The following is a 113893-nucleotide window of genomic DNA, read 5'->3' as shown; positions in this document are numbered from 1 at the left end:
TTGACCAGCGTCGCACAGGCCTGGATCACCGAGGCTGGCTTTGGCACGTGCTCCAGCATCTCCATGCAGGCGACGACATCGAAGCTGCCCGGCTGTTCGGCGGCGAGTGCTTCGGCGCTGATCTCGCGGTATTTGACGCCACGCGTGCCGGCTTCGAGCGCATGAAGCTGGGCGACCTTGAGTGCCTTGCCTGCCAGGTCGATGCCCAGCACGTCAGCGCCCTTTCGGGCCATCGAATCGGCCAGGATTCCTCCGCCGCAACCGATATCAAGCACGCGGCGCTGCGAAATTGGCGCAATACCGTCAATCCATTCCAGACGCAATGGATTGATTTCATGCAGCGGGCGGAATTCGCTTTCCGAATCCCACCACCGATGTGCAAGTTCTGAAAACTTGGCAAGTTCAGCCGGATCGGCATTCACATTTTCTGTCATATGGCAATTATGAAGCGAGCAATGTCCGACATGCGCCGGACTATCTTGTCGAATCCTGGCCAACGAATTCGACGGACATAAAAAAACCCCGCCGAGGCGGGGTTTTCATCATCGATGGAATCGATCGATTAGTTGGCGCGGGTGCCGACCACTTCGATTTCCACGCGACGGTTCTTGGCGCGGCCTTCCTTGGTGCGGTTGTCAGCCACTGGCTGCTTCTCGCCCTTACCTTCGGTGTAGACGCGGTTGCGTTCGATGCCCTTCGAGACCAGGAAGGCCTTGACGGCTTCGGCGCGACGCACCGACAGACGCTGGTTGTAGGCGTCCGTACCGATCGAGTCGGTGTGGCCCACAGCGATGATCACTTCGAGGTTGACGCCACGGATCTTCTCGACCAGATCGGTCAACTTGGCGCGACCTTCAGGCTTCAGAACCGACTTGTCGAAGTCGAAGAATGCGTCGGCAGCGAAGGTCACCTTCGAAGCGGCAACAGCCGGCGGTGCGCCCGGAACAACAGGAGCTGCACCAGGAGCTGCTGGCACTGCAGCGACTGCGGGAACCAGAGCGCCGTCGCAACCGGCGGCGGCGGTAGCCGGCGTCCAGTTGGCATCGCGCCAGCACAGTTCGTTCGTACCGTTCTTCCAGACCAGTTCGCCGGTGCCGTTTTGCCAGTTGTCGATCGTAGGACCGCCGTCCGCAGCGGTGACACGGGTCTGCGCGCCGGCGGCAGTGGCGAGCGCAGCGACTGCAAACATCATCGCCACTTTATTCAGTTTCTTCATGGTTCTCCTCTTGGGGAAAAAGCCGCAGCCGCGCTGCGAATCAAGGACGCTTTAAGTGACCACCACCCAAAACGTTGAGACGATTGTGCCATAGGGTCTTTGGCAAACAGGCCGCCGGACGCCCCCGAAGCGTAGGACGGAGGCGGAATAGCCGGCTTGTGTTGCGGCGGAGCGACACCCCTCACAGCGTAAAATTTCGCCTTCCTGCCGCCAGCCTCTCGCTCAATGACATCCTTCGCCAAAGAAACCCTGCCCATCAGTCTCGAAGAGGAAATGCGCAGCAGCTATCTCGATTACGCCATGAGCGTGATCGTGGGCCGGGCGCTCCCCGATGCACGCGACGGCCTCAAGCCCGTGCACCGGCGCGTGCTCTTCGCCATGCACGAGCTCAACAACGACTGGAACCGGCCGTACAAGAAGTCGGCCCGTATCGTGGGCGACGTGATCGGTAAATACCACCCGCACGGCGATCAATCGGTCTACGACACCATCGTGCGATTGGCGCAGGACTTCTCCATGCGCCACATGCTGGTCGACGGCCAGGGCAACTTCGGCTCCGTGGATGGAGACAACGCAGCCGCAATGCGTTATACGGAAATCCGGTTGGCCAAAATTGCGCATGAAATGCTGGCCGATATCGACAAGGAAACTGTCGACTTTCAGGACAATTACGACGGCTCCGAAAAAGAACCGAAGGTTTTGCCGAGCCAGTTGCCGAATTTGCTGGTCAATGGCTCCGGCGGTATTGCGGTCGGCATGGCCACCAATATCCCGCCGCACAACCTGAACGAAGTGGTGGACGCCTGCCTCCACCTGCTGCGCAACCCGCAAGCGACCATCGACGAGCTGATGGAAATCGTGCCGGCGCCCGACTTCCCCACCGCCGGCATCATCTACGGCATCAACGGCGTGAAGGACGGCTACCGCACCGGCCGCGGCAAGGTCGTGATGCGTGCCAAGTGCCACTTCGAGGACATCGACCGCGGCCAGCGCCAAGCGATCATCGTTGACGAGCTCCCCTACCAGGTCAACAAGAAGACGCTGCAGGAGCGCATGGCCGAGCTGGTGCACGAGAAGAAGATCGAAGGCATCAGCCACATCCAGGACGAGTCCGACAAATCGGGCATGCGCCTGGTGATCGAGCTCAAGCGCGGCGAAGTGCCCGAGGTGGTGCTCAACAACCTCTACAAGCAGACGCAGCTGCAGGACACCTTTGGCATCAACATGGTGGCGCTGGTCGACGGCCAGCCCAAGCTGTGCAACCTGAAGGACCTGATCGAGGTCTTCCTGCAGCACCGCCGCGAAGTGGTCACGCGACGCACCGTCTTCACGCTGCGCAAGGCCCGCGAGCGCGGTCACGTGCTCGAAGGCCTGGCGGTGGCGCTGGCCAACATCGACGAGTTCATCCGCATCATCCGCGAATCGCCGACGCCGCCGGTCGCCAAGGCCGAGCTGATGACCCGCAGCTGGGACAGCAAGCTGGTGCGCGAGATGCTCACGCGTTCGCGCGCCGATGGCGGCGTGATCAACGCCGACGACTACCGTCCCGAAGGCCTCGAACGCGAATTCGGCATGGGCTCGGACGGCCTCTACCGCCTCTCGGATACGCAGGCGCAAGAAATTCTGCAGATGCGCCTGCAACGCCTGACCGGCCTCGAGCAGGACAAGATCGTCGCCGAGTACAAGGACGTGATGGCCGAGATCGACGACCTGCTCGACATCCTCTCCAAGCCCGAGCGCGTGTCGGTCATCATCGGCGACGAGCTGGGCACCATCAGGCAGGAGTTCGGCCAGAGCAAGCTCGGCGCACGCCGCAGCCTGGTCGAGCACAGCGCGTTCGACCTCTCGACCGAAGACCTGATCACCCCAACCGACATGGTGGTGACGCTCTCGCACAGCGGCTACATCAAGAGCCAGCCGCTGGGCGAATACCGCGCGCAGAAGCGCGGCGGCCGCGGCAAGCAGGCCACCGCCACGAAGGAAGACGACTGGATCGACCAGCTCTTCATCGCCAACACGCACGACTACATCCTGTGCTTCTCCAACCGCGGCCGGCTCTACTGGCTCAAGGTGTGGGAAGTGCCGGCGGGTTCGCGCGGCTCGCGCGGCCGGCCGATCGTCAACATGTTCCCGCTGCAGGAAGGCGAGAAGATCAACGTCGCGCTCGCGCTCACCGGCGAGAAGCGCAACTTCCCGGCCGACCAGTACGTGTTCATGTCGACCTCGATGGGCACCGTCAAGAAGACCGCGCTCGACGAGTTCAACAACCCGCGCAAGGGCGGCATCATTGCCGTGAACCTCGACGACGGCGACTACCTGATCGGCGCCGCCCTCACCGACGGCAAGCATGACGTGATGCTCTTCAGCGATGGCGGCAAGGCCGTGCGCTTTGCCGAAGACGACGTCCGCCCGCTGGGCCGCAATGCGCGCGGCGTGCGCGGCATGTCACTCGACCCGGGACAGGGCGTGATCGCCATGCTGGTGGCCGAGGACGAGCAGCAGAGCGTGCTCACCGCCACGGAAAATGGTTACGGAAAGCGAACAAGCATTACGGAATACACGCGCCATGGCCGTGGAACCAAAGGCATGATCGCGATTCAACAGAGTGAGCGCAACGGCAAGGTCGTTGCCGCCACCCTCGTGCATGCGGACGATGAGATCATGCTCATCACCGACAAGGGCGTGCTTGTGCGCACCCGGGTTGCCGAAATTCGTGAACTGGGTCGCGCGACGCAAGGCGTCACGCTGATCGGGCTTGACGAAGGCGCCAAACTCAGCGGGCTACAACGTATCGTCGAGAACGACGCGAACGGCGAAAGCGAGCCGGACGCAGACGATACTTCCACATCTTCAACGGAGAATCCTCAGTGAAAAAAATCAAACTCGCACTTCTGACGGTAGCTTTGGCCAGCAGCTCGATGGCCGCCATGGCCCAGGACAAGGCCACGCTGATCAAGCAGTTCATCGACATTCAACGCCCCGGCATCGAATCGCTGGCGCGCGGCCTGGTCGAGCAGTCGAGCGCCCCGATCGCGCAAGCCGGCTCGCAGTACCTGCAGACCCAAGTGCCCGAAGCCAAGCGCGAATCGGCCGCCAAGGCTGCCGACGCCGAGCTCAAGAAGTACTTCGACGATGCCTACCCCATCGTGCGCGACAAGGCCGTGCAACTGGCACCGGGCGCCCTGACCCCGCTGCTCGAGCAGAACTTCAGCGAAGACGAACTCAAGCAACTGCTGGCCTGGATCAACTCCCCGCTCAGCAAGAAGTACCAGGATCTGAATCCGAAGATGCAGACCGCGTTGACGGAAAAGCTGGTGGCCGACACCCGCGCCGCCATCGAGCCCAAGATGCGCGCACTCGACACCAACGTCGCCAAGGCCCTCGGCGCTCCGACCGACGCCCCGGCCCAAGGTTCCGCACCCGCCAAGGCACCAGCCAAGGCACCTGCCAAGAAGTAAAGACAACGTGACCCAGCAGCAGACGCCGGCCGGCAAGCGCCCCTACAACTTCTCGGCCGGTCCGGCTGCCATGCCGGAGGCGGTGCTTCAGCGCGCCGCCGCCGAAATGCTCGACTGGAACGGCAGCGGCATGAGCGTGATGGAAATGAGCCATCGCGGCAAGGAATTCGGCGCGATCTGCACGCAGGCCGAAGCCGACATCCGCACGCTGCTGGCCGTGCCCTCCCATTTCCACGTCCTGTTCATGCAGGGTGGCGGCCTTGGCGAAAACGCCATCGTGCCGATGAACCTGTCGCGCGGCAAAACCGCCGACTTCGTCATCACCGGCAGCTGGAGCATCAAGTCGCACAAGGAAGCGCAGCGCTATTGCACGGCGCGCGTGGCTGCAAGCAACGCCGACGACCAGCACACGAAGCTGCCCGATCCCTCGACCTGGCAACCCACCAAGGACGCCTCGTACGTGCACCTGTGCACCAACGAGACGATCAACGGTATCGAATTCCAGCAGTTGCCCGACCTCGCCTCGCTCGGCAGCGACGCGCCGCTCGTCATCGATTTCTCGTCGCACGTGGCTTCGCGCAGCGTCGACTGGCGCCGCGTGGGCCTCGCCTTCGGCGGCGCACAGAAGAACCTGGGCCCGGCCGGCCTCACGATCGTCGTCGTGCGCGACGACCTCCTCGGCCATGCGCTCGAGATCTGCCCGAGCGCCTTCAACTACAAGATCGTTGCCGACAACAACTCCATGTACAACACCCCTCCGACCTGGGGCATCTACATGGCGGGGCTGACGTTCCAGTGGCTGTTGCAGCAGACCGAGGGCACGCTCACCGGCGTGGCCGCGATGGAGCAGCGCAACATCGAGAAGGCCAAGCTGCTGTACGGCTTCATCGACGGCTCCGACTTCTACGCCAACCGCATCGATGCGAGCTGCCGCTCGCGCATGAATGTGCCGTTTTTCCTGGCCGACGAAAGCCGCAACGAGGCGTTCCTGGCCGGCGCACGCGAAGCCGGGCTGCTGCAGCTCAAGGGCCACAAGTCGGTCGGCGGCATGCGCGCGAGCATCTACAACGCCATGCCGCTGGCAGGGGTGCAGGCCCTCGTGGGCTACATGCGAGAATTCGAGCGATCGCATGCCTAGGCGCATGCCCTAGCTGCTCGCACCGATGACCGCCTCCGCACCCACACCGCCCTCCTCCAACTACAACTCCGAAAGCCTTGCCGATCTGCGCGTGCAGATCGACTCGCTCGACCAACGCCTGCTGAGCCTGCTCAACGAGCGTGCCCACGTGGCCGAACTGGTCGGCGAGGTCAAGAAACGCGAAGGCACGCCGTTCTTTCGCCCTGACCGCGTTGCCGCCGTCATCGACAAGATGCAGAAAAGCAATGGCGGCCCGCTCAAGGACCTCCATGTAGCAGCCATCTGGCGCGAGATCATGTCGGCCTGCCTGGCCCTCGAATCGCCGCAGCGCGTGGCCGTGCTGGGGCCTGAAGGCACCTTCTGCGAGCAGGCCGCCATCGAATACTTCGGCGGCGCCGCCGACCTGATCTACTGCGCCAGCTTCGACGAAGTGTTCCACGCCACCGCCGCAGGCAGCGCTCAGTACGGCGTGGTCGGCGTCGAGAACTCGACCGAAGGCGTGGTCACCCGCTCGCTCGACCTGTTCCTGCATTCGCCCACCCACGTCGTCGGCGAAGTCAGCCTGCTGGTGCGCCACCACCTGCTGCGCAGCGAGAACTCGCTCGAAGGCATCGAGGCCGTGCTGGCTCACCCGCAGGCACTCGCGCAATGCCAGACCTGGCTCTCCAAGCACCTGCCCAACGCCGAGCGACGTGCCGTCTCGAGCAATGCCGAAGGCGCGCGTCTCGCGGCCTCCAATCCGGCCTGGGCCGGGCTCGCCGGCGAACGCGCCGCCACCCGCTTCGGCCTGCACATCGTGGCGCACGCCATCCAGGACGATTCGTACAACCGCACCCGCTTCTCCGTGATCTGCCTGCCGCAGACGCTGGCCATGCCGCCGGCATCGGGCAAGGACTGCACGAGCCTGATCGTCTCGGTGCCGAACCAGCCAGGCGCGGTGCACGACCTGCTGGTGCCACTGAAGACCAACAACGTGTCCATGACGCGCTTCGAATCGCGCCCCGCGCGCACCGGCCAATGGGAGTATTACTTCTACATCGACCTCGACGGCCACCCCTCGCAGCCCAACGTGGCCGCGGCACTGGCCGAGCTGCGCGGCCTCTGCGCGTTCTACAAGGTGCTTGGCGCCTACCCCGTCAAAGCCTGAGCCGGACAGACACGATGTTCGAGCAACTGGGATTGATCGGCTGCGGCCTCATGGGCGGCTCCTTTGCGCTCGCGCTCAAGCGCGCGAAGCTGGTGAAACGCGTGGTCGGCTACAGCAAGTCGCCCTCCACCACCGAGCGGGCACGCCAGCTCGGCGTGATCGACGTAGCGGCGCCCTCCGCGCTGCTGGCGGTGTCGGGCGCCGACCTCGTGTTACTGGCCGTGCCGGTCGCCGCCTCAGAAGCCATGTTCAAGGCGATCCGCCACGGCATCTCGAACGAGACGCTGGTGATGGACGTCGGCTCGACCAAGGGCGACGTGATCGAGGCCGCACGCAACGGCCTGCAAAAGCAGTTCGCGAACTTCGTTCCGGCGCATCCGATCGCCGGCAAGGAAGTCTCGGGCATCGAGCATGCCGAGGCCTCGCTCTTCACCGGCCGCCAGGTCGTGCTGACGCCGGTCAAGACCACGTTGCGCTCGAACGTGCAGCGCGCCTCGCAAGTGTGGAGCGGCATCGGCGCCAACGTGGTCACCATGACGCACGAGGAGCACGACGCCTCGTTCGCTGCCGTGAGTCACCTGCCCCACCTGCTGGCGTTCGCGTACACCAACGCCCTCACCGCGCAGCCGCAGGGCGACCGTTTCCTCAGTCTCGCGGGACCGGGCTTTCGCGACTTCTCGCGCATCGCCGCCAGCGACCCGGTCATGTGGCGCGATGTGCTGCTCGCCAATCGCGAGCAGGTGCTGCAACAGTCCCAGGCCTTCCGCAAGGCGCTCGAAGACCTCGAGGCATTGATGACTGCCGGCGACCTGCAAGGGCTGGAGCAATCCATCGCCGCCGCCAGCAAGGCGCGCGCCGCCTGGAAGCCCAACGCGAGCACCGACGCCTCGGCCCAGCAGGACAGCTGACATGTTCTCGACCGCATTCCTCGACCTCCCGCCCCTCGTGGGCGCCGCCGGCACCGTCCGGCTGCCGGGCTCCAAGAGCATTTCGAACCGCGTGCTGCTGCTGGCCGCGCTCGCGAGCGGCACCACCACGATCCACGACCTGCTCGACTCCGACGACACGCGCGTGATGCTCGATGCCCTGCGTGCACTCGGCTGCGGCGTCCAGCCCGCCGGGAGCACGCTGCAGATCACCGGCCTCGGCGGCCAACTGAAGTCCGGCGGGGCGCTGCTGCCGCTGTTCCTCGGCAACGCCGGCACCGCCATGCGCCCGCTGACGGCCGCGCTCTCGCTGCTCGGCGGCGAGTTCGAGCTGAGCGGCGTGCCGCGCATGCACGAGCGGCCCATCGGCGACTTGGTCGATGCGCTCACCCAGCTCGGCTGCAACATCGACTACCTCGGCAACCCGGGCTATCCGCCATTGCGCATCCACCCGGTCGATCACGGCGACTTGGCACTCCATGCGCCGATCCGCGTGCGCGGCGACGTCTCTAGCCAGTTCCTTACGGCCCTGCTGCTGGCGCTGCCCCTCGCAGCCCGCAACGACATCGTGATCGAGGTGGTCGGCGAGCTGATCTCCAAGCCCTACATCGAGATCACGCTGAACCTGCTGGCGCGTTTCGGCATCACGGTGCGGCGCGACGGCTGGGAACGCTTCACCATTCCCGCCGGCAGCAGCTACAGCTCGCCGGGCGACATCCACGTCGAGGCCGACGCCTCGTCCGCTAGCTATTTCATAGCATTGGGCGCCATCGCCACAGGCGTTTCCGGGAAAAATGGCGTGCGGATCGAGGGTGTGGGCGCCGATTCGATCCAGGGCGACATCCGCTTCATCGATGCGGCCCGCCAGATGGGCGCCGAGGTCGACAGCGGCCCGAACTGGCTCGAAGTGCGCCGCGGCGCCTGGCCGCTCAAGGCCATCGACCTCGACGCGAACCACATCCCCGACGCGGCGATGACCCTTGCCGTCATGGCGCTCTACGCCGATGGCCCGAGCACACTGCGCAACATCGCCAGCTGGCGCGTCAAGGAAACCGACCGCATCGACGCCATGGCCAACGAGCTGAGGAAGCTCGGCGCCACGGTCGAGGCCGGCCCGGATTTCATCCGCGTGCACCCGCTCGCGCAGGCCGGCTGGCAGGCGGCGAGCATCCGCACGTACGACGACCACCGCGTGGCGATGTGCTTCTCGCTCGCGGCGTTCAACCCGGCGGGCGTGCCGGTCCGCATCCTCGAGCCGCACTGCGTCGCCAAGACCTTCCCCGATTACTTCGAAACCCTGTTCTCGGTCGCCGAAGCCGCCGAGGTGCCGGTGATCTGCATCGACGGCCCGACCGCCTCGGGCAAGGGCACGCTCGCGGCCGAGGTGGCGCGCCTGCTGGGCTACCACTACCTGGATTCGGGCTCGCTCTACCGCGTGACCGGCCTGGCCATGCGCCGCGCCGGCCTCAGCGCGGATGCGCCGCACGAGGCGCAGATCGCCACCCTGGCGGCCGCCCTGCCCCTGCAGTTCACCGAGGGCAAGGTGCTGCTGGACGGCGAGGACGTGAGCGATGAGATCCGCAGCGAGGCGGCCGGCATGGACGCCTCCCGCGTCTCGACCCTGCCAGCCGTGCGCGAAGCCCTTCTGGCGCTGCAACAGCGCTTTCGCCAGCTCCCCGGCTTGGTCGCCGACGGCCGCGACATGGGCACCGTGATCTTCCCGGACGCCACGCTCAAGGTCTTCCTCACGGCCAGCGCCGCCCAGAGGGCGGAACGGCGCCATAAGCAGTTGATTTCAAAGGGTATTTCGACTACACTCGACAGTCTTCGCTCCGACTTGGAAGCACGTGACGCCCGGGATTCATCCCGCAGCGTCGCTCCTCTGAAGCCGGCGCAGGATGCCCGCCACCTCGACAACTCCCAGCTGTCCATCGAGCAATCGATCGATACGGTGTTGAACTGGTGGCAGGAAATTCAACCGTTCAAGCCCGCTTGAGCGGTTTGAAGTACAGCCTTTCAAGTCCGCTTGAAAGGCTCGCGTCAACCGGGTGTTCCGGGTGGCGCATACCGCTCCAGCAGGCTCCTTTCGCGCGACAAGCGCACCGGCCTTCTGGTTGTTCAACCAACCCGGGCACCAGCCCACAAAACCGCCGTCTCCAGATCCACAGCAGTCGCACGCAATTTCGCAAGAGCGCCTGCCAACCCTGCCTGACGGAAGGAACCATAAATGTCTGAATCTTTTGCCGACCTATTCGAAGAGTCCCTGAAGCGTTCCGAAATGCGCACCGGCGAGGTCATCACGGCCGAAGTCGTGCGCGTCGAACACAACCACGTCGTCGTCAACGCCGGTCTGAAGTCCGAAGCGTATGTGCCGATCGAGGAGTTCAAGAACGACAAGGGCGAACTCGAAGTCCAGGCCGGCGATTTCGTTTCCGTTGCCATCGGCAGCGTTGAAAACGGCTACGGCGACACCATCCTCTCGCGCGACACCGCCAAGCGCCTCGCTTCGTGGCTCGCCCTCGAGAAGGCCCTGGAATCGGGCGACTTCGTCACCGGCACCACCAGCGGCAAGGTCAAGGGCGGTCTCACCGTTCTGGTCAACGGCATCCGCGCGTTCCTGCCGGGCTCGCTGATCGACACGCGTCCGATCAAGGACCTGACCCCGTACGAAAACAAGACCCTCGAATTCAAGGTCATCAAGCTCGACCGCAAGCGCAACAACGTCGTGCTGTCGCGTCGTGCCGTGGTCGAAGCCAGCATGGGCGAAGAACGCGCCAAGCTGATGGAAACCCTGAAGGAAGGCGCTGTTGTCCGCGGCGTGGTCAAGAACATCACCGAATACGGTGCGTTCGTGGACCTCGGCGGCATCGACGGCCTGCTGCACATCACCGACATGGCATGGCGCCGTGTTCGCCACCCGAGCGAAGTCGTTCAGGCCGGCCAGGAAATCACCGCCAAGATCCTCAAGTTCGACACCGAAAAGAACCGTGTCTCGCTGGGTCTGAAGCAAATGGGTGATGACCCGTGGATGGGCGTTTCGCGCCGCTACCCGCAATCGACCCGCCTGTTCGGCAAGGTCACGAACATTGCCGACTACGGCGCGTTCGTCGAACTCGAACCCGGCATCGAAGGCCTGGTGCACGTCTCCGAAATGGACTGGACCAACAAGAACATCGCTCCGAACAAGATCGTCTCGCTGGGCGACGAAGTCGAAGTCATGGTCCTGGAAATCGACGAAGACAAGCGCCGCATCAGCCTGGGCATGAAGCAGTGCAAGGCCAACCCGTGGCAAGAGTTCGCGCAAAACACCAAGCGTGGCGACCGCGTCAAGGGCCCGATCAAGTCGATCACCGACTTCGGCGTGTTCGTGGGTCTGGCTGCCGGCATCGACGGCCTGGTTCACCTCTCGGACCTCTCGTGGAACGAAGCCGGCGAAACCGCCGTTCGCAACTACAAGAAGGGCCAGGAAGTCGAAGCGCTCGTGCTGGCTGTCGACGTCGACCGCGAACGCATCTCGCTGGGCATCAAGCAACTCGACAGCGACCCGTTCACCACGTTCACCACGGTGAACGACAAGGGCCAGATCGTGACCGGCAAGGTCAAGACCGTGGACGCCCGCGGCGCTGAAATCGACCTCGGCGAAGACATCATCGGCTACCTGCGTGCTTCGGAAATCTCGCGCGACCGCGTCGAAGATGCCCGCAATGTGCTCAAGGAAGGCGACGAAGTCACCGCCATCGTCGTGAACGTGGATCGCAAGACCCGCAACATCCAGCTGTCCATCAAGCAGAAGGACATGGTCGACGAACAAGGCGCCATGGCCAACCTGAGCCAGCAGTCGGCACGCGAAAACGCGGGCACGACGAGCCTGGGCGCCCTGCTGCGCGCCAAGCTCGACAACAACGACAGCAAGTAAGCTGAGTCCGAAGACAGAGCAGGCCAGGCTCTTAGCTTGGCCGCTCTGTTTTTTTCGTCCACGTTTTCTGCACTGGCCTCTTATGACCCGCTCTGACCTCGTCGAAGAACTCGCAGCGCGCTTTGCGCAACTCACGCACCGCGATGCCGAATACGCCGTCAAGACCATCCTGGACGCGATGAGCGACGCGCTGGTGCGCGGGCACCGCATCGAGATCCGCGGGTTCGGCAGCTTCTCGGTCAACCGGCGTCCGCCGCGCATCGGGCGCAATCCGCGTTCGGGCGAGAGCGTTCAGATTCCGGAAAAGCGGGTGCCGCATTTCAAGCCGGGCAAGGCCTTGCGCGAGGCCGTCGACGCGAAGACCGCCGAGCTCGACGCCAAGGAAGCCAAGGGCCGCAAGGCCTGATCCGCGTGGATGATGCAAACGTAGAATGCCTCCGGCAACGGGAATGGCTATGAAATACCTCCTGTGGCTGCTCAAGGCAGCCATTTTTTTTACGCTCTTCGCCTTCGCGCTGAACAACCAGCACGACGCGACCGTCTACTTCTTCTTCGGCACCCACTGGCGCGCACCGCTGGTGCTCGTCGTGCTCGCAGCCTTCGCAGGCGGGCTCGTGGTGGGCGCACTCGGCATGCTGCCGGGCTGGTGGAAACACCGGGCCGCCGCTGCAGCTCAAGCACCATCGGCGACCGAAGCCCTCTCCACAACGGCACCGACGGCCGTGCCTGCTCCGGCAGCGGCACCGTCCATCTCCGCCACCGACCTTCCCGCCGTACGTCAACATGGACTTTGATCCCAGCTGGCTGCTGATCAGCCTGCCCGTCGCCTTCGTGCTCGGGTGGCTCGCATCGCGCTTCGACATCCGCCAGCTCAAGCTCGAGAACCGGCAGGCGCCCAAGGCCTATTTCCGCGGCCTGAACTTCCTGCTCAACGAGCAGCAGGACCAGGCCATCGACGCCTTCATCGAGGCCGTGCAGAACGACCCCGACACGCAGGAGCTGCACTTCGCGCTCGGCAACCTGTTCCGCCGCCGCGGCGAATACCAGCGTGCGGTGCGCGTGCACGAGCACCTGCTCGGCCGCGGCGACCTGAGCCGCACCGACCGCGAGCGCGCACAGCACGCGCTGGCGCAAGACTTCCTGCGCGCCGGCCTGCTCGACCGCGCCGAGGCCGCGCTGCAGAAGCTCGAAGGCACGCGCTACGAGAACGAGGCGCGCCTCTCGCTGCTCGCCATCTACGAGCGCTCGCGCGAATGGACCCAGGCCGCCGACGTGGCGCAGAAGCTGGACGAATCCGACCAGGCCAGCTACGCCACGCGCCGCGCGCATCACCTCTGCGAGCAGGCGACCGAGCGCGTGGCCGCTGGCGAACTGCCCGCTGCCGCAAAGCTGCTCGCGCAGGCCGTCGAGCTGGCCCCGCAGGCGCCGCGCCCGGCCATCGACACCGCCAACCTGCAACTGCGCAACGGCAATGCAGCCGCAGCCTTCGACACGCTCGTGGCACTGAGCGACACCGCGCCGCTCGCACTGCCGCTGTACGCTGCCGCACTGCAGCAAGCCGCCGTGGCAGCGCACCGCGAAGCCGAGGCGCTCGCGCTGCTGCAGCGGCGTTATGCCGAGTCACCGTCGATCGATGTGCTCGAAGCGCTGATCGCCCTGGGCGGCACGCCGTCGACGACGACCGCCGCCGAGGAGCAGCAGCCGCCCGCACCGCGCGACGGCTACATCGCGCATCTCGCACACCAGCCCTCGCTGGTCGCCGCATCGCGCTGGCTCGCGGGCGAAAAGTTCGAGCACGAGCAGTTCCATCCGCAGGTGCAGCGCGCGCTCGACCAAGCCACCCGCCCGCTGATGCGCTACCGCTGCGCCGCCTGCGGCTTCGAGGCGCACCAGTACTTCTGGCACTGCCCGGGCTGCCAGGCCTGGGACAGCTATCCGCCGCGCCGCGTCGAAGAACTCTGAGCAAGGTTTCGACCACGTTCCGGAACAATGGTCACCGGGGCGACGAGGTCGTCAACGCCCCTTTCCCTGGTCTCGTTGAACGCCAGCCGACGCATTTGTCGGCTGACAGTCATACCAACAAATCAGGGAGTTTTTCAATCATGTTCAAGAAGATCCTGGCCCTCTCGGCCATGCTGTTCGCGGTCGCGTCGTTCGCTGCTGTCGACGTCAACAAGGGCACCGAAGCCGAGCTCGATGGCCTCAATGGCGTCGGGCCCGCGATGTCCAAGCGCATCCTCGAGGCGCGCAAGCAAGGCGAATTCAAGGACTGGCCCGACCTCATGCAACGTGTGAAGGGCGTGAAGGAGAAGAAGGCCCAGAAGCTCTCCGCCGAAGGTCTCACGGTGAACGGCCAGGCGTTCGGCGGTGCGGCCCCCGCGGCACCGAAGGAGGCGAAGGCCCCCAAGGCTGCCAAGCCCTGATCGCCCGCATGTAGCAACAGCAAAAGCCGCCTCCGAGGCGGCTTTTTCATGCGCGCACGGTCTGCCGCACGCACGCCACATGGCAGGGAAATGCCTCAGGAAGTGGCCCGAAATTTGCACGTATGCTTCCTTTCGTTTTGCTTTCACCACATTCCGGAGCGCGTTCATGAATCACAAGTTCGGCATTGCCATCGCGGGCCTCACCCTGGGCGCCGCGGCCTTCGCGCAGACCAAGTGGGACCTCCCCACCGCCTACCCCGCGACCAACTACCACACCGAAAACATCACGCAGTTCGCCAAAGACGTGGACGCGGCCACCGGCGGCAAAGTGAAGATCACGGTGCATGCCAATGCATCGCTGTTCAAGGCGCCCGAAATCAAGCGCGCGGTGCAAAGCGGCCAGGCGCAGGCCGGCGAGATCCTGTTGGCCAACTACGCGAACGAAAACCCGATCTACGCGCTCGATGGCGTGCCTTTCCTGGCCACCACCTACCCCGAAGCCAGGAAGCTGTACGACGCCTCCAAGCCCGCCATGGAGAAGCTGCTCGCGGCGCAGGGCATCAAGGTGCTGTTCGTGGTGCCATGGGCGCCGCAGGGCATCTATTCGAAGAAGGAGGTCAGCTCGGTGGCCGACCTGCGCGGCATCAAGTGGCGCGCCTACAGCCCGGCCACCGCCAAGATCGCCGAACTGATCGGCGCGCAGCCGGTGCAGATCCAGCAGGCCGAACTCAGCGCCGCCATGGCCACCGGCGTGATCGAGAGCTACATGAGCTCGGGCTCCACCGGCTACGACACCAAGACCTACGAGCACATCAAGAACTTCTACGACACGCAGGCCTGGATCCCGAAGAACGCGATCCTCGTGAACGCCAAGGCCTTCGACGCGCTCGACGCCACCACCAAGGCCGCCGTCACCAAGGCCGCGGCCGATGCCGAAACCCGCGGCTGGAAGATCGCGCAGGAGAAGAACGACGAATATAAGCGCCTGCTGGCCGAGCGCGGCATGAAGGTGCACAAGCCTTCGCCCAAGCTCGACACCGACATGCGCCAGGTCGGCGGCATCATGCAGGCCGACTGGCTCAAGGCCACCGGCGCGGATGGTGCAGCCATCGTCGACGCCTACAAGAAAAAGTAGGAATAGGCGATGCGCCGCTTCCTCGACCGCCTGTACGACGGTGCAGGCGCGCTCGGCGCGTTCTGCGTGTTCCTGATCTTCGTGCTGATGATCCTGGCCGGCGTGGGCCGGCAGATGAACTGGCATGTGAGCGGGCTCAACGACATCGTCTCCTGGCTTTGCGCCGCCGCTGCGTTCTTCGCGATGGCGCATGCCTTCCGCCACGGTGACTTCGTGCGCGTGACGCTGCTGCTCGAAGCCGTGTCGCCCAAGGCGCGGCGTGCGCTCGATGTGACCTGCCTCTTGATCGCGGCGGTGTCGGTGGCCTATCTCACCTACTGGGCCACCAGCTTCACCTACGAGAGCTACGAGTTCGCCGAGATGGCGACTGGCCTGGTGGTCATTCCGATCTGGATTCCGCAATCGACCTTCGTGATCGGCTGCTGGCTGCTGCTGATCGCCATGCTCGACGAGCTGGTCGGCGTGGTGCGCGGCGAGAAGCCGAGCTACCAGCGCGCCATCGAAGAGCGCCACGCCGCGGGCGACTTCTCTTCGGACGTCTGAAGCTCGACGTCTGAACCTCCGAACGACGACCACTACAACACCAAGACACCCGATGTTCGAAAACCTCTGGATGGGCGCCCTGCTGCTCGGGATCATGCTGCTGCTCCTGGCGGGCGGCGTGTGGATCGCGATGACCCTGGCCATCGTCGGCTGGGTCGGCCAGGCCTTCTTCACCAACACGCTGCCGGGCAAGAACCTGTTCTCCGCCTTCTGGGAAAGCAACGCGAGCTGGGAGCTCGCGGCGCTGCCGCTCTTCATCTGGATGGGCGAGATCCTCTTCAGAACCAAGCTCAGCGAAGAGATGTTCGAGGGCCTGCGCCCCTGGCTCAACCGCGTGCCCGGGCGGCTGATGCACACCACCATCCTCGGCTGCGGCGTGTTCGGCTCGGTCTCGGGCTCCTCGGCCGCCACCTGCGCCACCATCGCCAAGGTGGCGCTGCCGGAACTCAAGCGCCGCGGCTACAACGAAAAGCTGGCCATCGGCTCGCTCGCCACCGCGGGCACCCTGGGCATCCTGATTCCGCCGTCGATCACGATGGTGGTGTATGCCGTGGCGGCCGACGCGTCGATCATCCGCATCTTCCTGGCCGGCTTCCTGCCGGGCTTCCTGCTGATGCTGCTGTTCTCCGGCTACATCGGCTGGTGGAGCCTGCGCAATCCCGACCAGGTGCCACCGGCCGATCCGCCAACCACCTTCATGCAGAAGATCCGGCTCTCGGGCAACCTCATTCCCTGCGCGCTGCTGATTGTCTTCATCGTCTGGGTGCTGGTCGCGGGCTGGGCCACGGCCACCGAGTGCGCGGCCTTCGGCGTGCTCGGCTCGCTGGCGATAGCGGCCTATGGACGCAGCCTCACCTGGAAGAACTTCAAGGACGGCATCATGGGCGCCACGCGCACCAGTTGCATGATCATGTTCATCCTGGCGGGCGCGGCCTTCCTCACCAAGACCATGGCCTTCACCGGCATCCCGCGGGAGCTGGCCGAATGGGTCGACAGCATGCACCTGTCGCCCTACGCGCTGATCGGCGCGCTGGTGGTGGTGTACCTGGTGCTGGGCACGGCGCTGGACGGTATCTCGATGATCGTGCTCACCAGCGCGGTGGTGTTGCCGATGATCCAGAAGGCCGGTTTCGACCTCATCTGGTTCGGCATCTTCATCGTGCTGCTGGTGGAGATCGCCGAGGTCACGCCGCCGGTGGGCTTCAACCTCTTCGTGCTGCAGAACATGACGGGGAAGGACAGCAACGTGATCGCGAAGGCGGCGATCCCGTTCTTCTTCTGCCTGGTGCTGTGCATCGTGCTGATCACGCTCTTCCCGAGCATCGTGACGATCCTGCCGGACGTGGTCATGGGCAAGGAGAAATAGAGAGGCTGCGGGCTTTGTGTTGTCCCCTCGCCCCTTGGGGAGAGGGGGCAAGACCGCAAGCAGATAAAGTCACGCGCATGCTGCTAAACGCCTTCGTCATCTGCCTCGCCGCCTGCATCGGCGCCCTCCTGCGCTGGGGCTTCGCGCTCTGGCTCAACCCGGGCAGCGCGATCCCCTGGGGCACCCTCGCGGTCAACCTCATCGGCGGGTATCTCATCGGTGTGGCCATCGGCTTCTTCAACGGCCTTCCGGACATCGACCCCGCGTGGCGGCTCATGGTCATCACCGGGTTCCTCGGCACGCTCACCACCTTCTCCAGCTTCTCGGCCGAAGTCGTCGGCATGCTCGTCGGCGGCCGGTTCGGCCTGGCGCTCGGCACGATCGCGCTGCACCTGGGCGGTTCGCTGTGCATGACGTGGCTGGGCCTTCGCACCGTGCAGGCCTTCTCGGGCTGAACCTGCAGCTAAAACCGCCTTATGTCCTGCGGTTATAGATAAGGGCCGCGAAGGGGTCGGTCGATAGAATTGACCACAATGCCACTGGTCTTTCTCGTCGCCCTCCCCTTCATCGCCAGCGTGCTGGCCGCGTTGATGCCGTCCAACGCGCGCGACAGGGAGTCGACCCTCGCGGGCCTAGTCGCACTGGGCTGCGCCATCCAGACCGCGTGGTTCTTCCCGCAGATTGCGCACGGCAACGTGCTGCGGCAAGAGATCGAATGGCTCCCCGCCTTGGGCCTGAACCTCGTGTTCCGCATGGACGGCTTCGCGTGGCTCTTCTGCATGCTGGTGCTGGGCATCGGCGCGCTGGTGGTGCTCTATGCGCGCTACTACATGTCGGCCTCCGACCCGGTGCCGCGCTTCTTCTCGTTCTTCCTCGCGTTCATGGGCGCGATGATGGGCGTGGTGCTTTCGGGCAACCTGATCCAGATGGTGCTGTTCTGGGAGCTCACCAGCCTCTTCTCGTTCCTGCTGATCGGCTACTGGCACCACCGGCGCGACGCGCGGCGCGGCGCACGCATGGCGCTCACCGTCACCGGCGCGGGCGGCTTGTGCCTGCTGGCCGGCGTGCTGGTGCTGGGCCGCATCGTCGGCAGCTACGAGCTCGACGTGGTGCTGGCCTCGGGCGACCTCATCCGCGCGCATGCGCTCTACCCGGTCGCGCTGGTGCTGGTGCTGCTCGGCGCTTTCACCAAGAGCGCGCAGTTCCCGTTCCACTTCTGGCTGCCGCGCGCCATGGCCGCGCCCACGCCGGTGTCGGCCTACCTGCACTCGGCCACGATGGTGAAGTTGGGCGTGTTCCTCATGGCGCGCCTGTGGCCCGTGCTCTCGGGCACCGAGCAGTGGTTCTGGCTGGTGGGCGGCGCGGGCGCGATCACGCTGCTGCTGGGCGGCTTCATCGCGATGTTCCAGCGCGACCTGAAGGCGCTGCTGGCCTACTCGACCATCTCGCACCTCGGGCTCATCACGCTGCTGCTGGGCCTGAACAGCCCGCTCGCTGCCGTGGCCGCTGTCTTCCACGTCATGAACCACGCGACCTTCAAGGCCTCGCTCTTCATGGCGGCCGGCATCATCGACCACGAGACCGGCACGCGCGACATCCGCAAGCTGAGCGGCCTGATGCGGCTCATGCCCATCACCGGCACGCTGGCCATCATCGCCAGCGCCTCGATGGCCGGCGTGCCGCTGCTCAACGGCTTTCTCTCGAAGGAGATGTTCTTCGCCGAGACGGTGTTCATCCAGTCCACGCCGTGGGTCGATTTCAGCCTGCCCGTCATCGCCACCATCGCCGGCATCTTCAGCGTGGCGTATTCGGCGCGCTTCGTGTTCGACGTGTTCTTCGGCCCGCCTTGCGGCGACGAAGTGCCCAAGCACCCACACGAGCCGCCGCACTGGATGCGCGTGCCGGTCGAGCTGCTGGTGCTGATCTGCCTGGTGGTGGGCGTGGCGCCGGCGTGGTCCGTGGGGCCGATGCTGGCGGCGGCCGCCACGCCGGTGGTCGGCGGCACGCTGCCCGAATACAGCCTGGCCGTGTGGCACGGCTTCAACCTGCCGCTCGTGATGAGCTTTGTCGCCCTCGCGGGCGGCGCGGCGCTCTACCTGCTGCAGCGCCGCCGCCGCGCGGGTGGCGGCCTCGAACACACACCGCTCCTGCACCGCTTCGACGGCCAGGTCATCTTCGAGCACCTGCTTGCGCTCCTGAGCGAAGCCGGCCGGCGCAGCCGCCGCCTCTTCGGCACGCGCCGCATGCAGACGCAGCTCCTGCTGCTGGTGGTCGTGGCGGTGGCCGGCGCCTTCGCCGCGCTGATGCAAACGCCATCGGGCCCCGGCACGCGCGAGCTGCTGCCGTTCTCGCCGATGTTCGCCATGACCTGGCTGATCGGCGGCGTCTGCGCGATCGCCGCGGCCTGGCAGGCCAAGTTCCACCGCCTCGCCGCGCTGATGCTGGCCGCGGGCGCGGGCCTCGTCTCATGCGTGACCTACATCTGGTTCTCGGCGCCCGACCTTGCGCTCACGCAGTTGGTGGTCGAGGCGGTGACCACCGTGCTGATTCTCCTGGGCCTGCGCTGGCTGCCGATGCGCAGCAAGGACGCGGTGCAGACCGCGCGCGCCCGCCTTCGCCCCTGGGGCCGGCGCGGGCGCGACCTGCTGGTGGCCATCGTGGCCGGCAGCGGGCTGGCGGCGCTGGCCTGGGCCATGATGACGCGCACCTTCCCGCAGAGCATCTCGCCCTTCTTCCTGGAGCGCGCGCTCACCGAGGGCGGCGGCACCAACGTGGTCAACGTGATGCTGGTCGACTTCCGCGGCTTCGACACCTTCGGCGAGATCACCGTGCTCGGCGTGGTCGCGCTCACCGTGTACGCACTGCTCAGGCGCTTTCGCCCGGCCATCGAATCGATGGCGCTGCCGCCGCAGCAGCGCGCGCAGTCCGACGACGGCAGCAGCGATCTGCTGAACCCGCGCCGCGCCAAGGACACCGCCGTGGGCTACCTCATGGTGCCGGCCGTGCTGGTGCGCCTCTTGCTGCCGCTGTCGGTGCTGGTGTCGGTCTACTTCTTCATGCGCGGGCACAACGCGCCGGGCGGCGGTTTCGTCGCGGGGCTGGTGATGTCGGTGGCGCTGGTGCTGCAGTTCATCGTCTCGGGCACCGAGTGGGTCGAGGAGCACCTGCGCATCTACCCGCGCCGCTGGATCGCCGTCGGGCTCCTGTTCGCGCTCGCCACCGGCAGCGGTGCGGTGTTCTTCGGCTATCCCTTCCTCACCACGCATACCGCCCATCTGCACCTGCCGGTGCTGGGCGACATCCATGTGCCCAGCGCCCTCTTCTTCGACATCGGCGTGTTCGCGCTGGTGCTCGGCGCCACCATGCTGATCCTCACCGCGCTGGCTCACCAGTCCATCCGCAGCCATCGCTGGGCCGACGAGCAGGCTGAAAGAGAAGCACAGGCCGAATCCGAGGCCGTGGAGGGAGCGCACTGATGGAAATCGTGCTCGCCCTCGCCATCGGCGTGCTCACCGGCTCGGGTGTCTACCTGCTGCTGCGTCCGCGCACCTTCCAGGTGATCATGGGCCTCACGCTCATCTCGTACGCGGTCAACCTCTTCATCTTCAGCATGGGCCGGCTCAAGGTCGACAGCGAGCCGGTGCTGATCCCCGGCTTCGCGGCCACGCTCGCCAACACCGCCGACCCGATGCCGCAGGCGCTGGTGCTCACCGCGATCGTCATCGGCTTCGCGATGACCGCGCTGTTCCTCGTGGTGCTGCTGGCCTCGCGCGGGCTGACGGGCACCGACCACGTGGATGGCGAAGAGCGCCAGGAACAGGAAGAGGCCCGCGAATGAGCGAACTCTTCCGCCTGCTCGACCAGTTGCTCGAGGTGAGCATGCCGCACCTGGTGGCGGTGCCGATCCTGGTGCCGATGCTCACCGCCGCGCTGATGCTGCTGCTGGGCGAGAACCGGCGCCGCGCCAAGTCGTTCCTGAGCGTGGTCTCGGGCCTGGTGGGCCTTTTGGCCGCGCTTGCTCTCTTGCGCTGGGTGAACGCGGCCGACACCGGCGGCGGGCCGGGCTCCATCGGCGTCTACCTGCCCGGCAACTGGCGCGCGCCCTTCGGCATCGTGCTGGTGGCCGACCGGCTCTCCACCATGATGGTGGCGCTCACCGGCGTGGTCGCCTTCGCCGCTTCCATTTATTCCACCTCGCGCTGGGACCGTGCGGGCGTGCATTTCCATCCGCTGCTGCAGTTGCAGCTCATGGGCCTGAACGGCGCCTTCCTCACCGGCGACCTGTTCAACCTCTTCGTGTTCTTCGAGGTGATGCTGGCCGCCTCTTACGGCCTGCTGCTGCACGGCTCCGGACGGCTGCGGGTGCAGGCCGGACTGCACTACATCGCGATCAACCTCGCGGCCTCGTCGCTGTTCCTCATCGGCGCGTCGATGCTCTACGGCGCCACCGGCACGCTGAACATGGCCGACCTGGGTATGCGCATCGCCCAGATCGCGCCGGCCGACCGCGGCCTGGTGCACGCGGCCGCGGCCATTCTCTTCACCGCCTTCTTCGCCAAGGCCGGCGCATGGCCGCTCAACTTCTGGCTGGTGCCGGCCTACAGCGCGGCGGTGTCGCCGGTGGGCGCGGTGTTCGCGCTGCTCACCAAGCTGGGTGTCTACACCGTGCTGCGCCTGTGGACCGTGCTCTTCGCGCCCGATACCGGCGACTCGGCGGCGTTCGGCCAGGTGGTGCTGATCGGCGCGGGCATCGCCACGCTCTTCGTCGCCGCCATCGGCATCGTCGGCACGCAGCGCCTGTCGAACCTCGCGGGCTTCAGCGTGCTGATCTCGGCCGGCACGCTGCTCGCGGCGGTGGGGCTGGGCCAGCCGGCCGTCTGGGCCGGCGCGCTGTTCTACCTCCTGAGTTCGACGCTCGCGGTGAGCGCCTTCTTCCTGCTCATCGACATGATCGAGCGCTGGCGCAACGCCGGCATGAGCGTGGCGCCGCACGAGGCCGCGGGCAACGCGCCCTTTCTCGCGGAAGACCTGCGCGCGCTCGACGATGTGAACCTCGACGACGACGCGCAGGCGCTCTACGGCCGCGCCATTCCGGCCGGCGTCGCCTTCCTGGGCCTGAGCTTCATGATCTGCACGCTGCTGCTCACGGGGCTTCCGCCGCTGTCGGGCTTCGTGGGCAAGTTCGCGATGCTCTCGGGTCTCCTCGGTGGGAGCGCTGCGCTCACCACCGCGGGCTGGACATTCCTCGTGCTGCTGATCGCCTCGGGCTTCCTCGCGCTGATCGCGCTCACGCGCACCGGCATCCGCCACTTCTGGACCCAGCCGCATGCGAACCTGCCCTCACTGCCCGCCGTCGAGGTGCTGCCCGTGGCCGGCCTGATCGCCGCGTGCATCGCACTCACCGTGTGGGCGGAACCGGTCATGCGCCATGCGATGGCCACCGCCGAGGGCCTGCGCACCGCCAGCGCCTACCGCGCGGCGGTGATGAGCGCGCGGCAGGTGCCGAACCCGCCGAAGGCTGAAGTGAAAGGCGCCACGCCATGAAACGCCTGATTCCTTCGCCGCCGCTTTCCTTTGCGCTCTTCATTGTCTGGCTGCTGCTCAACCAGTCGGTCGAGGCCAGCACGCTGGTGTCCGGCGTGCTGCTGGCCATCGCGGTGCCGCTGCTGACCAAGGGCTTGCGGCCCGCCACGGTGCGCATGCGCCGCCCCGGCGTGGCGCTGAAACTCTGGCTGGTCGTGCTCTACGACATGTCGCACTCGGTGTTCGCGGTGACGCGCGCGCTGCTCGTGCGGCGCAGCGAAAGCATCCACTCGAAGTTCGTCCTCATTCCGCTGGACATGCGCGACCCCAACGGCCTCGCGGTGCTCGCCATGATCATGTGCCTCACGCCCGGCACCGCCTGGGGCGAGGTCGCCTTCGACCGCAGCGTGCTGCTGATCCACGTGTTCGACCTGGAGGACGAAGCAGCCTTCATCGCGCAGATCAAGACCCGCTACGAACGCCCGCTGATGGAGATCTTCGAATCATGACGCCCATCCTTTTCTGGTCGCTCAAGTTCGCGCTGTTCCTGCTGGCGGTGGCGATGCTCTGCGCCGTCGCGCGCCTTCTGATCGGCCCCTCCGCGCAAGACCGCGTGATGGCGCTGGACTGCCTCTACATCAACGGCATGCTGATGATGCTGGCGCTGGGCATCGTCTACGCGAGCGACGTGTACTTCGGCGCCGCGATGCTGATCGCACTGTTCGGCTTCGTGGGCTCGACGGTGATGGCCAAGTTCCTGCTGCGCGGGGAGGTGATCGAATGAGCGACACGATTCTGGGGCCCCTGCCTCTTTGGGCCGAAATCGTCACCGCCGTATTCGTGGTGATGGGCGCCGCGTTCGCTGCCATCGGCTCCTTCGGCCTGGTGCGGCTGCCGACCTTCTTTCGCCGCATCCACGCGCCCACGCTGGGCGCCACCGGCGGCGTGTGGTCGATGACGGTTGCCACCATCGTCTACTTCTCGGTGCAGAGCAACGGCCTCTTCCTGCACGCAGCGCTGATCGTGCTGTTCGTGGCGCTCACCACGCCGGTCACCACCATCTTCCTGATGCGCGCGGCGCTGTTCCGCGAGCGGCAAAAGGGCAGCGACGTGCCTGCCGCGGCGCAGTCGGATCAGGTGCCGATTCCGAAGCGGATGGCCGAGGAAGAGTAGAAGAACGGCCTGCGCCGTCCTCAGGCGGCCAGGCGCTCCTTGGCGCGTGCCACTTCCATCTCGCGCGGCAACGGCACCGTGTTCTTCACCGCAAGGATCTCCGCCATCACGCTCACCGCGATCTCCGGCGGCGTCTTGCTGCCGATGTAGATGCCGATCGGGCCGCGCAGGCGCGCGAGCGATTCGTCGGTCTGGTCGAAGTGCTCGATCATGCGGTCGCGCCGCGCCTCGGCATTGCGGCGCGAGCCGATGGCACCCACGTAGAAGGCGTCGCTCTGCAAGGCCTCGAGCAGCGCGAGGTCGTCCAGCTTCGGGTCGTGCGTGAGCGCGACCACGCAGCTGCGGCGATCGGGCCGGAAGGCCAGCACCGCGTCGTCGGGCATCTCGGTGGTGATCGTCACGCCCGGCAGCGACCACGCGGTGCGGTACTCGGCGCGCGGGTCGCACAGCGTGACCGCGAAGCCGCTGAACTTGGCCATCGTCGCGAGGTACTCGGCGAGCTGGCCGGCACCGATGAGCAGCATGCGGTACTCGGGGCCGAAGGTGTTGGTGAGCTCGGTGTCGTCGACCTTGAGCTCGTCGGGCGCCGTGGCTTCGGTGAGCTTCACCGCACCGGTCGCGAGCGTCACCGTGCGCTGCATGAGCCGGCCTTTTTCGAGTTCGGCCACCAGGGTGTCGAGCGAGGCGGCGTCGGGGTCGTACTCGAGCAGCAGTTCGAGCGTGCCGCCGCAGGGCAGGCCGAAGCGGTGCGCCTCGTCGGCGGTGATGCCGTACTTCACGAGCGAGGGCGGCGCGCCCAGGGGCACCTCTTCGGCGTTGCCATGTGCGCGGCTGTAGCGCGCGATCAGGTCGTCCTCGATGCAGCCGCCCGAGACCGATCCGACCACCGCGCCGTCATCCGCCAGCGCCATGATCGAGCCGACCGGGCGCGGCGACGAGCCCCAGGTGCGCACCACGGTGGTCAGCAGCGCGCGCTTGCCCGCATGCCGCCAGTCGCGCAGCGTGCGCAGGACCATGACGTCGAGGTTTTCCATGGCGTGGTCGTATTCAGTTTGCGTCCGGTGCGGCGGGCGCGTCCTTGTCGTCCTTCTTGCCGAGACCGATCTTCTTCATGAGACCGGACATGACACCGGACTTCTCGGCCGGTGCCTCGGTGGTTTCACCGGTGGCGACAGTATCGGGCGGCGGGCCATAGCGACTTTGCATTTCGGCTTCAAAGCGCTTGAAGAAATCGTCGGCAGTGGACTTGGCTGCGCCGTCGATCAGGCGCTGGCCCAGCTGGGCGATCTTGCCGCCGACCTGCGCCTGCACGGTGTAGTCGAGTTCGCAGCCGGCCGGCGAAGGCGCGGCTTCCGCGGGGGCGGCTTCCGGCGTTGCCGCTGGTGCGACTTCGGCCTGGGCTTCGGCCACCGCCGGCACGACAGCCGCTTCGGCGGCGCCGGCCAGCGGCCGGAGCGTCACGCTCGAAGAGCCCTTGGCAAACCCCGCCACGCCGCCCTGCCCTTCGAAGGTGAGCTTGTAGCCATCGGGCGCCACGATGTCCGACAGCACCACCTTGCCGCTGAACTTGGCCGACACCGGGCCGATCTTCAGTGCGAGCCCCACGCTGTACTGGTTGTCGCCGGTGAGCTCGAACTTGTCGCAGCCGGGAATGCACTTCTTGAGCGTCTCGGGGTCGTTGAGCGCTTCCCAGGCCTGTTGTTGGGTGACGCCGAGGCGGCGGTTTCCGAGCATTTCCATGGTGGGTCTTCCTTGTTTTGTTCCGGGGTCTAACGACCGGACCGCATCAGCGCGGCGAGGCTGGCGGCGAGTTGTTCGAGGGCGCTGAGATTGTGAACCGCGAGCATCGCGTCCGCATGGCGGTGCAACACGGTGGCCCCACGCGCCAGAGGGGCGTAGCCCTCGAAGCGCAGCAGCGGGTTGAGCCACAGCAGCCGGCGCGAATGGCGCTTGAGCCACAGCAGCTCGTTCTCCAGCACGGCGGGTTCGCCGGTGTCCAGGCCGTCGCTGATCACCAGCACCAGCGTGCGGCGGCCCGTGAGGCGGCGCGCATGGAAGCGCCGGAGTTCGGCCAGCGAACTGCCCAGCCGCGTGCCGCCCGCGAAATCGTCGATGGCGAGGCTGGCCGCGCCGAGCATGGCGTCGGTATCGGCCAGCCGGAAGGCCGGGGTCAGGTCGGTCAGCCGGGTGCCGAAGGCGAACACGTCGCGCCGCCCGGCCCGCCGGGTGGACGCATGCAAAAACGCGAGCAGCAGGCGCGCATAGCGCTCCATCGAGCCCGACACGTCGACCAGCACCAGGAGCTGCAAGGGTTGCTCCCGCCGGGCCAGCCGCGGCAGGCGCAGGATCTCGCCGCCGGTGCGCGCGGCCTCGTGCAGCACGCCGGGCCAGTGCATGCGCGCATGCTGCTGGCCCGCATCGCCCGCCACGCGGAGGCGCCGCGAGGGCAGCGAAGGAATCGGCAGCGTCACGTCGCGCGCGAGCCGTTCGACCAACCGGTACTCGGAGGCGCCGAGCGCGTTGAAGTCCGCATGCTGCAGGCGCTGGCGGTCGCTCGATGTCATGGCAGCATCGAACTCGATTTCCTTGTCGGGCTTGGCGGCCACGGCCGGCTTCGCGGGGTCGCGCGGCGCGGTCAGCGCCTCGCGCACACGCGGTCGGCGCTTGGAGGGCTCGGCCTTGCCTTCGGCACTCGGCAGCATCTGTGCGAGCAACTTGTTGGCCAGCTCGGGGTCGCGAAACCAGGCATCGAAGAGTTCGCGGAACACCATGCGGTCCTGCTCGCGGCTGACCATCACGGCTTCCATCGCGGCGCTCAGGTCGAGCTTGTCTTCCACGCCCACCAGGGTGACCGCTTCGGCGGCGAGCGCGATGCGCATGGCATCGGTGCGCACACCGGCACGGCGCAGTGCGCGGCCGAAGGCGGTGATGTTGCCGGCCAGCTTGCCGCTGCGGACGTCGCCGAGTTGCTGGATGCCGGCCATGTGCAACGGCCCCGCTTTTCGGTCGCGCTCAAGGCGCGACCGGCTCCTCGGGTTTGAGCAGGTCCGACGCCAGCTCACGCGTGAGCGCCGCCACGTCGTCGCGCTGCTTGAAGAGAATGCCGGCGGTGTCGACCACCACCTCGGGGTCGAGCTCGACGGTATCGAGCGCGATCAGCGCCCTCGCCCACTCGACGCTCTCGGCGATGCCGGGTGCGCGCTGGAAGGCATTGATGAACGGCGCATCGCGCAGCCGTGCGACGAAGGCGGCGACCTGCGCCGAAAGCTTCTCGCCGGCCTCGGGCACCTGGGCCCGCACGATCGCCAGCTCGCGCTCGCGTTCGGGATAGTCGAGCCAGTGATAGAGGCAGCGGCGCTTCACCGCATCGTTGAGTTCGCGCGTGCGGTTGCTCGTGAGGATGGTGACCGGCGGCACGACCGCGCGCACCGTGCCGAGTTCGGGAATGCTCACCTGGTATTCGCCCAGGTATTCGAGCAGGAAGGCTTCGAAGGGCTCATCGGCGCGGTCCACCTCGTCGATCAGCAGCACCGCACCAGGGGCGGGTGTCTGCAGCGCCTGCAGCAGCGGGCGGCGGATCAGGTAGTGCGGCTGGTAGACCTCGGCCTCCACATCGCGTGCTGCGCCGGTGGCTTCGGCCGCGCGCATGTGCAGCAGTTGCGCGGCGTAGTTCCATTCGTAGAGCGCCTCGCGCTGCTCCAGCCCGTCGTAGCACTGCAGCCGCAGCAGCTCGCGGCTGAGCGCTTTCGACAGCGCCTTGGCCAACTCGGTCTTGCCGACGCCCGGCTCGCCTTCGAGCAACAGCGGCCGCTGCAGCTTGAGCGCGAGGAACACGGCGGTCGCCAGGCGACGGTCGGCGAAATAGCCGGCCTGCATCAAGCCTTCGGAGAGGGAATCGATGGTCGGGAAGATCATGGCGAAGGGTAGCGGAAGACGCGAGGGCCTCGCGCCTTCCGGTGGGCGGCTTGCGTGTGCGGCTTCAGCCCAGCGCCTTGGTCACCGCGCGCTGCGTCAGCACGCTGATCAGGTTCGCGCGGTAGGCGGCCGAGGCATGCAGGTCGCTGTTCAGGTCGCTCGCATCGATCTTCACCGCCGCAGCGGCTGCCGCGGTGAAGCTCTTGTTGAGCGCATCCTCGAGCCCCGCATGGCGGAACACGCCATTGCCCGCGCCGGTGACGGCCACCCGCACGCCACTGTCGTACTGCGTGAGGAAGATGCCGACGAGCGGGAAATTCGAGGCCTTCTGGCGCAGCTTCTCGTACACGGCACGCTTCGGGATAGGAAAGCGGATCGCGGTGATCAGCTCGTCTTCTTCCAGCGCCGTGGTGAACAGGCCCTGGAAGAAATCGTCGGCCGCGATCTCGCGCTTCGAGGTGATGACCGTGGCGCCGGAGCCCAGCACCGCGCTCGGATAGCACGCCGCGGGATCGTTGTTGGCCACGGAGCCGCCGATGGTGCCCATCGCGCGCACCTGCCGGTCGCCGATGCGCGAGGCCAGGTCGGCCAGCGCCGGATAGGCGGCTTTCACATCGGCGTTGTTGGCCACGTCGAGGTGACGCGACATCGCACCGATGGTGATGGTGCTGCCGTCCTTCTTGATGCCGGTGAGCTCCTTGATGCCGCTCAGGTCCACCAGTTGCTCGGGCGCGGAGAGCCTGAGCTTCATGGAGGCGAGCAGTGTCTGGCCGCCGGCGAGCGGCTTGGCGCCCGCTGCAACGAGTTTGGCCGCATCGGCCACGGTGGCTGGCCGTTCGAGTGTGAAGGCGTACATGGTGTGTGATTCCTTCTTTGTTTTAGTGGGTGGCGGCGGCCTGCATCGCTTCCCAGACGCGGGCGGACGAAGCAGGCATGTCGAAATCCTTGACGCCCAGCGGCGCCAATGCGTCGAGCACCGCATTGATCACGGCCGGCGGCGAGCCGATGGCCCCCGCCTCGCCGCAGCCCTTGGTGCCCAGCGGGTTGTGCGTGCACGGGGTGCACACGGTGTCGAGCTTGAACTGCGGAAAGTCGCCGGCGCGCGGCATGGCGTAGTCCATGAAGCTGCCGGTGAGCAACTGGCCGGTTTCGTTGTCGTAGACGCAGTTCTCCAGCAGCGCCTGGCCGATGCCCTGCACCAGCCCGCCGTGCACCTGGCCCTCGACGATCATCGGATTGATGATGGTGCCGAAGTCGTCCACCGCGGTGAAGCGGTCGATCTTGACCTCGCCGATCTGCTTGTCGATCTCGACCTCGCAGATGTAGGTGCCGCCTGGAAAGGTGAAGTTGGTCGGGTCGTAGAAGGCGGTCTCGTTCAGGCCGGGCTCCAGCTTGTCGAGCGGGTAGTTGTGCGGCACGTAGGCCGTGAGCGCCACCTGGCCGAACGGGATCTTCTTGTCGGTGCCCTTGACGGTGAACTCGCCGTTGGCGAACTCGATGTCGGCATCGCTGGCCTCCATCAGGTGCGCGGCGATCTTCTTGGCCTTGGTCTCGATCTTGTCGAGCGCCTTCATGATGGCCGCACCGCCCACCGAGATCGAGCGCGAGCCATAGGTGCCCATGCCGAAGGGCACGCGGCCGGTGTCGCCGTGCACCACGTCGACGTTGTCGACCGGAATGCCCAGCCGCGCCGCGACGACCTGCGCGAAGGTGGTCTCGTGGCCCTGGCCGTGGCTGTGCGAGCCGGTGAACACCGTCACACTGCCGGTCGGGTGCACGCGGATCTCGCCGCATTCGAACAAGCCGGCCCGCGCGCCGAGCGCGCCTGCGATGTTCGACGGTGCGATGCCGCAGGCCTCGATGTAGCTGGAGTAGCCGATGCCGCGCAGCTTGCCCTTGGCCTCGGTCGCCGACTTGCGCTGTGCGTAGCCTGCGACGTCGGCGAGCACCCGGGCCTTGTCCATACACGCATGGAAATCGCCGGTGTCGTACTGCAGCGCCACGGGCGTCTGGTACGGGAAGGTGGTGATGAAGTTGCGCTTGCGGATCTCGTCCTGGCCCAGGTTCATTTCCCAGGCACAGCGCGACACCAGGCGCTCCAACAGGTACGTGGCCTCGGGCCGCCCCGCGCCGCGGTAGGCATCGACCGGCGAGGTGTTGGTGAACCAGGCATCGACCTCCACGTAGATCTGCGGCGTCGTGTACTGGCCCGCGAGCAGCGTGGCGTAGAGGATGGTCGGCACCGCGGTCGAGAAGGTCGACAGGTACGCGCCGAGGTTGGCGTCGGTGTGAACGCGCATGGCCAGGAACTTGCCGTCCTTGTCCATTGCCATCTCTGCGTGACTCACATGGTCGCGGCCGTGCGCATCGGACAGGAAGCATTCCGAGCGCTCCGCCGTCCACTTGATGTTGCGGTTGAGCTGCTTGGAGGCCCAGGTCAGGCACACGTCTTCGGCGTACAGAAAGATCTTCGAACCGAAGCCGCCGCCCACATCGGGCGCGATCACGCGCACCTTGTGCTCGGGCAGGCCCAGCACGAAGGCCGTCATCAGCAGGCGTTCGACGTGCGGGTTCTGGTTCGACACGTAGAGCGTGTAGTCGTCGGTGCCGCGGCTGTAGCTGCCGATGGCCACACGCGGCTCGATCGGGTTGGGAATGAGCCGGTTGTTGACCAGGTCGAGCTTGGTGACATGCGCGGCCGTGGTGAACACGTTGTCGACCGCCGCCTTGTCGCCGAGCACCCACTTGTAGCACTGGTTGTCGGGCGCCTCGTCGTGCAGCGTGGTGCTGCCGGTCTTCTTCGCGGCATCGGCCACGCTCACCAGGGCGGGCAGCACGTCGTAGTCGACCACCACGGCCTCGGCGGCGTTCTTGGCCTGCTCGACCGTCTCGGCCACCACCATGGCCACGTGGTCGCCCACGTAGCGCACCTTCTTGATCGCGAGGATCGGGTGCATCGGCTCCTTCATCGGGGTGCCGTCGGGGTTGTTGATGAGCCAGCCGCAGGGCAGCCCGCCCATCTTGCCCTCGATGTCCTTGCCGCTGAAGATGCCGACCACGCCGGGCATCTTGAGCGCCTCGGCGATGTCGACCGACTTGATCGTGGCGTGGGCGTGCGGCGAGCGCACGAAGACCGCATGGCTCTGGTTGGCCAGCGTGATGTCGTCGGTGTAGTTGCCGGCGCCGGTCAGGAAGCGGTAGTCTTCCTTGCGCCGGAGGGCCTCACCGATATGGGGCAGGTTCGAGAAGTCGGAAGCACCCATGATGTTGCTCCCTTCACGCCGTGACGGTGGCTTTGACCGGAGTGCCCGAGGCCATCGCCTCGCCGCCCATCTTCACGGCCTTCACGATGTTCTGGTAGCCCGTGCAGCGGCACAGGTTGCCGTCGAGCAGCTCGCGAATCTCGGATTCGCTCGACTTGGGGTGGTGGGTGCACAGGTCGATGGCGCTCATGACCATGCCCGGGGTGCAGAAACCGCACTGCAGGCCATGGCACTCCTTGAAGGCCGCCTGCATGGGGTGCATGGTGCCGTCGGCTTCGGCAATGCCCTCGATGGTGGTGATGTCGGCCCCGGCCGCCTGGGCGACCAGCACGTTGCACGACTTGACGGCCCGGCCGTTGACGTGGACGGTGCAGGCGCCGCACTGGGCGGTGTCGCAGCCGACATGGGTTCCGGTGAGGTGGAGGTGCTCGCGGATCGCGTGCACAAGGAAGGTGTTTGGCGGTGCGTCGACCGTGACTGCGCGGCCGTTGACCTTGAAAGCTACCTGCATGTGGCTGTCTCCGTGAAAGGTGATGGCTTGGTTCAGCGAAAGGCATCTTGGATGCCCACCTTTCGCACTATCCTAGGCAAAACCCTTGACACTTGCACAGTGCCCGCGAAATTCTCAAAATGAAACAGCTTGCCATCCGGTGAGCCAGGAAAAGCAGCCCCCACGGCGCGAACCCACACGATGAATACCTCTATCGTTTCGCCTCCTCCCGAGCGTTCCCTGGCCATTGCCCAAGCCCGGCGGGAGCTGCTCCACGGCGACGCGCCGCGCGCCCGCAGCACCGTGCGCATCGACCCCTGGATCACCCGTTCATGGCAGCGCTGCATCGAGGCCGGACGCCGCCCGCAGCAGCGGGTGAGCTTCGATCCGGTGAGCCAGTCGGCCAGCCGCGAGGTGGCCGAGCGCAACCGGGCACTGGTCACGGCCGCCCGGCCGGTGATCGAACGCCTCTCCCGCGCCATTGCCGACACCCGTTATTTCGCGATCCTGACCGATGCCGACGGCATCGTGATCGACGTGGGCGCGCTGCCCGACGGCACCGACACCGCCAGCCGCTATGCGCGGGACATCGGCCGGATCGGGGTCGATCTTTCGGAACGCGCGATCGGCACGTCCGCCATCAGCACCGCACTGGCCGAGCAGGAATCGGTGTGGCTGCACCGCGGCGAGCACTTTTTCGACGACACCAGCGTCTACAGCTGCGCCGGCGCGCCGCTCTTCGGCCCCCGCGGCGACTGCATCGGCATGCTCGACCTGAGCGGCGTGCAGACGGTGGAGCGGCCCGAGTTGCGGCACCTGGCCACCCTCTCGGCGCGCAGCATCGAGAACATGCTGGTCATGCAGGACCCCTGCGAGCTGCTGCTGCACCTGGCCTGGCCCGGCCACCCGGGCAGCGAGGCCACCGAGGGCCTGGTCTGCATCGACGCCAGCGGCAACGTGACCGGCGCCAACGCCGCCGCGCGGCAGATGCTGCACCAGCCCCTGGCGCGCGGCCAGCACGCCCTGCATTTCAACGACCTGTTCGCGCTCCCGCTGCACATGATGTTCGACGCCGCCCGTCGCGGCGACGCGGCGCTCGAGGTGCCGCTGTGGTCGGGCCTGCGGGTGCAGGTGCGGCCCCAGCGCGGCGGCAGCGGTGCGGGCGGTGCGGTGCCCGATGCGCGGCCACGCCTGCGCGACGTGGAAACCGCGCTGATCCGCAAGGCAGTGGCCGATGCGCGCGGGAATGTGGCCGAGGCCGCACGTGCGCTGGGCATCAGCCGGGCGACGGTGTATCGCAAGCTCTGGCGCGGCCGGCCTGCCGGCGCGCCGGACTGAGCCGGACCCAAAGCACAAAAGCGTCCCCCGGAAGCTATAGTTCGCGCTCCTGGCGGAGCGGCGGAGGCCGGTTCGCCGTGCCCCGGTCATCCTGGGCGGCCACAAGAAGAACGTCGTCGACGAGGGGAGTAAACATGAATGCACTTTTCGCGAGAGCAGCCTTGCTGGCGCTGCTCACATCGCTTGCGTCCTGCGGCGGTGGCGGTGGTGGAGGAAGCGATGCCAGCGGCCTTCCGGTGGCGCAGCAGCAGCCATCGCCGCCGGCCGCGGCCTCCTCAGCCCCTCTTGCTGCAAGCGAAAAGCCAGATGATCCGGGTCCTGTCCAAGGGCTTGTCGCGGCGCAGGCCGACAACGCGGGCGGCATCTCCCCCCTGCGCGCGCAGGGGGGCACGGGCTTCGCACTGCTCAGCCGGCGCATCTCCGAACTCCATGGCGAGACACCGGCGAACGACAAGCCCGACCCAGGCTCCACAACCGCCATCGGAAGCGGCACCGAAGGACTCTGGTACCCGTCCGCAGGCATGCGGCCTGGAATCGCTTTCATCGACGCAGCAGGCAAGTACCTGGCCTATGAGCAGAGCTCGCCGGTAGATCCCGACACCGGCAGAGCGGCCCGTTACAGTCTGTACGGTGGTGCATGGGCGGTGTCGGGCTCGACGTGGACTTTCGCGCCGGGGAGCAACATCACCTTTACCGGCGGTTCTCTTCCAGTGCCGATGAATACCGTTCTTTTCGGCTCCGGCACATTCACTCCGGCGAGACACTTCGAAGGCTTGACCGGGGCCAGCACCGCACCCAACACGCCCATCGCCTACAACTACGCCAGCGCCAATGCGCGGGCCGTCTCGCAAGCCGACATCGCCGGTTCCTGGTTCCACGACAGCCTGTTCTCCGCCACCATCGCACCCAACGGCGATTTCTCAGGACGCGTATCGACAAGGGACGTTGGCACCTGTCTGTTGCAGGGCACCGCCGTCCAGACCTACGCCGGGACGGCGAAAAACCTCTACACAGTCAAGTTGACGCCCTCCGTCGAGCCTGGCCGCGGCTGTGGCCTCCAGACGGACTGGGTCTACGAAGGCTTCGCAAGCATCACCACTACCGCGGTGGGCGCCGCCAGCACGAACTCACCGCCCTACTGGTATGTTCGCTCGATCACCCTGATGGTCCGGAAGTACGGCTCCTGGTTCGCCGTCGAAGCCATCAAGCGCTGATCCCTCCGAGCAGCGAACTCAGGCGCCAACCGGCACCTTGTCCAAGAATCCGGTCACCGACTGCAGCCTGCCCGCATCGAGCCGCGCAAAGTCGGTGCCCTGGATCAGGTCCTCCGCCCCGCTCGGGCCGAGCGTCCACGAGAAGCGCAGGTTGTCGCCGTGCGCCTCAGCCTTGCCGAACAGGTTGAAGCGGAAGCCCGGGTAGCGCTGGTGCACCACGCCGACCAGCGCGCTGATCTGCTCGCGGCCGCTGGCTTGCGCGATCGGATCGACGTAGTGCGCATCGGCGGTCCAGCCGGCTTCGATCAGCGCGGCACGGCGCTCAGCGTCGGTTTCGTTCCAGACGGCGATGTAGCGTTGGGCAATCGTGGCGGCGTCGTGTGCAGCGGTGTTCATGATGACCATTCCTTTTCGAGGATTCGACCCGCAACATCGCGGGGTGAATGAATGGTCGCGCCGCACGCGCTATGCGTCGATGACGTGGGAGGTCATGGAATGCGGCTGCCGTAGCGGATGCTCATGAGCGCGCCGTCGCGGAACAGCAGCATCGTCTCGAACTGTCCCGAGCCGGGGCGATAGGTCCACTCCTCGGCCTGGTCGCAGCGGTTGTTGTTGACGATCACGGTCTGGCCGCCGGGCAAGGCCGACGACGGCGGGTTCACGATCACCTCGGGCTTGTTGCCATCGGGCCTGGCGCAGAAGTTTTCCTTGAGCACCGGCTCGCCGCATTTCTGCAGGATGGTGAACTTGGACTCCCCCCTCTGCACGAATTCGCGGTTGCAGTTCAGGGTCTGCGCCTCTGCCGGCACGACGGACGCGAGGGCCAGCCATGCGGCGGGAATCAGAAGGGATCGCTTCACGTGAATTTCCTTTTTTCAGGGAAGCGATGGTAGTGAGATTTCCCCTTCTTAAATCGCCCTAGATCGCATCGAGCGGAAAGACCGGACGACGCACCTTGCCGAAAGGGAACAGGCTGTAATCCGAACTGGTGACACCGGGGCTGTCGCACTCCACCAGCGCCGCAGAGAGCGGCTCGAACACCGGCCGGCAATACATGCGCGACTTGAGAAGAAGAAAGCGTTCATTGCGCGGATCGAGCCCCGCGCATTCAAAAACGCCGATGTCCCACGGCTCCTGCGTGCGCTCGGTCACCACGATGCGCGCCGCGCCGATGTCGAACAGCACCGTGCGGCCCATGCTGCTGCGCTGGCCGGTGTAGGTGGGGCCGGTGATCACGTACTCGCCGTTGCCGATGGTGCGCACCGTGCCCGTGAGCCGCACGGGCGTCTTCTGGAGGCCGATGCCTTCGAGCGACACCTTGTTGCCGAGCGCGACCGTCACCTCGGCGCCCTCGCCCGCCGCGATCAGCGCGGCCACCGCTTCGGGGTCGCACAGCGGCCCGACGCCGATGCCGTGCAGGCCTTGCGCGAGCGCTTCCTGCAGCACGTCCATCGTGTCGCAGCTGCCGCCCGACATGCAGTTGTCGCCGTGGTCGAGCAGCAGCACCGGGCGCGTGGCGCCGTCGGCGATGAGCTTGGCGCGCGCGACCGATTCGGCCAGCGGCTCGCTCCGGTAGATGAAGGCTTCGCGCTCGGCCCACATCTGTGCGGCGATGCGGTCGGCCGTGGCCTGCGCGCGTTCGGGCGACGCCGCATCGACCACCACCACGCTCATGCACGGCGCCTCGATGTCCGACAGCGAGAAGCCCGCGAAGATCGAGACCGCAAGCGACTCCGACTTCTCGGCTTCACGCGCCGCCTCGATGGCGCGTTGCATCGCGCCGGTGAACGAGGCGCTGCGCAGCGTGTGCGCCATCAGCGGCAGCGGATGCCAGCGCAGCGCGGGCTTGCTGCGGCCCGCGAGCAGGTCGAACAGCAGGCGGCCGGCGTGCTCGCCGGTCTCGTACATGTCGATGTGCGGATAGGTCTTGAAGCCGACGATCACGTCCGCGTTGCCGACCATCGCGGGCGTCACGTTGGCATGCAGGTCGAGCGCCACGCCGATGGGCACGCCCGGCGCCGCGGCGCGCAGCCGCACCAGCAGGTCGCCTTCTCCGTCGACGCTGTTCTCGGCCACCATCGCGCCGTGCAGGTCGAGCAGGATGGCATCGCAGCCTGGCGCCGCATCGACGATGCATTGCGTGAGCGCCGTGTAAGCGCCGGCATCGACCGGCCCGCTCGGATTGGCAGAGGCCGACACCGGCGTGACCAGCGTCGCACCCGCCTGCTCGGCCAGTTCGATGAAGGCCGACATCGCGGTGCGCATGCCCTTGTTGTCCTTGTAGGCCTGTTCACCGAAGGTCGGACCGTCGGGCCCGAATGCGGCGAGCGGTGTGGGCACGGGCGAGAAGGTGTTGGTCTCGTGGTTGAGACGTGCGACGAGGACTTTCATTGGGCAAACTTTCCGGCGCTTCCCAGCATCGTGATGTCGCCGAAGCTGGAGCCGTTGCGGTTGTCGGGGCGGAACGCGACCGTGAAGCCATTCAGGTTCATGGGCGGCGAGTTCTCGATGGTGCGCCGCAGCGATTCGGTGGTGATCGGCCCCTTCACGCGCTGCAGCGATTCCGCAAAGGCCTTGGCCGTGATGTAGCCCTCCAGGCCCAGGTAGGAGCCTTCGCCCTCGCTGCCCGCGGCCTTCCGCGCGCGCTGGTATTCGTCGACGATGGGAAAGCGCGTCTTCCAGAACGGCGGCATCACCTGCGACAGCACGATGCCGCGGCTCTTGTCGCCGAGTTCCTTGTACAGAAGGAACGAACTCGCCACCGAGTTCGTGTAGATCTGCGGATGGACGGGCGCCGCCACCAGCGAGCGGATGATGTTGATCGCCGGCATGCCCGCCGCGATGACGTACACCGCCTGCGCCCCGCTCGCGATGACCTGCTGCGCGATGGCGGGATGGTCCTTTTCCTTCGGGTCGAAGCGCAGCGACAGCAAGGCAGGATGCTTGTTCTTCTCGAGCGCCGCCACCGCGTCCTTCTCGATGCCCTTGCCATAAGCGTCGTCGCTGGAGACGATGGCGATGCGCGTCACGCCGATGGTCGTCAGGTGGTTCATCACGCGCGCGACCTCGTCGGCATACGACTCCCGCATGTGATAGATCGGCACCTTCGGCCCGCGCAGCACCGCCGCGCCGGTCAGCCCGCCGAAGATGAAGCTGTCGTACTTCGCCGCCACCGGCACCATGGCCGCGCCGATGCCCGTGCCCATGGTTCCGAACAGGCAGACCACGCGGTCGGTGACGAGCAGCTTCTCGGCATTGGCCGCCGCCTTCTCGGGGATGTAGGCGTCGTCGTAGGTGATCATCTTGACGGGCCGGCCTCCGACGCCGCCCGCCTTGTTCAACTGGTCGAAGAACAGCGTCTGGCCTTCCATGAACGCGAGGCTGTTCGGCGTGAACGGGCCGGTGAGCACGGCGGACTGGCCGACCAGGATCGGCTCTCCGGCCGCCAGCGCAGCCGTCGATGCCGCGACCATTCCCATCGCCAGGAAATAGTGAAGGCCGATGCGGCGAAGCGCCGCCTTCATGCGGCGACTCCCGCGCTCTGCAGCATCGCCTGCAGCAGCACGTTGCAGCCGGCTTCGAGGTGCGCGGGCTCGGCGTCCTCGATCTCGTTGTGGCTGATGCCGTCGAGGCACGGCACGAAGATCATCGCGGTGGGGCACACGCGGGCGAGGTACACGGCATCATGGCCCGCGCCGCTGATCACGTTCATCCATGTCAGGCCCTGCGCCTCTGCGGCGTCGCGCACGGCGGACACGAGCTTCGGAGTGAAAGGCTGGGGCGGGAAGTACACGACCTGCTCCACCGTCGCCTCGACCTTGCCGCCGCCGGACAGGCGGTGCACGGCTTCCTTCAGCGCTGCGTCCATGGCCAATAGCACCACGTCGTCCGCCGCGCGCAGGTCAACGCTGAGCTTCACGCGGCCCGGGATCACGTTGCGCGAATTCGGGTAGTTGTCGATCCAGCCGACCGTGCCGCGCGCATGCGGTGCGTGCGCGAGTGCGATGCGGTTGACCTCGATCACGAGTTCGGCGGCCGCGAGCAGCGCGTCCTTGCGCAGCTCCATCGGCGTGGGGCCGGCATGCGCCTCCATGCCCTGCACCACCACGTCGTACCAGCGCTGGCCGAGGGCACCCTCGACCACGCCGATCACACGCTCGTTGGCCTCGAGCACCGGGCCCTGTTCGATGTGCGCCTCGAAGTACGCGCCCACGGGCGATGCCGCCGCCGAGGCGGGCACCTTGCCTGCATAGCCGATCGCATCGAGGGCTTCCGCCACGCTCACGCCCTCGGTGTCGCGCTGCGCGAGCGCGTGCTCGAGCGTGAAGGCATCGACGAACACGCCCGAGCCCATCATCACCGGCACGAAGCGCGAGCCTTCTTCATTGGTCCACACCGCCACTTCGAGCGGCGCTTCGGTCACGACCTTCGCGTCGTTGAGCGCGCGAATCACTTCCAGCCCTGCGAGCACGCCGTAGTTGCCATCGAACTTGCCGCCCGTCGGCTGCGTGTCGATGTGGCTGCCGGTGGTGACCGGCGGCAGCGCGTTGTTGCGGCCCGCGCGGCGCGCAAAGATGTTGCCGATGGCGTCCACGCGCACTTCGCAGCCGGCTTCGCGCGCCCAGCGCGTGAAGAGGTCCCGGCCCTGCCGGTCGAGGTCGGTCAGCGCGAGGCGGCACACGCCGCCCTTCTCGGTGGCGCCGACCTGGGCCAGCTGCATCAGCGAGTCCCAGAGGCGCTGTCCATCGATGCGGAGGGCGCGCACATCGGGTGCAGAAGAAGTTTCGGTGCTTGTTGTCATGGTTCTGCGAATGAGATGTTGAAGACGGGCGCGTTCAGGCGAGACCGACGCCGAGGTAGCGGTCCTTCACGTCGTGGTCGGCCATGAAGTCAGCGTTGCCGGCCTCGTGCACGATCACGCCCTGCTCGACGATGTAGTGGCGGTCCGCGAGCTGCACGCACACCTCCAGGTTCTGCTCGACCAACAGGATCGCCACGCCCGCGGCCTTGATGGTTTTCAGCTGCGCGACGATTTCCTCCACGATCACCGGCGCGAGGCCTTCGACGGGCTCGTCAAGGATCAGAAGGCGCGGGTGGTTCATGAGCGCGCGGCCGATGGCCAGCATCTGCTGCTCGCCGCCCGAGAGCTGGCCGCCACCGTTGCGGCGCCGCTCCTTCAGGCGCGGAAAGATGCGGTAGATGTCGTCGAGCTGCCAGGGCGAATCGCGCCGCTGACCGAGCAGCAGGTTCTCTTCGACCGTGAGCAGCTTGAAGATGCCGCGGTGCTCGGGCACGAGGCACACGCCGCGCGTGGCGATGCGGTGAGGTGGCAGGCCGGCGATGTCGGCGCCTTGAAAACGTACGCGCCCCTTCGTCGGCGTGACCGCACCGGCAATGCTCTTGAGCGTGGTCGACTTGCCCGCGCCGTTGCGGCCCAGCAGCGTGACGAGTTCGGCCTCGCCCACGGTCATCGACACGCCCTGCAGCACATGGCTCTTGCCGTAGTGCGCGTGCAGGCCTTCGACTTCGAGGATGTTCGCGCTCATCGGGTCACCTCCGTTCTCTGAGCGCCGGCCATGGTCCGGCTGTTGCCCCCTCTCCCCTCGGGGAGAGGGCTGGGGTGAGGGCCGACGGCGATGGCAGGGGCGGTGCATGTGCGAAGGCCGTTGCCCTCACCCCCGCCCTCTCCCCAAGGGGAGAGGGGGTAAGAAACGGCGCTCATGCCTTGCCCCCGGTGATCATGTTGCCGAGGTAGGCCGAGCGCACGCGCGCATCGGAACGGATGTCGCCCGGCAACCCCTCGGCCAGCACGCGGCCCAGCTGCATCACGGTCACGGTGTCGGAGATGTCCATCACGATGTTCATGTTGTGTTCGATCAGCACCACCGTGTGCGCATCGCGCAGGCTGCGGATGAGGTGCTTCATGTCGTCCAGGTCGTCGATGCCCATGCCCGAGGTCGGCTCGTCGAGAAAGATCGCCTTGGGCTTCGCAGCAAGCGCCATGCCCACTTCGAGCCGGCGCTGCTGGCCGTGCGAGAGCACGCTGGCGGCCGTGTCGGCCAACCGCTCGAGGCCGACGCGTGCGAGCACTTCGGCCACGGTCTCGGCGCAGGCGCGGTCGCCGACCGGCGCACGCCAGCAGTTCATCGCCTGGCGCGGCGCGATGCCCTGCGCCGCGACGCGCAGGTTCTCGCGCACCGAGAGGCTGGGGAACAGGCTCGTGACCTGGAACGAGCGCGCCATGCCGCGCTGCACGCGCTTGTGGTCGGGCTCATGCGTCACGTCGTGGCCGTCGAACAGGATGCGCCCGCCCGTGGTGGTGCCGGTGCCCGTGAGCATGTGGAACAGCGTGGTCTTGCCCGCGCCGTTCGGGCCGATCACCGAGTGCACGGTGTTGGGCTTGATCTTCAGGTCCACGCCGCCGAGCGCCGCGAACTTGCCGTAGTGCTTGGTGACGCCAATGGCTTCGATGAGGACGGGTTGCGTCATGCTTTTTCTCCCTGCGCTTCGGATGCAAGCGGCGCGGCAGGCGATTTCTTGCGAAACACGCGCCGCCACACGCTCTCGCCCAGCCCCCAGAGGCCGCGCTGCATGCCGATGCTCACGCCGATCAGCAAGAGCCCCAGCAGCAGCAGCCATCGCGGCCACAGCGTGGAAAGCCAGTCGGCCAGCAGCACATAGAAGGCCGAGCCCAGCACCGAGGCGAAGAGATTGCCGGTGCCGCCGATCACGGTGATGACCAGGATCATCTCGCTCGTGTGGTACTCGGCGTTCGACAGCGGCGCGATGCCGGTCATCATGGCGTGCAGCCCGCCCGCAAGGCCCGTGACGGCACCCGAGATCACGAAGGCCAACAGCTTGAAGCGCTTCAGGTTGTAGCCCACCGCGGCGGCGCGGTCCTCGTTGTCGCGGATGGCGAGCAGCGTGCGGCCGAAGATGGAGTCGGTCACGCGCAGCAGCAGGCCGAAGGCGATGAGGAACATCACGGCGACGAAGGCGTAGTACTTCCACGGCGTGTCCATGAACGCGGGGCGCGGCACGTCGAGCAGGCCGTTGTCGCCGCCAGTCAATCCCGAGGCGGTGTACGCCACGAAATAGAACATCTGCGCAAAGGCCAGCGTGAGCATCACGAAGTAGGTGCCGCGCTGGCGGATGGCCACCCAGCCGACCACCGCCGCGCCCACTGCGCCCATGGCAACGGCAGCCAGCAACGCGAGCGGCATCGGCAGTTGCAGCCGCGTGAGCAGGATCGCGATGGTGTAGCTGCCGAGGCCGAAGAAGATGCCCTGCCCGAACGACAGCAGCCCCGTGTAGCCCAGGAGCAGGTTGCAGCCCAATGCGGCGAGCGCGTAGATCAGCACCTCGCTCGCGAGCGAACCCGAGCGCATGAACAGCGGCAGCGCGAGCGTGACGACCAGCGCCAGCAGGAAAGTGATTTTTCTTGGCATACGTTGTTCACCCTCTGCGGCCGAGCAGGCCATGCGGGCGCAGCAGCAGCACTGCGCCCATCGCGATGTAGATCATCAGGCTCGCCCCCGGCGGCCAGATGGTGCTCATGAGGCTCTGCACGATGCCGATCAGCACGCCGCCGACGAGCGCGCCGCCGAAGCTGCCGAGCCCGCCGATCACCACCACCACGAAAGCGACGCCGAGTGCCTCGACGCCCATGAAAGGTTCGGCGCCGCGGATCGGCGCGGCCAGCACGCCGGCCAGCGCCGCGGTGGCCGCACCCAATGCGAACACCAGGCTGAACACGCGAAAGACGTTGATGCCGAGCAGCGAGACCATCTCGGTCGATTCGCTCCCCGCGCGCACCGCACTACCGAGGCGCGTGCCTTCGAGCACCCACCACAGGAGCACCGCGAGCACGGCGGTGAAGCCGATCACGAAGAGCCGGTACTTGGGATAGACGAAGTCGCCCCACATCACCACGCCCTGCAGCAGGTCGGGCGTGGGCACGCTGTTGCCCAGCGGCCCCCAGAACACGATGACGATCTCCTGCACCGCGAGCGCAAGGCCCACGGTCACGAGGATGTGGAACTCGTGCGGCTTGGCGTACACGCGGCGCAGCAGCAGCTTCTCGGCGAGCCAGCCGAGCGCGCCGACGCACAGCGGCACCAGCACCAGTGCGGCCCAGAAGTTGAGGCCCCACTGCATCGCCTGGAAGCACAGGTAGGCACCCAGCAGGTAGAAGGCGCCATGCGCGAAATTCACGAATCGCAGCAGGCCGAACACGATGGACAAGCCAACGGCCAGCAGGAAATACAGCATGCCGATGCCGATTCCGTTGATGGTCTGGAGGAGATAGACGGTCATGGGCTCGTTGGCGTCCGTTGCTTCAGGCCAGCTTGCAGCCGGTCTTGTCGACGGGGAGGAACGATTTGCCGGCGCTCACGACATCGACGTAGTCCGCGGCATCCTTCATCTTCGACTTCGCCTTGCCCTTGAGCAGGTAGTAGTCCTTGATGACCTGGTGGTCCGCCTTGCGGATTTCCTCGGTGCCCGTGAGGCCGTCGAACTTCATGCCTTCGAGCGCGGCGATCACGACCTTCTGGTCGACCGAGCCCGCCTTCACGATGCCGTCGATCAGGATCTTGGTGCAGATGTACGAGCCGGCGAGGCTGTAGTTGGGCACGATCTTGAGCTTGTCGGCGGTGCGCTTGACCAGGTCCTTGTTGAGCGTGGTGTCGGCCGTGTGCCAGTACTGCGCACCGAAGTAGACGCCGTCGCACAGGTCCGCGCCCAGTTCATCGAACTGCTCCAGCCCCGAGGCCCAGGCAATGAGGATCGTCATGTTCTTGTGCATGCCGAAGCTCACCGCCTGGCGCAGCGCGGCCGACGACTGCGCGCCGAAGTTCAGCAGCAGCAGCACGTCGGGCTTGGCGGCCATCGCATTGGTGAGGTAGCCGCTGAACTCTTTTTCGTTGAGCGAGTGGTAGCTGTTGCCCACGTGCTCGATGCCCTTCTCCTGGAAGATGTTCTTGGCCGCGCCGAGCAGGCCTTCGCCGAACACGTACTGCGGCGTGATCGTGTACCAGCGCTTGGCTTTGGGCATCGAGGCGATCAGCGGGCGCACCGTCTGCTCGATGGCACCGAAGGTGGGCACCGACCAGCGGAAGGTGGCGGGGTTGCAGTCCTTGCCGGTGATCTCGTCGGCGCCTGCGGTGGTGATGAAGATGCCGCCGGCCTTTTCGGCTTCCTTGCCCATGGCCAGCGCTTCGGACGACAGGATGCCGCCCGCGAAGAACTTGGCGCCCTGCTGCTGCGAGGCTTCCTGCACCTTGCGCACGGCGGTGGCGGGCTTGCCTTCGGTGTCGAGCACCGTGTAGGCGAGCGGACGCTTGAGCACGCTGCCGTACTGCTCGATCGCGAGCTTCATGCCCAGGTCGGCGAACTTGCCATTGGCCGCGAAGGCGCCCGACATCGGGACCGGGCAGCCGAAGCGGATGGCGTCCGCCGATTGCGCGAAGACCGAGCGGCTCGCCAGGAGCGAGGCCGGGGCGGCCGACAGGGCGGCCAGCTGAAGAAGATGTCTGCGTTGCATGGGAGTTCTCCGGTCGTGGTGTGGAAGTAAGTGAAAGGGGTGCCTGCGAGTGCCGGCGAATTTAAGCGGATAAATAGGATTAATATGTTGGTAAAAACCCGCTAGCAATCACCGTGCCAAAATCCGACGCACGTTCCAAGGTCCAATACCTGCATACAGGCTGTCATCTACTTTTTCCATCGCTCCGAACGCATGAATTCGTCTCCATCTGATCGTGAAATGAACCCCAGGGCGTCGTGGTTGCCGCATGGAGCGTTTCAATGAAAGTGGGAGAGAACCGCCCGAAGCGGCAAAAGCTCTCGGATGTCATCGTCGAAGACGTCAAGCGATGGATCGTTGCCGAGCGGAAGCAACCCGGCGACCGCCTACCGAACGAGAAGGAACTGATCGAGCTCTTCGGCTATTCGAAGAGCACGGTGCGCGAGGCGCTGAAGGCGCTGGAAGTGCGCGGCCTCATCTCGATCCGGACCGGCCCGGGCGGCGGCGCGTATCTGCAGCAGGTGTCGGTGGACCACGCCTCGGAGCCGCTGCGCAACTTCCTGCACTTCCACCATCTGGACGGGCATCACATCTACCAGCTGCGCAAGGCCCTGGAGCCCGAGCTGGCCGTGAGCGTGGTCGGCCGGTTGACGCCCGAGCAGTTCGAACGGCTCGAAGCCAACGTTCGCCTCTGCACCGTCGAGCCGACCAACGAAGACGAGCTGCGCATGCAGCGCGAGGCCGAACTGGGGTTCCACACCATGCTGGCCGAGGCCTGCCCCAACCCGGTGCTGTCCTTCATGTGCCGCTTTCTCAACGACCTGCTGCGCGACCTCGTGGTCTACAAGAAGGCACTGGAGCATCACCACTTCGGTGAGGCCAATGTCGACTACCACACGCAGTTGCTCGCGGCCTACCGCAAGGAAGATGCGGAGGAAGTGCGCCGGCTGATGGCCGAGCACATGATCGATGCGGAGGCGCACATGCACGAGATGGAGGCGCACATCGGCGCCAAGCACCTGCTGCTGCCGAGCGGGCAGCGCTAACTACCGCGCGTGTGCCTTCTCCAGGCACGCCTGAAACGCCAGCACCGCCCGTGACGGCTTCGGCGACCGCCGCAGCAGGCTCACGAACCGGCACGCATAGTTGAAGCGCGCCGGCAGCACCGCCTTCATGAGCCCGCGCTGCTCGAACACCTGCGCGTAGTGGTCGGGCAGAAAGCCCAGGAAGCGCCCCGAGAGGATCAGCGTCGCAATCGCCTCCTGGTCGAAGCCCGTCGCCTTGCGCGACAGCCGCGCGCGATGGCTCAGTTCCATGTTGGGCGAGTGATAGCCCAGCCCCGCGAAATGGTGCTCGCCCAGCTTCGACCAGGTGAGCTTCGCGTGCGGGCTGTCGAACAGCGGATGCCCCTTGCCGCAATACAGCAGCATCGTCTCGTCGAACAGGTCCGCATACACGAGGCTCTTGGAACTGCGGTGCGCCGGGATGATGCCGATCTGGAAGTTGCCCTCCAGCACACCCTGCTCGATCGCGTTGATCGACCCCACATGCACCGCCAGGTTCACCTCTGGCGCGATCTCGGTGAAGCGCGCGATGGCCTCGCCGATGCGCGCCTTCGGGTTGGTCGCCGTCTTGTCGAAGAGGGCCACCTCCAGTTGCCCGCCCATGCGGTTGTGGATGTCGTCGATGCTGCCTCGGAAGGCGTCAACCGAGGCCAGCAGCCGCAGCGTCTCGTCGTACACCCGCTGCCCCTCGGACGTGAGCGCAAAGCCCGCCCGCCCGCGCCTGCACAGCACGAGGCCGAGCCGCGTCTCCAGGTCCTTCACATGCCGGCTCACCGTGGAAGTGCCGATGTTCAGCTCCAGCTCGGCGGCTGCCATGCCGCCGCAGTCGACCACGCTCTTGAACACCTTGAGCAGGCGCAAGTCCATGTCGCTGAGCTGCCCCAGAACCGCACGGTTTCGGGCGCTGGGGGCACCGTTTTGGGCTTTCACCTTTACTTGCATGAATCGTCAAGTGAACATTGATATTGCGCCATTCTCCACACTGAAGGCTCTGCGAACAATCGGGCTCATCCCATCACCCCGGAGCCCGCCTGCGCGGGAAGCGCCATGACCCTCGCAACGCCCGCCATCGAACCGACGCCCACCGCGCGCACCGACGCCGCCTGGCTCGACGCGCACTGGATGCCCTACACCGGCAACCGCAACTTCAAGGCCGATCCGCGGATCATCGTGGAGGCCAAGGGCGCCTACTTCACCGACAACGACGGCCGCAAGATCTTCGACGGCCTCTCGGGCCTCTGGTGCTCGGGCCTCGGCCACGGCCGCCCCGAGATCACCGAGGCGGTGAGCCGCCAGATCGCCAAGCTCGACTACTCGCCCGCCTTCCAGTTCGGCCATCCGCTCTCGTTCGAGCTGGCCAACAAGATCAAGGAACTGACGCCCGCGGGCCTGGACTACGTGTTCTTCACCGGCTCGGGCTCCGAGGCCGCCGACACCTCGCTGAAGATGGCGCGTGCCTACTGGCGCACCAAGGGCCAGGCGAGCAAGACGCGCCTGATCGGCCGCGAGAAGGGCTACCACGGCGTCAACTACGGCGGCATCTCGGTGGGCGGCATCGCGGCCAACCGCAAGCTCTTCGGCCAGGGCGTCGAGGCCGACCACCTGCCACACACGCAGATTGCCGCGAACGCCTTCACCCGCGGCATGGCCGAGAACGGCGCCGAGCTGGCCGACCGCCTGCTCGACCTGATCGCGCTGCACGACGCATCGAACATCGCGGCCGTGATCGTCGAGCCCTTCGCGGGTTCGGCCGGCGTGGTGATCCCGCCCAAGGGCTATCTCAAACGCCTGCGCGACATCTGCACCGCGAACAACATCCTGCTGATCTTCGACGAGGTCATCACCGGCTTCGGCCGCTGCGGCGCGCTCACCGGCGCGGAAGCCTTCGGCGTGACGCCGGACATCATGAACATCGCCAAGCAGGTGACTAACGGCGCGCAGCCGATGGGCGCGGTGGTCGCGAGCAAGGAAATCTACGACACCTTCATGGCGGCGGGCGGTGCCGACTACATGCTCGAGTTCCCGCACGGCTACACGTACGGCGCGCACCCGGTGGCCTGCGCCGCGGGCATCGCCGCGCTCGACGTACTGCAGAAGGAAGACATGATCGGTCGCGTGCAGACGCTGGCCCCGCACTTCGAGAACGCGGTGCACAGCCTCAAGGGCAGCAAGCACATCACCGACATCCGCAACTACGGCCTGGCCGCGGGCATCACCATTGCCGCGCTGCCGGGCGAGCCCGCACGCCGCCCCTACGAGATCGCGATGAACTGCTGGAAGAAGGGCTTCTACGTGCGCTACGGCGGCGACACGATCCAGCTCGCGCCGCCCTTCATTTCTGAGAAGGCCGAGATCGACCGCATGGTCAACGCCCTGGCCGACGCCCTCGCAGAAACCAACTGATCCCCTTTCGAGATACCAAGACATGCAACACGACAAGAACGTCACCGCCACCATCGGCCATTTCATCGACGGCAAGCGCGTCGATGGCGGCACCCGCGTGCAGCCGGTGTTCAACCCGGCCACCGGGTTCTCTGACAAGAGCGTCGCGCTCGCCGACAAGCTCACCGTCGAGCAGGCCATTGCCTCGGCGCAGGCCGCCTTCCCGGCCTGGCGCAACACGCCGCCACTCAAGCGCGCCCGCGTGATGAGCAAGCTCAAGACGCTGCTCGAAGCCAACGCCGATCGCATCGCCGCGCTCATCACCGCCGAGCACGGCAAGGTGCTGTCGGACGCGCACGGCGAGCTGCAGCGCGGCATCGAGAACGTCGAGTACGCGAGCTATGCGCCCGAGCTGCTCAAGGGCGAGCACAGCAAGAACGTCGGCCCCGCCATCGACTCGTGGAGCGAATTCCAGGCGATGGGCGTCGCGGCCGGCATCACGCCGTTCAACTTCCCGGTGATGGTGCCCTTGTGGATGTGGCCGATGGCCGTGGCCTGCGGCAACACCTTCGTGCTCAAGCCCTCGGAGCGCACGCCCTCCTCCACGCTGCTGGTGGCCGAACTCGCGCTCGAAGCGGGCCTGCCGCCCGGCGTGCTGAACGTGGTGAACGGTGACAAGGAAGCCGTCGACACGCTGCTGACCGATCCGCGCGTGAAGGCCGTGAGCTTCGTCGGCTCCACCGCCATCGCCGAATACATCTACACCACCGGCTGCGCGCACGGCAAGCGCGTGCAGGCCCTTGGCGGTGCGAAGAACTTCGCGGTCGTCATGCCTGACGCCGACATCGGCAACGCCGTGAGCGCGCTCATGGGCGCGGCCTACGGCTCGTGCGGCGAGCGCTGCATGGCGATCCCGCTGGTCGTCACTGTCGGCGACGACACCGGCGATGCCGTGGTCGCGAGCCTGAAGGCCGAGATCGCCAAGATGAAGGTCGGCCCCGGCAACGACAACGGCAACGACATGGGCCCGCTGGTCACCAAGCCGCACTTCGAGAAGGTCAAGGCTTTTGTCGATGCGGGCGTGGCAGCAGGCGCCAAGCTGGTGGTCGACGGCCGCGGCGTGAAGGTCGAAGGCCATGACGGCGGCTATTACCTCGGCCCGTGCCTCTTCGACGGCGTGAAGCCCGGCATGACGATCTACCAGGAAGAAATCTTCGGCCCGGTGCTGGGCGTGGTGCGCGTGAAGACGCTCGCCGAAGCCATGGCGATGATCGATGCCCACGAGTACGGCAACGGCACCTGCCTCTTCACGCGCGACGGCGAGGCCGCGCGCTGGTTCAGCGACAACATCCAGGTCGGCATGGTCGGCATCAACGTGCCGCTGCCGGTGCCCGTGGCGTATCACTCGTTCGGCGGCTGGAAGCGCTCGCTGTTCGGCGACCTGCACGCCTACGGCCCGGATGCCGTGCGCTTCTATACGAAGCGCAAGACCATCACGCAGCGCTGGCCCTCGGCCGGCGTGCGCGAAGGCGCGGTGTTCGCGTTTCCGTCGAGCCGCTGATGCAGCAGTCCCCGCGGGTCAGAAGGCGGGGATGAATCCGCCGCGTCCGAGCAGCCCGCGCAGGCATGTCGGGCTCGCGGGTTGTCAGGGCTTGCGCCGCATCTCGTAGGAAACCCCGGACTCGCGCTCGACGAAAAACCCGAAGCGCTCGTACAGCGCTTTCGCCGGATTCGCCTTCAGCACGCTGAGCGTGAGGTCGACACCGGCGCGCGCGGCCTCGTCGACGACTTCGGCCAGCAGGCCGGTGCCGATGCCGCCGCCCTGGAAGCCGGGCGCCAGCTGGATCTGGATGACCACCCATTCGTGCGGATCGCGCGACACCTTGAGCAGACCGACCGGCGCGCCTTCGTGCAACAGGGTCTCGGCGCACTCGAAGCGATGCATCAGCCGCGCCATGTGATGCGCGTCGCTGACCTCGCCGCCGGAAGCGAGCACATGGCCATTCATCGTTCGCTGCCGCAAGTCGAGCAGGAAGGGAATGTCTTCTGGCGTGGCCTGGCGGCGCTGCAGTGCGAATGCGCGCGTGGCGCTCACGGCTGCGCCGCGGCGACAGGCTTCGACGCGATCGCCAGGTGCCGCGCGTAGTGCGCGAGGTCGGGCGTCTTCGCATCAGCCAGCTTGGCCGTGTCGTCCCAGCGCCGCAGGCGCACCGCGTCCCTTGCGTACGGCAGGGCCTCGAAAGCGCTGGCCTGCGCCGAGTCGAAAACGCCACCCTGCAACTGCAGGCTGCGCTTCGAATCGGGCGACAGCGCCTCCAGGTAGCCGGGCTCGCGCGCGCACAGGAACCGCTTGGCGTCCACATGCAGCCGGATCGGCTCCAGCGTGGCCGGGCCGAACAGCGCGCGCAAAAACGGCAGGCAGCGGTACTGGTGCAAGTCGTCGAGCCCCTGCTGCGTCGGCGTGCCGCCGAAGTCGTGCAGCAGATGGCCCAGGTCGTGCAGCAGCGAGGCCGCGATCAGTGCGCTGTCCGCGCCCTCTTGTTCAGCCAGGTGCGCCGACTGCAGCGCATGCTCCAGCTGCGTGACGGGCTCGCCGTCGTACTGCGCGCCGCCCTTGGTTTCGAAGAGGCCCACGATGTCGGGAATGCTCAGGCTCATGGTTGCTCACCAGGGCAGCGAATAGGTCTTGCAGTTGGTGAAACTCTTCATCGCCTCGAGCACGCCTTCCTTATAGCCCAGGCCCGAGTCCTTGATGCCGCCGAAGGGCGTGAGTTCGAGCCGGTAGCCCGGCACCTCGCGCACATTGACGCTGCCCACGTTCAGCTCGCGGATGAAGCGCGTGATGTAGTCCAGCCGGTTGGTGCAGACCGCCGACGAGAGGCCGTAGGCCGTGCCGTTGGAAATGCGGATCGCCTCGTCGATATTCTTGAAGCGGATCACCGGCGACACGGGCCCGAAGGTCTCGTGCTTGGCCACGGTCATCTCCGGGTCGACGTGGTCGAGCACCGTCGGCGAATAGAGCGCACCGCGGCGCTCGTTGCCGCAGCGCAGCTTTGCGCCGGCGGCAATGGCTTCGTTGACCACTGTCTCGAACTGCTTCGCGGCGACCTCATCGATGACGGTGCCCATATCCGTTTCAGGGTCCATCGGGTCGCCATATTTCAGCGCACGGGTCTTGGCAACCAGCAGCTCGACGAACTGGTCGGCCACCGATTCATGCACCAGCATGCGCTTGACCGCTGTGCAGCGCTGGCCCGAGTTCTTGTAAGAACCGTTGGCTGCGAGCGTGGCGGCTTCTTCCACGTCGGCGTCTTCCATCACGATGATCGGATCGTTACCGCCCAGCTCCAGAATCTGGCGCTTGTAGACGGCCTTGCCTGCGATGTACTTGCCAATCGGCACGCCGCCGGTGAAGGTGACGAGGTCGACGTCGGCGTTGGTGAGCAGCTCGTCGGCAATTTCCTTCGGGTCACCGGTGAGCACCGACAGCATCTGCGGCGGCAGGCCCGCTTCGTAGAGGATGTCGGCCAGCAGGAACGCCGTGAGCGGCGTCTTCTCGCTGGGCTTCAAGACGATGCGGTTGTTGGTCGCAATGGCCGGCGCCACTTTGTGGATCACCTGGTTCAGCGGATGGTTGAACGGCGTGATGGCGGTGATGGCGCCCAGCAGCGGCTCGCGCATCGTGTAGACCTTGCGGCTCTTGCCGTGGTGTGTGAGGTCGCACGAGAACACCTGGCCGTCGTCCACCAGTGCCTGGTTGGCGGCGAACAGCAGCACGTCGGACGCGCGGCCCACTTCGTACAGCGAGTCCTTGCGCGAGAGGCCCGACTCAAGCGTGATGGTGCGCGACATCTCGTCCAGGCGCGAGGCGATGATCTCGCCCGCGCGCATCAGGATCTTGTAGCGCTCGTAGCGGGTGAGCGTGGGCTTGTAGTCGCGTGCGATGCGCAAGGCATTGCGCACGTCGTCCAGCGTGGCCTTGGGCACGGTGGCGATCACTTCGCCGGTGTAGGGATAGGTGACCTCGATCGTGCGGTCGCGGTGGACGCGTTCACCGGCGATGCGCAGGGCCTCGCGGTGGATGGTGCCTGGCTTCAGGATGGCTTGGCTCATGGGGTGCTTGCTCCGGAAGGCGTTGTCGCTATTGGGCGTGGTTCAGCGCGATGTCGAGCGCATCGAAGTTGCGCAGGCGCCGGGTTGCGGCGATGCCCGTCACTGGGCGATTGCAGATCAGCGGCACGCGCTGCTCCGACACGCCGCCGTGCGAGCGCAGCGGCACTTCGAGCGCCGAGAGGTCGTGGCGGCTGGCCGAGGTGCCGATGACCGTGTTGCGCTCGCTCACGACCACGATGTCGCCGATGCGGTCGGGCGGCAACTCGAAGCGCTGCGCGGCGTCCTTGCGCGAGAGCACCAGCTCCATGCCCGGCACCTGCTTGATGCGCTCGATCCAGCCGGCAACGCTCGCCTCGTCGGGCGCATAGACGGTGGCGAACGAGCCGAGCGCGCCGTGGTGCACTACGTAAGGGTCGGTGATCGGCAGGATCACGCGCGCTTTTTCAACGCCGTACCAGCCGTCGAGCACGTCCTGCAGGTAGATGACGTTCGGCGAGCCGTCGGCGCCGTGCTTGTCGTTCATGCCGTGGTCGGCGGTGACGACGATGGTGGCGCCCAGCGCATCGAGCTGCGCGAGGTAGCCGTCCATCATTGCGTAGAAGGCGTTGGCGGCCGGGCTGCCGGGCGCGGCCTTGTGCTGCACGTAGTCGGTGGTCGAGAGGTACATCAGGTCGGGGCGGCGCGATTCCATCAGCTTCACGCCCGAGGCGAACACGAACTCGGAGAGTTCCGCGCTGTAGACCGAAGGCACTGGCATGCCGACCATGCCGAGCACGTCGTCGATGCCGTTCTCTTCCATCGTCACCTGGTCCGACTTCTCCGACGAGAAGCAGATGCCCTTCATGCGGTGGCCCAGCAGCTTGCGCAGCTTGTCCTTGGCCGTGACCACCGCCACCTTGGCGCCTGCATCGGCGAACGCGGCCAGCACAGTGCCGGCGCGCAGGTACTTGGGGTCGTTCATCATCACTTCCTGGCCCAGCTCGCGGTCGAAGAAGTAGTTGCCGCAGATGCCATGCACCGCGGGCGGCACGCCGGTCACGATCGACAGGTTGTTGGGGTTGGTGAACGAGGGCACCACGCAATCGCCCAGCAGGCTCGCGCCCGACTTGATCATGCGATCGAAGTACGGGGCCACGCCGGCCGCAATGGCCGCATCGAGGTAGGCCGGCTCGCTGCCGTCCACGCACACGACCACGACGGGGCGCGCCATCCAGCGATAGCTTCGGGCATTGACTTCGAGTGTCTCCGGTGTCATTTCAGACTTCCTTCTGGGGTGGGTTGTTCGATGCCATGGCCGCGTCGGAATCGGCGCGGCCGAAGGCCTTGTGCATGCGCGAGCGGCTGCCGGCGACGTGTTCGCGCAGCGCGCGCCCCGCCGTCTCGGGGTTGCCGCTCGCAATGGCCTCGACGATGTGGCTGTGCTCGTCGGCCGAGACCCGGAGGCCCCCGCCGCTGTCGAGCGCGCGCATTCTGAAGAGGTGCAATTCCTTCACGAGGCGCTTGTAGGTCTCGGTGAGCTTCTTGCTGCCCGCGGTGTCGAGCAGGATCTCGTGGAACTGCAGGTTGAGTTGCGCGTATTGCTCCACATCCAGCGCCAGAGCCGCGGAACGCATGGCGTCGACCATGGCACGCAGGCGCTCGACCGCGTCGGGCGCGATGGCCAGCGCCACGCGCCGGCCGATGATTTCTTCCAGCGCCTCGCGCAGTTCGTAGATCTCGTCGGCTTCCTCGAAAGCGATCTCGCGCACGAAGACACCGCGGTTCTTTTCGTTGCGCACGAGGCCGGCTTCCTCGAGTGCGCGCAGCGCCTCGCGGATCGGACCCCGGCTGGTGTTGAAGCGCTGCGAGAGCTCGCTCTCGTTGATGCGGCTGCCCACCGGGAGCTCGCCGGTCATGATCAAACGCTCGATTTCTTCCTGCATCAGCATCGGCAGCGAGCTGGATTGGAGGAACGCGAGGGCGGCGGAGTGATTGCTGGTGACCATGGGGCGTATTTTCCCCATGGATTGCAAACTGTCAACGATTTTTTATTGACAGTCTTCAATCACCAATTTACATTCCGCTCACCGACCTGGGCACGCCCATTGCCGGAGCCCGCCACTCACCTCTTTTCAGTGACAGCAAGCCCTCTCAGGAGAAACAGATGACGATGAAACAAAGCACGCGCCGTCTCACGGCCGCCCTGTGTGTTGCGGCGCTCGGCCTCATGGCCGGCACAGCGTTGGCGCAGAAGACCCCGCTCCTGGTCTACACGGCGCTCGAGACCGACGCCATGAAGCTCTACAAGGACGCTTTCGAAAAGGCCAACCCCGACATCGAGGTGAAGTGGGTGCGCGACTCCACCGGCATCGTCACCGCCAAGCTGCTGGCCGAAAAAGCCAACCCGCAGGCCGACGTGGTGGCCGGCCTGGCCGCCAGCAGCCTCGCGCTGCTGCAGCAGGAAGGCATGCTCCTTCCCTATGAGCCCAAAGGCTTCAAGGACCTGAACCCCGCCTACTCCGACACCGCACGCCCACCCGCCTGGGTCGGCATGGACGTCTGGGCCGCGACCATCTGCTTCAACCGCGTCGAGGCGCAGAAGCTCGGCCTGCCCAAGCCCGAGAGCTGGAAGGACCTGGCCAAGCCCGTCTACAAGGGCACGATCTCGATGCCGCATCCGGCCTCCAGCGGCACCGGCTATCTCGACGTGTCTTCCTGGCTGCAGAACATGGGCGATGCCGAAGGCTGGAAGTACATGGACGCGCTGCACCAGAACATCGCGCAGTACGTGCACTCGGGCTCCAAGCCCTGCAAGCAGGCGGGGGCGGGCGAGTTCCCGATCGGCATCTCCTTCGAGTTCCGCGCGCACCAGGTCAAGAAGTCCGGCGCGCCGGTCGACCTGATCTTTCCGAAGGAAGGCCTGGGCTGGGACATCGAGGCCACCAGCGTCATGAAGACGACCAAGAAGATGGACCAGGCCAAGCGCTTCGCCGACTGGATGGCCAGCAAGGAGGCCAACCAGATCACCGCCACCTGGTGGGCCGTGGTCGCCTACCCCGGCGTGGCCTCGAAGCTTGAAGGCATCCCCGAGAACTACGAAAAGCTGCTCGCCAAGAACGACATCAACTGGGCTGCAAAGAACCGCGAACGCATCCTGGCCGAGTGGAGCAAGCGCTACGAAGGCAAGGCCGAACCGAAATAAGGCTCGCCCCCAGGCTGCGCGCACTTCGTGTCGCTTCTCCAACCCCCTACCGGGGGCGACACCTGCGGCCCGGCGAAGCCGGTTCCGCGGTGTCCCACGAAGAAGCCCGATACGTCCACGGCCTTTTTCAATCCGCGACGCCGAACCATCCGGCGCCCGCCAACGACGAGTGCGAAAAATGGATATGACCGTCACCAAGTTCATTGCCGGCCAGTTGCCCACGGCCGCTCCCGCGGCGCTGGAGATCGTCGGCGTTCGCAAGGACTTCGAATCCTTCAGCGCGCTGCGCGATGTGCACCTGCGCGTGAACCCGGGCGAGATGCTGTGCTTTCTCGGCCCCTCGGGCTGCGGCAAGACCACGCTCTTGCGCATCATCGCGGGGCTGGAGACGCAGACCGCCGGCCAGATCCTGCAGAACGGCAAGGACGTCTCGTGGCTGTCGCCGGACAAGCGCGACTACGGCATCGTGTTCCAGTCGTATGCGCTTTTCCCCAACCTCTCGATTGCCGAGAACATCGGCTACGGCCTCGTCAACAGCCGCGCGAAGAGAGGCGAGATCAAGGCGCGCGTCGAGGAACTCCTGAAGCTCGTCGGCCTGCCGACTTCGGGCAGCAAGTACCCGAGCCAGCTCTCAGGCGGCCAGCAGCAGCGCGTGGCATTGGCCCGCGCCCTCGCCACGCGCCCCGGCCTGCTGCTCCTCGACGAGCCGCTGTCGGCGCTCGACGCGATCGAGCGCGTCCGTCTGCGCGGCGAGATCCGCCGGCTGCAGAAGCAGGTCGGCATCACCACCATCATGGTCACGCACGACCAGGAAGAGGCACTGTCGATGGCCGACCGCATCGTGGTCATGAACCACGGCGTGATCGAACAGGTCGGAACGCCCATGGAAGTCTATGAACAGCCGGCCACGCCGTTCGTGGCGGACTTCGTCGGCAAGGTGAACGTGCTGCGCGCGGTGGCGCTCGGCAACCACCGCTTCCAGGTCGGCGACATGGAACTGCAGTGCGACGCCTGCGACGGCGCCTTCGAGCCCGGCGAAGCGGTCAACCTCTACCTGCGCCCCGAAGACCGCGCGGTCGAGCACCTGGCGGACGACACCGCCAACCGCCTGCAGGCGCTGGTCACCAAGGTGGAATTCCTCGGCGGCCTGTGCATTGCCGAAGTGACGGCCGCCGCGCTGCACGGTCAGACGCTCGGCCTGCACTTCTCGCTCAACCAGCTACACGACCTGGACATCCGCGAAGGCAACACCATCGACATCGCGCTGCGCGCGAACCGCATCCGCGCTTTCTCCGCCCACACCCCGAAGCCATGAACACGCTGGCACGCCCTCGCACTGCACTCGCTGCGTTCGCCGCGCGGCCGGCCATGCGCTGGAGCCGCGACGAAACCATCGCCCGCGCGATCCTGCTCGCGGTGATGGTGATGCTGTTCGTGTTCCTCATCGCGCCGCTGCTGACCATCCTGGCCCATGCGGTGCAGGACAAGGACGGCCGCTTCGTCGGCCTGGCCCACTTCATCACCTACTTCCAGACGCCCAGCCTGCTGCGCGCGGCATGGAACTCGATCTGGGTCTCGGCGGCCGTGGTGATGATCTCGGTGCCCACGGCCTTCGTCTTTGCCTACGCGCTCACGCGCAGCTGCATCCCCACGCCGCTCAAGGCCGTGTTCCGCCTGATCGCGCTGATCCCGCTGCTCGCGCCCTCGCTGCTCTCGGCCATCTCGTTCGTGCAGTGGTTCGGCAACCAGGGCTCGCTCAAGTTCCTGCTGGGCGGCATGTCGATCTACGGCGCGCCGGGAATCATCCTGTCCGAGGTCTACAACACCTTTCCGCATGCGCTGATGATCCTGCTCACCGCCCTGTCGCTGGCCGACGGCCGGCTGTACGAGGCGGCCACCGCGCTGCGCACGCGGCCCTTTCGCCAGTTCATGACCATCACGCTGCCCTCGTGCAAGTACGGTCTGATCAGTGCGGCGACCGTGGTCTTCACCTACGTGGTGAGCGACTTCGGCGCGCCCAAGGTCATCGGCGGCAACTTCAACGTGCTGGCGGTCGATGTCTTCAAGCAGGTGGTCGGGCAGCACAACTTCTCCATCGGTGCGGTGGTGGGCATGCTGCTGCTGATTCCATCGATCATTTCCTTCGTGATCGACTACGTGGTGCGGCGCAAGCTGAAGGCGCAGCTCACGGCCCGCTCGGTTCCGTACAGCCCCAAGCGCCGCAGGTTCGCCGACGCGTTGCTGATGCTGTTCTGCGCGGTGGTGTGCAGCCTGCTGCTGGCCACCATCGGCATGGCGATCTACACCTCGCTGATCTCGCTCTGGCCCTACGACCTCTCGTTCACGCTCAAGCACTACCACTTCGTGCTGGTCGAGAGCGACATGGCCGACGCCTACGGCAACAGCCTGATCGTGGCGATGGCCACCGCCGTGGCCGGCTCGCTGATCGTCTTCGTGGGCGCCTACCTGATCGAGAAGACGCGCAACCTCGGTCTCATGCGCAAAGGCATGCACCTGATGGCCGTACTGTCGATGGCGGTGCCGGGCCTGGTGCTGGGCCTGGGCTACGTGATGTTCTTCAACCATCCGGCCAACCCGCTGAACTTTTTGTACCAGACGATGGCGATCCTCATCATCTCGATGGTGGTGCACTACTACACCTCGAGCCACCTCACGGCGGTGACGGCGCTCAAGCAGATCGACAACGAGTTCGAGGCCGTGTCGGCCTCGCTCAAGGTGCCGTTCTTCAAGACCTTCCTGCGCGTGACGGTGCCGGTGTGCCTGCCGGCCATCCTGGACATCGGGCGCTACTTCTTCGTGGTGTCGATGGCCAGCCTCTCGTGCGCCATCTTTCTCTACACGCCCGAGACCATCCTCGCCTCGGTCGCGATCATGCATCTGGACGACGCCGGCGACATCGGCCCGGCCTCGGCGCTCGCGAGCCTGATCGTGGTCACTTCCACGCTCGTGTGCATCGCCTATTCGCTGCTCACGCGCGTGCTGCTTGCGCGCACGCAGGCCTGGCGCAATCTGAGCCGCGGCTGAACCTACGACGCACCTTCCTCATTCCTTTCCCCGCCTGGAGACACCATGAGTCAAACGCCCCACCCCGGTTATCCCATCCTGCTCACGCCCGGCCCCCTGACCACTTCGGACCGCACACGCCAGGCGATGCTGCGCGACTGGGGATCGTGGGATGCCGACTTCAACCAGATCACCGCACGCATCCGCAAGGAGGTGCTGAACATCGTCCACGGCACGGGCACGCACGAATGCGTTCCGCTGCAGGGCAGCGGTACCTTCTCGGTGGAGGCAGCCATCGGCACCATCGTGCCGCGCAACGGCCATGTGCTGGTGCCGAGCAACGGCGCGTATTGCCAGCGCCTCGCGAAGATCTGCAAGGTGCTCGGCCGCAAGCTCACGACCATCGACTACACCGAGGAGAAGCAGGTGTCGCCCGCCGATGTCGACCGCGCGCTCGCGGCCGACCCCGCCATCACCCACGTTGCCGTGGTGCATTGCGAAACCGGCGCCGGCGTACTCAACCCGCTGCACGAGATCGCGCTGGTGGTTGCCAAGCACGGACGCGGACTGATCATCGACGCGATGAGTTCCTTCGGCGCACTGGAGATCGACGCGCGCAAGACGCCCTTCGACGCGGTGGTCGCCGCCTCCGGCAAATGCCTCGAAGGCGTGCCGGGCATGGGCTTCGTCGTCATCAAGCGCAGCACGCTCGAAAAATGCGAAGGCAACTGCCACTCGCTGAGCATGGACCTGTACGACCAGTGGGTGTACATGGAGAAGACCACGCAATGGCGCTTCACGCCGCCCACGCACGTGGTGGCGGCGCTCGACACTGCCATTGCGCAATACATCGAGGAAGGCGGACTGCAGGCGCGCGGCGGGCGCTATGCGCGCAACTGCAAGGGGCTCATCGACGGACTGGGCGCGCTCGGTTTCAGGAGCTTCCTCGACCCGGCCATCCAGGCGCCGATCATCATCACCTTCCACGCGCCCGACGACGCCAACTACGACTTCAAGACCTTCTACCAGGAGGTCAAGAAGCGCGGCTACATCCTCTATCCGGGAAAGCTGACGCAGGTGGAGACCTTCCGTGTCGGCTGCATGGGCCACTTCGGCGAAGCCGGCATCCCGGGCGCGGTGGCAGCGATCGCCGACACGCTCAAGGCCATGAACATCCGGCAGGTCACCGCGCCTGCGACCGCATGAACGACGAAACTCCGCGCCGCTACATCCTCACGCTCACATGCCCGGACCGCACGGGCATCGTGGCGGCGGTAGGCAGCTTCATCGCCAGCCACGGCGGCCTGATCAACCAGGCGGCCCAGCACGGCGATCCCCTGCACAACCGCTTCTACATGCGCGTGGAAATCCAGGCCGACACGCTGCCGTTCTACCTGGACGAATTCCGCGAGCGCTTCGCGCCGGTTGCCAAGCCGTTCGAGATGGAATGGAGCATCTCCGACAGTTCGGTGAAGAAGCGAATGGTGGTGCTGGTCAGCAAGCTGGACCACTGCCTCAACGACCTGCTGCACCGCTGGCGCAACAAGGACCTGCACTGCGAGATCCCGTGCGTGATCTCCAACCACAACGACCTGCGCTCCTTCGTCGAGTGGCACGGCATTCCGTACTTTCACGTTCCGGTGACGCCCGACAACAAGGAGCAGGCATACAGCGAGGTGGAGCGGCTGTTCCGCGAGTTCAGCGGCGACTTCATGGTGCTCGCGCGCTATATGCAGGTGCTGTCGGACGCGATGACCCAGCGCCTGCGCAACCGCATCATCAACATCCACCACAGCTTCCTGCCGGCCTTCGTCGGCGGCAAGCCCTACCACCAGGCCTTCGAGCGCGGCGTGAAGATGACCGGCGCCACCAGCCACTACGTGACCGCGGAGCTCGATGCGGGGCCGATCATCGAACAAGGCGTCATCAACATCGACCACAGCAATTCGATCGAGGAGCTGGTGCGCCTGGGCAAGGACATCGAGAAGAGCGTGCTCTCCCGCAGCGTGCGCCACCACCTGGAAGACCGGATCCTGGTCCACCGCAACAAGACCGTCGTCTTCAAATAACTTTCCGTCTTCACCGAACGAGCCCAGTCAATCCACCATGGCGACTCCACTTCCCTCCCACGCCCAGGTCGTCATCGCAGGCGGCGGCATCGCCGGCTGCAGCGCGGCCTACCACCTGACGAAGCTCGGCTGCACCGATGTCATCGTGCTCGAGCAGGGCCAGCTCACCTGCGGCACGACCTGGCACGCCGCCGGGCTGGTCGGCCAGCTGCGCGCGAACCGCAGCATGACGAAGATGAGCCGCTACGGCATCGACCTGTACGCCTCGCTCGAAGCCGAGACCGGTCTCGCCACCGGCTGGAAACAGTGCGGCAGCATCACGGTGGCGCGAACGCCCGAGCGCATGACGCTGCTCAAGCGCACCATCGCCACGGCGCGCAGCTTCGGCATCGAGGCCGAATTCATCACGCCCACCGACGCACTGGAGCTGTGGCCGCTGATGCGCATCGACGATCTCGTGGGCGCCGTCTGGCTGCCCGGCGACGGCAAGGCCAACCCCACCGACCTCACGCAGTCGCTGGCCAAGGGCGCGCGCAACCGCGGCGCGAAGGTCTTCGAGGGCGTGCAGATCACCGGCACGATCATCGAGAACGGGCGCATCGTCGGCGTGGAGACCAGCCAGGGCACGGTGCGCTGCGAGAGCTTTCTCAACTGCGCGGGCCAATGGGCGCGCGAGCTGGGCAAGATGTCGGGCGTCAACATTCCGCTGCATTCGGCCGAGCACTTCTATCTCGTCACCAAGGAGATCGAAGGCGTGCACCGCGACCTGCCGGTGCTGCGCGACCCCGACGGCTACATCTATTACAAGGAAGAAGTCGGCGGCCTCGTGATGGGCGGCTTCGAGCCCGTCGCCAAGCCCTGGGGCATGGACGGCATTCCGCCGAAGTTCGAGTTCCAGCTATTGCCGGACGACATGGACCAGTTCCAGATCCTGCTCGACGAGGCGGTGCACCGCACGCCCGCGCTCGAGACCACCGAGATCAAGCTGTTCCTGAACGGCCCCGAGAGCTTCACGCCCGACGGCAACTTCATCCTCGGCGAAGCACCCGAGGTGCGCGGCTATTTCGTGGCCGCCGGCTTCAACTCGGCCGGCATCGCCAATGCGGGCGGCGCGGGCAAGCTGATCGCCGAATGGATCGTCGGCGGCACCGCGCCGGCCGACCTGCTCGACGTGGACATCCGCCGCTTCGCCCCCTTCAACAGCAACAAGCGCTGGCTGAAAGAGCGCACGGTGGAGGCGCTCGGCCTGCACTACGCGATGCGCTGGCCGCGCCACGAGCTGGAGTCCGGACGGCCGCTGCGCCGCTCGCCGCTGTACGACAGGCTCAAGGCCAAGGGCGCTGCGTTCGGCAGCAAGCTCGGCTGGGAGCGTGCGAGCTGGTTCGCTCTGCCGGACCAGAAGGCGGAGGCCCGCTACGGCTTCGGCCGCCCCGACTGGCTCGATGCCTGCAACGCCGAACAGATGGCCGTACGGCAAGGCGTGGTCGTCTTCGACCAAACCTCCTTCGGCAAGCTGATGGTGCAGGGCCGCGACGCCGAGCCGCTGCTGCAGCGCCTGTGCGCCAACGACGTGGCCATCCGGCCCGGCAGCATGGTCTACACCGCGCTGCTCAACGAGCGCGGCGGCTTCGAGAGCGACCTCACCGTCATGCGGCTGGAAGCCGACTGCTTCCTCATCATCACCGGCTCCGCGCAACCGTACCGCGATATCGGCCACATCAAGCGTCACCTGCAGCCGAACGAGCATGTGACGGTGACGGACGTGACCTCGGGCTACTGCACGCTCACCGTGACCGGCCCGAAGGCGCAGCAACTGCTGTCGCGCGTCACGCCGCAAGACCTCCGCAAGGAAGCGTTTCCGCAATCGGCCGTGATCGAGATCGACGTAGGCCATGCGCGTGCGCTCGCGGCCAAGGTCTCTTACGTCGGCGGCCCTGGATGGGAGCTGTACATCCCGACCGAGATGGCGGTGCACGTGTACGACACGCTGTTCGAAGCCGGCGCCGACCTGGGCCTGCGCGACGGCGGCTACTACACGATCGACGCCTTGCGCATCGAAGCCGGGCGCCGCGCCTTCGGTCTCGAACTGGGACCGGACGAGAATCCGTTCGAGGCGGGCCTGGAGTTCGCGGTGCAGCTGGACAAGCCGGTCGCGTTCATCGGCCAGGCCGCACTCGCGAAGATCGCGCCGGAGCGGCTCGCCAAGCGGCTCCTGATGTTCACGCTCAACGACGAACAGGCCTTCGCCTGGGGCGGCGAGCCGATCCTGCGCAACGGCAAGGCCGTGGGCGAACTGACCTCCACGGCCTGGAGCGCGGTGCTCGGGCGGATGGTGGTGATGGGCTATGTGCGCAGCGCCGAGCCGCTGACGCGGGACGAGGCGATGCAGGGGTCCTACGAAATCGACATCGCTGGTCATCGCTTCGCCGCCACGGCACAATCGCGGCCGCCCTACCCGTCGCTTGTAAAGGCCGCGCTCGAACAGCGCCGCTGACACCAGACCAGAACGCGGACGGCAGAGGGACGGGGTATCTCTTCGGGGTACACATGACCGCACAGAACTTTCTGCATCTCTGGGACAGCAGCTTTCTCTACGTCACGCCGGCCATCGAGTCGGACCTGACGGCCCGCTCGTCGGTCACGCTGCTGGCCTCGGTCAGCGGCCATCCGTTCAGGCTGGAAGCCGCCGACGGCACGCGCGCGCTCTGCACGGCGGCAGTGGTCGCGGCCGGCACGCAGCGGCGGCTGTATGTCGATGGCTGCGGACTGCTCTCGCTCAACCTCGATCCGGGGTCCAGCGCCTACCGCACGCTGTCGCAATGGATGAACGGCCACGGCATCGTGCCGATCGACGCGCAATGCTTCGGCCGGCTGCGCGACAGCTTCGAGGCGGCGCAGTGCGGCGCGCTGGCCGAGCATCACCTGCAATCGCTCAGTACGCGGATGGTGGAGGCCGTCACCGAACGCCCCGAGTCCGAGGGCGGACTCGATCCGCGCATCGACAGCGTGATGCGCGTCGCCCGCTCGCATGCGGGCCCGCTGCCGCTGCAGGACCTGTCCGAGGTGGCCTGCCTGTCGCCCGATCGCCTGACCCACCTGTTTCGCGAGCAGACGGGCGTGTCGATCAAGAACTACCTGCTGTGGGCCAAGGTCCGCCGTTCCGTGCAGCAGTTCGCCAGCGGCCGGCCGCTGGCCGACATCGCGCTCGATGGCGGCTTCGCCAGCGCCGCCCACATGAGCCGCACCTTCCAGTGCTCCTTCGGCCTGCCGCCGTCGTTCCTCTCGCGCCAGGTGCGCGTGACGGCGGACGACGAGGCCGAGCGCGTCTGGGGCCTGTGAACGCCGCGCCGCCGGCGCGCACCGTCTCGTTTTCACCTAGAACCTTAGCGGCTGCATGAAAGTGGGCGCCGCTGTCCCTCTCTACGCTTCCCGGGTGACGGAAACGAAGAAGACAAGAGACAAGAGAGGTTCCCCGTGCGCTCCCGCTTATCCACATCCACCAGGCTCGGCCTCGGCGCCGCGGCCCTGCTGACGGCGTTCGGCGCCTGGCTTTTTCTAGGCGACACCGACAGCCATGCCGCAGCGGCTGGCACGTCGGCCAACGCGGCGGCAGCGGCTGCTTCGCAAGCACCGACGACCCGGGAAGGCGTCGTGCTCGCCCGGCGCGCCGCGGGCTACACCGCCTTCGCGCCCGGCGCATCGCCCTACCTCAGCTCGGCGGGTGCGCGGGAGCGCGGCCTCGATGTCGTGCAGCTTCGGCGCGACCTGGCCGGCATCGGCAAGGACGTGACGACAGAGGTGGACCGCATCGTCGCGCTCGCGCGGTTCAGGGACCGCATGGACACCCTCGCCCGGGTGCTGCCGACGCTGAGCGACGAGGAGCGGCGCGACGAGTCCTACGCGATCCTGGACCAGTTGCCCCAGCACGTTGCCAATGGCGAGATCCTGCCCGTGGAGGCCATCGCCTCCACCCGCGCGCTGATTCAGATCGGAGAGTCGGACCCCGCGATCCGGGACGCGCTCACGAAAAGCCTGACCGAGTCGCTGCAATCGCATGCCCGGCAAATGCTGGGGCCGGAGCCCACCTCCGAGCCCCGCTACCAGAGCTACACGCAGGCCAGGAACCAGATGGCCAGCGAAGTTCAAGCCACCGTGCAGGACCCCGAGGAGCGGCAGCGCGTGATGGCGCAAAGAGAGTTCGAGATCAGAAGCCGCCACTACTGAAATCTTTCATCGCAAAAAAATCAGGAGCCACACAACATGACCCCGACAAGAGTTTTCTGGAGAGTCGCGGCCGCATTGGCCTTGTCGCTCTCGATGGGCGCGGCCGGCAGTGCGCCGTCCTCGCAGGAAGGCAGCGCGCAGAGCGTGTCGCCGCAAAGAAGCCGCGCCGATGCACAGGCCTTCATCGACGAAGCCACGCGCAAGTACAACGCGAGCCTCACCAACAGCTCCAAGCCCGGGCAGACCATCGTTCCCGCCGCAGGCCCCAACTGGGCGGCCGACCTGGACACCTGGGTCGAATACACCTTCCCCGCGAGTTCGGGCGCGTCGTGCATGAACGGAACGCCCTACCGCATGTACTACAAGGTCTCCTCCGATGCCGGCATGCGCGACAAGGTGCTGGTCGACTTCGAAGGCGGCGGCGCGTGCTGGGACTTCCAGTCGTGCCGCCCCGATGCCGAAACGGGCGCGGCCAACCCCGACGGGCTGCCCTCGGGCTACATCCAGGGCGACGGCATCGTCTCCAACACCGCGCTGCTGCTCACCTCGCCGGTGCTGGAGGGCAACACCTTCCTCGTCGAGGCGGCCGCGCGCCTTCTCTTCGGGCGAGGCTCGGGCAAGCTGGACGACGGCTGGTGGGGGCGCCTCTGGCAGACCACCACGGCACCCGAAACACAGAAGTGGACGAAGGTGGTCTTTCCATACTGCACGGGCGACGTCTCCGCCGGCGCGAGCTTCAGGTCGTTCAACGATCCGGCCGCGCCCGACGACGCGACGAAGACCAAGTACGTCAACTTCAACGGCCTCAACAACGTGCGCGCGGCCATGAAGTTCCTGCAGGACAACAGGTTCACCCAGAGCCTCTCGGACAAGGGCTACCTGCAGCAACTGCTGGTCTACGGCGGCAGCGCAGGTGGCTACTCGGCGCAGTTCAACTACCCGATGATCCGGCAGGCGCTCGCGGGCGAGAAGACGCGCGTGGCGCTGCTCAACGACTCGGGGCCACTCCTGACGGCGTCGGTCTACAAGACGGACGAAACCATCCTGCCGGCCGACCTGGAGAAGACGCCCGCCGCCAAGTTCTGGCAGCTGGCGGCCAACACCTGGGGCTTCTTCCAGCAACCGCTGGCCGCCGACTTCCGCGTTCCCGGCCACCCCGAATACGCCGAACAGGCCAGCGGGCTGATCGCGCGGTGGGAGAAAGCCACGGGCAAGAAGGTCAACATCACCAAGGCCACCGGCGGCGACACCGGAAGCTTCAGCACGGTGCTGTCCAAGCGCTATCCCAACGACCGCTTCGGGCTCTCCAGTTTCCAGCAGGACCAGGTCATCTCGCGCTTCTTCTTCATCGGGGCACAGAACGCCGAGGTCGTGGGCCTGGAAGGCTCAGCGCTGCGCGATGCCAAGCTCAAGCTCTTTCACAAGGAGCTGGACCTGGTGCGCGCCAACCTCGGTCCGCTGCCCAACTTCGGCTACTACATGCCGTGGTCCCGGTACCTCGTCATCGGAAGCCACGTCACGACGGCGCTGACCTTCGCGGGCACCGAGACTTCGCGCGCCGCGAACATCCGCGACGACGGCGGCCGCATCCAGCCGGCCTTCGACGGCGATGTGGGGCACTTCCTGAACAACCTGCTGAGCAGCAACAGCCTGGAGGCGGAGCCCGTGCTGAAGGAAGTCGGGCCGGAGAAGGCCGAGCCGCTGAACCTGGCCGGTGTGGCGGGCTGGCTGCTGTCGCTGTTCAACGTCTTCGGTTGACCGGCGCCAGGCCGGGAGCGCGGGGCGTCAGAGACTGCAGGTGCGAAAGCCGAAGAAACCGTCGTCGCGCTCCGGCAATGCGAAGCCCCTGCGGCGCGGCGAACGAAGCCGCGCACGCGTAGCGAACGACGCGCCGCGCAGCACGCGCGCGCGGCCGAAGGCGGCCACCGGATCGAACTCGCCGCCCGCGCTCCACGGGTCGGCCCGGAACCCGGGCCATGGCTGCAGCGTGCCCGCGGTCCACTCGTGCACATCGGCCCAGCGGAACCCGCGCCGCGCGGCGGTGTGCGCCGCGATCTCCCACTCGACCTCGGTCGCAACGCGGCGCCCCGCCCAGCGCGCCCACGCATCGGCCTCCCACCAGCTCAGGTGCACGGCGCTGTGGTGCCCCGCCGCGCGCACGGTGACGCCGAAGCGGTGCTGCAGCACCGAGCCGCCGGTGCCATTGCGCGCCACGCCGATCTGCTCGACATGGCGCGGCCCGCGCCGCCCCTCGACCTGTGCGGCCAGCCAGCGCCAGCCCTCGACGTGCCACAGTTCCTCGCGGTCGTAGCCGCCGTCGTCGACGAACTCGATGTACTGGCTCCAGGTGACGGGCTGCGCATCGATCTCGAACTCGGGCACCTCGACCCGGTGCACGGCGCGCTCCTGTGCAAAGGCGAAGCCGCTCTCGGGCAGGCCCAGCTCCCAGCGCGTGGCGGGCACCAGCAGCGGCTCGCGCGTGACGGCAATGGGCGCCTGCTCGATGCCCAGGGGCAGCCCGAGCGTTTGCGCCATCACCACGAACTGCTCGCCGCGCAGGTCTTCGTGGAACAGCGCGAGGCGGTAGAAGTACAGGCCCGCATCGGTCTCGGCCGCGTGCTCGAGCAGTTCGAGCGTGCTCTCCAGCGTCTCGAGCAGGTAGGCCTTGGTCTGGCCGAGGTAGGGCAGGTCGGCCGACCAGCGGCGGCCGGGCGAGCTCTGCGCCGGGTTCCACCAGTCGTCGGCACTCGGTTCGATGGCCGCGAGCCGCGTGGGCCGCACCGGGCAGTCGATGCCGAAGGCGCGCTGCGTGTTGCGACCGATCCACCATTCGGCGAACCAGCCGATGTGCCCGGCCAGCCACACCGGGGGCACCACGCCTTCTTCCTCGGGCACGGGCGGCACGGCGAGGGCCTCGGAGCCCAGCGCCTCTTCATACAGGGTGAGCAGGTGGAGCGTGTGGTTGCGCGCGTCGATCAGGGCCAGCGAGAGCAGGTCGCGGCCAGCGCGGCACATGTCGGGCGAATCGATGGAATGCGGCAGATTCGCCGCGCCGAAAGGCGCCGAAGGCGACGGACTCGAAGACATGAACGATTATGGCGACGGCCCGGCAGCGCCGCGAGGCAGGGCTCTGGGGTAAACCCGGGTTCGAGGCAAAGCAATACGAAGGTTCGCCGGGATACCATTGCGGGCTTTGCGCAGCCCCCACCAGGGGCCGGCGTTTCACCTTGGGCTTCGTGGGAGACACCCCCTTGTCTGCATTCCTCAGATTCGCGACCGGCATGGACTGGATCAGCGAAAAACTCGGCAAGTTCGCCGGTTATGCCGTACTCGCTGCCTCGCTCATCTCGGCGGCCAATGCCATCGTCCGGTACGGCCTCGATTTCAGCAACAACGCATTCCTCGAGATCCAGTGGTACCTGTTCGCCGCCACGGTGATGCTGGGCGCACCGGTGGTGCTTCGCTTCAACGAGCATGTGCGCGTGGACATCATCTACGGCAAGCTCAAGGGCTACAGGCCGGTGTATGTCGACCTGTTCGGCCTCATCTTCTTCCTGCTGCCGGTGATGGCGCTCTTCACCTACCTCACCTGGCCGTATTTCTGGAACACCTGGGTCACCGGCGAGATGTCCGGCAACATCGGCGGCCTCATCCGCTGGCCCGCCGCGCTGCTGATGCCCGTGGGTTTCGCGGCGATGTTCCTGCAGGGCGTCTCGGAAATCATCAAGCGCATCGCCTACCTGCGCGGCCTGATCACGATGGACACGCACTACGAGAAGCCGGTGCAGTGATGGGCGCTCCTCGCGCTTTTTCATCCCGCCCCGTCCCCTTCCGCACCGCAGGTAAGTAGCAATGCACATGGAAAATTTCGCCCCGATCATGTTCGCGGGGCTCGTGGTGATCATGCTGATCGGCTTTCCGGTCGCGTTCTCGCTCTCGGCCCTCGGCCTGATCTGCGGCTTCTTCGCCATCGAGATGGGCTGGTTCCCCGCCGGCTTCATGGCCAACCTGCCGCTGAACGTGTTCGGCATCCTGTCGAACGAGACGCTCCTGGCGATCCCGTTCTTCACGTTGATGGGAGCCGTACTGGAGAAATGCGGACTGGCCGAGGACATGCTCGACTCCATGGGCCAGCTCTTCGGCCCGATCCGCGGGGGCCTGGGCTACTCGGTGATCATCGTGGGCTTCATCCTCGGCGCCATCACCGGCACGGTGGCCGGCCAGGTGATCGCGATGGCGATGATCTCGCTGCCGGTCATGATGCGCTACGGCTACAACATGCGCTACTCGACCGGCGTGCTCGCCGCCTCGGGAACCATCACGCAGCTGGTGCCGCCCTCGCTGGTGCTCATCGTCATGGCCGACCAGCTCGGCACCGACGTCGGCCAGATGTACAAGGGCGCCTGGGGTCCGTCGATCCTGCAGGTGGTGATCTTCGCGATCTACACCTTCCTGGTCTCGCGCATCCGCCCGCACTACGTGCCGGGCCTGCCCGTCAGCGCACGCACGCTCAACGGCTGGGCGCTGTGGGGCAAGTGCCTGCGCGGCATCATCCCCTCGGCCATCCTGATCTTCGCAGTGCTCGGCTCGATGGGCGGCCTGCCCTTCATGGACCGCGCCATCGCCACGCCGACGGAGGCCGGCGCCATGGGCGCGGTCGGTGCGCTGATCCTTGCGCTCATCCATCGCCGCCTGAACTGGCAGCTGATGAAGGACGCCATGGAAGGCACCATGCGCCTGACGGCCATGGTGGTGTTCATCCTGATCGGCTCGCGCGTGTTCTCGCTGGTGTTCCAGGGCGTGGACGGCGCCAAGTGGATCGAGCACATGCTCTCGGGCCTGCCGGGCGGCCAGGTCGGCTTCCTGATCGCGGTGAACATCTTCGTGTTCTTCCTCGCGTTCTTCCTCGACTTCTTCGAGATCGCGTTCATCATCCTGCCGCTGCTGGGCCCCGTGGCGCACAAGCTCGGGATCGACATGGTGTGGTTCGGCGTGCTCCTGTGCGTGAACATGCAGACCTCGTTCATGCATCCGCCGTTCGGCTTTGCGCTGTTCTATTTACGGGGCATTGCAGACACCCTCTTCAAGAACGGGGCGTTACCCCGAAAGGTGGAGTCGCGCGACATCTACCTGGGCGCCATCCCGTGGGTGGGGATGCAGCTCTTGCTGGTGGCCATCGTGATCTTCTTCCCGCAGACGGTCACCGTGTTCCTCGACAAGGAAAAGGTCGTGGACATCGACAAGGTCAACCTCGACATGCCGGCCGATGCGATGCCGCCGCCCGAACCCGACAGCAACGGCGTGAACATGGAAGACCCGTTCGGCAACGAGAAGAAGACGCCTGAAGAAACGCCGCCGCCGGCCTCCGGCGAAGCCACCAAGCCGTGAGCGAAGAAGGCTCCAAAAAAAGCAGCACCCTCGAGAGCGCCGCCTTCCCGCCGCTGCTGCGCACGCTGGCGGTGGTGCTCGTGGTGGACCTCTTCGCGTTCGCGCTCTGGAGCCTGCCTTCCCTGCGCACCACCAGCTGGTCGGCCACCAGCCTCTTCGTGTTCGGCGTGGCGGGCCTCTGCGTGGTGTGGGTCGGCTACTGGATCGTCTACAGCCGCACCCGCCTCGAAGGCGACGTGCTCACCCAGACCTGGCTCTGGAACAAGCGCGTGCGCGCCGAGGACGTGGCGCAGCTCAAGCTCGTGCACATCCGCATGCTCGAACGCGTGATCGCGCCGCGGCTCTTGGTGCGCCGCCGCTTCGGGGGCATCACCTGGTTCCATGCATACGACCCGCAGGTGCTGGTCGCGTTCGGGCATCAGGTGGCGCAGCGTGCCATGCCTTCGGCACCGCCGCCACCGGCGCCCGAAGCCGGCACGCAGTGAACGCCATCGCGCACTGAGTCAGGTTGGCGGTCTTCGGTGCGGCGAAGATATGCCGCATGAGCCGCACGTCCTTTTCCTTCCTCCAACGCGCTGCTGCGCTGTGCCTGGCAGCAGCGGCCACAAGTGCCGTTGCCGCGCCTGCCGACTGCACGACGTCGGCCACACCTGAGTGCTATCGCGCGTTCGAGCCGCCGCAATCCGGCGGCACCCTGCACTACTACGCATCGCTCGCGCCTGACGCGTCGCCATCGGCCGCAGGCCCCACGCAAGCGCTCGTCGCGATGCACGGCCATCCGCGCGATGCCAACAAGACCTTCAATGCGGCGCTGCTCGCGGTCCGCAACGCCGGCGCGCTCGATCGCACGCTGGTCGTCGCGCCTCTCTTCCAGGTCGCGGCCGACAAGGCCGGCAAGTGCAGCACGGCGGGCGTGCCCGCGGTGCAGGACGGCGACCTGCTGTGGACCTGCGGCTCCTGGCTCGAAGGTGGCCGAGCATCCAACGGAAACGGCATCTCTTCGTTCGCCGCCATGGACGCGGTCGTGGCCGAACTGGTCCGGCAATGGCCCAGCCTGCGCACGGTCACCATCGCGGGCTTCTCGGCCGGCGCGCAGATGGTGCAGCACTACATCGGCTTCGCGGCCGACCCGCCCTCGGCCTCGGTCGCGCTGCGCTATGTGGTCTCGGACCCGGGCACCTGGCTCTACTTCGATGCGTTCCGCCCGCAGCGGGCGGGTGTCGATAGCGGCGCCTGCCCCACGGTGAACCGCTGGAAATACGGCACCGAGGGCCTGCCTGCGCACCTGGGCCGCAGCGCCGCCGAAGCCCGCCAGCGCTACGCTGCCGCCGACATCCACTACCTCGAAGGCGAGCTCGACACCGGCGAGGCCAAGGGCACGGCCTACAAGGTGCTCGACAAGTCCTGCGCAGCCGCCGCGCAAGGCCCATACCGGCTAGAGCGCGGCCTGGCGTATGCGCAGTACGACCGCACGATGCTCGCGCCGGACAAGCGCCGCGAGGTCACCGTGGTGCCGGGCTGCGCGCACGACGTGGCCTGCGTGTTTCCCTCCGAGGCGGCGCGCGCCGCATTGCTGGGCTCGCCGCGCCAATGAAAAAAGCCCCGCCATTTCGGGCGGGGCTTTGGATCGGAGCGAAGCGCTCTGTTCGTCGGCGAAACGCTTACAGCTTCTGCTGCTGCATGAAGCGGTCGAACGTGCCTTCGGTGTAGCGGAACCAGGCGTTCTGGTCGGCCAGGAATTTGGACCAGTCGCCGTAGATCTTCTTCCACTCGGGGTTGCTGTTGTTCAGGTCCGAGTAGATCTGCTGGGCCGACTTGAACGCGGCGTTCATCACGTCCTGCGAGAACGGACGCAGCTTGGTGCCCGAGCCCACGAGTTGCTTCAGCGCGATCGGGTTCTTGGCGTCGTACTTGGCCGTCATCGTGATGTTGGCGTGCGCGGCAGCCGCTTCGACGATGGCCTTGTAGTCGGCCGACAGGCCTTCCCACGCCTTGGTGTTGATGTAGAAGTCCAGCTCGGGGCCGCCTTCCCACCAGCCGGGGTAGTAGTAGAACGGCGCGATCTTGTTGAAGCCCAGCTTCTGGTCGTCGTACGGGCCGACCCATTCGAGGCCGTCCAGCGTGCCCTTTTCGAGCGCCGGATACAGGTCGGCACCGGGGATCGATTGGGGGATCACGCCGAAGGGTTCGAGCACCTTGCCGGCGAACGGGTTGGTGCGGAACTTCAGGCCCTTCAGGTCGGCGACCGACTTGATCTCCTTGCGGAACCAGCCGCCCATCTGCGCGCCCGTGTTGCCGCCCGGCAGGTTGATGATGTTGTACTTGGCATAGAACGCGCGCATCAGCTTCAGGCCGTTGCCTTCGTACATCCATGCGTTCTGCTGGCGGGTGTTCATGCCGAAGGGCACTGCGCAGCCCAGGCAGAAGGTCGGGTCCTTGCCGTAGAAGTAGTACGGGGCCGTGTGGGCCATTTCGACCGATGCGTTCTGCACGCCGTCGACCACGCCGAAGGCGGGCATCAGCTCGCCGCCTGCATGCACCGAGATCTGGAACTTGCCGCCGGTCATGTCGCTGACGCTCTTGGCGAACACCTCGGCGGTGCCGAAGATGGTGTCCAGCGACTTGGGAAAGCTCGACGCCAGGCGCCAGCGAACGGTGGCCTGCGCGTGGACCGCGGGCGCAATGCCGGCGGCCAGAACGCCGGCGATGCCGGCGTTTTTGATGAGGGAACGACGATCCATTGATTCACTCCGGGTTCTTTTGAAAAAACGAAACGCGGCTTGTGACCGCGTTGCGGACTTTTGTATAAGTCTTCTTGATTGTAAAAACCGCCTTACAGGCGTCCGGCGGGGGTTTACCCTGCGACCGCGCCGAAGCGTTGCGTGATCGAAGCCGCAATGCCCGGCGCATCGAGCCCGATCGATGCGAGCAGCTTGGCCGGATCGCCGTGCTCGACGAAGCGGTCGGGCAGGCCCAATTGCAGCACCGGCTTCTGCACGTTGGCCACCTGCAATGCCTCGAGCACTGCGCTGCCCGCGCCGCCCATGGTGGCGCCCTCTTCGAGCGTGACGATGGCATCGTGCGTGCCTGCCACCTTCAGCAGCAGCTCGACGTCGAGCGGCTTGGCCCAGCGCATGTTGACCACCGTGGCATCGAGCGATTCGGCCGCGGTGAGCGCCGGATACAGCAGCGAGCCGAACGCAAGGATCGCGATGCGCTTGCCTTCGCGGCGCACTTCGCCCTTGCCGAACGGCAGCGCGTCGAGCGTGAGGTGCGGCGCGACGCCGGCACCCGCGCCGCGCGGATAGCGCACGGCCACCGGGTGGTTCTGCTCGTAGGCGCTCGTGAGCAACTGGCGCAACTCGCGTTCGTCCGCGGGGCAGGCGATGCTCATGTTGGGAATGCAGCGCAGGAACGGGATGTCGTAGGCGCCCGCATGCGTGGCGCCATCGGCGCCGACGAGGCCCGCACGGTCGAGCGCGAACACTACCGGCAGGTTCTGGATCGCGACATCGTGGATCAGCTGGTCGTACGCGCGCTGCAGGAAGGTCGAGTAGATCGCGACCACCGGCTTGAGCCCTTCGCAGGCAAGACCGGCCGCGAAGGTGACTGCATGCTGCTCGGCGATGCCGACGTCGTAGTAGCGGTCCGGAAAGCGCTGCTCGAACTCCACGAGCCCCGAGCCTTCGCGCATTGCGGGCGTGATGCCCACGAGCCGGCCGTCGTGCGCGGCCGTGTCGCACAGCCACTGGCCGAACACCTGGGTGAAGGTCTGCTTGGCCACCGCGGCGGACTTGACGAGGCCCACCTGCGGATCGAACTTGCCGGGCCCGTGGTAGGCCACCGGATCGGCCTCGGCCAGCTTGTAGCCCTGCCCTTTTTTCGTGACCACATGCAGGAACTGCGGGCCGCTCAGGTGCTTCAGGTTCTCCAGCGTGGGCACCAGCGAATCGAGGTCGTGGCCGTCGATCGGGCCGACGTAGTTGAAGCCGAACTGCTCGAACAGCGTGGCCGGCACCACCATGCCCTTGGCATGCTGCTCGAAGCGCTTGGCCAGCTCGAACAGCGGCGGCGCGGCGCGCAGCACGCTCTTGCCGACGTTCTTGGCGGCGGCGTAGAAATTGCCGCTCATCAGCTGCGCGAGGTAGCGGTTGAGCGCGCCCACCGGCGGGCTGATCGACATGTCGTTGTCGTTCAGGATCACCAAGAGCTTGCAGTCGCACACGCCCGCGTTGTTGAGCGCCTCGAAGGCCATGCCGGCCGTGAGCGCACCGTCGCCGATGATGGCCACGGTGTAGCGGTCCTCGCCCTTCTGCTTGGCCGCCATCGCCATGCCGAGCGCGGCCGAGATGCTGGTGGACGAGTGCGCGGTGCCGAAGGTGTCGTACTCGCTCTCGCTCCTCTGCGGAAAGCCCGAGATGCCGCCGATCTGCCGCAGCGTGGGCATGCGCTCGCGCCGGCCGGTGAGGATCTTGTGCGGATAGGTCTGGTGGCCCACGTCCCACACCAGCCGGTCGTGCGGCGTGTTGAACACGTGGTGCAGCGCGACCGTGAGCTCGACCGTGCCGAGGTTGGAACTCAGGTGACCACCGGTGCGCGAGACGTTGTCGAGCACGCAGGCGCGCACCTCGTCGGACAGCTGCCGCAGCTGTGCGCGGTCGTACTGGCGGATCGGCGAGGGGTCGTGGAGAGTGGGAAGCAGCGGAGCCATGGGGGGTGTTGTTCTTTTCTCAGCGGTCGCGGTCGACCACCATGTGGGCCAGCGCGCGTAAAGCAGCCGTGTCGGTCAGGCCGCTGCGCGCCAGGGCGGCGAGCGCATCAGCCAGCAGTTGGCGGGCCTGCGTGCGCGCGCCATCGAGGCCGAGCAGCGACACGTAGGTGGGCTTGTCGGCGGCAGCGTCCTTGCCGGCGGTCTTGCCCAGGGTTTGGGAATCGGCGGTGACGTCGAGGATGTCGTCCACCACCTGGAAGGCGAGGCCGATGGCCGCGCCGTAATCGCGCAGCGCCGCGAGCGCGGCAGGGTTCGCGTTGCCGCACGCAGCGCCCATCTCGACGCTGCCCTGCAGCAGCGCGCCGGTCTTCAAGCGGTGCATTTCGCGCAGTTGCGTTTCGTCGAGTGCGATGCCGACGCTGGCGAGATCGATCGCCTGGCCGCCCGCCATGCCCTGGCTGCCGGCGGCGCGCGCGAGCAGGCGGCACAGCGTGGCCTGCGTGGCCGTGGGAATCTCGTCGCCCTCGGGCGTCAGCAGTTCGAAGGCCAGCGCCTGCAGCGCATCGCCTGCGAGGAGCGCATCGGCTTCGCCGAACTTCACATGCACCGTGGGCTTGCCGCGGCGGAGCACGTCGTTGTCCATGCAGGGCAGGTCGTCGTGCACCAGCGAATAGGCATGGATCAGTTCGGTGGCGCAGGCCGCGCGCAGTGCGGCGGCTTCGTTGCCGCCGACCGCCTCGCTCGCCGCGAGCACCAGGAGCGGCCGCAGCCGCTTGCCGCCGTCGAGCACCGCATAGCGCATCGCATCGCCCAGCAGCACCGGCGAATCGACGCCGACCCAGCGCGACAGCGCCGCCTCGACGCGGGCCAGGTGCGGCTCGCTCCAGCCAGCGAGCCGGGCGGCGTTCCAATCGGTCATGGTGGCCGCGCTCATTCGGCCGTCCAGACCTTGAGGCTGCCCGCGTCGAGCACCTTGATCTGGTCTTCGACCGCCTGCAGCTTGTCGCGGCAGAAAGCAAGCAATGCGGCGCCGCGCTGGTAGCTGCCCAGCAGCTGGTCGAGCGGCAACTGGCCCGATTCAAGTTCTGCAACCAGTTGTTCCAGTTCCTGAAGCCCCGCTTCGTAACTGACGGGCAACGGCCCCGTATCGGGCGTGGCCGCCGGGCTGGAAGAGGAAGGGGAAGGCACCTTGGGCATGCAACGGAACGTGGGTGAAACGGGGCATTTTAGGACGGGGACCGAATCGAACGGCGGCCGCCGCCGGGCCACCCCAAGGCGGGCCGCGCCTCCCCCTCGGGGGGTGGCGAATTACACGAAGCAAAGCGCAGTGAAAAGCCGGGGGGCTGAAAGACGCCCCCGGGTACAATGCGAACCCTTCTTGTTGGCAAAAACCAGCACACCTCTCGGGCCGTTGACTCTTTCAGCCGGCGCCTTCCGTTACTTCCTTTTCTCTCCCTGTGGGGAGCTTGGTCAGGTCCTCCATGTCTGATTTAAGTCTTCAACTGCAGCAGGCCGCGAGCCAACTTCCAGTTTCCGCGTATTTCGACGAGGCCCTGTACGCCCGCGAAATGCAAAACCTTTTCTCGCGAGGGCCCCGCTATGTCGGCCATCGCCTCGCCGTGCCCGAAATGGGCAACTTCCACACCCTGCCGCAGGAGCACCAGGGCCGCGCGCTGGTCCACACGCCCAAGGGCGTGGAGCTGATCTCCAACGTGTGCCGCCATCGCCAGGCGCTGATCCTGCAGGGCCGCGGCCAGCTGGACAACCAGGCCGGCGGCAACATCGTCTGCCCGCTGCACCGCTGGACCTATGCCGCGAGCGATGCGCGCACCACCGGCACGCTGATCGGCGCCCCGCATTTCGATCAGGACCCGTGCCTCAACCTGCACAACTACCCGCTCACCGAGTGGAACGGCCTTCTGTTCGAGAAGAATTCCGACGGCACCGGCCGCGATGTGGCCGCCGACATGGCAGGCCTCGGCCCCCGCGCCGACCTCGACTTCAGCGGCTACACGCTCGACCGCGTCGAGCTGCACGAGTGCAACTACAACTGGAAGACCTTCATCGAGGTCTATCTCGAGGACTACCACGTCGGCCCGTTCCACCCGGGCCTGGGCAGTTTCGTCACCTGCGACGACCTGCGCTGGGAGTTCAACCAGAACTACTCCGTGCAGACCGTGGGTGTCGCCAATCGCCTCGGCCGCGCGGGCAGCCCGGTCTACCAGAAATGGCAGGAGCAGTTGCTCAAGTACCGCGACGGCAAGCCGCCGAAGTACGGCGCGATCTGGCTTACCTACTACCCGCACGTGATGGTCGAGTGGTATCCACACGTGCTCACCGTGTCGACGCTGCACCCGGTGAGCCCGACCAAGACGCTCAACATGGTCGAGTTCTTCTACCCCGAGGAAATCGTCGCCTTCGAGCGCGAGTTCGTCGAGGCCCAGCAGGCCGCCTACATGGAAACCTGCGTGGAAGACGACGAGATCGCCGAGCGCATGGACGCCGGCCGCCGCGCGCTGATGCTGCGCGGCGACAACGAGACCGGCCCGTACCAGAGCCCGATGGAAGACGGCATGCAGCAGTTCCACGAGTGGTACAAGGCCGCGATGCAGCAACCCGCGTGACATCGGCCTCGCCCCGCGCCCTGCGGGGCCTTCTTTTCCTCCATACGAAGTAGAGACGATGCAAGCGCTCTGGATGGTGCTCGGCGCCTTTTTGTTCGCGACGATGAGCGTCGTGGTGAAGATCGCATCGCAGTGGTTCAACAGCGGCGAGATGGTGCTCGGGCGCGGCCTGATCGGCATCGTTTTTCTCTGGCTGCTGTCACGCAAGCTCGGCGTCTCGCTCGCCACCAAATACCCCGGCATGCACGCCTGGCGCAGCACCATCGGCGTGATCTCGCTGGGCGCATGGTTCTATGCCATCGCCCACATGCCCCTGGCCACCGCCGTCACGCTCAACTACATGAGCAGCGTGTGGGTCGCGGCCTTCCTCATCGGCGGCGCGCTGCTTGCGTGGGTGCCGGTGCCCGGACGCGATGGCCGCGTGGCCAAGCCGCCGCTGCAGGGCGCGCTCGCGATGACGGTGCTGGCGGGCTTCATCGGCGTGGTGCTCATGCTCAAGCCCACGGTCAGCGGCAACGAAGGCTTCGCGGGCATGCTCGGCCTGCTGTCGGGCCTGACGGCCGCCTTCGCGTACATGCAGGTGGTTGCGCTCTCCCGCATTGGCGAGCCCGAGCTGCGCACGGTGTTCTATTTCGCGGTCGGCTCAGCCGTGGCCGGCGCATTCGCCACGGCGGCCACCGGGTTTTCGGGCAGCAGTTCGTGGACGTGGCAGCATGCGCTGTGGCTGCTGCCCATCGGCCTGCTCGCCGCCCTCGGGCAACTCTGCATGACGCGCGCCTACGCCACCGCCAAGACAGAAGCCGGAACCCTCGTGGTGGCCAACCTGCAGTACTCGGGCATCATCTTCGCGGCGTTCTACAGCGTGGTGGTGTTCGATGACCGCATCGATGCCACCGGATGGGCCGGCATGGCGCTCATCGTGGTGAGCGGCATCGCGGCCACCGTGCTGCGCCAGCGGGCGGTGCCCAAGGCGCCGGCCGAAGAACACTGAAGACAACCCCTCCGAAGGAGACCACGACCATGTACACCACCCTCGTCAGCGTCGAACAACTCCAGCAACTGCAGGCCGGCGACACACCCTTCATGGTGTTCGACTGCAGCTTCGAACTCATGAAGCCCGAGGCCGGCCCGCAGCTCTATGCCGCGGCCCACATTCCGGGCGCGCAGTACGCCAATCTCGACACGGATCTCAGCGCCAAGCATGGCGTGCCCGGCGCCCATGGCGACGTGGTGGTCGCGCAGGAAGACGGCGTGCCCGCCTCGGGGGGGCGCCATCCGCTGCCCAGCCGTGAGAAGTTCGCGGCGTGGCTTTCCAGCGTCGGCTTCTCCAACGACATGCAGGCGGTGGTGTACGACCGCAACGGCGCCAACTACTGCGGGCGCTTGTGGTGGATGCTCAAGTGGATGGGCCACGACGCGGTGGCCGTGCTCGACGGCGGCCTGCAGGCCTGGCAAACCGCGGGCGGCGAAGTGACCGACCGCGAGGAGCCCGCGCGCTTCCAGTCGAATTTCGTACAAAGCGAGCCGATTGCGAAGCTTGTGACTACCGACACCGTGTTGCGTCGGCTCGGCCAAGCTGACCAGCAGCTGATCGACGCACGGGCCGGTGCACGATATCGCGGCGAGGTGGAACCTCTGGACCCGATTGCCGGTCACATCCCCGGGGCCCTGAACCGGCCCTTCGCCGACAACCTCGGCCCCGACGGCAAGTTCAAGCCGGCATCGCAATTGCGTGCCGAGTTCGAAGCGCTGCTCGCGGGACGCGATGCGGCGACAGTCGTCCACCAATGCGGCAGCGGCGTGAGCGCCGTGCCCAACCTGCTTGCGATGCAGATCGCCGGGCTCGGGACGACCGCGCTCTATGCCGGCAGCTGGAGCGAATGGAGCAACACGCCGGGGCTGCCGACCCGGCAAGGCGCAGAACCATGAAACACATCCGACTCCGACGCATCTCCGGTCTCGCACTCCCCTCTGTATTTGCTGCCGCACTGTTCGCAGCAACCCCGTTCCTCTCCGCGCAAGCCCAGCAGCAGCACGCCCATGTGCACGGCCAGATGAAGCTGGACGTGGCCATCGACGGCCCCACGGTGGTCATCGACATGGAATCCCCGCTCGACAACATCGTCGGCTTCGAACGCGCCCCGAAGACCGATGCCGAGAAGGCCACCGTCGAAGCCGCCGTCGCCCAGTTGCGCGCGGCCGACAAGCTCTTTGCCATCGACCCTGCGGCCAACTGCAAGCTCGGCCCGGTCGACCTGCGCTCTGGCGCGCTCGGCCTCGGCAAACCCGATCCGAACGAACCTCCGGGACATGCCGACCTGGACGCCACCTTCTCCTTCAACTGCACCAATGCGGCCGCCGCGAAGTTCATCGACCTGAACCTGTTCAGCGCCTTCAAGGGGCTGCGCCAGATCGATTCGCAGATCGCTTCGTCGCAGGGCCAGTTCAAGCGCCAGCTCAAGCGCCCCGCGGGCGCGCAAGCGGCCCAGCCCGCGCGTCTGAGCTGGGGCAAGTAACACTGTGAGCACCGCTTCGCAGGCCGACTCGACGCCCCTGCGCGTCGTGCTCGCGGCCGAGTCGCTGCGCTTCGCATGGCCCGGCGTGAAGGCGCCTTGCATCGACATCGAGGCCTTCCGCATCACCGCCGGCGAATCGGTGTTCCTGCATGGCCCGAGCGGCTGCGGCAAGAGCACGCTGCTGTCGCTCTTGGCCGGCGTGCTGGTGGCCGACGAGGGCCGCGTCACGTTGCTGGGGCACGACTGGTCGCAGCTCTCGGGTGCGGCGCGCGACCGCAGCCGCGTGGCGCACGTGGGCTACATCTTCCAGCAGTTCAACCTGCTGCCCTACCTGAGCGTGCTCGACAACGTGCTCCTGCCCTGCCGCTTCTCCGGCCGGCGCGAGGCGCAGGCTGCGCGCAACGGCAGCTCGCGCGAAGAAGCCGAGCACCTGCTCGACCAGATGGGCCTGGACCGCAACCTCTGGAAGCGCCAGGCACTGCAGCTCTCCGTGGGCCAGCAGCAGCGCGTGGCCGCGGCGCGCGCGCTCATCGGCCAGCCCGAGGTGGTGATTGCCGACGAGCCCACCTCCGCGCTCGACGAAGACCGGCGCGAAGCCTTTCTCGACGTGCTGCTGACGGCCTGCGCGGTCAACCACAGCGCGCTCGTGTTCGTGAGCCATGACCAGCGCATCGCGCAGCGCTTTGCGCGGCATGTGCTGCTGCCCGAGATCAACCGGGCGGCATCGACAGCGATGGCGGTGGACGCATGAGCCGCCGGGCCGCTCCCAAGGCGAATACCGCAGCGCGCAGCGCGGAGGTCTACTGATGCGGGCGCTCTTCTCCATTGCGTGGCACAGCGCCTGGAACCGCCGCTTCACGCTCGCGCTCACCGTGTTCTCGATCGCGCTCTCGACCTTCCTCTTGCTCGGTGTCGAACGCATCCGCACCGAGCTGCGCGAAAACTTCGCCTCGTCCGTCTCGGGCACCGACCTCATCGTCGGCGCGCGCACCGGCTCCACGCAGTTGTTGCTGTACTCGGTGTTCCGCATCGGTGCGGCCACCAACAACATCTCGTGGAAGAGCGTGCAGGCGCTGGCCGCGCACCAGGGCGTCGACTGGGTCGTGCCGCTGTCGCTGGGCGATTCGCACCGCGGCTTCGCGGTGCTGGCCACCTCGCCCGAGTACTTCACGCGCTTTCGCTATGGCGACAAGCAACTGCTGAAGCTGCGCGAAGGCAAGCCCTTCAGCGAACTCTTCGATGCGGTGGTCGGCGCGGAAGTGGCCGACAAGCTCGGCTACCACGTGGGCCAGAAGATCACGCTCGCGCATGGCAGCGGCGAACTCAACGTGGCCGAGCATGCCGACAAGCCCTTCACCGTGGTCGGCGTGCTCGCGCGCACCGGCACGCCGGTGGATCGCACGGTGCACATCGGCCTCGAAGCCATGGAAGCCATCCACCTCGAATGGGTGGGCGGCGCGCCGATGCCGGGCGTGAAGATTCCCGCCGAGCAAGTGCGCAAGTTCGACCTCACGCCCAAGAACGTGACGGCCGCGCTCGTGGGCCTGAAGAACCGCGCCGCGGTGTTCGGCGTGCAGCGCTGGATTTCCACCTACAACGGCGAGCCGCTGATGGCCATCCTCCCCGGTGTGGCGCTCGACGAGTTGTGGAGCGTGATCGGCATCGGCGAGAACGCGCTCTTGCTGATGTCGGCGCTGGTCGCGCTCGTTAGCCTCGCGGGCTTGGTCTCCGTGGTGATGGCAGGCCTGAACGAACGACGGCGCGAACTGGCCGTGCTGCGCGCCGTGGGCGCGGGCCTGCGCCATGTGCTGGCACTGCTCGCGCTCGAAGGCGCGATGGTCACCGTGCTGGGCGTGGCCCTGGGCGTGGTGATGGCGGTGCTCGGCATCGCCCTGCTCTCGCCGTGGCTGCAGTCGCAGTTCGGGCTGACATTGAGCCTCTCGGAACCTACACTCAACGAATGGCTGCTGATGGCGAGCCTGCTGGTCGCAGGTTGGCTGGCAAGCTTGCTCCCTGGCATTCGCGCCTACAGGCTCTCACTGGCCGATGGCCTCTCACCGAGGATTTGAACCATGCGCATCGCAAAGAAGACTCCCACGATCACGGCTTTCAGTCGCCTTTCAATGCTGCTGGCCGGCGCCGGCCTCGCAGCGGCAACGTGGGCCGCCGACCCTGCCCCCAAGGACACCACCGCATCGAACCCGCTCGGCGGCAAGACCGCTGCACCGGTCGTCGCCAAGGGCACGCCGGGCCAGCCGCGCCAGATCACCTGGGAAGAGCTGGTGCCCAAGGACTGGGACCCGGCCAAGGAATTCAAGGGCATGGACCTGAGCGCGCTGGACGACGGCGACCCGCGCGCCAACCAGCTGCTCATGAAGATGCAGGAGGTGTCGAACAACGCACCGACCAACCCGGCGATGAACGGCGCCGAGATCAAGATCCCCGGCTTCATCGTGCCGCTCGAAGAAGCCAAGGGCGAGGTCACCGAGTTCCTGCTGGTGCCCTACTTCGGCGCCTGCATCCACACGCCGCCGCCGCCGGCCAATCAGATCCTGCACGTCATTCCGCAGAAGGGCGCCAAGTTCCGCGCGATGGACACCGTGTGGGTCACCGGCAAGCTGCAGACCCAGCGCAACGATTCGATGATGGGCGTGAGCGGCTACCACGTGAGCGCGAGCAGCGTCACCAAGTACTCGGGCGGCGCCAAGTAATCTTTTTCTGTAGGTCCTAGGACCTCATTCGCGCCGCCGGCACAGGCCGGATGGCTTAGCCGCCGGCCGTGCCTACAACGCACGGCGGCGCCGCATCCCGCGTTCGATGGATGCGCGGCGCACCGCCGACGCCTAGATTGGCCTCCGTCGTCCCAGATGGAGAAGGCGCCATGCGGGTCCTGCCGGTCTTTCCTGTTCTCCTGCTTTTCCCCCTGCTTGCAACGAGCATGGGCGATGCGCTCGCGCAGCCCACCACGCGCATGGTGCGCAGCGACCGCGCCGCTACCGCCATTCCGCTGGAACGCAGCCCCGACCGCGCACCACCCGCGGCGCAATGGTCGGCACCTCAACGCCACGTGCCCGCCACCGCGGCGCTGCGCCCGCCGCGCGACACCGGCATCGTCCGCCAGGTCGAGATCGTGCCGCGTCAGCAGACGGTGAAGCAGTACCTCGAGCGCCGCGGCGTGGTGGCCGACCGGCCCACGGTCGAGGCCTTTCGTGCGATGAACCCGCAGGTCACCACCACCAACCGCATTCCCGCGCAGACGCGCGTGTCGGCCTTCGTGCCCGAGGCGGCCACCAGCCGGCCCGCGACCACGTTGCAGCCCCGCGCGCGCGTCGACATGGCGCAGGCCGCGCGTTACACGGCGGCCGTCGAGGTCGATCGCACCAGCCTCATCCAGGCCAAGGCGCTGCAACTGCCGCCGAGCGCCTACCGCCGCCCGGTCGACATCGACCAGCACCGCAACCTGCTCGCGAGCGTCGACAGCACCGCGCGGCTGGTCGCGCAGCGTGCGCCCGCATTGCCTTCGCGCGAACTCGCGCTCTCGCGCTACTACCTGCGCAATGCCAACGGCGTGGCGCAGCAGATCAATGCGCAGGCCGCCACGCGCCTCATCGGCGAGCCCGAGCTGCAGAAGCTCGCAGACGCCTCCCGGCCAGTGCAGGCCATGCAAGCGCGCATGGTCAATGGCGAGAAGCCGCTGGAGTTCCGCCAGGTCACGGTCAAGGTGCGCGGCGAAGACGGCAAGGACCTGCGCGAGCCCCTGCGCGTGTACGTGCTGCCCGGGGGCCTGGTGGACCAGCCCGACGACCCCGAGCTGATCCTCGAGCTGCTCACGCTGCTGAGCTTCGAGCGCCCGACCTCGCCCTCGACCGGCGAGGTGCAGCGCGGCGAGATGCGGCTGTGGGTCGGGCCCGACTTCAAGTACAGGGAGATGGCCGATCTCGTCATGGCGCGCGGCCTGACGAACTTCATGCCGGTCCATGGGCACCTGCTCGACACGGTCAATCCCGACCTGCTGTTCATGGCGCCCGCGAGCATCACGGTGCCGCCCGCGCGCTGATCCATTGCCATGGCCACGGAAGCACGCCCCGCCGGATCGTTCGACAGCCTCGTGGCCATCGTCGCTTCGGCGGCCGCTGCGGTCGGCGCGACGCTCGCGCTGTTCCATTCTTTTCTGTCGGACCTCGTGCCGCCCATCGAAGGCGCGCAGTTGTCCATCGGCATGGTCTCGTTCGGCACCACGGTCGTGTTGCTGGCGCTGAGCCTGTTGATCCGCAAGAGGCTGTCGTCCGCAAAACAGCGCTGGCTCGCAGTGCTCTCGCTGGTCTTGCTCGCCGCGGCGTTCTGGGCCTTCTTCACCTACCGCGACGTGGTGCGCACCTATGTGTTCGCCTACCCCGCCGAACGGCCCGCGAGCGAGCAGACGCGCTACATCCGCGGCGAGCTGCACGAGATGGGCGAGAAGCGCAGCAAGGGCATGAGCATCGCCGAGGCGGTGAAGATGTTCGGCGGCCCGCAGCTCGTCGTCAGTCGCGAACTGCTGTGGGAAGAAAGCGCGCAGCAGGCAATGACCGGTCGGCTCGAGCGCTGGTACATGTTTCTCTCGATGCTGCTGACGACCGCGCTCTACGTCGTCGCCATCACCGTGTGGCGCGCGCTCCCGGGCAAGCCGCGTGCGGCACCCGCCAGGCGGCCCTCGCCCGGCGCACCACCGCCATCACCGTCTACGCCATCACCACCCACGGAGGAACAGCCATGAAGGAACTGATCGACCAGATGCTCGAGATCGCACGCACCGAGGTCGGCACGCGCGAAGCGGCCATCAACAACACGGGTGCGCGCATCGTCGAATACCAGGGCACCACCTGGCTCGCACCCGGCGCGTGGCCATGGTGCGCAGCCTTCACCGCGTGGGTCATGCGCGAATGGCTGGAGAACGAGGCCGTGCGCGAGGCGCTGCATCTCGATTCGTTCTCGCTCGCCGACAAATGGCGCTGCCGCGATGCCAGCGCCTTCGGCTGGGAAAAATGGGCGCGCCAGCGCAAGCTTCAGGTGCTCGACGAAACGCAGAAGGCCCGCGCCGGCGACTTCGTGGTGTTCGACTTCTCGCACATCGGCATCGTCACCGATGACCAGTCACTCGCCAGCCACAAACTCGCCACCATCGAGGGCAACACCAACGGCAAGGGCGAGCGCGACAGCGTGACGGGCGACGGCGTGTGGATCAAGGAGCGGGTGCCGAGCCTCGCGAAGAGTTACATCCGCATCTTTAGCTGACGGATTGGTCAGCCCGTTGTGGGCCATGCCCGACACGGGCAGCAGCGCGCGGACGACACAGACGGTTGCATCACCGGCGCAGAGTCGGTCATCGCAGACCGTCAGGGACCGTTGAGAGAGTCAGGCGTGACGTCGGCGCCTTGATGGAACTCCAGATGAACATCCAACGTCCCTCCCTTCCGCCACTCCCGCGGCTTCTTGCGATTTCGCTGTGCATCGGCGCACTCGCCATCGCAGGCTGCGACAAGGCCGCGCCACCCAGCGCCGCCGTGGACCCCGCCATCTCGATACCTGCACCCTCGGTGCCGCAGACGCCCGCCGCCGCGCCCGCAGCGCCGGTACCGATCGCCTACACACCGCCCTCGGCCGAGCGGCTCTACCAGCTGGTCGCCCCCATCGCGCTCTACCCCGACAAGCTGGTCGCGCAGATCCTCGCGGGCGCCACCTACCCCGAGCAGATCACCGCCGCGCACGACTGGCTAGCGCAGAACCAGTCGCTCAAGGCCGGCCCGCTCGCCGATGCGGCCAACCAGCAGCCCTGGGACCCGAGCGTGAAATCGCTCACCGCCTTTCGCCCCGTGCTCGACCAGCTCGCCGGCAACATCGCGTGGACCGAATCGCTCGGCAAGGCCTACTACAACGACCCGGCCGACGTGATGAACGCGATCCAGGTCATGCGGCAGCGCGCATCGAGTGCGGGGCGGCTGAAGAACAACAGCAAGCTGCGGGTCGCGAGCGCCGCCGCGCCGCGCGACTACGTGCCGGCGCCGGACATGCAACCCGTCTACGGCGGCCCCGCCGTGATCGAGCCGCCGCAGCAGCTGATCACCATCGAGCCCGTGCAGCCCGACGTGGTGTACGTGCCGAGCTACGACCCGCAGGTGATCTACGGTGAACCCCTGCCCGTCTACCCCGGCTATGCCTACGCGCCGCCGCCCGTCGAGGTCGTGCCCGGCTACAGCCGCGGCCAGGTCGCCGCAGCCGGCGCCCTGGCGTTCGGCACGGGCGTGATCGTGGGCGCCGCGCTGGAGCGCCACGGCTGGGGCTGGAACTCGTGGAACATGAACTGGGGCGCACCGCGCGATCGCAGGTATGACCGCGACCGCGTGGCGCAGCCGGCCTTTGCACGGCCCGCGGTGGTCTACAACAACAGCACCTACATCTCGCGCTCGACCACGGTGGTCAACAACAACGTGCGCAACATTTACAACAACAACGACCGCAACGGCGGTCCGCGCGGCATGCCGCCGGGCGCGCCGCCACCCAACTTTGCGCAGCAGCAACAACAGGCGCAGTTCGCGCAGATGCAGCAACAGCAACAACAGCAGGCGCGCCAGCAGCAGGCCGCGGCGCAACAGCAGCAGTTGCAGCAACAGCAAGCCCAGCAACGCGCGCAGCAGCAGGCTCAGCAACAACAGGCGCAGCAGTTGCAGGCCCAGCAAGCCCAACAGCAACAGCAGGCTCGGCAGGCCCAGATCCAGCAACGGCAGCAGCAGGACCAGGTACGGCGCCAGCAAGCGCAGCAGGCACAGCAACAGGCCCAGCAGCAGGCGCGTGCCGCCAACCAGCAGCTACCGCAGCAACAACAGGCCAGGCTCCAGCAGCAACAACAGCAGGAGCAGTTGCGGCGCCAGCAGATGGATCAGCAACAGCAGGCACGCGCCGCGAGCCAACAGGCCCAGCAACAGCAGCAGCGCGCGCTGCAGGACCGGCAGCGCCAGCAGCAGCAATCGCAACAGGCGCAACAAGCCCAGCAGGATCAGTCACGGCGCCAGCAGGTGCAGCAGCGGCAACAAGCGCAACAACAAGCCCAGGCCCGAGCGGCCCAGCAGCAACAGGCTCAACAACAGCAGATACAGCAGCAGCAGGCGCAGCAACAACAGCGCCAGCAGCAGGCCCAGAACGAGGCCCGGCAACAGCAGGACCAGATGCGCCGCCAGCAACAGCAACAGCAACAAGTGCAGCAACAGGCCCAGGCCGCTCGCGCACAACAGCAACAGGCGATGCAACAACAGCAGCAACAACGCCAGCAGCAGATGCAGCAACAGCAGCAAGCCCACCAGGCGCAACAGGCCCAGGTGCGCCAGCAGCAGCAACAGCAACAACAGGCTCAGCAGCACGCAGCAGCGGCAGCCGCCGCGGCCCGCCGTCCGCCGGCGCGCCCCGGCGAACCACCGCGACAGCAGCCCTGAGGCCGGCCGCCTCGGCGCCGGTTACTGCTTGCCGATCTCGGTCAGCAGGCGCGTGACGAGGTAGATGCGCGGCACGATCGAATCGACCTCGATGTACTCGTCGCGTGCGTGGTAGCCGAAGCCCGCGAGGCCGAAGCTCTCCACCACCGTCGCCTTGCCCGAGCGGCCCGCATAGCCGGCATCGGTGCCACCGCCGGTCATCGGCGTCAGCGCGAGGTCGCGGTCGATTTCCTTGTAGATCGCCTGCGCCTTCTCGGCCAGTGCACGGCCCTTCGCGCCCGCCACGAACGCCGGGCGACCGACCTCGATCTTCACCGTCGTCTCGGTATCGGGAATTAGCTTGCCGCTCGCGATCTTCGCCTGCACCACTTCGTTGAGTTTTTTCTCCGCGCCCGGCTGCGTGATGCGGATATCGCCCAGCGCCTCCGCTTTCTCGGTGATCTGGTTGATCGGACCGGTGGCGCGCGCCACGGTCCAGTTGAGCGTCACGCCCGGGATGTCTTTCGCGAGGTCCTTGGTCTGCAGCATCTGGTACGACAGCTCGTACAGCGCATTGCGGCCCAGCTCGGGCGCTGCGCCCGCGTGCGCCGCGCGACCTTTCACCTCCATCGTCGCCCGTGCGATGCCGGCCGCGCCGAGCAGCAGCGACTCGCCCTTGGCCACCGACTTGGCCGCCGTCGGTTCGAACGACAGCACCGTGTCGTGCAGGTCGGCCGTGGTGGCGATGAGTTCGCCCGAGCCCACCGAGCCCACTTCTTCGTCGGGGTTCACGAGCACGGTGAGCGTGTCGTAGTCGCGCCAGCCTGCATCGACCAGGATCTTCAGCGAGGCCAGCATCACCGCGATACCGCCCTTGTCGTCGGCGATGCCGGGGCCGTAGATGCGGTTGCCGTCCACCTTGTAGGGCTGGCTGCCGAGGATGCCGGCGGCATACACCGTGTCCATGTGGCCCTGCAGCATGATCTTGCGCTTGCCCGTGCCCTTGAGCGTGCCGATCACGATATCGGCGCCCGCGCCGGCCTCTGTCTTGCGTCGTTCAGTCTTGAAGCCCGCGGCCTTCAGGCGCCCCTCGATCACATCGGCCATCTTGAGCAGGCCGTCGACGTTCAGGCTGCCCGATTCGATCTGCACCATCTCCTTGAGGTTGTCGATGACGGCGGGCTGCGCCTTCTCGGCGGCGGCGAGCAGCTTGGCATCAGGCGCGGCCTGAGCAGCAGCGACGCCGAGTGCGAGGCCGCAGGCCAGTGCGATGGAACGCAAGGCGAAGAAAGAGGAGGAGCGCATGGTCATGAAGGTTCTCTTTGCTGGAGTGATTGGCGGACGCCAGCATAGCGAGCCGATGCGCAACACGGCGCAAATCGGCGACAGCTCGAAGACCGGTGCGAGGCACTGCCGCCGCAGCGATTGCCGGCCCCTCTCAGCGAGGACTCCCGAACTGCCGCCGGTATTGCTCTTGAAGCAGCAAGGCATCCCGCACCCTCGGCTCGGCCATGTCGCGCCTCGTGCGCTCCTTCTCGGCCGCATCGCGCCGCATGGCCTCCACCAGCCGGCTCTGCGATTCGCGACGCTCGGTTTCGCGGCGCTCCCTGCTCTCCAGCGTCTGGCGCAGGTTCGCCTCCGACTCCTTCTGGTTCCTGTTGACTCTCTCCGAGAGTTCCGCGGACGACTCCGGCTCACTGGGGCCCCTGCTGCCAGACGCGCAACCCACGATGGCTGCGGACACAATTACGAGGAATATTGCGCCAGCCGATGTTCGCTGGATGGACGATAAAGGTGCGGTCATGGGGCCGCATTGTCGAAAGCGAGTTGGTGCTGCAACAGTGCTGAAAGTCATGGCTGTGTAAAGCGGCAAGGCCAGTGAAGGAGCCGACGGCCGTCGGAATCGTTCATGCCCCCGCCAGGCACCCTGCATGTGCATGTCGTGCGGCAGAATCCGGCCAGGAACGAGCGCTCTGCGACAAAGCCCTCTTCACGCTGGCACACCAAGGCGGCATGCGTTCTGACGCTGACACACAGGAGGAATGACGATGCCCAAGCACTCGATTTTCACGATGGCCTTCGCGAAGGTCTATCCGATGTACGTTCAAAAGGCGGAACGCAAGGGCCGCACGAAAGAGGAAGTCGACCAGATCATCTGCTGGCTGACGGGCTACGACAAAGCCGGATTGCATCGGCAGATCGAACAGCAAAACGATTTCCAGACTTTCTTTGCCGAAGCGCCGGCCATTCACCCGAACAGCTCACTCATCAAGGGCGTGGTCTGCGGTGTTCGCGTGGAAGACATCGACGATCCGCTCATGCAAAAGATCCGTCACCTGGACAAGCTGATCGATGAGCTCGCCAAAGGAAAGGCAATGGAAAAAATTCTGCGCCCATAGCTCTGCAGTTCGCTTCAAATACTTACCGGCGATGGCCGCCATCAATCAACAAGGACTTACCCAATGAGTTGCCTCGGTGTTCATTTCGCCCTCACCCAAGACGATGCGATGGCCCTGGAGGCCATCGAGAACGACGACGATCGTCTCGAACATCTGACAGAGGAAATAGAGGAGCGCTATTTCAAAGAGGCCGAGGCCTGCATTGCCGAGTCCGACAAGTCGTGGGATGCCATGCATCGGGCCCTCTCGGACGGAACGCTCTCCTCGTCCGGCGGAGCCTACCCACTCAACCACGTTGTCCTGGGCGGCACCAGTCTCTACGCGGGCGACGACTACATCATGAGCCTGAAGACGCCGGCTCAGGTCCGGGATATCGCGGCAGCCTTGGCGCCCATCGGCGAAGCTGAATTCAGGCGGCTCTACAACAACATCGACGCCGAGGATTACGACGGTGATGTTTCCGACGACGACTTCGAGTACACGTGGGGCTGGTTCGTCGGGGTGAGAGAGCTGTATGCCAAGGCGTCTGCCGAAGGTCGCTTTGTGCTTTTCACCGCCGATCAATAGAACCGAAGCCGTCGAAGGAGGCTTGAATGGACGACGTTATTCGCGGCATCGAGGCCATGTGGAAAGTCGAGAGCCTGCGGCCCTGGCTCCTGGGTGGCATCGCGATGGCATTGGCGATCGGCGGCCTGGTGGCCGCCATGCATTCGTGGGCACGCCGCAGGGGTGTGGACGATGCAGTCGGGCAACGGGTACATCCCGCCGTGCGTTTTGCGATATCGCTGCTGCTTGGATTGGGATGCGCCGCCGTGCTCGCACGCAACGATGTGCAGTGGCCGATCCCCGTGGTGGGAATCGCGCTCTCCATCTTCTTCATGGCGTTTTTCGGAGTTCAGGTGTTGCGCGGCACCCGGGAGTAGGAGCGATAGCGGGCTCGATGAATCGGGGCCCGACGCGTCGACCTACCATGATGAACGCGCACGTCGCGACGCAAACCAATACAGCAGCTTCATCAAGGCAGCCGGCACGCTTGCCGCCCGCTTGCGGAATGGCCCACAAGGGAACCGATTGGCGCACGCACGGGAGTCCCTGCGAAGGCCGATGAATGAACCAAAACTGTGTGCATGCGCACATCTTTTGTTCATCGCCAATCGCAGACTTCCCGCTCGGGTCAGCCATCCCGCTTCGGCCCGAGTTTTTGAAAGCCAAAGATGAAAGCATTCCATATCGCGGCCGCCGCCGCGCTCGCCCTCCTCTTCACCGCACACGCCTCCGCCGAGGAATACGACGGTGTGCTGACGCTGCACAGCGATCGCACCCGCGCCGAAGCCGCGGATCAAGCCGTTGCTGCAGCGCGTGCAGGCAACGCTTACGGGGATGCCGCCTCGTCCACAGTCGCGCAGGCCATCGCCGCACCGAAGGATCGTGCCGTGGTGCGTGCGGAGGCCGTCGCCGCCGCGCATGCGCCCGGACAGAACCTGCGTCGCGAAACCTTCCCCGGCAGCGTGATCCCGGCACAGGCGTTGGCGCGTGGCTTCGAGCGGCCTGCAACGGCCAGCCTCGGGCAACGCAATACACGGACGGAGTGAGCAACGCGGGGTTCGATCGAAGAACCCGTCGCACACCACGCGTCAACCGGGATTCATGGCCGCAAAAGTAGCGACATAGCGCCCGTCCCGCTCGGCCCAGCGCCGGCCCCTGTCGCGCTCGACCAGCACTTCGCCTCGCGGGTGATCCTGCGCCTCAAGCAACTGCATCACCTCCGCCACGTACGCGGCCACCGGCATGGCGCGCGGGTCAGAGGCCTGGCTGTCGCCCGTGAGTTCGGTCTGCACGTAGGGCGGTGCCAGCTCCAGCACCTCGACGGGCACATGGCGCAACTGATGGCGCAGCGATTGAAGCCAGGAGTGCAGGAAGGCCTTGCTCGCGCAATAGCTCGGAAAATCGGCGCGGGGCACGAACGCAAGGTTGGAACTGGTCGCCATGAAGGCCGCGCCCGGCTGCCCTTTCAGCAACGGCAGGAACGTCGCCGCAACGCGCAGCACGCCCAGGATGTTCGTCTCCACGATGGCCTCGGCGTCGGAGACATCCCAGCCATCGGCTGCCATGTTCTCCGCACGCGAGATGCCGGCGTTGGCGATGAGCACATTGAGGTCGGGAAAGCGCGCGCCAACGTCGGCGGCAAGGCGAGGCAGCGAGGCCGCATCGTCGAGATCGAGCGGCAGCCCGACCAGGCCAGGCCGGCTCGCCATGATTTCGTCGAGCAGGGCCTGCCGTCGCCCCGTGACGATGACGCGATTGCCGCGGTCGTAAAAGGCTTCGGCAAGCGCACGGCCGATGCCGCTGGTTCCGCCGGTGATGAGGATGGTGTTGTCGGTTGTTTTCATGATTGATATTCCTGGTTGCGTTGGGGTCGTATGCAGGTGACGTGATAGCGCCCTCGCCTTCTCCTCGAAAGTGGAAGGCTTCGCGGGGCTATTCGCTGCGACCGAGCCGCAGGGAGGGCAGCAGGCACAGGGCCGCGCAGGTCGCGCCGGCACCGACGAGGAAGGCCGCAGTGATCCCGAACCACTGGATCGCGAAGCCGACCACGGGTCCGGTCACGCCCATCGCGATATCGGCGAAGGCGATGAAGTTGCCCACCGCACGGCCGCGCTGTTCCGGCGGAACGGAGCGGGTCGCGAGCACGCCCATCGCGGGGAACACGAGGGAGAAGCCGAGCCCTGTCAGCGTCGCGCCCAGCACGGCCATGCCCGGCGCGGGAGCGCACCAGATGAGCAGTTGGCCGATGGCCTCGAAGATCAACGAGCCCACGGCCACTCGCGTCGCGCCGAACCGGTCCGGCAGGCCTGAGCCGACCAGGCGCACGAGCACGTAGGCGGCACCGAAGCCGAGCAGCGCCGTGCCAGCCCGCGGCCAGCCATGCGCCGCGTAATCGAGCGTCAGGAAGGCGGCCATCGCAGCATAGGGAACGGTCGCCAGTGCGAGCACGAGGCCGGGTCGCCAGATCAGGCCGAGCACGTGATGGAACGGCACACGCTGCCCGCCGGCGGCGGGAACAGGTGGAAGGCGCAGGGCGATGACCCAGGCCAGCATCGGCGTCAGCAGCGCAAGAACGCCGACACCGGCAAACCCGTGTGCCGCCTGCACGGCCAGCCCCAACGGCGCGCCGAGCCCGAGCGCGGCGTAGATCGCAATGCCCGTCCAGGACATGACCTTGCCGGTGCGCGCGGGGCCCACGCGCGCGATGCCCCAGCTCATCAAGCCCGTGAGGAACAGGCTCTCGCCAAGGCCTGCCACCAAGCGGCCGAGAAGCAGCACGGCGAGCTTTGCAGCGGGGTCGATGGGCAACACGCTCGACAGGCCGTAAGCCAGGCCCGAGCAAGCGGTGAGCGGAAGCCCGAGAAGAACGGCGGCGCGGGGCCCGCGCTGATCGCAGAGCGTGCCCGCCCGATGGCGGGTCAGCAGCGTGGCCAGCGACTGGACGCCGATGGCCCAGCCCACGGTGGCTGCGTCGAACCCCAGGTGGTCGCGCACCTCGAGGGCGAGGGCCGCCAGCGGGACGCTGATTGCAAGAAATCCGAGGAAGACCGCCAGCACCACGGGAGCGAGCCCCGTGAAAGCAGAGGGGGTCCCGAACGGGCGAACGGATGCAGGGGGAGATAGTGATGTCATACCAAGGCGCGTCTTTATGGATCGAGATATTCCCTACTGGGATCCTCTCGACAAAGGACGCGTTGGATGACGGTAACGCTTACGACAGCGCCACGTGGGCTCTGCGGCGGCGACTATAACTTCGTCGCTTCGACGCGGTCAATACCCTTCTGCAGCACCGGTCATCCGTTCTCGCGACTTCACTTCTTGCGAGCCACGATATAGGGGCGGTTGTCATTGCCCTTCGTTGCGTGGCTCTCGGTGGCGAGGATTTCGAAGTCCGCGGCATCGATGTACTCGCTCAGTTCCGTCGCGCGAAAGATGCCTGCATGCGGTGCCTTTCCGATCGCGCGCATCGCGGGCAATGCAAGGCGGATGAGTGGGTTCATATCGCCGACGCAGGGTGTCTTGGAGATGAACAAGCCCTCTGGCGTGAGCATGGTGTGAATGGCATGCAATGTGCCGGAAAGGTCGTGCACCAGGTGCAGGTAGTTGAATCCCAGAACGGCGTCGAAGCGTGCTGCCTCTGATGCCAACGCATCTGCGGTCGCGGTCCGGAAAGCGAGAGCCGGTATGGGGGTCGCAGCGTGTTTCTCGTTGGCGATCGCGATCATTCCGGCGGAGATGTCGGTTGCGAGATAGGCACCCGCATCGCCCGCGAGCCGCAGCGCCGTCGTTCCCGTTCCACAACCCAGCTCCAGCACTCTGGCGTTCGCGTTCAGCAAGGCGCTCGTGCGGCCCAGCGTGCGCTCGTAACCGGCTGGGTCTGCTACTGCGCTCGTCGCATACCTGGATGAAGTCCGGTCCCAGAATCTCGCGTCGCTCTCTGTGCTCATGAAGAGTTGCTTTTCGCAAATATCAGCGGCCGCCGCGCTCTCGCTCGACAAGCGCTCTTGCCTGCACTCTCATGCTGTCGTATCGCTCCGACTTCTCCAGACACTTTGCTGCCGCCGAGGGGCTGCTGCATTTCACTCTTCCGGCAGCCCGACCCGTGAATTCGAACCATCGCGAAGCAGGGTCGTCAATGAAGCGCTTGCCGTTGTAGTGCAGATAAACCTCCCGGTAGTGATGGGCGCGAATGTCGGCATCTGAAAGATGTGCACGCACGTCGTCGTCGGGGAGTGGGATTTCCGAACGCGCCACCGTCCGGAAGGGCCCCCAGGCCGCACCTTCGACGCTGCCCAACGCCTCCTCCAGCAACGCATATTCCTCCGTGGAGAGATAGCTTCCGTGGAGGCTCAGCTTTTTGAGCCGACGCAGGCTGACCGCGGGCAGCATGGCGGGATAGGGAGCCCGGCACTTGATCTGCCACAGTGCAAGCACCTCCAGCTGCGACAGCCCGCGAAGAAACTCGAAGCCGTCTATCGGCTGGTCCCAATCCGGGGTGCCGTATATCGCGAGGTACTTGAGATTTGTCGCGGTCGCCAGGCCACCAAGATCCGACACCCTGCGGAGGTTTTCCATGTGCAGGGCTCGAAGGTTTCGAAGTGCGCCCAGAGGCGACAGGTCACTGAAGCCAGAGACATATTCCAGGACGAGTTCCTCGACCCCATCCATCGGACGAATGAAATCGAGGGTCTGCGGTTTCGCATGGGTGATGCGCAGGCGCTTGATCGATGTGATCGCGCCAATCGCGGCCAGTTGCTCCGTGGTGGGTTCATGCAGCGTCAGTTCGACCAGGCTCGGAAGCGTGAGGACGCGCCGCCAATGCTTGTCCTCTTTCCCGATGGTCGTGATCGTGATGTCCGGGCTTCCCTCGATCACATCGTCGATGCGATAGGCGTATCGCTCTCTGTTTGGAACTATCGTCCAATAGCTTCCATCGCGATCAAGAAAATCGCCGAAGTGATGTCGCATGGTGCCGCCTCCCGAGTTGCATCTGCATTCAATTTGCCAGATTTTGCATCCGCTTCGGCGACAACTTGCCAGCGTTTTGCCGGCGGTGGGCCTCACAAAGGCTCTTCGCCATCAGCCCTTGCCGCCGCGCCCGGTCTTCTTCGGCGCCGCCTTGCGCGCCGGCTTGAGCACAGGCGCCTCGCGCGCCGACCTCATGTGCCCGCTCTCCCCCGAGGTCACGCCGACGATCTTCGCAAGCTGCCGGCTCACGCTCACGTACGCATGGCCGATGCTGCTGTCGTAGTACAGCGAATCGCCGCGCGCGAGGTGCACCACTTCGCCCGTGTCGAAGTGCACCTCGATCTCGCCCGACAACACGTAGGCGAACTCTTCGCCCGGATGCCGCGCGAAGTCTTCCGGGCCGTTGACGCTGCGCGCATGCACCGTGCCGACGACGGGGCTCATCTGCTTGCCGGCGGCAGAGGTGCCGAGGAACTCGTAGGCGAACGAGAGACCGCGGTAGACCACGCCCTTGCCCGCGCGCGTGACCACGGGTCCATCGAACTGCGCGGGCTTGACGCCGGCGCCCGCGAACATCGCGTTCATGTCCATCTCGAGCGCGCGGCCCAGCGCGGCGAAGTTTTCGTACCCCAGCGCGAGCTGGCCGCGCTCGGCGCGCGAGATGGTAGTGATCGACACGCCCGAACGCTCGGCCAGCTGCGCCAGCGTCCAGCCGAAACGCTTGCGCGCGGTGCGCAGGCGGTGACCGAAAGTGGTGCGGTCCAGCGTGGGCGCCTCGTCCTTTTGCTTCGTCCCCGGCTTGGTCCCTGTGTGTGGATTCACGCTTGGCTTTCTCTTTGTAGTGCATGGCGATTCTGCCAGCGGGCCCGCACGCCATCCATGGCAACCCGGATGACGCAGGCGCGGAAGTTGCGTATACGCAAATTGCATTGACGCAAATTTCACCGATGCGGTGCACCATGGTTTCCCCTTGGTGCTTCTTAATTAATTTGCGTATCCGCAAATTTCTTCCTACACTTTTGATCAATGACCTCCAGTACAACAGCGCCCATCGTGGCCGACTACCTCGTGATCGGCGGCGGCATTGCCGGGGCTTCGGTGGCCCACTGGCTCGCCCCGCATGCCCGCGTGATCCTGCTCGAACGCGAAGCCCAGCCGGGCTACCACTCCACCGGCCGATCGGCCGCGCTCTTCATGGAAAGCTACGGCACGCCGCAGGTGCGCGCCCTCACCATGGCGAGCCGCGCGTTTCTTCAGCATCCCCCCGAAGGCTTCTCGGAGCACCCACTGCTCACGCCGCGCGGTGCGCTGATGGTCGGCGGCACGGAACAGCTCGCTGAGCTCGACGCTCATTGGGACGTGCTGCGCGCGATGGACACGGGCGCAAAACGCCTCAGCAGCGAAGAGGCCCTCGCGATGGTGCCCGCCCTCCGGCCCGAACAGGTGGCCGGCGGCGTGTACGAGCCCGATGCGGCCGACATGGACGTTCACGCCATCCACCAGGGCTACCTGCGCGGCATGCGCCGTGCCGGCGGCAAGCTGGTGTGCGATGCGGGCGTGACGGCCATGGAACGCATCGGTGATCTGTGGCGCGTGACGGCCGGCGGCAATGTCTACGAAGCGCCCGTCGTTCTCAACGCTGCGGGCGCGTGGGTCGACACCATCGCGAAGCTCGCGGGCGTACGGCCTCTGGGCATCGAGCCGCGCCGCCGCTCGGCCTTCATCTTCGCGCCGCCCGAGGGCGAGACCGTCGCGCACTGGCCGATGGTCTTCGGCGCCGACGAGGGCTGGTACATCAAGCCCGATGCCGGCATGCTGCTCGGCTCGCCGGCGAATGCCGACCCGGTCGATCCGCAGGACGTGCAGCCCGAGGAGCTGGACATCGCCATCGCCATCCACCGCATCGAGGAAGCGACCACGCTCGCCATTCGCCGCCCGACGCGCACCTGGGCGGGCCTGCGCTCCTTCGTGGCCGATGGCGACCTGGTCGGCGGCTTCGACCCCGATGCGCCCGGCTTCTTCTGGGTCGCGGCGCAGGGCGGCTACGGCATCCAGACCTCGGCGGCGATGGGCGAAGCCTGCGCCGCGCTGGCCCGCGGGCTGCCGCTGCCCGAGCGCATTGCGGGCTTCGGGCTCACGGCCGAGATGCTCGGGCCGCAGCGGCTTCGTACTGCCGCCACCGCCTGACAAGAACATCCCCACAACAACCACAGAGACCATCCCCATGCGTGTCTTCAGTGCCTCCCTCGCCACCGAAACCAACACCTTCGGTCCGATGCCCACCGGCCTCGCCTCCTTCAAGGACCGCGGCCACTTCCCCGCCGGCAAGCACCCCGATGCGATGACGCTGTTCTCGGGCCCGCTGTGGGCCGCACGCATGCGCGGCGCGGACAAGGGCTGGCAACTCTTCGAAGGCATGGTGGCCGGCGCGCAGCCCAGCGGAACGACCACGCGCCACGCCTACGAAACGCTGCGCGACGAACTGCTCGACGACCTGCGCGCGGTGCTCCCGGTGGACATGGTGCTGCTCGGCCTGCACGGCGCGATGGTGGCCGACGGTTATGACGACTGCGAAGGCGACCTGCTGGCACGCGTGCGGCAGATCGTGGGGCCCAAGGTGGTGATCGGCGCCGAGCTCGATCCGCACAACCACCTCACGCCCGAGATGATCGCCAACTCCGACTTGATGATTTCCTTCAAGGAGTACCCGCACACCGACGTGCTGGAGCGCGGGCTCGAGCTGGTGGACATCTGCGCCGCGATGGTCGAGGGCAAGGTCAAGCCAGTGGCCGCGGTGGTCGACTGCGACATGATCGTCACGGTCCACACCTCGCGCGAGCCGGCACGCGGTTTCGTCGAGCGCATGCAGTCGCTCGAAGGCAAGGACGGCGTGCTGTCGGTCTCGCTCACACATGGCTTCTCGTGGGGCGACGTTCCCGAGATGGGCACCAAGGTGCTGGTCTACACCGATAGCGACCAGGCCAAGGCCGACGCACTCGCACGCCAGCTTGCGGACGAGGTGATCGCGATGCGCGACGGCCTCACGGTCAACTACCCGAGCATTGATGCCTCGCTGGACGAGGCGCTGGCCTTCGACGGTGGCCCCGTGGTGCTGTCCGATGGCGCCGACAACCCCGGTGGCGGTGCAGCGAGCGATTCCACCTTCATCCTGCGCCGCATGGTCGAGCGCGGCATCACCAACGCGGCGCTCGGCCCGATGTGGGACCCGATCGCCGTGCGCATCGCCTTCGATGCGGGCGTGGGCGCGAAGCTCGCGATGCGCATCGGCGGCAAGATCAGTCCGCTCTCTGGCGATCCGCTGGACCTCGAATGCACCGTGAAGGCACTCAAGCACGACCTGGTGATGACGGGCCTTGCCGGCACGCCCACGCTGATGGGCGACAGCGCACTCATCGAAACCAACGGCATCGAGATCGTGCTGATCACGCTGCGCAATCAGGCGATGGGCACCGATCTGTTCACGCAACTGGGCTGCGACCTCGCGGCCAAGAAGATCATCGTCGTGAAGTCGTCGCAGCACTTCTACGCGTCGTACTCGAAGGTTGCGAAGCATGTGATCTACGCCGGTGCGCCGGGCGCCGTGACGCTCGACCTCAACACCCTGCCCTACAAAAAAGCACGCCTGCCCAAGTGGCCTATCGGCGTCGCCGCCTGAGCTTCTCCTTTCTTATTTTTCGCCCCACCCGGAGTACCGACGATGAAACGACGAACGCTTGCAGCTCTCGCCGCCCTGGCGCTTTCCGCCGCGTGCCTCCCGGCGCTCGCCCAGGCACCCGCGCCCAAGACGCTCAAGGTGGTGGCGCATGCGGACCTGAAGATCCTCGACCCGACCTTCACCACCGCCTACATCTCGCGCAACTTTGGCTACATGGTCTACGACACCCTGTTCGCGCAGGACTCGACCGGCAAGCCGCAGCCGCAGATGGTCGAGAAATACACGGCCTCGAAAGACGGCAAGCAGTGGAGCTTCACGCTGCGCCCGGGCCTGAAGTTCTCCGACGGCAGCGCCGTCACCTCGGCCGACGCGGTCGCCTCGCTGCAGCGCTGGGCCGCACGCGACAGCCTGGGCCGCGCGATGACCGCAAGCGGCGCCGAGTGGAAGCAGGTCGATGCGCGCAACTTCACGCTCACCCTCACCGAGCCCTTCGGCATGGTGCTCGATGCGCTGGCCAAGCCCTCGGGCTTTCCGCCGGTGGTGCTGCCGGAGCGCCTGGCCAAGATGCCGGCCACCGCGCCGCTCACCGAGGTGCTGGGCTCGGGCCCCTTCATCTTCAAGCGCGACGAATGGGTGCCGGGCAACAAGGCGGTGTTCGTGCGCAACCCCAACTACGTGGCGCGCAGCGAACCGCCCAACGGCCTGGCCGGCAGCAAGAAGAGCAACTTCGAGCGCGTCGAGTGGCTGTACCTGCCCGACTCCAACAGCGCCATCGCAGCCCTGAAGCGCGGAGAGGTCGACCTGGTCGAACAACTGCAGCCCGACTACATCGCACCGCTGCGCACCGACGCGAGCGTGAAGATCGGCTCGGGCGGCGCCTACCAGGGCTTCCTGGTCATGAACCAGCTGCACCCGCCCTTCAACAACCCGAAGGTGCGCCAGGCCCTGCTGCAGGCGGTGAACCAGGAGCGCTTCGTCGCGGCCATGGGTTATCCGCTGGACATGCGCATGGCCTACTGCCCCACCTTCTTCATCTGCGGCAGCCCCAACGAAACCGCGGCCGGCGCCGAGCCCTACCGCAAGGCCGACGTGGCCAAGGCCAAGAAGATGCTGGCCGACGCGGGCTACAAGGGCGAGAAGGTCGTGCTGCTGGTGCCCAGCGACGTGCCCTACCTCAACGCCGAGGCGCTGATGGCCGCGCAGACCATGAAGAGCATCGGCATCAACGTCGATGCGCAGAACCTGGACTGGGCCTCCATCGGCGCACGCCGCGCCAAGCGCGATGCGCCCGAGGCCGGCGGCTGGAACATGTACGTGACGGTGGCCGGCGAGTTCGACGCCAACTCGCCGATCAGCAACGCCTACCTGGGCGCGGCCTGCGGCAACACGCTGCCGGGCTGGCCCTGCGACCAGCAACTGGACGAGCTGCGCACCGCCTGGCTGAAGGAAACCGTGCCCGCCAAGCGCAAGGAACTGCTCGACGCCTTCCAGGCCCGCGCCTACGAGGCCGTGCCGTACATCAATGCAGGCCAGTACTCGGCCGCCTTTGCCGCGCGCGCCAACCTGAAGGGCCTGGACAAGCTCTGGGCCGGCATGCCGATGTTCTGGGCGCTCGACCGCTAACGGACACGCACGACGCACACGGCCATGGGCTACATCGTTCGACGCTTTCTCTCGACGCTTCCCGTCATGGCGGTGGTGGCCGTGGTGGTGTTCCTCCTGATCCACCTGTCGCCGGGCGATCCGGCCGCGCTCATCGCGGGCGACCTCGCGAGCGTGGAAGACATCGAGAAGCTGCGCGCCGCGCTCGGGCTGAACCTGCCGCTGTGGCAGCAGTTCGCGGTGTGGCTCGGCAAGCTCTTCACCGGCGACCTGGGCACCTCGATCTTCACGCAGGTGCCGGTGTCGCAGCTGCTCGGCCAGCGGCTGGAGCCCACGGTGTCGATCGCGGCGCTCACCATGCTCATCACGCTGGTGGTGGCGGTGCCGCTGGGCACGCTCGCGGCCTACCGCGCGGGCAGTTGGGTCGACCGGCTGGTGATGGTGTTCGCGGTGCTCGCGTTCTCGGTGCCGGTGTTCCTCGTGGGCTATCTGCTGATCTACGCGTTCGCGATCCAGCTGCCGTGGTTTCCGGTGCAGGGCTATGTGCGTTTTGCCGAGGGGCCGGGCGAATGGCTGCGCTCGCTGGTGCTGCCGTGCGTGAACCTGGCGCTGGTGTACATCGCGCTCGTGACCCGCATGACGCGCGCCACGGTGCTCGAGGTGCTGCATGAGGACTACATCCGCACCGCGCGCGCCAAGGGCCTCGGCGTGCTGCCGGTGCTCGGGCACGCGCTGCGCAATGCAGCGATTCCCATCGCCACGACCATCGGCGTCGGCATCGCATTGCTGATCGGCGGCGTGGTGGTCACCGAGACGGTGTTCGCCATTCCGGGCGTGGGGCGCCTCGTGATCGATTCGGTGCAGCGCCACGACTACCCGGTGATCCAGAGCGTGCTGCTGCTGTCGGCGGGGGTGTACGTGCTGATCAACCTGCTGATCGATTTGAGCTACCGGCTCTTCGATCCGCGCATCCAGTACTGAACGAGACATGTCCACCGTACTCCCGATGAGTGATCTCCCACTACCCGTTGCGCCCGCTGCGACCCCGTCCGACGAAGCGCCCTTCGTCCCGCCGCGCTGGCGCTGGGTGCGCAAGCACCCGACGCTGATCATCGGTGCGCTGCTGCTGATCGCCGTGGCAGCGCTCTCCATCGCCGCGCCGTGGATCGCCACGCACGACCCGCAGGACATCGACCCGCTCGCGCGCATGCAGCCACCGGGTGCCGAGCACTGGTTCGGCACCGACGCGCTGGGCCGCGACGTGTTCAGCCGCGCGGTGTGGGGCGGGCAGGTGTCGATGATCGTCGGCGCCTCTGTCGCGGTGTTGGCGACGGTGTTCGGCGTGCTGATCGGCCTGTTCGCAGGCTTCGTGCGCTGGGCCGACGGACCGGTGATGCGGGTGATGGACGGGCTCATGGCCATCCCCGGCATCCTGCTCGCGATCGCGCTCATGGCGGTGACGCGCGCGAGCCTCACGACGGTGATCGTCGCCATCACGGTGCCCGAGATTCCGCGCGTGGTGCGGCTGGTGCGCTCGCTGGCACTCACCTTGCGCGAGCAGTTGTATGTGGAGGCCGCGCATGCGGTGGGTACGCGGCTGCCGGTGATCCTGTTTCGCCACGTGCTGCCCAACATGGTGGCGCCGCTGATCGTGCAATCGACCTTCGTCGCGGCTGCCGCGGTGCTGACCGAGGCGGCCCTCTCCTTCCTCGGCGTGGGCGTGCCCGCGCAGACGCCCAGCTGGGGCAACATGATGGCCGAGGGCCGCAACTTCGTGGCAGTGGCGTTCCACATCATCCTGTACCCGGGGCTGCTGCTGGCGGCGACGGTGCTGGCGATCAACCTGCTGGGCGATGGCCTGCGCGATGCGCTCGATCCGCGTCTTGCGCGGCAACTGTGAGCACGCCATGAAGACACCCATGTCCCACGTGGCACTCGCGCCCGGCGAGCCTCTGCTCGAAGTCGACAACCTGCGCACGCATTTCCACACGTTGAACGGCGTGGTGCGCTCGGTCGACGGCGTTTCGTACACGGTGCGCGCGGGCCGCACGCTCGGCGTGGTCGGCGAATCGGGCTGCGGCAAGAGCGTGACCGCGCTCTCTATCCTTCGCCTCGTGCCCACGCCGCCCGGCCGCCATATGGGTTCTGTGCGCCTGCGTGGCACCGACCTCATGCAACTGAGCGAGCGCGAGATGCGGCAGATTCGCGGCAACCGCATCTCGATGATCTTCCAGGAGCCGATGACCTCGCTGAACCCGGTGCTCACCGTGGGCCGGCAGATCGCCGAGACGGTGCAGTTGCACCAGAAGGCCAGCCGCGCCGAGGCGATGCAGCGCGCGGTCGAAATGCTGCGCGTGGTGCAGATCCCCGAGCCCGAGCGGCGCGTGAACGAGTACCCGCACCAGCTCTCGGGCGGCATGCGGCAGCGCGTGATGATCGCGCTGGCCCTGGCCTGCAACCCCGAGGTGCTGATCGCGGACGAGCCGACCACGGCCCTGGACGTGACGATCCAGGCGCAGATCCTCGACCTCATCAAGCGGCTGCAGAAGGAGCTGGGCATGGGCGTGGTGATGATCACGCACGACCTGGGCGTGGTGGCCGAGAGCTGCGACCGCGTGGTCGTGATGTATGCCGGCAAGAAGGTCGAAGAGGCCGACGTGATCGACCTGTTCGACCGACCGCTGCATCCCTACACCCGCGCGCTGATGGCCTCGATGCCCGCGATGAACACGGCGAGCGCGCGGCTCACGGAGATTCCGGGGCTGGTGCCAGCTGCGCATGAGCTGGGGCGCGGCTGCGCGTTCGCAGCGCGCTGCGGCCATGCGCGCGAGCGCTGCCGCAGCGAGACACCGCAGCTCACGCAGCAAGGCGGCGACCATGTGGTGGCGTGCTTTGCTGTCGAAGAGCAATGGGCCGATGCAACGGATGCAGCCGAGGTGACCGCATGACGACGACTGCAGCCCCGCTGCTCCAGGTGCGCAACCTGCGCAAGCACTACATCTCGCCCAAGCGCTGGCTGCGGCCCGACAAGCCTGCCATCCAGGCGGTTGATGGCGTCTCGTTCTCCGTCGCGCGCGGCGAAACGCTCTCGCTGGTCGGCGAATCGGGTTGCGGCAAGACGACCACCGCGAAGTCGGTGATGCGGCTGGTCGAACCGACCTCGGGTTCGGTGGCGCTCGACGGCGAGGAACTGCTGACGCTCTCAGCCAACGAGATGCGGTTGCGCCGCCGCCAGTTGCAGATCATTTTTCAGGACCCGTATGCCTCGCTGAACCCGCGCCTTACCGCCGGCGACATCGTGGCCGAGCCGCTGCGCAACTTCGGCATGGGCGCGGCGGCCGAGCGGCGGGAGCGCGTGCAGTGGCTGTTTTCGCGCGTCGGGCTGCGGCCCGAAGCCGCGAAGAAATTCCCGCACGAGTTCTCCGGCGGACAGCGGCAGCGTCTGGGCATTGCGCGCGCACTGGCGCTGAACCCGAAGCTCATCGTCTGCGACGAGCCGGTGTCGGCGCTCGATGTGTCGGTGCAGGCACAGGTGGTCAACCTGCTGATGGACCTGCAGGCGGAATTCGGCATCGCGTACCTCTTCGTCGCGCACGACCTCGCGGTGGTGCGGCACATCAGCCATCGCGTGGCGGTGATGTACCTCGGGCACATCGTGGAGATCGCGGACCGGGACACGCTGTTCTCGGCGCCGCTGCATCCGTACACCGAGATCCTGCTGTCGGCCGTGCCCGTGCCGAACCCGCGCACGCCCGCGCGCCGGATGCTGCTGCAGGGCGATCCGCCGAGCCCCGCGAACCCGCCCTCGGGCTGCCGCTTTCACACGCGCTGCCCGATGGCGCAGGCCGTGTGCAAGGAGAAGGTGCCCGAGCTGAGCGAACGCCCTTCGTCCTCGAATGGCGGCAGCACCAGCCATTTGGTCGCCTGCCACTTCCGTTGAAGAAAGAACCTCACCGATGACCGACAAGACACCCCACTACGACCTGCTGATCCGAGGCGGCACCGTGATCGACGGCACCAAGGCGCCACGCTTCGATGCCGACGTCGGCATCGTCAACGGCCGCATCGCCGCCATCGGCCAGCTCGCGGGCCACACCGCCGACAGGACGCTCGACGCCACCGGCCGCATCGTCGCGCCGGGCTTCATCGACTCGCACACGCACGACGACCAGGCCGTGCTCTCGCAGGCGCAGATGCCCTTCAAGGTGTCGCAGGGCGTGACCACGGTGGTGGCGGGCAACTGCGGCATCAGCGCCGCGCCGCTGCGCGTCGACATGGATCTGCCGATGCCGCTGAGCCTGCTCGACACGCCGGCCGAGGGGCGCTTCACCACCTTCGCCGCGTACCTCGATGCGCTGCGCGCCGCGCCGTCTTCAGTGAATGTGGCCGCGATGGTGGGTCACTCGACATTGCGCGCGGTGGTGATGTCCGACCTCGACCGCCCCGCGAACGACACAGAGATCGCCGCGATGCAGGCGCTGGTCGAAGAGGCGATGCAGGCCGGCGCCATCGGCCTGTCGACCGGCACCTTCTACCCGCCTGCCGTGAAGGCGACCACCGAGGAAATCATCGAGGTCGGCCGCCCGCTCACCTCGCGCAAGGCGCTCTACGTGACGCACATGCGCGACGAGAGCGACCGCGTGATGGAGTCGCTCGAAGAAACCTTCCACATCGGCCGCGCGCTCGACATTCCGGTGGTGGTGTCGCACCACAAGGTGCAGAACGCGCAGAACTTCGGCAAGACGAAGGTGACGCTGCCCTTCATCAAGGAAGCGATGCAGCACCAGTGCATCGGCCTGGACTGCTACCCGTACACGGCGGGCTCCACCATGATCCGCACCGACCGTGGAATGATGGACGGCCGCGTGCTCATCGCCTCGAGCGTGCCGCACCCCGAATGCGCGGGCCGCGACCTGAAGGACATCGCGGCCGAATGGGGCGTGTCGGGCGAAGAAGCGGCCCAGCGCCTGCAGCCTGGCAGCGCGATCTATTTCATGATGGACGAAGACGACGTGCAGCGCATCCTCGCGTTCGACGACACCATGATCGGCTCGGACGGCATCCCGCTCGGCGAGAAGCCGCATCCGCGCCTGTGGGGCACCTTCCCGCGCGTGCTCGGGCACTACAGCCGCGACGTGGGCTTGTTCCCGCTGGAGACTGCCGTGTGGAAGATGACGGGGCTTACCGCGCGCAACTTCGGCCTGCACGAACGCGGCACGCTCAAGCCGGGGCACCACGCGGACGTGGTGATCTTCAATGCGGCCACAGTACGCGATACGGCGAACTACGAAACGCCGACGCGGCCGGCCGAAGGCATCGATGCGGTGATCGTGAATGGCGCCGTCACCTGGCAGCACGGCGTGCACAGTGGTGCGCGCAACGGGCAGGTGATCGTGCGGCGCGAAGCGGCCTGAGGAGGATCAGTCCGGCGCGTTCATCACCCGATCGAACTCTTCGTCGGCCGGCACGTTGTCGGCATCGAGTTCGCTGGCATCGGTCAGATCGATGCCGGTTTCTTCCGCGAGGTCGTCGGTGACGTCGCTGTCGGTTTCCTCGAAATCGTCGGCTGGCGTGTTGTCGTCATCGTCTTCGGATGGCGAGGCGGAACGCGCGGTGGCGTCGACGTGATTCATGATCGGCTCCTCGGCAGATGAATGCGGTACGGCCCCCTATGGTGCGCCTGTTTGGGCCGTTCCGGTTCATCCGATCGGCAGCGTCGGTGTCGGAAAGTTTCCCGCGCTGCCCGCGCTGCCCGCGCTGCCCCCGCTGCCCTGCGACGCCCGCCGTCAGTCCTTGTGGACGTGGCCGGTTTCGCCATGACCCGCGTCGTGGCCATGGTCATGCCCGTGCTCGCCGTGCGCGAGCCGGCTCACCAGCGTGACCAGCACGATGCCCGCGACCAGCCACAGGATCTGTGCGGCGGTCTGACGGGCGGGCAAACGTTTTTGCAGCTGCGGAATCAGGTCGGCCAGCGCCACGTAGACAAAGCTGCTGCCGGCCAGCACCAGGAAGTACGGCAGCCAGCCGTGCAACTGGTCGACCAGCCACCAGCCGGCGATGCCGCCGAGCATGGTCATGGTGCCGGCGAGCGACACCTTGATGAGCGCCGCGCGCTGGTTGGCCGAGCTCTGGCGCAGCACGACGAGGTCGCCGATGTGGTGCGGCACCTCGTGCGCGAGCACGGCGATGGCAGCCACGAGACCGAGGCGCATGTCGGCGATGAAGGCCGAGGCGATCAGGATGCCGTCGCCGAAGCAGTGCACGCTGTCGCCGGTGAGCACGGCCCAGCTGCCGCCGCCCTTGGGGGTGTGGCTGTGTGCATGGCCGTGGTGCTCGTGCGAATGGCCGTGGCCTTCGTGCACATCGGCCGCTTCGCCATGCTCATGCCCGTGGTGCCACAGCTCGGCCTTGTCGAGCAGGAAGAAGAACACGAGGCCGAACAGGAGCACCGCGAAGAGCAGCGCCGGCTCGATGCGGCTTTCGAAGGCCTCGGGCAACAGGTGCATGAAGGCGGTGGCGAGCAGCGCGCCGGCCGCCAGGCTCAGGAGATGCTGCGGATTCACGCCACCCGAGCCGCTGCGCACACCCACGCGCAGCAGCAGGGCTGCCAGCCAGACGCTTCCGATGCCGGCGACCAGGGTCGCGGCGATGATGACTATCAAATTCATAGCTGCTTGCGCAAGAGGAGCGGTCGTCAGGACCGCATACCGTTCATAAAAAGGAAAAGGCCGTCACACAGGACGGCCTTCGGCGGAGAGTGGCTACAAGGCGCCGTCGTCAGGCGACGCCATTGGCTTTGAACCAGGCTGTGGCGCGCTGCCAGCCGTCGTCCGCCGCGCTCTTTACATAGCTGGGGCGGTAGTCGGCATGGAACGCGTGGCCTGCTTCGGGATACACGACGAAGCTGGATGCCTTGGCCGCCGCAGTCCCATTGGCCAGAGCAGCTTTCATCTTATCAACCGTGTCAAGGGGGATGCCCTGGTCTTTTCCGCCGTAGAGGCCGAGCACCGGCGCCTGCAGGCTGGCGGCGATGTCGACGGGGTGCTTGGGCGTCAATTCGCTCGCCTGCCCGACCAGGCGGCCATACCAGGCCACGCCGGCCTTGACCTTGCCGGTGGCCGCGTAGAGCCAGGTGATGCGCCCGCCCCAGCAGAAGCCCGTGATGCCGGCCTTGCTGGTGTCGCCGCCGTTGGCCTTGGCATAGGCGAGCGCCCCGTCAAGGTCGGCGATGACCTGCGCATCGGGCACCTTGCTGACGATGTCGGCCTGCAGCTTCGGAATGTCGGTGTAGCCGCGCGGATCGCCCTGGCGCGCATAGAGCTCGGGGGCGATGGCCAGATAGCCCAGCTTGGCGAAGCGGCGGCAGGTGTCGGCGATGTATTCGTGCACGCCGAAGATTTCCTGGATCACCAGAATCACCGGCAGGCCGGTCTTGCCGGCCGGTGCGGCCGCATAGGCCGGCACCTCGAAGCCGTTGACGGTGTATTTGATGGGGCCGGCCTTCAGGCCTTCGGCCGAGGTCGCGATGGCAGTCTGCGCCACCACCGGCATCACGGCGGCTGCGTAGCCAACGCCGATGGCGGCCTTCAGGGCGGTACGGCGCGTGGCGCCCTGCTCGGTGCTGTCGCCGGGGCGAAGCGAATCGAAGTCGGAACGGCTGTCGTCGAGTGCGGGCATGGGGAGGGCTCCAGTTGAATCGTCGGAATTCGTCGGACAAGGGGCGTTGCGCGAAAAACGCACGCCGCAATGTAGGCGAAATCGACGCCCGCCTCTATGACCGGGATTTCAGTGGGGTCGGGGCGATACGCCGTACGCGCCGTACGCCCGACGGGCCAGCGCAGCCGCCAGCACCTGCGCCGGATCGACCAGGCTCAGCCCAGCCACCGCCACCGAGCCCTGAAGCCCCAGCGGCACCTCGGTGCAGCCCATGATGATGGTGACGGGCCCGTGCCGCTCGGCCAGCCGCAGCGCGACCTCGGAGAAGCACTGCGCGGCCAGCGGCATGTTGCCAGCCTTCACACCGTCGAAGATGCCGCGCATGATGGTCTGGCGCTCGTCGGCCAGCGGCACATGGCAGCCAAGCCCCGCTTCGGCCAGCGCCTGTTCGTAAAGACGCACGCGGTAGGTGCCTTCGGTGGCCATCAGCGCCACCTCGGTCGCGCCCTGTGCGGCCAGTTGCTGCGCGGTCTCGCGCGCCATGTGCAGCAGCTCGACCTGCGGAAAACGCTCCTGCAGGTTCGCGTGCCAGGCATGCGCCGTGTTGCAGGCGATGGCCACGGCCCGGCTGCCGAGCGCGGCCAGCCGGCCCAGCGCCTGCAGCATCGGCTCGAGCGGCTGGTGGGCGCCGCTCGCGTCCGAAGCCAGCGCGCCGGTGCGATCGGGCACCGGCACCTGCGCGAGCCAGTGCTCGGGAAAGGACTGGTCGCGCACCGGCTCGCCGCGTGCGCGCATCTGTTGCGCGCAGGCTTGCACGAAGAGCCGGACGAAGTCGGCACCCGCCGCGGGGCCCATGCCCCCGAGGATGCCGACGACCTGCGTTGCTGCGACCATGTCTTTTCTCTCTTTGCTCCGCCCGGATCAGGTCGCTGGCTTATCGCTGAAGGCTTTCAAGTTTTCCTTGAGCTGATCGCTCATCGGCAGGTTCAGCGGCACATTCTTCGGCGGAATCGGCTGCATGAACCACTTGGTGTAGAGCTTCTCGAACTCGCCGCTCTTCATCATGTTGATGAAGGTGTCGTCCACCAGCTTCTTGAAGGCCGGGTCGTCCTTGGGCAGCATGCAGGCGTAGGGCTCGACCTGCAGCGACTCGCCCACCACTTCGTAGTCGGCCGGGTTCTTGGAGTTGGCGATCAGGCCGAACAGCAGGATGTCGTCCATCGCGAAGGCGACGGCGCGGTCGCTCTCGACCAGCAGGAACGCATCGGCGTGGTCCTTGCCGAGCACGATGTCCATGCCCAGATTCTTCTCGGTGTTGTACTTGCGCATGACCAGTGCGTTGGTGGTGCCGGTGGTGCTGGCCACGGTCTTCTTCGCGAGGTCGGCGTAGTCCTTGATCTTGGAGGACTTCTTCGTCAAGAGGCGCGTGCCCGTGTAGAAATGATTGACCGCAAAGGCCACGTCCTTGCCGCGTGCGCTGTTGTTGGTGGTGGAGCCGCACTCCAGGTCGATGGTGCCGTTGGTGATCAGCGGAATGCGGTTCTGCGAAGTGACCGCCATCAGCGAGACCTGCAGGTTGGGCTTGTTCAGCTTCTTCTTCACCGCTTCGACCACGGCGTTGGAGAGTTCCACCGAGAAACCGATCGGCTTGTTGGGGCCGTCCAGGTAGCTGAAGGGCACCGACGACTCGCGGTAGGCCAGCGAGATCTTGCCGGACTCGGCGATCTTGGCCAGCGTGTCGGCGGCTTGCGCGCCGGTGGCGGTGAAGAGCACCGCGGCAGCCATGGATGCCATCAGGACGGAGAGTTTCATTCGAGCCTTCATTCGGTTGGATTGAACAGAAGCGCAGTGTAAGAAGGAGTGACACATCGCGACAATTCCAAATAACCCCGGGGTCATGCCCAAAGGTTATGGGCGGGGGCTCTTTTGGCATTTCCGGGCGGTGCGGGGCGCCTCTACAGTCAAGCCGTCTTTTGTCTTCACTCCGGAAAGTTGCCTTCATGCATGTGTGTGTGCTCGGTGCCGGCATCGTGGGCCTGGCCACCGCCTGGCAGCTCGAACGCCGGGGCCATCAGGTCACGGTGATCGACCGCGCGGCGCCCGGCGCCGGCGCGAGCGGCGGCAATGGCGCGCAACTGAGCTACTCGTATGTGCAGCCGCTGGCCGATCCGTCGATCTGGAAGCAGTTGCCCAAGCTGCTGCTCTCGCCCACCTCCCCGCTCAAGCTGCGGCCGCAGCTCGACCCGCTGCAATGGCGCTGGGGCATGGAATTTCTCGCGGCGTGCAACGCGCAGACCTCGCGCGACACCACGGCGAAGCTGCTGGCGCTGGCCGCATCGAGCCGCACGGAGTTCGAGGCCATGCAGGCCGACATCGCACCCGACTGCGACTTTTCCGCCACCGGCAAGCTGGTGCTGTACGCGAGCTCGGCCTCGCTCGACGGCGCGCGTGCGCAGCTCGAGCTGCAGCGCACCATGGGCAGCGAGCAGCGCATCGTCACGCCCGACGAGTGCATCGCGATCGAGCCCGCGCTGGCGAGCTACCGCGGGCAGATGGCGGGCGCGGTCTACACACCGAGCGAATGCGCGGCCGATTGTCTGAAGGTGTGTGCTGAACTGATGCGCGTGCTCAGTGCGCGCGGCGTTCGCTTCCTGCTGGGCACCGATGTGCATGGCTTCGCGCGCAACGGGCATCGGATAGCCGCCGTGAACACCAGCCACGGCGACATCGAGGCCGACGCCTTCGTGATGGCGCTGGGCTCGGCCTCGCACAAGCTCGGCCGGGCGCTGGGCGCGTACCTGCCGGTGTACCCGCTCAAGGGCTACAGCATCACGGTGGAGGTCGATCCTTCGCCGGGCGCGGCGCCGACCGTGAACGTGACCGACAGCGCCCGCAAGGTGGTGTTCGCGCGCATCGGCTCGCGCCTGCGCGTGGCGGGCATGGCCGAGCTGGTGGGGCACGACGCGAGCATTCCGGCAACGCGCATCGAGACGCTGGCAGCCGCCACGCGCGCCCTCTTCCCGCATGCGAGCCGGCTCGAAGAGCTGCACCCGTGGACCGGCATGCGGCCCGCGACGCCGAAGGGGCTGCCGATCATCGGGCGCCTTGACAGCGCACCGTCGAACATGCTGTTCAACACCGGCCACGGCGCGCTGGGTTTCACGCTGGCCTTCGGCTCCGCGCTGCGGGTCGCCGAGGCGCTGGTGGCGTCTTCCGCACCGACGCCCTGAGCTTGCGGCCCAGGCGCCGCCAGCCGATCACCACGCCGGTCAGGCTCAGCAGCGCGCCACCGAGACTCAGCGCCACGAGCAGCACGTCCCACACGGGGCGGTGGTCGAGCAGCGGCAGCCAGTCCCAGCTGTGCAGCATCGCGAACAGCCAGCGGCTCAGACGGCGAAGGTCGTCGGAGCGGCCGATCACCGCGCCGGTGTGCGGATCGACATGCACCCAGGTGGCATGCGCGTCGGCGAACACCACGCGCCAGACGGGCAAGGGCTTGTCGGTGCCGCCCGTCATGGTGTGCGGCTCGCGGGTGTAGTAGTGGCTGTCGTAGGCGGTGAGGACGTCGATGCGTTCGATCGCATCGGGTAGAAGGCGGGTGGCCGCGGTGCGCAGGGCCTCGGGGTCGGGCGTGTGCGGCCGGGCGCTCTGCGCATCGCGCACCGTCGGCCGGCCGTTGCCTGTGCTCGCAAGCACCAGCGTCTGCCCTGCGACCCGCACCCAGCGCAGTTCGCGCACGCCGCCGCCCGTGGCGGTCAGCAGCGCGGCGGGCGTCGCGTCCTCTGCGGCGACCACGAGCGGCCCGCCGTTCATCGCCTCGGTGCGCAGCGCCGGCGCACCGGTGTCGAACACGCGCCACGGGTTCATCGACATCAACCCGCTGAAGATCCACGTCAGAGTCACCAGCGCGAACAGCAGCCCGGTGATGTGATGCCAGCGCATCATGAAGCCCTGGTACGGCGAGTGCGAACCGCTCTTGTAGGTTCGCCGGAAGCGCCAGCGCATCACGCCCACCACCGTGCCGGTCAGCGTGACGGCGATGCCGACGATGGAGAGCCAGTTGACGATGTCCGCCCAGTAGCGGTCCAGGCCCGTGCCGCGCAGCGGGTACAGCCAGTGGATCCACGCGCCCGCGTAGTTCCAGAGCCGCTCGGCGCGCGGCGCATCGCGCACCACCTCGCCGGTCTTGCCCGAGACGTAGAGCCGCGTGGCCTCTGCATCGCCGAGATCGACGACGTGCAGCGGGCGATGGGCGTCGAGCCCGCGCGAATGGGTGAAGGCGTCCTCGCCGATGGCACCGCGGTAGTCGAGCGGCACGCCGACACCCGCATACGCCTGTGCGCTCGCGAACACACGGGCGCGGTCCACGTCGCGCAACACGGCGCCGGTCTCTGCATCGATCACCACCGTTCCGCTGCCCGGCGGCATGCGGCGCCGGCCCGTTTCGGCCTCGCGTGCAGGCACCGCCAGATAGACCGCGCGCCCGCCGCTGGCCGCTGCCAGCCGCAGCTCGCGCAGGGGTCCGGCGATTCCGGCTGCATCGAGCGCCTGCCGAGGTCCCAGCAACGGCGTTGTCGCCGTTGTCGCATCAAGCGGCGGCAGATGCTGCAACCGCTCGGCCTCGGTGAGCTTCGGGTAGCCCACGTACATCATCACCACGCCCGAGACGAACCACATCGCGAAGAAGGCGCAGACGACCACGCCCAGCCAGCGGTGGACGAGGAACAACCAGCGTTTGGCATGCATGGCATCGCTCCCTGGGTCAGAACGCCACGCGCAGCGAGACGTCCGCCGTGCGCGGCGCGCCGAGGTAGGCGAAGGTGCTGCCGACGTTCACCGCGTGGATGCGGTCTGTCGCGTTGCGGATGCGGCCGACCACGGTGACGGTGTTGCTGACCTTCCAGCTCAGCCCGAGGTCCAGCAGCGTGTAGCCCGGCCAGCTCGCGGTGTTCGCCGCATCGGCGTACACCTTGCTCACGTGCCGCACGCCCACACTGGCCTCCAGGCGGGGCGTGAATGCATACGACACCCAGAGGTTCGCGACCATGGCCGGCGTGTTGGTCGGCGTGCGGCCCGCGAGCGACACGCCGCCCTGCGTGAAGCGCTCGTAGCGCGCATCCACATAGGTGAGGTTGCCCTGCAGCGACCATTGCCGCGTCGGCTGCAGGCCGAGCGCCAGCTCCACGCCCTTGGACGACTGCTCGCCCACGAGCACGGTGAGCGTGCTGTTGTTCGGGTCCTGCGTCGCGATGTTGTTGCGGTGGATGCTGTAGGCAGCAAGCGTGGCCGTGCCCTTGCCCTGCCAGAAATCGAGCTTGGTGCCGACCTCCACCTGCCGCCCTGTGGTGAGCTCGCTGTTGTTGCGCACGTCGGCGAACGATGCGGTGGAGAGCACGCCCGAAGGCGGGTCGGCCGCCGTCGCGTATTGCGCATACAGGCTCGCGCCCGGCGCCACATCCCACACCAGGCCGATGCGTCCGGTCGTGGGCTTGTAGCCGCGGTGGAAGCTGGCGGGGTTCGCTGCATCCAAGGTGCGGCGGTTCACAAGGTCGAGGTCGATGCGCTCGTGGCGCAGCGCGGTGACGAGGTGCAGCGAAGGCAGCAGCGCGGTGCGGTTCTCCAGGTAGAGCGCGGTGGCCCGCACCTTGTTGTCGCGGTCGGGGCGGAAGCCCGGCACCATGCCCTTCACCTCGAAGAAGCGCTCGACGGTGAAGGCATACGGGTTCACCGTGCTCACCGTACCGGTCAGGCTGTTGGGAAAGCGCGTCTGGCGGTTCACGCTGAAGTCCAGGCCGAAGGACCAGTCGCTCTTCAGCCCGCCGATCTGCCCCTTGTAGATGCCTTCGACGCGGTTGCCCCACACGTCCTGGTCGTGCCGCTGCAAAAACGCGCCCGAGCGGATCACCGCGGTGTTGCCCGGGTTGTAGCGGTAGCTCTCGACGTTGCGGTAGTCGCGCAGCGCGTCGTAGGCATAGAAGGTGTTCCTCAGCTGCAACGCATCGGTGGCCTGCCATTCGGTGACCGAGCGCAGCCACTGCACGCGCTGCGCGTAGAGCCCGTCGCTGCTGTTGAAGTTCCTGAAGCGGATGCCGGGGTCGATGCGCATCGTGCCGGCCGCCGGGTTGAGCACGGGCGTGCCCCAGTAGGGCCGGTCGACGTTCTCGTCCTGGAACTCGTAGGCCAGCGTGTGCTTCAGCCCCCCGCCCAGGTCCGAGAGCAGCGAGGCCGCGAGCTGCGTGGAGCGGCTGCCGGTGCCGTCGGTCCAGCCGTTGGCATCGCGGTGGTTCACGTCGATGCGCGCGTAGTGGCTGCCCGCGCCGCCATCGCCGGCCACGCGGCGGTTCAGCCCGAAGGAGGCTTCCTGCAGGTGCCGCGTGCCCAGGCGCAGCCGCGCTTCTGCGAAGTCGCTGCGTTCGGGCGCCTTGGTGATGTAGTTGATCGAGCCGCCCAGCGCACCCGAGCCGAACAGGAAGCTCGACGGCCCGCCGATGGCCTCGACGCGGTCGTAGATCCAGCTGTCCACCGGCCGGGCGGCAATCGAATACTGCACGTTGATGCCGTTGAAGAGCTGGCCGATCGAACCGGCGCCGAAGCCGCG

At 66.7% G+C, this 113893-nt stretch carries 106 protein-coding genes (2 of these 106 only partly in view); 63 read left to right on the top strand and 43 right to left on the bottom strand.

Annotated features, from left to right (window positions below; translation table 11 throughout):
- Both ubiG and ompA read right to left on the bottom strand, forming a co-directional pair.
- Window positions 1–434, bottom strand: the 5' portion of a protein-coding gene (ubiG, locus tag NU688_RS01080; RefSeq protein ID WP_257858702.1) for a bifunctional 2-polyprenyl-6-hydroxyphenol methylase/3-demethylubiquinol 3-O-methyltransferase UbiG. The gene continues 295 nt to the left of window position 1, outside the view; the window shows 434 of its 729 coding nt (coding positions 1–434); its start codon is at window positions 432–434; its stop codon lies beyond the left edge, outside the window.
- 128 nt (window positions 435–562) lie between these two features.
- Window positions 563–1216: an outer membrane protein OmpA gene (gene ompA / locus NU688_RS01075; protein ID WP_308340272.1), complete on the bottom strand. Its 654-nt coding sequence runs from the start codon at window positions 1214–1216 to the stop codon at window positions 563–565.
- Window positions 1217–1441: 225 nt separating this feature from the next.
- Between ompA and gyrA the strand changes: the two genes are divergently transcribed.
- From gyrA to mnhG, 21 genes are all read left to right on the top strand, one after another.
- Window positions 1442–4087, top strand: a complete 2646-nt coding sequence (gyrA, locus tag NU688_RS01070; protein ID WP_257858701.1) for a DNA gyrase subunit A — start codon at window positions 1442–1444, stop codon at window positions 4085–4087.
- Window positions 4084–4674 carry a DUF2059 domain-containing protein gene (locus NU688_RS01065; RefSeq protein WP_257858700.1) on the top strand — a complete coding sequence of 197 codons (591 nt, stop codon included), beginning with the start codon at window positions 4084–4086 and terminating at the stop codon, window positions 4672–4674. The genes gyrA and NU688_RS01065 overlap by 4 nt, the downstream gene beginning before the upstream one ends.
- 70 nt (window positions 4675–4744) lie before the next feature.
- Window positions 4745–5812, top strand: a complete 1068-nt coding sequence (serC, locus tag NU688_RS01060; RefSeq protein ID WP_257860473.1) for a 3-phosphoserine/phosphohydroxythreonine transaminase — start codon at window positions 4745–4747, stop codon at window positions 5810–5812.
- Window positions 5813–5837: 25 nt separating this feature from the next.
- Window positions 5838–6959, top strand: coding sequence for a prephenate dehydratase (gene pheA, locus NU688_RS01055; protein ID WP_257858697.1), 1122 nt, complete (start codon window positions 5838–5840; stop codon window positions 6957–6959).
- 14 nt (window positions 6960–6973) lie between these two features.
- On the top strand, window positions 6974–7867 hold the full coding sequence (locus NU688_RS01050; RefSeq protein WP_257858696.1) for a prephenate dehydrogenase/arogenate dehydrogenase family protein: 894 nt from the start codon (window positions 6974–6976) through the stop codon (window positions 7865–7867).
- 1 nt (window position 7868) lies between these two features.
- Window positions 7869–9881 (top strand): bifunctional 3-phosphoshikimate 1-carboxyvinyltransferase/cytidylate kinase, encoded by a 2013-nt coding sequence (locus tag NU688_RS01045; protein ID WP_257858694.1) that lies wholly within the window; start codon window positions 7869–7871, stop codon window positions 9879–9881.
- Between the two features lie 231 nt (window positions 9882–10112).
- Window positions 10113–11801 carry a 30S ribosomal protein S1 gene (rpsA, locus tag NU688_RS01040; RefSeq protein WP_093434505.1) on the top strand — a complete coding sequence of 563 codons (1689 nt, stop codon included), beginning with the start codon at window positions 10113–10115 and terminating at the stop codon, window positions 11799–11801.
- A gap of 82 nt (window positions 11802–11883) precedes the next feature.
- Window positions 11884–12207 carry an integration host factor subunit beta gene (locus NU688_RS01035; RefSeq protein ID WP_013540224.1) on the top strand — a complete coding sequence of 108 codons (324 nt, stop codon included), beginning with the start codon at window positions 11884–11886 and terminating at the stop codon, window positions 12205–12207.
- 49 nt (window positions 12208–12256) lie between these two features.
- Window positions 12257–12595 carry a lipopolysaccharide assembly LapA domain-containing protein gene (locus NU688_RS01030; protein WP_257858692.1) on the top strand — a complete coding sequence of 113 codons (339 nt, stop codon included), beginning with the start codon at window positions 12257–12259 and terminating at the stop codon, window positions 12593–12595.
- Window positions 12585–13763, top strand: a complete 1179-nt coding sequence (gene lapB, locus NU688_RS01025; protein WP_257858690.1) for a lipopolysaccharide assembly protein LapB — start codon at window positions 12585–12587, stop codon at window positions 13761–13763. The genes NU688_RS01030 and lapB overlap by 11 nt, the downstream gene beginning before the upstream one ends.
- Window positions 13764–13903: 140 nt before the next feature.
- Window positions 13904–14224, top strand: coding sequence for a helix-hairpin-helix domain-containing protein (locus NU688_RS01020; protein WP_257858689.1), 321 nt, complete (start codon window positions 13904–13906; stop codon window positions 14222–14224).
- A gap of 166 nt (window positions 14225–14390) precedes the next feature.
- Window positions 14391–15359 (top strand): TRAP transporter substrate-binding protein, encoded by a 969-nt coding sequence (locus NU688_RS01015; protein WP_257858688.1) that lies wholly within the window; start codon window positions 14391–14393, stop codon window positions 15357–15359.
- Window positions 15360–15368: 9 nt separating this feature from the next.
- The gene (locus NU688_RS01010) at window positions 15369–15902 is read left to right on the top strand and encodes a TRAP transporter small permease (protein ID WP_257858687.1); all 534 of its coding nucleotides are present in this window, start codon (window positions 15369–15371) and stop codon (window positions 15900–15902) included.
- Window positions 15903–15954: 52 nt separating this feature from the next.
- Window positions 15955–17268 carry a TRAP transporter large permease gene (locus tag NU688_RS01005; RefSeq protein WP_042582394.1) on the top strand — a complete coding sequence of 438 codons (1314 nt, stop codon included), beginning with the start codon at window positions 15955–15957 and terminating at the stop codon, window positions 17266–17268.
- A gap of 77 nt (window positions 17269–17345) precedes the next feature.
- A complete protein-coding gene (gene crcB, locus NU688_RS01000; protein WP_257858686.1) occupies window positions 17346–17723 on the top strand; it encodes a fluoride efflux transporter CrcB in 378 nt (125 codons plus the stop codon).
- Window positions 17724–17801: 78 nt separating this feature from the next.
- Window positions 17802–20744, top strand: a complete 2943-nt coding sequence (locus NU688_RS00995; protein WP_257858685.1) for a monovalent cation/H+ antiporter subunit A — start codon at window positions 17802–17804, stop codon at window positions 20742–20744.
- Complete coding sequence (locus tag NU688_RS00990; RefSeq protein WP_057589595.1) at window positions 20744–21106, top strand: Na+/H+ antiporter subunit C; 363 nt, start codon at window positions 20744–20746, stop codon at window positions 21104–21106. Before NU688_RS00995 ends, NU688_RS00990 begins: the two co-directional genes overlap by 1 nt.
- Window positions 21103–22812 (top strand): monovalent cation/H+ antiporter subunit D, encoded by a 1710-nt coding sequence (locus tag NU688_RS00985; RefSeq protein ID WP_257858684.1) that lies wholly within the window; start codon window positions 21103–21105, stop codon window positions 22810–22812. The genes NU688_RS00990 and NU688_RS00985 overlap by 4 nt, the downstream gene beginning before the upstream one ends.
- Window positions 22809–23300: a Na+/H+ antiporter subunit E gene (locus NU688_RS00980; protein WP_257858683.1), complete on the top strand. Its 492-nt coding sequence runs from the start codon at window positions 22809–22811 to the stop codon at window positions 23298–23300. Before NU688_RS00985 ends, NU688_RS00980 begins: the two co-directional genes overlap by 4 nt.
- Window positions 23297–23575 (top strand): K+/H+ antiporter subunit F, encoded by a 279-nt coding sequence (locus tag NU688_RS00975; RefSeq protein WP_257858682.1) that lies wholly within the window; start codon window positions 23297–23299, stop codon window positions 23573–23575. The genes NU688_RS00980 and NU688_RS00975 overlap by 4 nt, the downstream gene beginning before the upstream one ends.
- On the top strand, window positions 23572–23964 hold the full coding sequence (mnhG, locus tag NU688_RS00970; protein WP_257858681.1) for a monovalent cation/H(+) antiporter subunit G: 393 nt from the start codon (window positions 23572–23574) through the stop codon (window positions 23962–23964). Before NU688_RS00975 ends, mnhG begins: the two co-directional genes overlap by 4 nt.
- A 20-nt stretch (window positions 23965–23984) precedes the next feature.
- On the opposite strand, the gene NU688_RS00965 is transcribed toward mnhG, so the two are convergent.
- The 7 genes from NU688_RS00965 to NU688_RS00935 all read right to left on the bottom strand — a co-directional run bounded on the left by NU688_RS00965 (window position 23985) and on the right by NU688_RS00935 (window position 31653).
- Window positions 23985–24998 carry an XdhC family protein gene (locus NU688_RS00965; protein WP_257858680.1) on the bottom strand — a complete coding sequence of 338 codons (1014 nt, stop codon included), beginning with the start codon at window positions 24996–24998 and terminating at the stop codon, window positions 23985–23987.
- Window positions 24999–25011: 13 nt separating this feature from the next.
- A complete protein-coding gene (locus NU688_RS00960) occupies window positions 25012–25704 on the bottom strand; it encodes a CoxG family protein (RefSeq protein WP_257858679.1) in 693 nt (230 codons plus the stop codon).
- Between the two features lie 29 nt (window positions 25705–25733).
- A complete protein-coding gene (locus tag NU688_RS00955) occupies window positions 25734–26948 on the bottom strand; it encodes a VWA domain-containing protein (protein WP_257858678.1) in 1215 nt (404 codons plus the stop codon).
- A 28-nt stretch (window positions 26949–26976) separates the two neighbouring features.
- On the bottom strand, window positions 26977–27879 hold the full coding sequence (locus NU688_RS00950; protein ID WP_257858677.1) for a MoxR family ATPase: 903 nt from the start codon (window positions 27877–27879) through the stop codon (window positions 26977–26979).
- A gap of 64 nt (window positions 27880–27943) precedes the next feature.
- Entirely contained in the window at window positions 27944–28735 is a 792-nt protein-coding gene (locus NU688_RS00945; protein WP_257858676.1) for a xanthine dehydrogenase family protein subunit M, read from the bottom strand.
- Window positions 28736–28757: 22 nt separating this feature from the next.
- A complete protein-coding gene (locus NU688_RS00940) occupies window positions 28758–31142 on the bottom strand; it encodes a xanthine dehydrogenase family protein molybdopterin-binding subunit (protein ID WP_257858675.1) in 2385 nt (794 codons plus the stop codon).
- Between the two features lie 13 nt (window positions 31143–31155).
- Window positions 31156–31653: a (2Fe-2S)-binding protein gene (locus NU688_RS00935; protein WP_257858674.1), complete on the bottom strand. Its 498-nt coding sequence runs from the start codon at window positions 31651–31653 to the stop codon at window positions 31156–31158.
- Window positions 31654–31833: 180 nt separating this feature from the next.
- On the opposite strand from NU688_RS00935, the gene NU688_RS00930 reads away from it, so the two are divergent.
- Together NU688_RS00930 and NU688_RS00925 are read left to right on the top strand one after the other, a co-directional pair.
- Window positions 31834–32970 carry a helix-turn-helix domain-containing protein gene (locus NU688_RS00930; protein WP_257858673.1) on the top strand — a complete coding sequence of 379 codons (1137 nt, stop codon included), beginning with the start codon at window positions 31834–31836 and terminating at the stop codon, window positions 32968–32970.
- Window positions 32971–33104: 134 nt separating this feature from the next.
- Entirely contained in the window at window positions 33105–34184 is a 1080-nt protein-coding gene (locus tag NU688_RS00925) for a hypothetical protein (RefSeq protein ID WP_257858672.1), read from the top strand.
- Between the two features lie 18 nt (window positions 34185–34202).
- Here the strand turns inward: NU688_RS00925 and NU688_RS00920 are convergent, their stop codons facing one another.
- The 10 genes from NU688_RS00920 to NU688_RS00875 all read right to left on the bottom strand — a co-directional run bounded on the left by NU688_RS00920 (window position 34203) and on the right by NU688_RS00875 (window position 43728).
- Entirely contained in the window at window positions 34203–34580 is a 378-nt protein-coding gene (locus NU688_RS00920; RefSeq protein WP_257858671.1) for a nuclear transport factor 2 family protein, read from the bottom strand.
- A gap of 92 nt (window positions 34581–34672) precedes the next feature.
- Window positions 34673–35044 carry a DUF2845 domain-containing protein gene (locus NU688_RS00915; RefSeq protein WP_257858670.1) on the bottom strand — a complete coding sequence of 124 codons (372 nt, stop codon included), beginning with the start codon at window positions 35042–35044 and terminating at the stop codon, window positions 34673–34675.
- A gap of 58 nt (window positions 35045–35102) precedes the next feature.
- A complete protein-coding gene (locus NU688_RS00910; RefSeq protein ID WP_257858669.1) occupies window positions 35103–36575 on the bottom strand; it encodes a M81 family metallopeptidase in 1473 nt (490 codons plus the stop codon).
- The gene (locus NU688_RS00905) at window positions 36572–37708 is read right to left on the bottom strand and encodes an ABC transporter substrate-binding protein (RefSeq protein ID WP_257858668.1); all 1137 of its coding nucleotides are present in this window, start codon (window positions 37706–37708) and stop codon (window positions 36572–36574) included. Before NU688_RS00905 ends, NU688_RS00910 begins: the two co-directional genes overlap by 4 nt.
- The gene (locus NU688_RS00900; protein ID WP_257858667.1) at window positions 37705–38985 is read right to left on the bottom strand and encodes a Zn-dependent hydrolase; all 1281 of its coding nucleotides are present in this window, start codon (window positions 38983–38985) and stop codon (window positions 37705–37707) included. The genes NU688_RS00905 and NU688_RS00900 overlap by 4 nt, the downstream gene beginning before the upstream one ends.
- Window positions 38986–39019: 34 nt before the next feature.
- Window positions 39020–39730, bottom strand: a complete 711-nt coding sequence (locus tag NU688_RS00895) for an ABC transporter ATP-binding protein (protein WP_257858666.1) — start codon at window positions 39728–39730, stop codon at window positions 39020–39022.
- Between the two features lie 172 nt (window positions 39731–39902).
- On the bottom strand, window positions 39903–40673 hold the full coding sequence (locus tag NU688_RS00890) for an ABC transporter ATP-binding protein (RefSeq protein ID WP_257858665.1): 771 nt from the start codon (window positions 40671–40673) through the stop codon (window positions 39903–39905).
- Window positions 40670–41632, bottom strand: a complete 963-nt coding sequence (locus tag NU688_RS00885) for a branched-chain amino acid ABC transporter permease (protein WP_257858664.1) — start codon at window positions 41630–41632, stop codon at window positions 40670–40672. Before NU688_RS00885 ends, NU688_RS00890 begins: the two co-directional genes overlap by 4 nt.
- A gap of 7 nt (window positions 41633–41639) precedes the next feature.
- Window positions 41640–42500 (bottom strand): branched-chain amino acid ABC transporter permease, encoded by an 861-nt coding sequence (locus tag NU688_RS00880; protein ID WP_257858663.1) that lies wholly within the window; start codon window positions 42498–42500, stop codon window positions 41640–41642.
- 22 nt (window positions 42501–42522) lie between these two features.
- Window positions 42523–43728 (bottom strand): ABC transporter substrate-binding protein, encoded by a 1206-nt coding sequence (locus tag NU688_RS00875; protein ID WP_257858662.1) that lies wholly within the window; start codon window positions 43726–43728, stop codon window positions 42523–42525.
- 260 nt (window positions 43729–43988) lie between these two features.
- Between NU688_RS00875 and NU688_RS00870 the strand changes: the two genes are divergently transcribed.
- Window positions 43989–44753 carry a FadR/GntR family transcriptional regulator gene (locus NU688_RS00870; protein ID WP_257858661.1) on the top strand — a complete coding sequence of 255 codons (765 nt, stop codon included), beginning with the start codon at window positions 43989–43991 and terminating at the stop codon, window positions 44751–44753.
- Here NU688_RS00870 and NU688_RS00865 read toward each other — a convergent pair whose 3' ends face one another.
- Window positions 44754–45713 carry a LysR family transcriptional regulator gene (locus tag NU688_RS00865; RefSeq protein WP_257858660.1) on the bottom strand — a complete coding sequence of 320 codons (960 nt, stop codon included), beginning with the start codon at window positions 45711–45713 and terminating at the stop codon, window positions 44754–44756.
- Window positions 45714–45818: 105 nt separating this feature from the next.
- Between NU688_RS00865 and NU688_RS00860 the strand changes: the two genes are divergently transcribed.
- Both NU688_RS00860 and NU688_RS00855 read left to right on the top strand, forming a co-directional pair.
- Window positions 45819–47174, top strand: a complete 1356-nt coding sequence (locus NU688_RS00860) for an aspartate aminotransferase family protein (RefSeq protein ID WP_257858659.1) — start codon at window positions 45819–45821, stop codon at window positions 47172–47174.
- Window positions 47175–47196: 22 nt separating this feature from the next.
- Window positions 47197–48714, top strand: coding sequence for a CoA-acylating methylmalonate-semialdehyde dehydrogenase (locus NU688_RS00855; RefSeq protein ID WP_257858658.1), 1518 nt, complete (start codon window positions 47197–47199; stop codon window positions 48712–48714).
- A gap of 84 nt (window positions 48715–48798) precedes the next feature.
- Here NU688_RS00855 and NU688_RS00850 read toward each other — a convergent pair whose 3' ends face one another.
- Genes NU688_RS00850 through NU688_RS00830 form a run of 5 tightly spaced genes read right to left on the bottom strand, consistent with a single transcriptional unit; the run spans window position 48799 to window position 53251 of the window.
- Window positions 48799–49248 carry a GNAT family N-acetyltransferase gene (locus NU688_RS00850; protein WP_257858657.1) on the bottom strand — a complete coding sequence of 150 codons (450 nt, stop codon included), beginning with the start codon at window positions 49246–49248 and terminating at the stop codon, window positions 48799–48801.
- Complete coding sequence (locus NU688_RS00845; protein ID WP_257858656.1) at window positions 49245–49811, bottom strand: phosphonate degradation HD-domain oxygenase; 567 nt, start codon at window positions 49809–49811, stop codon at window positions 49245–49247. The genes NU688_RS00850 and NU688_RS00845 overlap by 4 nt, the downstream gene beginning before the upstream one ends.
- Window positions 49812–49817: 6 nt before the next feature.
- On the bottom strand, window positions 49818–51266 hold the full coding sequence (gene phnY / locus NU688_RS00840) for a phosphonoacetaldehyde dehydrogenase (RefSeq protein WP_257858655.1): 1449 nt from the start codon (window positions 51264–51266) through the stop codon (window positions 49818–49820).
- 28 nt (window positions 51267–51294) lie between these two features.
- Window positions 51295–52521, bottom strand: coding sequence for a phosphonoacetate hydrolase (gene phnA / locus NU688_RS00835; RefSeq protein ID WP_257858654.1), 1227 nt, complete (start codon window positions 52519–52521; stop codon window positions 51295–51297).
- Between the two features lies 1 nt (window position 52522).
- A complete protein-coding gene (locus NU688_RS00830) occupies window positions 52523–53251 on the bottom strand; it encodes a phosphonate utilization associated transcriptional regulator (RefSeq protein WP_257858652.1) in 729 nt (242 codons plus the stop codon).
- A gap of 158 nt (window positions 53252–53409) precedes the next feature.
- Here NU688_RS00830 and NU688_RS00825 point away from each other — a divergent pair, with 158 nt between their 5' ends.
- The 9 genes from NU688_RS00825 to NU688_RS00785 all read left to right on the top strand — a co-directional run bounded on the left by NU688_RS00825 (window position 53410) and on the right by NU688_RS00785 (window position 65522).
- Window positions 53410–54447: a putative 2-aminoethylphosphonate ABC transporter substrate-binding protein gene (locus NU688_RS00825; protein ID WP_374684603.1), complete on the top strand. Its 1038-nt coding sequence runs from the start codon at window positions 53410–53412 to the stop codon at window positions 54445–54447.
- Window positions 54448–54625: 178 nt separating this feature from the next.
- Window positions 54626–55762 carry a putative 2-aminoethylphosphonate ABC transporter ATP-binding protein gene (locus NU688_RS00820; protein WP_257858650.1) on the top strand — a complete coding sequence of 379 codons (1137 nt, stop codon included), beginning with the start codon at window positions 54626–54628 and terminating at the stop codon, window positions 55760–55762.
- Window positions 55759–57492 carry a putative 2-aminoethylphosphonate ABC transporter permease subunit gene (locus tag NU688_RS00815; protein ID WP_257858649.1) on the top strand — a complete coding sequence of 578 codons (1734 nt, stop codon included), beginning with the start codon at window positions 55759–55761 and terminating at the stop codon, window positions 57490–57492. Before NU688_RS00820 ends, NU688_RS00815 begins: the two co-directional genes overlap by 4 nt.
- Window positions 57493–57537: 45 nt before the next feature.
- Window positions 57538–58677: a 2-aminoethylphosphonate--pyruvate transaminase gene (locus tag NU688_RS00810; RefSeq protein WP_257858648.1), complete on the top strand. Its 1140-nt coding sequence runs from the start codon at window positions 57538–57540 to the stop codon at window positions 58675–58677.
- Window positions 58674–59540 (top strand): formyltetrahydrofolate deformylase, encoded by an 867-nt coding sequence (gene purU, locus NU688_RS00805; RefSeq protein ID WP_257858647.1) that lies wholly within the window; start codon window positions 58674–58676, stop codon window positions 59538–59540. The genes NU688_RS00810 and purU overlap by 4 nt, the downstream gene beginning before the upstream one ends.
- Before the next feature lie 37 nt (window positions 59541–59577).
- Window positions 59578–62034 (top strand): FAD-dependent oxidoreductase, encoded by a 2457-nt coding sequence (locus NU688_RS00800; RefSeq protein WP_257858646.1) that lies wholly within the window; start codon window positions 59578–59580, stop codon window positions 62032–62034.
- 53 nt (window positions 62035–62087) lie between these two features.
- Window positions 62088–62879, top strand: a complete 792-nt coding sequence (locus tag NU688_RS00795) for a helix-turn-helix domain-containing protein (RefSeq protein WP_257858645.1) — start codon at window positions 62088–62090, stop codon at window positions 62877–62879.
- A gap of 135 nt (window positions 62880–63014) precedes the next feature.
- The gene (locus NU688_RS00790) at window positions 63015–63764 is read left to right on the top strand and encodes a hypothetical protein (protein ID WP_257858644.1); all 750 of its coding nucleotides are present in this window, start codon (window positions 63015–63017) and stop codon (window positions 63762–63764) included.
- 36 nt (window positions 63765–63800) lie between these two features.
- Entirely contained in the window at window positions 63801–65522 is a 1722-nt protein-coding gene (locus NU688_RS00785; protein WP_257858643.1) for a pectinacetylesterase family protein, read from the top strand.
- A gap of 27 nt (window positions 65523–65549) precedes the next feature.
- On the opposite strand, the gene NU688_RS00780 is transcribed toward NU688_RS00785, so the two are convergent.
- The gene (locus NU688_RS00780; RefSeq protein WP_257858641.1) at window positions 65550–66851 is read right to left on the bottom strand and encodes an SUMF1/EgtB/PvdO family nonheme iron enzyme; all 1302 of its coding nucleotides are present in this window, start codon (window positions 66849–66851) and stop codon (window positions 65550–65552) included.
- Between the two features lie 164 nt (window positions 66852–67015).
- Between NU688_RS00780 and NU688_RS00775 the strand changes: the two genes are divergently transcribed.
- The 4 genes from NU688_RS00775 (at window position 67016) to NU688_RS00760 (ending at window position 70746) form a co-directional block, all read left to right on the top strand.
- Window positions 67016–67555, top strand: coding sequence for a TRAP transporter small permease subunit (locus NU688_RS00775; protein ID WP_257858640.1), 540 nt, complete (start codon window positions 67016–67018; stop codon window positions 67553–67555).
- 61 nt (window positions 67556–67616) lie between these two features.
- Entirely contained in the window at window positions 67617–69152 is a 1536-nt protein-coding gene (locus tag NU688_RS00770; protein ID WP_257858638.1) for a TRAP transporter large permease subunit, read from the top strand.
- On the top strand, window positions 69149–69637 hold the full coding sequence (locus tag NU688_RS00765) for a hypothetical protein (protein WP_257858637.1): 489 nt from the start codon (window positions 69149–69151) through the stop codon (window positions 69635–69637). Before NU688_RS00770 ends, NU688_RS00765 begins: the two co-directional genes overlap by 4 nt.
- A gap of 56 nt (window positions 69638–69693) precedes the next feature.
- Complete coding sequence (locus NU688_RS00760; protein WP_257858636.1) at window positions 69694–70746, top strand: hypothetical protein; 1053 nt, start codon at window positions 69694–69696, stop codon at window positions 70744–70746.
- 67 nt (window positions 70747–70813) lie between these two features.
- Here NU688_RS00760 and NU688_RS00755 read toward each other — a convergent pair whose 3' ends face one another.
- From NU688_RS00755 to xseB, 4 genes are all read right to left on the bottom strand, one after another.
- On the bottom strand, window positions 70814–71893 hold the full coding sequence (locus NU688_RS00755) for a TRAP transporter substrate-binding protein (protein ID WP_042582434.1): 1080 nt from the start codon (window positions 71891–71893) through the stop codon (window positions 70814–70816).
- Window positions 71894–72006: 113 nt separating this feature from the next.
- A complete protein-coding gene (gene dxs, locus NU688_RS00750) occupies window positions 72007–73863 on the bottom strand; it encodes a 1-deoxy-D-xylulose-5-phosphate synthase (RefSeq protein ID WP_257858635.1) in 1857 nt (618 codons plus the stop codon).
- A gap of 19 nt (window positions 73864–73882) precedes the next feature.
- Window positions 73883–74797 carry a polyprenyl synthetase family protein gene (locus NU688_RS00745; protein ID WP_257858634.1) on the bottom strand — a complete coding sequence of 305 codons (915 nt, stop codon included), beginning with the start codon at window positions 74795–74797 and terminating at the stop codon, window positions 73883–73885.
- Complete coding sequence (xseB, locus tag NU688_RS00740; protein WP_013540173.1) at window positions 74794–75060, bottom strand: exodeoxyribonuclease VII small subunit; 267 nt, start codon at window positions 75058–75060, stop codon at window positions 74794–74796. Before xseB ends, NU688_RS00745 begins: the two co-directional genes overlap by 4 nt.
- 284 nt (window positions 75061–75344) lie before the next feature.
- Here xseB and NU688_RS00735 point away from each other — a divergent pair, with 284 nt between their 5' ends.
- The 11 genes from NU688_RS00735 (at window position 75345) to NU688_RS00685 (ending at window position 86469) form a co-directional block, all read left to right on the top strand.
- Complete coding sequence (locus tag NU688_RS00735) at window positions 75345–76487, top strand: aromatic ring-hydroxylating dioxygenase subunit alpha (RefSeq protein ID WP_257858633.1); 1143 nt, start codon at window positions 75345–75347, stop codon at window positions 76485–76487.
- Window positions 76488–76545: 58 nt separating this feature from the next.
- Window positions 76546–77478, top strand: a complete 933-nt coding sequence (locus tag NU688_RS00730; protein WP_257858632.1) for a DMT family transporter — start codon at window positions 76546–76548, stop codon at window positions 77476–77478.
- A gap of 29 nt (window positions 77479–77507) precedes the next feature.
- Window positions 77508–78416 (top strand): sulfurtransferase, encoded by a 909-nt coding sequence (locus NU688_RS00725; protein ID WP_257858631.1) that lies wholly within the window; start codon window positions 77508–77510, stop codon window positions 78414–78416.
- The gene (locus NU688_RS00720) at window positions 78413–79003 is read left to right on the top strand and encodes a DUF2796 domain-containing protein (protein ID WP_257858630.1); all 591 of its coding nucleotides are present in this window, start codon (window positions 78413–78415) and stop codon (window positions 79001–79003) included. Before NU688_RS00725 ends, NU688_RS00720 begins: the two co-directional genes overlap by 4 nt.
- Window positions 79004–79007: 4 nt before the next feature.
- Window positions 79008–79754: an ABC transporter ATP-binding protein gene (locus NU688_RS00715; protein ID WP_257858629.1), complete on the top strand. Its 747-nt coding sequence runs from the start codon at window positions 79008–79010 to the stop codon at window positions 79752–79754.
- 55 nt (window positions 79755–79809) lie between these two features.
- Complete coding sequence (locus NU688_RS00710; RefSeq protein ID WP_257858628.1) at window positions 79810–81072, top strand: FtsX-like permease family protein; 1263 nt, start codon at window positions 79810–79812, stop codon at window positions 81070–81072.
- 3 nt (window positions 81073–81075) lie between these two features.
- On the top strand, window positions 81076–81714 hold the full coding sequence (locus tag NU688_RS00705; RefSeq protein WP_257858627.1) for a DUF3299 domain-containing protein: 639 nt from the start codon (window positions 81076–81078) through the stop codon (window positions 81712–81714).
- Between the two features lie 170 nt (window positions 81715–81884).
- Window positions 81885–83060, top strand: coding sequence for a hypothetical protein (locus NU688_RS00700; RefSeq protein WP_257858626.1), 1176 nt, complete (start codon window positions 81885–81887; stop codon window positions 83058–83060).
- 9 nt (window positions 83061–83069) lie between these two features.
- On the top strand, window positions 83070–83759 hold the full coding sequence (locus NU688_RS00695; protein ID WP_257858625.1) for a hypothetical protein: 690 nt from the start codon (window positions 83070–83072) through the stop codon (window positions 83757–83759).
- A complete protein-coding gene (locus tag NU688_RS00690; protein WP_257858623.1) occupies window positions 83756–84277 on the top strand; it encodes a CHAP domain-containing protein in 522 nt (173 codons plus the stop codon). Before NU688_RS00695 ends, NU688_RS00690 begins: the two co-directional genes overlap by 4 nt.
- Before the next feature lie 155 nt (window positions 84278–84432).
- Window positions 84433–86469 carry a DUF3300 domain-containing protein gene (locus tag NU688_RS00685; protein WP_257858621.1) on the top strand — a complete coding sequence of 679 codons (2037 nt, stop codon included), beginning with the start codon at window positions 84433–84435 and terminating at the stop codon, window positions 86467–86469.
- Between the two features lie 21 nt (window positions 86470–86490).
- On the opposite strand, the gene NU688_RS00680 is transcribed toward NU688_RS00685, so the two are convergent.
- Window positions 86491–87759 (bottom strand): glutamate carboxypeptidase, encoded by a 1269-nt coding sequence (locus NU688_RS00680; RefSeq protein WP_257858620.1) that lies wholly within the window; start codon window positions 87757–87759, stop codon window positions 86491–86493.
- Between the two features lie 737 nt (window positions 87760–88496).
- Between NU688_RS00680 and NU688_RS00675 the strand changes: the two genes are divergently transcribed.
- From NU688_RS00675 to NU688_RS00660, 4 genes are all read left to right on the top strand, one after another.
- A complete protein-coding gene (locus NU688_RS00675; RefSeq protein ID WP_257858619.1) occupies window positions 88497–88847 on the top strand; it encodes a DUF2200 domain-containing protein in 351 nt (116 codons plus the stop codon).
- Window positions 88848–88910: 63 nt separating this feature from the next.
- Window positions 88911–89414, top strand: a complete 504-nt coding sequence (locus NU688_RS00670) for a YfbM family protein (protein ID WP_257858618.1) — start codon at window positions 88911–88913, stop codon at window positions 89412–89414.
- A 26-nt stretch (window positions 89415–89440) separates the two neighbouring features.
- Window positions 89441–89770, top strand: coding sequence for a hypothetical protein (locus NU688_RS00665; RefSeq protein ID WP_257858617.1), 330 nt, complete (start codon window positions 89441–89443; stop codon window positions 89768–89770).
- 291 nt (window positions 89771–90061) lie between these two features.
- Window positions 90062–90439 carry an alpha/beta hydrolase gene (locus tag NU688_RS00660; RefSeq protein WP_257858616.1) on the top strand — a complete coding sequence of 126 codons (378 nt, stop codon included), beginning with the start codon at window positions 90062–90064 and terminating at the stop codon, window positions 90437–90439.
- Between the two features lie 42 nt (window positions 90440–90481).
- On the opposite strand, the gene NU688_RS00655 is transcribed toward NU688_RS00660, so the two are convergent.
- The 5 genes from NU688_RS00655 to NU688_RS00635 all read right to left on the bottom strand — a co-directional run bounded on the left by NU688_RS00655 (window position 90482) and on the right by NU688_RS00635 (window position 95183).
- The gene (locus NU688_RS00655; RefSeq protein ID WP_257858615.1) at window positions 90482–91237 is read right to left on the bottom strand and encodes an SDR family oxidoreductase; all 756 of its coding nucleotides are present in this window, start codon (window positions 91235–91237) and stop codon (window positions 90482–90484) included.
- Between the two features lie 88 nt (window positions 91238–91325).
- Window positions 91326–92525, bottom strand: a complete 1200-nt coding sequence (locus tag NU688_RS00650) for an MFS transporter (RefSeq protein WP_257858614.1) — start codon at window positions 92523–92525, stop codon at window positions 91326–91328.
- Between the two features lie 179 nt (window positions 92526–92704).
- The gene (locus tag NU688_RS00645) at window positions 92705–93340 is read right to left on the bottom strand and encodes a bifunctional 2-polyprenyl-6-hydroxyphenol methylase/3-demethylubiquinol 3-O-methyltransferase UbiG (RefSeq protein WP_257858613.1); all 636 of its coding nucleotides are present in this window, start codon (window positions 93338–93340) and stop codon (window positions 92705–92707) included.
- A 22-nt stretch (window positions 93341–93362) separates the two neighbouring features.
- Window positions 93363–94361 carry a hypothetical protein gene (locus tag NU688_RS00640; RefSeq protein ID WP_257858612.1) on the bottom strand — a complete coding sequence of 333 codons (999 nt, stop codon included), beginning with the start codon at window positions 94359–94361 and terminating at the stop codon, window positions 93363–93365.
- A gap of 111 nt (window positions 94362–94472) precedes the next feature.
- The gene (locus NU688_RS00635) at window positions 94473–95183 is read right to left on the bottom strand and encodes a helix-turn-helix domain-containing protein (protein ID WP_257858611.1); all 711 of its coding nucleotides are present in this window, start codon (window positions 95181–95183) and stop codon (window positions 94473–94475) included.
- Between the two features lie 204 nt (window positions 95184–95387).
- Between NU688_RS00635 and NU688_RS00630 the strand changes: the two genes are divergently transcribed.
- The 8 genes from NU688_RS00630 to NU688_RS00595 are packed head-to-tail and all read left to right on the top strand — an operon-like array spanning window position 95388 to window position 105053.
- Window positions 95388–96548: an FAD-binding oxidoreductase gene (locus NU688_RS00630; protein ID WP_257858610.1), complete on the top strand. Its 1161-nt coding sequence runs from the start codon at window positions 95388–95390 to the stop codon at window positions 96546–96548.
- A 37-nt stretch (window positions 96549–96585) separates the two neighbouring features.
- A complete protein-coding gene (locus NU688_RS00625; protein ID WP_257858609.1) occupies window positions 96586–98037 on the top strand; it encodes a M81 family metallopeptidase in 1452 nt (483 codons plus the stop codon).
- A 42-nt stretch (window positions 98038–98079) separates the two neighbouring features.
- Window positions 98080–99660 (top strand): ABC transporter substrate-binding protein, encoded by a 1581-nt coding sequence (locus NU688_RS00620; RefSeq protein WP_257858607.1) that lies wholly within the window; start codon window positions 98080–98082, stop codon window positions 99658–99660.
- Window positions 99661–99684: 24 nt separating this feature from the next.
- On the top strand, window positions 99685–100620 hold the full coding sequence (locus tag NU688_RS00615; RefSeq protein ID WP_013540151.1) for an ABC transporter permease: 936 nt from the start codon (window positions 99685–99687) through the stop codon (window positions 100618–100620).
- Window positions 100621–100645: 25 nt separating this feature from the next.
- Window positions 100646–101539 (top strand): ABC transporter permease, encoded by an 894-nt coding sequence (locus NU688_RS00610; RefSeq protein WP_374684628.1) that lies wholly within the window; start codon window positions 100646–100648, stop codon window positions 101537–101539.
- Window positions 101540–101546: 7 nt separating this feature from the next.
- Window positions 101547–102587: an ABC transporter ATP-binding protein gene (locus NU688_RS00605; protein WP_257858605.1), complete on the top strand. Its 1041-nt coding sequence runs from the start codon at window positions 101547–101549 to the stop codon at window positions 102585–102587.
- Window positions 102584–103579: an ABC transporter ATP-binding protein gene (locus tag NU688_RS00600; protein ID WP_257858604.1), complete on the top strand. Its 996-nt coding sequence runs from the start codon at window positions 102584–102586 to the stop codon at window positions 103577–103579. The genes NU688_RS00605 and NU688_RS00600 overlap by 4 nt, the downstream gene beginning before the upstream one ends.
- Before the next feature lie 16 nt (window positions 103580–103595).
- Window positions 103596–105053, top strand: a complete 1458-nt coding sequence (locus NU688_RS00595; protein WP_257858603.1) for an amidohydrolase family protein — start codon at window positions 103596–103598, stop codon at window positions 105051–105053.
- 6 nt (window positions 105054–105059) lie between these two features.
- On the opposite strand, the gene NU688_RS00590 is transcribed toward NU688_RS00595, so the two are convergent.
- From NU688_RS00590 to NU688_RS00570, 5 genes are all read right to left on the bottom strand, one after another.
- A complete protein-coding gene (locus tag NU688_RS00590; protein WP_042582460.1) occupies window positions 105060–105272 on the bottom strand; it encodes a hypothetical protein in 213 nt (70 codons plus the stop codon).
- A 153-nt stretch (window positions 105273–105425) separates the two neighbouring features.
- Window positions 105426–106307: a ZIP family metal transporter gene (locus NU688_RS00585; protein ID WP_257858602.1), complete on the bottom strand. Its 882-nt coding sequence runs from the start codon at window positions 106305–106307 to the stop codon at window positions 105426–105428.
- A 109-nt stretch (window positions 106308–106416) separates the two neighbouring features.
- Window positions 106417–107316: a dienelactone hydrolase family protein gene (locus tag NU688_RS00580; RefSeq protein WP_257858601.1), complete on the bottom strand. Its 900-nt coding sequence runs from the start codon at window positions 107314–107316 to the stop codon at window positions 106417–106419.
- Between the two features lie 108 nt (window positions 107317–107424).
- Window positions 107425–108189 (bottom strand): aspartate/glutamate racemase family protein, encoded by a 765-nt coding sequence (locus NU688_RS00575; RefSeq protein WP_257858600.1) that lies wholly within the window; start codon window positions 108187–108189, stop codon window positions 107425–107427.
- A gap of 27 nt (window positions 108190–108216) precedes the next feature.
- Window positions 108217–109107, bottom strand: a complete 891-nt coding sequence (locus NU688_RS00570) for a transporter substrate-binding domain-containing protein (RefSeq protein WP_257858599.1) — start codon at window positions 109105–109107, stop codon at window positions 108217–108219.
- A gap of 188 nt (window positions 109108–109295) precedes the next feature.
- Here NU688_RS00570 and NU688_RS00565 point away from each other — a divergent pair, with 188 nt between their 5' ends.
- Window positions 109296–110525, top strand: a complete 1230-nt coding sequence (locus tag NU688_RS00565; RefSeq protein WP_257858598.1) for a D-amino acid dehydrogenase — start codon at window positions 109296–109298, stop codon at window positions 110523–110525.
- Here the strand turns inward: NU688_RS00565 and NU688_RS00560 are convergent.
- Entirely contained in the window at window positions 110455–112041 is a 1587-nt protein-coding gene (locus tag NU688_RS00560; protein ID WP_257858597.1) for a PepSY domain-containing protein, read from the bottom strand. The genes NU688_RS00565 and NU688_RS00560 overlap by 71 nt on opposite strands.
- A gap of 16 nt (window positions 112042–112057) precedes the next feature.
- A protein-coding gene (locus tag NU688_RS00555; protein ID WP_257858596.1) for a TonB-dependent siderophore receptor crosses the window boundary here: on the bottom strand, window positions 112058–113893 show its 3' portion. It continues 354 nt past the right edge of the window; 1836 of the gene's 2190 nt are visible here — the last part of the coding sequence; its start codon lies beyond the right edge, outside the window — the gene reads right to left on this strand; it ends in the stop codon at window positions 112058–112060.

The organism is Variovorax sp. ZS18.2.2 (assembly GCF_024701975.1).
Classification (GTDB): domain Bacteria; phylum Pseudomonadota; class Gammaproteobacteria; order Burkholderiales; family Burkholderiaceae_C; genus Variovorax.
The sequence above is the reverse complement of the archived record's forward strand: the minus strand, read 5'-3'. Positions and strand labels throughout refer to the sequence as shown.

Bases quoted from the DNA above. Each gene is read 5' to 3' on its own strand.
- ompA (WP_308340272.1), bottom strand. From the start codon at position 1,216: ATGAAGAAACTGAATAAAGTGGCGATGATGTTTGCAGTCGCTGCGCTC.
- gyrA (WP_257858701.1), top strand. From the start codon at position 1,442: ATGACATCCTTCGCCAAAGAAACCCTGCCCATCAGTCTCGAAGAGGAA.
- serC (WP_257860473.1), top strand. From the start codon at position 4,745: ATGCCGGAGGCGGTGCTTCAGCGCGCCGCCGCCGAAATGCTCGACTGG.
- pheA (WP_257858697.1), top strand. From the start codon at position 5,838: ATGACCGCCTCCGCACCCACACCGCCCTCCTCCAACTACAACTCCGAA.
- NU688_RS01050 (WP_257858696.1), top strand. From the start codon at position 6,974: ATGTTCGAGCAACTGGGATTGATCGGCTGCGGCCTCATGGGCGGCTCC.
- NU688_RS01045 (WP_257858694.1), top strand. From the start codon at position 7,869: ATGTTCTCGACCGCATTCCTCGACCTCCCGCCCCTCGTGGGCGCCGCC.
- rpsA (WP_093434505.1), top strand. From the start codon at position 10,113: ATGTCTGAATCTTTTGCCGACCTATTCGAAGAGTCCCTGAAGCGTTCC.
- NU688_RS01035 (WP_013540224.1), top strand. From the start codon at position 11,884: ATGACCCGCTCTGACCTCGTCGAAGAACTCGCAGCGCGCTTTGCGCAA.
- NU688_RS01030 (WP_257858692.1), top strand. From the start codon at position 12,257: ATGAAATACCTCCTGTGGCTGCTCAAGGCAGCCATTTTTTTTACGCTC.
- lapB (WP_257858690.1), top strand. From the start codon at position 12,585: ATGGACTTTGATCCCAGCTGGCTGCTGATCAGCCTGCCCGTCGCCTTC.
- NU688_RS01020 (WP_257858689.1), top strand. From the start codon at position 13,904: ATGTTCAAGAAGATCCTGGCCCTCTCGGCCATGCTGTTCGCGGTCGCG.
- NU688_RS01015 (WP_257858688.1), top strand. From the start codon at position 14,391: ATGAATCACAAGTTCGGCATTGCCATCGCGGGCCTCACCCTGGGCGCC.
- NU688_RS01010 (WP_257858687.1), top strand. From the start codon at position 15,369: ATGCGCCGCTTCCTCGACCGCCTGTACGACGGTGCAGGCGCGCTCGGC.
- NU688_RS01005 (WP_042582394.1), top strand. From the start codon at position 15,955: ATGTTCGAAAACCTCTGGATGGGCGCCCTGCTGCTCGGGATCATGCTG.
- crcB (WP_257858686.1), top strand. From the start codon at position 17,346: ATGCTGCTAAACGCCTTCGTCATCTGCCTCGCCGCCTGCATCGGCGCC.
- NU688_RS00995 (WP_257858685.1), top strand. From the start codon at position 17,802: ATGCCACTGGTCTTTCTCGTCGCCCTCCCCTTCATCGCCAGCGTGCTG.
- NU688_RS00990 (WP_057589595.1), top strand. From the start codon at position 20,744: ATGGAAATCGTGCTCGCCCTCGCCATCGGCGTGCTCACCGGCTCGGGT.
- NU688_RS00985 (WP_257858684.1), top strand. From the start codon at position 21,103: ATGAGCGAACTCTTCCGCCTGCTCGACCAGTTGCTCGAGGTGAGCATG.
- NU688_RS00980 (WP_257858683.1), top strand. From the start codon at position 22,809: ATGAAACGCCTGATTCCTTCGCCGCCGCTTTCCTTTGCGCTCTTCATT.
- NU688_RS00975 (WP_257858682.1), top strand. From the start codon at position 23,297: ATGACGCCCATCCTTTTCTGGTCGCTCAAGTTCGCGCTGTTCCTGCTG.
- mnhG (WP_257858681.1), top strand. From the start codon at position 23,572: ATGAGCGACACGATTCTGGGGCCCCTGCCTCTTTGGGCCGAAATCGTC.
- NU688_RS00965 (WP_257858680.1), bottom strand. From the start codon at position 24,998: ATGGAAAACCTCGACGTCATGGTCCTGCGCACGCTGCGCGACTGGCGG.
- NU688_RS00960 (WP_257858679.1), bottom strand. From the start codon at position 25,704: ATGGAAATGCTCGGAAACCGCCGCCTCGGCGTCACCCAACAACAGGCC.
- NU688_RS00955 (WP_257858678.1), bottom strand. From the start codon at position 26,948: ATGGCCGGCATCCAGCAACTCGGCGACGTCCGCAGCGGCAAGCTGGCC.
- NU688_RS00950 (WP_257858677.1), bottom strand. From the start codon at position 27,879: ATGATCTTCCCGACCATCGATTCCCTCTCCGAAGGCTTGATGCAGGCC.
- NU688_RS00945 (WP_257858676.1), bottom strand. From the start codon at position 28,735: ATGTACGCCTTCACACTCGAACGGCCAGCCACCGTGGCCGATGCGGCC.
- NU688_RS00940 (WP_257858675.1), bottom strand. From the start codon at position 31,142: ATGGGTGCTTCCGACTTCTCGAACCTGCCCCATATCGGTGAGGCCCTC.
- NU688_RS00935 (WP_257858674.1), bottom strand. From the start codon at position 31,653: ATGCAGGTAGCTTTCAAGGTCAACGGCCGCGCAGTCACGGTCGACGCA.
- NU688_RS00930 (WP_257858673.1), top strand. From the start codon at position 31,834: ATGAATACCTCTATCGTTTCGCCTCCTCCCGAGCGTTCCCTGGCCATT.
- NU688_RS00925 (WP_257858672.1), top strand. From the start codon at position 33,105: ATGAATGCACTTTTCGCGAGAGCAGCCTTGCTGGCGCTGCTCACATCG.
- NU688_RS00920 (WP_257858671.1), bottom strand. From the start codon at position 34,580: ATGAACACCGCTGCACACGACGCCGCCACGATTGCCCAACGCTACATC.
- NU688_RS00910 (WP_257858669.1), bottom strand. From the start codon at position 36,575: ATGAAAGTCCTCGTCGCACGTCTCAACCACGAGACCAACACCTTCTCG.
- NU688_RS00905 (WP_257858668.1), bottom strand. From the start codon at position 37,708: ATGAAGGCGGCGCTTCGCCGCATCGGCCTTCACTATTTCCTGGCGATG.
- NU688_RS00900 (WP_257858667.1), bottom strand. From the start codon at position 38,985: ATGACAACAAGCACCGAAACTTCTTCTGCACCCGATGTGCGCGCCCTC.
- NU688_RS00895 (WP_257858666.1), bottom strand. From the start codon at position 39,730: ATGAGCGCGAACATCCTCGAAGTCGAAGGCCTGCACGCGCACTACGGC.
- NU688_RS00890 (WP_257858665.1), bottom strand. From the start codon at position 40,673: ATGACGCAACCCGTCCTCATCGAAGCCATTGGCGTCACCAAGCACTAC.
- NU688_RS00885 (WP_257858664.1), bottom strand. From the start codon at position 41,632: ATGCCAAGAAAAATCACTTTCCTGCTGGCGCTGGTCGTCACGCTCGCG.
- NU688_RS00880 (WP_257858663.1), bottom strand. From the start codon at position 42,500: ATGACCGTCTATCTCCTCCAGACCATCAACGGAATCGGCATCGGCATG.
- NU688_RS00875 (WP_257858662.1), bottom strand. From the start codon at position 43,728: ATGCAACGCAGACATCTTCTTCAGCTGGCCGCCCTGTCGGCCGCCCCG.
- NU688_RS00870 (WP_257858661.1), top strand. From the start codon at position 43,989: ATGAAAGTGGGAGAGAACCGCCCGAAGCGGCAAAAGCTCTCGGATGTC.
- NU688_RS00865 (WP_257858660.1), bottom strand. From the start codon at position 45,713: ATGCAAGTAAAGGTGAAAGCCCAAAACGGTGCCCCCAGCGCCCGAAAC.
- NU688_RS00860 (WP_257858659.1), top strand. From the start codon at position 45,819: ATGACCCTCGCAACGCCCGCCATCGAACCGACGCCCACCGCGCGCACC.
- NU688_RS00855 (WP_257858658.1), top strand. From the start codon at position 47,197: ATGCAACACGACAAGAACGTCACCGCCACCATCGGCCATTTCATCGAC.
- NU688_RS00845 (WP_257858656.1), bottom strand. From the start codon at position 49,811: ATGAGCCTGAGCATTCCCGACATCGTGGGCCTCTTCGAAACCAAGGGC.
- phnY (WP_257858655.1), bottom strand. From the start codon at position 51,266: ATGAGCCAAGCCATCCTGAAGCCAGGCACCATCCACCGCGAGGCCCTG.
- phnA (WP_257858654.1), bottom strand. From the start codon at position 52,521: ATGACACCGGAGACACTCGAAGTCAATGCCCGAAGCTATCGCTGGATG.
- NU688_RS00830 (WP_257858652.1), bottom strand. From the start codon at position 53,251: ATGGTCACCAGCAATCACTCCGCCGCCCTCGCGTTCCTCCAATCCAGC.
- NU688_RS00825 (WP_374684603.1), top strand. From the start codon at position 53,410: ATGACGATGAAACAAAGCACGCGCCGTCTCACGGCCGCCCTGTGTGTT.
- NU688_RS00820 (WP_257858650.1), top strand. From the start codon at position 54,626: ATGGATATGACCGTCACCAAGTTCATTGCCGGCCAGTTGCCCACGGCC.
- NU688_RS00815 (WP_257858649.1), top strand. From the start codon at position 55,759: ATGAACACGCTGGCACGCCCTCGCACTGCACTCGCTGCGTTCGCCGCG.
- NU688_RS00810 (WP_257858648.1), top strand. From the start codon at position 57,538: ATGAGTCAAACGCCCCACCCCGGTTATCCCATCCTGCTCACGCCCGGC.
- purU (WP_257858647.1), top strand. From the start codon at position 58,674: ATGAACGACGAAACTCCGCGCCGCTACATCCTCACGCTCACATGCCCG.
- NU688_RS00800 (WP_257858646.1), top strand. From the start codon at position 59,578: ATGGCGACTCCACTTCCCTCCCACGCCCAGGTCGTCATCGCAGGCGGC.
- NU688_RS00795 (WP_257858645.1), top strand. From the start codon at position 62,088: ATGACCGCACAGAACTTTCTGCATCTCTGGGACAGCAGCTTTCTCTAC.
- NU688_RS00785 (WP_257858643.1), top strand. From the start codon at position 63,801: ATGACCCCGACAAGAGTTTTCTGGAGAGTCGCGGCCGCATTGGCCTTG.
- NU688_RS00780 (WP_257858641.1), bottom strand. From the start codon at position 66,851: ATGTCTTCGAGTCCGTCGCCTTCGGCGCCTTTCGGCGCGGCGAATCTG.
- NU688_RS00770 (WP_257858638.1), top strand. From the start codon at position 67,617: ATGCACATGGAAAATTTCGCCCCGATCATGTTCGCGGGGCTCGTGGTG.
- NU688_RS00760 (WP_257858636.1), top strand. From the start codon at position 69,694: ATGAGCCGCACGTCCTTTTCCTTCCTCCAACGCGCTGCTGCGCTGTGC.
- NU688_RS00755 (WP_042582434.1), bottom strand. From the start codon at position 71,893: ATGGATCGTCGTTCCCTCATCAAAAACGCCGGCATCGCCGGCGTTCTG.
- dxs (WP_257858635.1), bottom strand. From the start codon at position 73,863: ATGGCTCCGCTGCTTCCCACTCTCCACGACCCCTCGCCGATCCGCCAG.
- NU688_RS00745 (WP_257858634.1), bottom strand. From the start codon at position 74,797: ATGAGCGCGGCCACCATGACCGATTGGAACGCCGCCCGGCTCGCTGGC.
- xseB (WP_013540173.1), bottom strand. From the start codon at position 75,060: ATGCCCAAGGTGCCTTCCCCTTCCTCTTCCAGCCCGGCGGCCACGCCC.
- NU688_RS00735 (WP_257858633.1), top strand. From the start codon at position 75,345: ATGTCTGATTTAAGTCTTCAACTGCAGCAGGCCGCGAGCCAACTTCCA.
- NU688_RS00730 (WP_257858632.1), top strand. From the start codon at position 76,546: ATGCAAGCGCTCTGGATGGTGCTCGGCGCCTTTTTGTTCGCGACGATG.
- NU688_RS00725 (WP_257858631.1), top strand. From the start codon at position 77,508: ATGTACACCACCCTCGTCAGCGTCGAACAACTCCAGCAACTGCAGGCC.
- NU688_RS00720 (WP_257858630.1), top strand. From the start codon at position 78,413: ATGAAACACATCCGACTCCGACGCATCTCCGGTCTCGCACTCCCCTCT.
- NU688_RS00710 (WP_257858628.1), top strand. From the start codon at position 79,810: ATGCGGGCGCTCTTCTCCATTGCGTGGCACAGCGCCTGGAACCGCCGC.
- NU688_RS00705 (WP_257858627.1), top strand. From the start codon at position 81,076: ATGCGCATCGCAAAGAAGACTCCCACGATCACGGCTTTCAGTCGCCTT.
- NU688_RS00700 (WP_257858626.1), top strand. From the start codon at position 81,885: ATGCGGGTCCTGCCGGTCTTTCCTGTTCTCCTGCTTTTCCCCCTGCTT.
- NU688_RS00695 (WP_257858625.1), top strand. From the start codon at position 83,070: ATGGCCACGGAAGCACGCCCCGCCGGATCGTTCGACAGCCTCGTGGCC.
- NU688_RS00690 (WP_257858623.1), top strand. From the start codon at position 83,756: ATGAAGGAACTGATCGACCAGATGCTCGAGATCGCACGCACCGAGGTC.
- NU688_RS00685 (WP_257858621.1), top strand. From the start codon at position 84,433: ATGAACATCCAACGTCCCTCCCTTCCGCCACTCCCGCGGCTTCTTGCG.
- NU688_RS00680 (WP_257858620.1), bottom strand. From the start codon at position 87,759: ATGACCATGCGCTCCTCCTCTTTCTTCGCCTTGCGTTCCATCGCACTG.
- NU688_RS00675 (WP_257858619.1), top strand. From the start codon at position 88,497: ATGCCCAAGCACTCGATTTTCACGATGGCCTTCGCGAAGGTCTATCCG.
- NU688_RS00670 (WP_257858618.1), top strand. From the start codon at position 88,911: ATGAGTTGCCTCGGTGTTCATTTCGCCCTCACCCAAGACGATGCGATG.
- NU688_RS00665 (WP_257858617.1), top strand. From the start codon at position 89,441: ATGGACGACGTTATTCGCGGCATCGAGGCCATGTGGAAAGTCGAGAGC.
- NU688_RS00660 (WP_257858616.1), top strand. From the start codon at position 90,062: ATGAAAGCATTCCATATCGCGGCCGCCGCCGCGCTCGCCCTCCTCTTC.
- NU688_RS00655 (WP_257858615.1), bottom strand. From the start codon at position 91,237: ATGAAAACAACCGACAACACCATCCTCATCACCGGCGGAACCAGCGGC.
- NU688_RS00650 (WP_257858614.1), bottom strand. From the start codon at position 92,525: ATGACATCACTATCTCCCCCTGCATCCGTTCGCCCGTTCGGGACCCCC.
- NU688_RS00645 (WP_257858613.1), bottom strand. From the start codon at position 93,340: ATGAGCACAGAGAGCGACGCGAGATTCTGGGACCGGACTTCATCCAGG.
- NU688_RS00640 (WP_257858612.1), bottom strand. From the start codon at position 94,361: ATGCGACATCACTTCGGCGATTTTCTTGATCGCGATGGAAGCTATTGG.
- NU688_RS00630 (WP_257858610.1), top strand. From the start codon at position 95,388: ATGACCTCCAGTACAACAGCGCCCATCGTGGCCGACTACCTCGTGATC.
- NU688_RS00625 (WP_257858609.1), top strand. From the start codon at position 96,586: ATGCGTGTCTTCAGTGCCTCCCTCGCCACCGAAACCAACACCTTCGGT.
- NU688_RS00620 (WP_257858607.1), top strand. From the start codon at position 98,080: ATGAAACGACGAACGCTTGCAGCTCTCGCCGCCCTGGCGCTTTCCGCC.
- NU688_RS00615 (WP_013540151.1), top strand. From the start codon at position 99,685: ATGGGCTACATCGTTCGACGCTTTCTCTCGACGCTTCCCGTCATGGCG.
- NU688_RS00610 (WP_374684628.1), top strand. From the start codon at position 100,646: ATGAGTGATCTCCCACTACCCGTTGCGCCCGCTGCGACCCCGTCCGAC.
- NU688_RS00605 (WP_257858605.1), top strand. From the start codon at position 101,547: ATGAAGACACCCATGTCCCACGTGGCACTCGCGCCCGGCGAGCCTCTG.
- NU688_RS00600 (WP_257858604.1), top strand. From the start codon at position 102,584: ATGACGACGACTGCAGCCCCGCTGCTCCAGGTGCGCAACCTGCGCAAG.
- NU688_RS00595 (WP_257858603.1), top strand. From the start codon at position 103,596: ATGACCGACAAGACACCCCACTACGACCTGCTGATCCGAGGCGGCACC.
- NU688_RS00590 (WP_042582460.1), bottom strand. From the start codon at position 105,272: ATGAATCACGTCGACGCCACCGCGCGTTCCGCCTCGCCATCCGAAGAC.
- NU688_RS00585 (WP_257858602.1), bottom strand. From the start codon at position 106,307: ATGAATTTGATAGTCATCATCGCCGCGACCCTGGTCGCCGGCATCGGA.
- NU688_RS00580 (WP_257858601.1), bottom strand. From the start codon at position 107,316: ATGCCCGCACTCGACGACAGCCGTTCCGACTTCGATTCGCTTCGCCCC.
- NU688_RS00575 (WP_257858600.1), bottom strand. From the start codon at position 108,189: ATGGTCGCAGCAACGCAGGTCGTCGGCATCCTCGGGGGCATGGGCCCC.
- NU688_RS00570 (WP_257858599.1), bottom strand. From the start codon at position 109,107: ATGAAACTCTCCGTCCTGATGGCATCCATGGCTGCCGCGGTGCTCTTC.
- NU688_RS00565 (WP_257858598.1), top strand. From the start codon at position 109,296: ATGCATGTGTGTGTGCTCGGTGCCGGCATCGTGGGCCTGGCCACCGCC.
- NU688_RS00560 (WP_257858597.1), bottom strand. From the start codon at position 112,041: ATGCATGCCAAACGCTGGTTGTTCCTCGTCCACCGCTGGCTGGGCGTG.